Origin of the sequence: Lutibaculum baratangense AMV1 (assembly GCF_000496075.1) — a bacterium.
GTDB lineage: Bacteria > Pseudomonadota > Alphaproteobacteria > Rhizobiales > Tepidamorphaceae > Lutibaculum > Lutibaculum baratangense.
In genome coordinates, this window is sequence record NZ_AWXZ01000013.1 from 1 (window position 1) to 113,137 (window position 113,137).

Here is a 113,137-nt window from a genome sequence, read left to right on the forward strand (position 1 = left end):
CCATGCCGCCCCTTCACGTCTTGCCTGCCCCTCGTCCGAGGCGTCAGGTCGTGCGGCCGGAGGCCTCACTCAGAAGCGCGTAGACCTTGCTCGGCTCGGAGGTCAGGTACATCTGGCGCAGCACGCCGTCGCGGTCGGTCTTCGACACGAGCGTGGCGAGCTCCTCGAAGCCCGCGACATAGCGGTTGACCGCATCCCGCAGCTCCGGGTCGCGGCGATACTTGCGGCGCACCTCGTCGATCACCCCCCGGTCGCGCTGGGCGTAGAGGCGGCGGATGAAGATGTCCCGCTCGCCGCGCCTGTAGCGGTCGTAGAGGTCCATGAACGCGTTGTCGTCGATCGCCCGCACGATGTCGACGGCGATCGCGTCGAGCGATTCGAGCATCTGGGCGGGCGAGCGCTGCTCCGCAACCGGCGTCGGCGGCCGGCGCGGACCCTGGGTGCGGGGCTCCTCCTCGCCGGCATTCGAGGCGATCGCCAGCACGTCGGAGAGCGACCAGCGATCGTCCTTCCGGCCCGCGGTGCGCGCGGGTGCCTGAGGCTCGGCCGGCGCCGGCTGCTCGCTGCGCCATGTCGGGCGCTCGCGCTCCGGCCGGGCGGGCGCCGGCGCGGCGGCGCGTGCGGGCTGGGCGGGAGCCGCCGGCTTCGGCGCCGGAGCGGGCCTTCCCGGGGCCGCGGGCGTGGAAGTCGCCGCCCGGCGCTGGTCGGGCAGGGCGACGTCGACGGGGTTGGAGTGCCGCGCGACGATCTCGCTGAGGTCGTTCAGCGCCTTGATCTGCTCGGCCACCGCCCGCCGCATCGCCGCGGCGTTCTCCTGCGTCTCGCGCGGCAGCTCGAAGATGCCGCGGCGCAGGTCGCTCCGCGTCGTCTCGAGCTCCTCGGCGATCGCCTTGGCGGTCGCGCGCGAGTCTCGCGGCTCGGCCTACGGCGAAGGCGCTCGGTCGTGCCCTGCAGCAGCGTCGCGATCTCCTGCGTCACGTCCTGGAAGCCGTAGCGCACGGCCTGCGCCGCCCGCTCGCCTTCGGTGCCGGCGGTCGCGCGCATCTGCTCGAGCTGCTCGGTGACGGTGCGCGAGGACTGGTCCGCCGTCTCCTGCAGGAGCTGGCGGATCTCCTCGGTCGCCCGGCGCAGCGCGTCGAACTGCTGGGCGACCGAGCGTGCCGCCATCGCGGAGCGCTGGCTGATCGCCTCGGAGATCTCCTCGGCGCTCGCCCGCACGCGCTCGACCTCCTCGCGCATCTCGCGCGTCGAGGTCGAGGCGCGCTCGACGATCTGCCCGGTGATCTCGTCGGTCGCCTGCCGGATCGCCTCGACCTCGTCGAGCACCGAGCGGGCCGATCGCGCGGCGCGCTCGCCGATCGCTTCCGCGATCTCGTCGGCCCGGTCGCGCAGCCCGTCGAACTCGTAGGCGGCGTTGCGGGCGGCGGCCGCGGCCCGCTTGGCGATCTCCTCGGCGATGTCGTCGGCGCTGGCCCGAACGCCCTCGATCTCCGTCACGAGCGAGCGCGTGGAGGTCTGGAAGCGCTCGGCCATCGCCTCCGCCATCTGGTCGACCGTCTGCTGCACCGCCTGAAGCTCGCGGGACAGCTGGTCCGTCGACTCCGAGGTGCGCTCGCTGATCGTGGCGGAGATCTCGTCTGCGGCGCGGCGCACGGCGGAGAGCTGGTCGTAGAGCTCGCGCGTCGAGCCGGCCGTGCGCTGGCTCACCATCCCGGCCAGGTCGTCGACCGCCTCGTTCAGCTTCTCGAACTCCGAGAACACGCGCGACGTCGCCTGCTGGCTCGAGCGGTCGAGCAGGTCGGCCATCGTGTCCGCCCGCTCGCGCGCCTCGTTCAGGGCCGTCTCGAGCGAGCTCGTGTAGCCGCCGACGATGCGGTCGAACTCGCGGGCGCGCTCGTCGAGGCTCTGCGACAGGGCGTCGAGCCGCGCCCGGCGCGCCTCGATCGTCTCGTCCATCTCCGCGTTGGCGCGCCCGATCGCCTGGACCGTCTCCGTCAGCATCGTCGACTGCTCGCCGAAGCGCCGCGCGAGGTCGCCGGCCTCGCCGAGGACGCGGCCCGAGCTCTCCTCGAGGAGACGCAGCTGCGCCTCCATCGTCCGGCTCGCCTCGCCGGTCCGCTCGGTCGCCTGAACCATGGCGCTGCGGAAGTCCTCGACCCGCCCCGTCAGGCTCGTCTCGATGTTGGAGAGATTATCGGCCGCACCCTCCACGATGTCGCGGAGCGAGCCGTTCTGCTCGCCGAGCCTCGCGAGGATCGTCCCGATATTGGCTGAGACCGCCTCGTTCGTCGTCTCCATCTCCTCGACGAGGGCGCGGCTGCGCGTCTCCATCGTGTCGTAGGCCGACTGGCTCGACGCGGAGATGGCGCGGGCGACCTCGAGGCCCTGCTGGGCGATCGCGCGGGTGATGTCGGCCGCGCGCGAGGACAGGACGCGGTTCACCGTGTCGGCCGTGTTCTCGACGACCTCGGCGATCTCGTCGCGGCGCGAGGTGAGTTCGCTCACGAGGCGGCCGCCGCGCACGGCCAGCGTCTCCTCGATCTCGCCCGAGCGCAGCTCGAGCGCCTCGGTGATCTCCCGGGTGCGCCCGCCGAGCATCTCCGTCAGGCTCCCGCCATGTGCGGCGAGCACCTCTTCGAGGGCTTCCGTCCGGCTCCTGAGGCTCTCGTCGAAGGCCTGGGTGCGGGCCTCGAGCGCCTGCCCGAACAGGCCGCCCCGCTCGTCGAGGAGCCCTTCGAGCGCCTCGATGCGGGTGGCGAGGTTCGTGCGGATCTCCTCGGAGTGCCGCGCGAGGATCGTGTCGAGCGAGGACGCCCCGCCTTCCACGGCCGCGGCGATCTCGCCGGCACGTCCGCCGAGCACGTCCTCGATGCCGGCGACCCGCTCGCCGATCTGGCGGGCGAGGTCGCTGCCGCGCTCGGCGAAGATCCGCTCGACCTCCGACGTCTGCTCGCCCAGCGTCTCGCGGATGAGGTGGGTGCGGTCGGAGAGCAGGCCGCCGAGGGCGTCGGCGCGCTGGCTGAAGATCCGGTCGATCTCTGCCGAACGCTGGCCGAGCGCCTCCTCGATCTCCCGGCTCCGCTCGGCGAGCGCGCCGGTGAAGGCCGTGCCCTGCTCGGCGAAGATCCGCTCGATCTCCTGCGCCCGCTGTGAGAGCGCCGTGCCGATCTCGCCGGCACGCGCCGCGAGCGCCGAAGTGAGGGCCCCGCCGCGTTCGTCGAAGACCTGGCTGATCGCGCCGGAGTGCCGTTCGAGGCTCTCGTCGAACGCCTTCGTGCGCTCGCCGATCATGGCCGTGAGGGCGCTCGCCTGCTCCGAGAGGATCCGTTCGATCTCGGTCGAGCCCTCGCCGAAAGCGGCCGCGATCTCGTTCGTGCGGTCGCCGATCGCGGCGGCGACACGGTCGGTGTGGCCGGCGAACAGGCGCTCCACGTCCTGCGAGCGCTCGCCGATCGTCTCGTCGAATTGGCGGGTCCGCTCCGCGAGCGAGGCCTCGATCGCCTCGGAACGCTCGGTGAGAACGCGCTCGATCTCGGTCGCGCGGCCGGCCAGCGTGCCCTCGAGGCCCTCGATGTTGCGCGCGAGCGTCTGGGCGAGGCCCTGGCCCCGCTCCGCCATCACTCGGTCGATTTCGCCGGCCTGTCCGTCGAAGATCTGGCTCAGCGCCTCGGTGCGCTCGGCGAGCGCGGTCGTCAGCGCGTCGCCGCGGCCGGAGAGCGTCGTCTCGATCGCCTCGACCCGGGCGCCGAGCGCCTCCTCGATCTCGCGGGCGCGGCCCGAGAGCATCTCGGTGATCGACGAGGAGCGCGTGTCGAGCGTCTCTTCGATCTCGCCGAGCCGCTGGCCGAGGGTCGAGTCGATGCGCTGGGCGCGGGTGTCGAGCGACACCTCGATCGCCTGCGCCCGCTCCGACAGCAATTCGTCGATCGAGCGCGTGCGCTCCTCGAGCGACTTCTGCAGCTCCTCGGTCCGGCCGTTGAACATCTTCGTCAGCGCGTCGAGGCGCGTGTCGAGGTTCTCGTGCACCTCCGAGGCGCGCTTGCCGATCGTCTCGGCCAGCTCGCCGCCGCGCACCATGAGCGTCTGCTCGACCTCGCCGAAGCGCTGCGTCAGCTGCTCGTTCACCTCCGCGCTGCGGCCTGCGAGCGTGCTGCCGAGCTCCTCGATGCGCGATCCGATCTCGGAGCCGAAGCCCTCGGCGTGGCGGGCGAGCGCGGCCGCGGCCTTCTCGGCGGCGTCGGAGAAGGACTGCTCGATGGAGCCGCCGCGCTCGGTGATCGTCTCGCCGATCTCGCGCAGGCGCTCGGACAGCGTCTGGTCGACCTCGCGCGCCCGCTCGACGAGAAGCCTCGTGAAGGAGTCCGAGCGCTTCGCGAGCGTCGCCTCGATCGCCGAGCCGCGGTCGTCGAGGAGCTTCTGGATGCCGCTCGTGTGTTCCTCGAAGCGCGCGCCGATGGCCTCGCCCTGGCTCGTCAGCTCCGCTGCCAGTGCGCCCGAGCGGGCGGAGAGGGCGTCGGTGAGCTCGCTCGTCCGGGACGCGAGCAGGTCGTTGATCTGGCTCGTGCGGGCACTGAGCCTGTCGTCGAGTTCGCCCGCGCGCGTGCCGATCGTGTCGGCGAGCCGGCCGACACGGGCGGTGAGCATCGTCTCGACCTCGTCCGCCCGGCCGCCGATCGCCTCGGTCAGCTCGGCCGAACGCGCCGAAAGCGCCTCGGAAAGCTCCGTAGCGCGGTCGGCGAGCGACTGGTCGAGTTCGCCCGTGCGCGTCGCGATCGTCTTCGACAGCTGGCCGACCCGCGCGGCGAGCATCGCGTCGACCTCGAGGCCGCGTCCGGAGATCGTCTCGGTGACCTCCTCGGCCCGCGAGGCGAGCATCTCGGAGATCTCGGTGGTGCGCGCCGCGAGCGCGCCGTCGAGCTCGCCGGACCTCTCGCCGAGCGTTTCGATCAGCGTGCCGACGCGGGTCGAGAGCATCGTCTCGATCGCCTCGCTGCGTGCCGTCAGCGTGCCATCGAGCTCGCTCGTCCGCGCGGCGAGGGCGTCGCCGAGTTCGCCCGAGCGGGCGGCCAGCAGGTCCTTCAGCTCGCTCGTGCGGGCGCTCAGCCGGTCGTTCAGCTCGCCCGACCGGGCGGCGATCATGTCGGAGAGCTGGCCGACGCGGGCGGCGAGCATCGTCTCGACCTCCTCGCTGCGGCCCGCCATGGCGTCCGTGACTTCGGCCGCGCGGGCCGAAAGCGCTTCCAGCACCTCGCTGCTGCCCGCCGACAGGGCCGCGCGGATCTCTTCGGAGCGCGTGCCGAGGCTCGAGGACAGGCCGTCGAGATGCTCGGTCAGCATCCTGTCGAGCGCGTCGCTGCGGGTCGACAGGGTGCTCTCGATCGCCCCGGTCCGGTCCGCGAGCAGGCGCGCCACCTCCTCGCCGCGGCCCGCCATGGCGTCGGCGACCTCGGCCGCGCGGGCCGAAAGCGCCTCGATCACCTCGCTGCTGCCCGACGACAGGGCCGCGCGGATCTCCTCGGAGCGCGTGCCGAGGCTCGAGGACAGGCCGTCGAGATGCTCGGTCAGCATCCGGTCGAGGGCGTCGCTGCGCGAAGACAGGGTCGTCTCGATCGCCCCCGTGCGGTCCGCGAGCAGGCGCGCCACCTCCTCGCTGCGCTCGCCGAGAACGGTGCGGATCTCCTCGGCGCGCGCCTTGAGCTCTTCCGTGACCCGGCCCGACTGCTCGCCGAGCGTCGTCTCGATCTCCGAGAGCCGGCCGGCGAAGAGCTGCTCGAGGCTCTCGCCGTGGCGGCCGAGGATCCGGTCGAGCTCGCCGGAGCGCGTCTCGAGCCGGTCGGCGAGGGCGCCGCCCTTGTCCGTCAGCGCCGTGTCCATGTCGCCGACGGCCGTGGTCAGTCGCCCGCCGACCTCGGCCGAGCGGCTCTCCATCGCGGCCAGGAGCTCCTCGGTCGAGCGGTTGAGGCTCTCCGTCAGGCTCGCGCTGCGCTCGGAGACGGTTCGCTCGACGTCGCTGCCGAGGCGGGTCAGCTCCGAGGCGTACTCCGCCGTGCGGCCGGAGATGCCGGTCGTCAGCTCCTCGCCGGCGGCCGTGAGGCGGCTCAGAATGTCCTCGCCCGTCGCGGCGAGCCGGCCCGTCAGCGCGTCGCCGCGCTCGGCGATCGTCGTCTCCAGACGGGTGCCCGAGGCGTCGAGGCTGGAGGTCAGGCGGGTGCTGTTCTCGGCGATCGCCTCGGAGATGCGGGTGCCGACGCTCGACAGGCGCGTCGTGATCTCCTCGCCCTGGCTCAGGAGCGTGTCCGACAGGCCGGTGCCGGTCGACAGCATCCGGTCGGTGATCTGGCCGCCCTGCGTCACCAGCCGGTCGGTGATGCCGTTGCCGGTCTCCCGCAGGCGCTCCGTCACCTCGTCGGAGCGCGAGGTCAGGCTCTCGACCAGCGCCTCGCCCGTCTCGCGCAGGCGGTCGGAGACGTCCTTCGAGCGCTCGCCGAGCTCGCCCACGAGCATCCGGCCGGTCTCGCGCAGCGTCTGGTTCACGCTGTCGCCCCGCTCGCCCAGATCGCTGACGATGCTCGCGCCCGTCTGCTCGAGCGCGCTGTTGATCTCGTAGCCGCGGTCGGCGAGGAGGTTCGTGACCGTGTGGCTCGTCTCGTTGAGCTGCGTCGTCAGGTCCTGGCCGGTGTCGTTCAGCCGGCGGACGAGCTCGTCGCCGTTGACGGTGAGCGTGCCGATGAAATTGTCGCCGACGGAGTTGAAGGCGTCCGTCAGCTCCTCGCCGCGGCGCGACAGCGTGTGCGAGATCCGTTCGCCCGCCGCGGTGACGGATTCCGTGATCCTGTCGCTCACCGCGCTCAGGTCGGCTGCGAGGTTCTCGTGCGTGCCCTGGATCGCGCCGCGCAGCTTGTCGGCGTTCGTGATGATCTGCTCGCGCTCGTGCGACATCTGCTCGAGCAGGGCGCGCATGCGCAGCTCGTTCTCGTGATAGGCGCGCTCGAGCGAGGACACCTCGCCGTGGATCAGCGCCTCGAGCTCGCCCGCCCGCGCGAGCGCCCGCTCAACCCCGTCGCCCATCGCGGCGACCTCGCGGCGGATCGCCTGGCCGACGGCGACGACCTGGTCCTTCGCGAGCCCTTCCGGCTCGCTGAGCCGGATCGCGGCCTCGGTCAGGGCGCGGCTCGCCAGCCGCAGGTCCTGGGCCCGCCAGTACATGGCGGCGGTGGCGAAGAACAAAAGGACCGGCAGCACGATCCCGGCATGGACCGAGAGGATGCCCGGCTGCGCCCGCAGGACCGAGGCGCTCGTCACCCGCAGGAGGTCGTCGCCGTAGATGCCCCAGCCGAGGACGAAGCCGAGCCCGGCCCACACGGCGGAGAGCAGGAAGGCGACGAGGAAGGGCGTGCGCGAGGGGCGGCGCTGCATCGCGTAGACGACGTGGCCCATGCTCGGCCGGTCGTCGTTCGCGGGCCGCGGGCCCTCGCGGCCCGATGTGCTCGGCTTTGTCGGCGCAGGCGCGCCCGCCGCCGCGTCGGCTGCCGCAGGCGCCGTCTCCGCCTCCGTCTCGCCGGCCTGGCGCGGTGCCCGGCCCGTGTCGCGTGCGGCCTCCACCACCCGCTCGACCGCGCGGTTCACCGTCTCGGTGGCCGCTGCCGCCGGATCGGCGTCCCGTTCCTGGCCTTTTCCGCCCGGATTGCCGCCGAGCGCTTCCTCCAGGGCGGACATCGCCGCCGCGTCCGCGTCGCGAGCCTGGGGTGACTGGTTCGACATCTGATAGCCTCGCGTCCGTACTCGATACTAACCGGGCGCTCGCCCGCCGCCTGCGAGCCGACCCACCGGCCGGCATCTCGTCCGGAGTCCGCCTGCCGACGCAATCGCCCCGGGCCGGCGCTGCCTCTGCACCGGACCAAGGCGAAGCACAAACGAAGCCTCCACCGCGGGTCCAAGGACACTGCGGCAGGAGAATACTATCGGCAAAGATGTGGCGGGGAAACACCCGGACGCCCCTTCGTTAAGACATCGTTAACGACTTTCGCATCGCGGGGTTAACCGCTTCTTTGCGCCTGCGGCGCCACCTTCTCGCCTGAATGCGGAAGCGAGGCGGGATGACCCACCGAAAAGAGCTTGGTTCCACGGGCACGAGCGGGGTCCGTTTCATGTCGTCCAGGTGGCCTGTCGACCTCGAGCACCTTGCGCGCCAGACGGCCGGCGACGTCCAGGTGGAGCGCGAGGCGTTGCATCTCTTCGTCCTGCAGTCGGCCGTCTATCTGAGGCGGCTGCGGGCGGCGATCGCCGAGCGCGACCGTGCGGAGGCGGCCCACACGCTGAAGGGCTCGGCGACCGCCGTCGGCGCCTGGGGCGTCGCGCGACTGTCGGAGGAGCTCGAGGCCTCGCCCGCCCCGGTGCGGCAACTGCCCGACATCCTCGCCGATCTCGAGAGCGAGCTCGAGGAGATCGGCGGCTTCGTCAAGCGCCTCTACACCGAGCACTGAAACGGAAAGGTGGCCGAACTCCCTGACTTGGAACCCTTCCAAGTCGCGGCGCCTTCGCATATAGGGTCGCGGGCCGAAGACATCCCGACGACGATGCGGAGCTTTCGTTCAATGCCCAAGATCGTGTTCATCGAACACAATGGCGACGTGCACGAGGTCGAGGCGGAGGTGGGCTCCACCGTGATGGAGACCGCGATCCGCAACATGGTTCCGGGCATCGAGGCCGAATGCGGCGGCGCGCTGGCCTGCGCCACCTGCCACGTCTATGTCGACGACGCGTGGCGCGAGAAGACCGGCACCGCCTCGGAGATGGAGGAGGACATGCTCGACTTCGCCTTCGAGGTGAAGCCGACGAGCCGCCTGTCCTGCCAGATCAAGATCACCGAAGAGCTCGACGGCCTGACCGTCAGGGTCCCCGAGCGGCAGGGCTGAGCGTCCTGCCGCCGTCGTCCGCCCGTCAGGCGGCGTCGGGTCGCTGGCCGCGTCGGCCGGTGCGCCTGCGGCCGCCCGTCTCGCCCGTCCGGTCGACCTGCCTCGGCTCGGGCAGCTTCACCGCCTGCCTGAGGCGGGGAAGGGGTCGACCTTGTTCGGGAAGGCCATCGCCGCCACGAAGTGCTCCTGGAACTTCGGCTCGAGCGCCGTCTCCAGCTTCTCGATCCGCTTCACGAGATCCTCGATCTCGCTTCGGTAGCCGCGATTCATGAGCGCCATGCGGGCGCCGGTGCCGGCCGCGTTTCCCACGGACGCGACCTTCTCCACGTCGCAATCCGGAATGAGCCCCAGGATCATCGCGTATCTCGGGTCGATATAGTTGCCGAACGCGCCCGCGAGCTTGATCCGGTCGACCCTCTCGACGTCCAGCCGGTTCATGAGGAGCTTGATGCCCGCATAGAGCGCGGCCTTGGCGAGCTGGATCGCGCGCACGTCGCCCTGCGTGATGCGAATCTCGTGGCGGCCGCGCCACAGGACGAAGGTGAAGGTGCGCCGCTCCGGCACGATGCGGTCCGAGCGCTCGGCGAGCCGCCCGTCGATCACGCCGTCCTCGGAGATGATCCCGGCGAGGTACATTTCCGCTATGGCTTCGATGATGCCCGAGCCGCAGATGCCGGTGACGCCGACCTCCTCGAGCCGCTCCTCGAACTCGGGCTCGTCCGACCAGTGATCGTTGCCGATCACCTTCACCTTCGCGACGAGCGTCTCGGGGTCGATGCGCACCCGCTCGATCGCCCCCGGCGCCGCCCGCTGCCCCCAGGTGATCTCGGCGCCCTCGAAGGCCGGGCCCGTCGGCGAGCTCGCCGCGACGATGCGCTCCCTGTTGCCGAGCACGATTTCCGCGTTCGTGCCGATGTCGACGAGGAGCGTCATCTCGTCCGACCGGTGCGGCCCCTCGGCGAGCGTCGCGGCGGCGGCGTCCGCGCCGACATGGCCCGCGATGCAGGGCAGGATATAGATGCGCCCGCCGTGGTTTATGCCGAGCGGCAGGTCGCGGGCGGCCATCGAGATCGCGCCGGAGGCGGCGAGCGCGAAGGGCGCCCCGCCGAGCTCGCGCGGGTCGATGCCCAGCATCAGGTGGTGCATCACCGGGTTGCCGACGAGCACCGCCTCCAGGATGTCCTCCCGCGTTCCTTCCGCGTCGGTGACAACCTTGTCGATCACGCTCTCGATCGCGCCGCGCACCGCATGCGTCAGCGCCGTGAGCCCGTCGGGATTCATCATGAGGTAGGAAACCCGCGACATCAGATCCTCGCCGAACCGGATCTGCGGGTTCGAGGTGCCGGCCGAGGCGATCGTGCGGCCAGACAGCATGTCGGAGAGGTGGCAGGCGATCGTCGTCGAGCCGACGTCGATCGCGACCCCGTAGAGGCGGTCGCGGAAGCCGGGCCAGATCGCGACGACGAGCGGCACGTGGTCGCCCTCGTAGACGGCCACGGTCACCTTCCACTCGCCCTTTCGGAGCGCCGCCTGGACCTGCGGCAGGACGTGGAACTCGATCCTCGGCGCGACGAGCGCCCACTGCGTCTCGAGCGCCCGCAGGAGCCGGTCGGCGTCGCCGAGCGGGTTCTCCATGTCGGGCTCTTCGACCTCGAGATAGTAGAGCCGCGTGACCGGGTTGCGCTCGATCGCCCGCGTCTCGGCGCGCTTGCGCACGAGCTGGCGGTTCGTCTGGCTCTCCGCCGGCACGTCGATGACGAGATCGCCCTGGACCGTAGCCGAGCAGGAGAGCCGCCGGTCGGCCGGCAGGAAGCGCTTCTCGGCATAGCGGAGCTCGGCCTCGCCGACGGGCGAGAGATTGTCCGCCCGGCTGACGATCTTGTGCTTGGCGAAATGGCCCTCGGCGACGCTGACCTGGCATCGGCCGCAGATGCCGCGCCCGCCGCACACGCTCTCGACATACACGCCGAGCTGGCGTGCGGCGTCGAGCACGGGCGTGCCGAGCGGAAAGCGGCCGCGCCGCCCGCTCGGCATGAAGAGGACGAGGGCGTCCTCGAGAAGTTCGGGAGCGTCGCTCAATCGAGCTTCTCCTCGCTCAGACCGCGCGCCGGCGTCCCTCCCGGCCGCCGCGGCGGCGCCCGCCGCTCTCGGCGATCTGCGCCGCGGCCTCGCCGGCCGTCGCGCTCGACTGGTCGCGGTTGTTGCGGATCCAGCTGCGGCAGTCCTTGTCGGTGCCCATCAGCACGTTCGCCGCGCGCACGGCGTCCATCTCCTGGGGGCGGATCGGGTTCATGATGGCGGAGGTCATCCCCGACGCGATCGCCATCGGCAGGAAGGCGGCGTTGATGCCGTGCCGGTTCGGCAGGCCGAACGAGACGTTCGAGGCGCCGCAGGTCGTGTTGACCTTCAGCTCCTCGCGCAGCCGGCGCACGAGGTGGAAGACCTGCAGGCCCGCCGTCGCCATCGCGCCGATCGGCATCACCAGAGGGTCGACGACGATGTCGTGCGGCGCGATGCCGTAGTCGGCGGCGTGGCGGACGATCTTCCGCGCCACCTCGAAGCGCACGTCGGGGTCCTCCGAGATGCCCGACTCGTCATTCGAGATCGCGACGACCGGCACGTCGTACTTCTTGATGAGCGGCAGGATCGCCTCGAGGCGATCCTCCTCGCCCGTCACGGAATTGACGAGCGGGCGGCCCCTGCAGACCTCGAGGCCGGCCGCGAGCGCCGCGGGAACCGAGCTGTCGATCGACAGCGGCACGTCGACGAGCGACTGCACGAGCTCGACCGTCTGGCGCAGCAGCGGCGGCTCGCTCATGTTGGGGTCGACCGCCGTCACGCCTGCGTTCACGTCGAGCACCAGCGCGCCGGCCGCCACCTGGGCGATGGCGTCGGTCTTCACCGTCTCGAAATTGCCCTCGACCATCTCGGCGGCGAGCTTCTTGCGGCCCGTCGGGTTGATGCGCTCGCCGATCACGCAGAAGGGCTGGTCGAAGCCCATCAGGACGGTCTTGGTGGCGGAGGCGAGAACGGTGCGCGTCATGTGGGGCCGGGCCGCTTGTGGAAGGTCTCGGGAAGGCTCAGAAGGCGGCCGAGGCGGGTTGTGCTTCGCTCGTCCAGGTGCCGCGGGCGTGGAGCCAGTCGGAGGTCTTCTTCAGGCCGCCGAACGGGAAGACGTGGAACTGCTTCACGAGGAACTGTTCGTTCGCGGCCGCCTCGCGCTCGAGCGGCTCGACGAGGCCCTCGGGGCTGTAGCTCGTGGCGAGCGTCACGAGCGAGCTCGCGCGCTTCTTGAGGAAGTCGAGCGACGCGCCGACGCCGCACATCGCCGCGTACTTCACGAGCGTCGTGATCTTCGCAGGGCCCGAAACGCCGACATGGATCGGCAGCGTCACGCCCTCGCGGCGAAGGTCCTCGGCCCAGCGGATGTAGCGCTGCGCGTCGAAGCCGAACTGCGTCACGATCCGCATCTCGATGCCGCGGTCGGCGGCCCATTCCTGTTTCCAGAACAGTGCGTCGGCGATCGCCTCGTCGGAGATGTCCGGCGAGCCCTCGGGGTGGCCCGCCACCGCGATGCGCCTGTAGCCCTGGGCTTCGAGGATGCCCGTGCGAAGAACGTCCATCGACGAAGCGAACGGGCCCTCCGGCCGGTCGACGCCGCCGCCGACCACCAGGGCCTCGTCGACGCCGGCTTCGCCCTTCAGGCGCGCCATGCGGTTGGCCAGCGCCGCGGCGCTCGGCAGGCGCCTGGCCGCCACGTGCGGCACCGGAATGTAGCCGAGCTCTTGGAGGCGCGAGGCAGCCGAAACGAAGTCCGGCAATGGCGTCGTGCCGACATCGGTCAGGTAGACCCGCGTGCCGCGCGGGAAGAGCGCCGCGAGCTCCGCCGTGTCGAGAACCTGCTTCGGGGTCGCCTCGATCGATGCGTTCATCCGGGGAGCGGTCGTATCGGCTGCCATGGCGGACACTCACATGTTGCGACCGGCTCGAAAGGCTCGGTCAAAGAAGGAAAACGGGGCCGCCCCTCGCGAGGTTTCGGTGCCGTCTTCCGAGCGTCATCATTGGCGCCGACCGCGGCACGGAGATGGTTTTGCCGCGACGTGCGAGATCCGTTTTGCGACGCGGCGGTGACGCGGCGTCGCTTTCCCGACGGGCGGTGCGGGAATGCCCGTCTGTGCTGGTTTTCCCGAAGAGGCTCCGGGAGGCGTTTACGTTGCTGCGCCGCCGGTCTAGGGAGGTGCGACGAGCCGCGCGGTTCCGTGGGTCCGAAACCCTACGTTGTCGCGCCAGATCCCCTCCAGGAGCTTTCGACATGCGTGAAGCGTTCATCTGCGCCGGCGTGCGCACCCCCGTCGGCCGCTACGGCGGCGCGCTCGCCCTGGTGCGGCCGGACGACATGGGGGCTTTCGTCATCGGCGAGGTGCTGAAGCGCGCGCCGGGCCTGCCGGCCGAGGCGATCGACGACGTGATGATGGGCTGCGCCAACCAGGCGGGCGAGGACAACCGCAACGTCGCGCGCATGGCGGCGCTGCTCGCCGGGCTGCCGCAGTCCGTCACCGGCACCACGATCAACCGTCTCTGCGGCTCGGGCCTCGACGCGGTCGGCCAGGCGGCGCGAGCCATCCGCACCGGCGAGGCCGAGGTGATGATCGCCGGCGGCGTCGAATCGATGTCGCGCGCGCCCTTTGTGATGGGCAAGGCCGAGACGGCCTTCTCGCGCCAGGCCGAGATTCACGACACGACGATCGGCTGGCGCTTCGTCAACCCGAACATGCGGAAGATGTTCGGCACGGACTCCATGCCCGAAACCGGCGAGAACGTCGCGGCGGAGTACGACATCTCGCGCGAGGACCAGGACCTGTTCGCGATGCGCTCGCAGGAGCGCACCGCGCGCGCCCAGAGGAGCGGCCGGCTCGCGAAGGAGATCGCGCCGATCTCGATCCCTCAGCGAAAAGGAGATCCCGTCGTCGTCGGCAGCGACGAGCATCCCCGCGAGACCTCGCTCGAGAAGCTCGCGAAGCTGCCGACGCCGTTCCGCGAGAACGGCACGGTGACGGCCGGCAACGCCTCGGGTGTCAATGACGGCGCCGCCGCGCTCATCCTCGCGTCGGCCCAGGCGGTCGAGAAATACGGCCTCACGCCGCTCGCCCGCGTCGTCGGCATGGCGACGGCCGGCGTGCCGCCGCGCGTCATGGGCGTCGGCCCCGCGCCGGCGACGAGGAAGCTCCTCGACCGGCTCGGCAGGCAGGTCTCCGACGTGGAGATCATGGAGCTCAACGAGGCCTTCGCCTCGCAGGCCCTCGCCGTGCTGCGCGAGCTCGGCCTGCCGGACGACGCCGAGCACGTGAACCCGAACGGCGGCGCGATCGCGATCGGCCACCCGCTCGGCATGTCGGGCGCCCGCCTGACGCTGACCGCCGTCACCGAGATGCAGGAGCGCGGCGCGAAGAACGCGCTGTGCACCATGTGCATCGGCGTCGGCCAGGGCATCGCGCTGATGATGGAAAAGGTGTGAGGGCGGGATTTCTGCGCGGGAGTCATCGCGGGTCGTGAAGCGGTGCCCGCGCACCCAGCCGGGGAGGGCGGGCATCCAAAGACTGCGCCAGCATGTCCCCTGCGGGCTCAGCGCAGGTGCCGCTTCTCCTCGCGGCGCGCCTGGTAGTAGACGAGCGCGCCGATGATCAGCGCGCCGACGGGCGCCATGCTCAGCAGAAGGATCGTCTCGAGATTGCTCATGACGTCAACCCCTTGAGGACTCGTCTCGCCAACAGATGTAGTGCGTAACTGGCAACAAGACAAATCCCGACGCCAAGGCCGAGAACAAGGGCGTCGGCCTTGCTGTTCTCACCATAAGCGACCGAGGACAGTGGCGCGAGGCCGCCGATCGCGAACACGGCGATGGCGAGCCCGTTCAGATAGTTGGCCTGGAGCTTCAGCCTCTCGTTGCCGATCATGGCTCCCCGCCTGAAGTGCCGCCCGTCACGCCCGGCCTCACGCCGTCGCGCTCGCCCTCACATTGTGCGTGCGCGCCATCAGGTCCTTGGCGATCTCGACCGTCACCGCCGCGTCGCGGCAATAGGCGTCGGCGCCGACCGCGGCTCCGAACTCCTCGTTCAAGGGCGCGCCGCCGACCAGCACGATATACTGGTCGCGCAGGCCTTTCTCCTTCAGCGTGTCGATGACGACCTTCATGTAGGGCATCGTCGTCGTCAGCAGCGCCGACATGCCGAGGATCTCCGGCCGATGCTCCTCGAGCGCCTCGAGATAGGCTTCGACCGAGTTGTTGATGCCGATGTCGATCACCTCGAAGCCGGCGCCCTCCATCATCATCGACACGAGGTTCTTGCCGATGTCGTGGATGTCGCCCTTCACCGTGCCGATCACCATCTTGCCCATCTTCGGCGCGCCGGTCTGGGCGAGGAGCGGCCGCAGGATCGACATGCCGGCCTTCATCGCGTTCGCCGAGAGCAGGACCTCCGGCACGAACAGGATGCCGTCTCGGAAGTCGATGCCGACGATGCGCATGCCCTCGACGAGGCCCTCGGTCAGGATCCGGTAGGGCTCCCAGCCACGGTCGAGCAGGATGCGCACCGCCTCCTCGATCTCCTCCTTGAGACCGTCGTAGAGGTCGTCGTGCATCTGGGCGATGAGGTCCTCGTCACCGAGGGTGGAGAGATCGAGTTCGTCGTCAGCCATGGTCTTCGCACGCGCTCCAAAAGCCCCGAGCCATTCCCGCGGAGTATCGTCGAGCCGATGCGGCGCCGATCATCCATCTCCGACGCGCCGCTTATGCATTTGCGACAGATCCGGCATGCGCGCCTGTCGCTTGCGCGTCGCGGGCGTGACGCTGGGAAGACATGGGGCCGGTTGCCGCCCCGCTAGCATCGGCGCCCACTGGACGGTCATGTCAGAGGGAAGGATCCGCCATGGCGGAAGCAGCAGTCTCCGGGCGCCGGCGCGGCGGCGGCGCGGATGCGCGGCGCGAGCGGCGACGGGGCGGCGCGGGCGTCGCGATGCCCCATATCCGGCGCCGCGTGCCGGTCTACGAGGTGCTCGACGGGGAGGGGCTCACTCTCATCGAGAACAATGCCGACAAGGTTCTGGCAGAGATCGGGATCGAGTTCCGCGAGGATCCGGAGGCGCTCGACCTCTGGCGCACGGCCGGCGCGGAGATCGACGGGGAGCGCGTGCGCTTCCCGAAGGGCATGCTGCGCGAGATCCTGAAGACGGCGCCCTCGACCTTCACCCAGCACGCCCGCAACCCCGAGCGCTCGGTCGAGATCGGCGGCAAGTCGACCGTGTTCGCGCCGGTCTACGGGCCGCCCTTCGTGCGCGACCTCGACAAGGGCAGGCGGTACGCGACGATCGAGGACTTCCGCAACTTCGTGAAGCTCGCCTATGTCGCGCCGGCGATCCACCATTCCGGCGGCACGCTGTGCGAGCCGGTCGACCTGCCGGTCAACAAGCGCCATCTCGACATGGTGGCGGCCCACATCCGCTACTCCGACAAGCCCTTCATGGGCTCGGTGACGCATCCCGAGCGGGCGAAGGACTCCGTCGCGATGGCCGAGTTCGTCTTCGGCAAGGAGTTCGTGGACCAGAACTGCGTGCTGATCAACCTGATCAACGCGAACTCGCCGATGGTCTTCGATTCGACCATGCTCGGCGCGCTGAAGGTCTACGCGGCGGCGAACCAGGCGACGGTGATCTCGCCCTTCATCCTCGCCGGCGCCATGTCGCCGGTGACGGTCGCGGGCACGCTGACGCAGATCCTCGCCGAGTCGATGGCCGGCATGGCGCTCACGCAGCTCGTGCGGCCCGGCGCCCCGGTGGTCTTCGGCACCTTCGCGAGCTCGATCTCGATGCAGTCGGGCGCGCCGACCTTCGGCACGCCGGAGCCCTCGCTCGTCCTCTACGGCGCGGCGCAGCTCGCCCGGCGCCTCGGCGTGCCGTTCCGGTCCGGGGGGTCCTTGTGCGGCTCGAAGGTGCCGGACGCGCAGGCCGCCTACGAGAGCGCGCAGACGCTCGCGCCGACGCTGCTCGCCGGCGTGAATTTCTGCCTCCACGCGGCCGGCTGGCTCGAGGGCGGCCTCGTCAGTTCCTACGAGAAGTTCGTCATGGACGCCGACCAGTGCGCCATGATGCAGCGTTTCGCGGAAGGGATCGACCTTTCGGAGAACGGACAGGCGCTCGACGCGATAGAGGAGGTCGGCCCCGGCAGCCACTATCTCGGCGCGGCCCACACGCGGGCGAACTTCGAGACGGCCTTCTACCGCTCGCCGCTGACGGACAACAACTCGTTCGAGCAGTGGGAATCCGAAGGCGGCAAGCGCATCGAGGAGCGCGCGAACGCGCAGTGGAAGTCGTGGCTCGAGGCCTATGAGCAGCCGGCGCTCGACCCCGCGATCGACGAGCAGCTCGAGGACTTCATCCGCACCAAGAAGGACTCGATGCCCGACGCCTTCACTTGAGGGCGCTCCCCGACTCGGGGCAGGGAAGGGGAATGCCGCCACCCGATCCCGCCCCCGCCTGTCGTGACGTCGCAGCAGCGCTCGCCGCGCACGGTCTGTCCGTGCGCGGCGGTTTCGCGCCGCTCGGCGAGGATGTGGTGCCGGAGGCGGCGCCGGGCGTGCCGGCCCGCGCCCTCGTCCTCGTCGGCAACACCGGCGGGGCGATGTGGCGGAACTTCGCGCCCCACATCGACGGCGCGCCGCACCCGCTCGACCGCTGGACGCGCGCCGTCGTCGGGCCGATCGCGGAGGCCTTGGGCGCCCGTGCCGTCTTTCCGTTCGAAGCGCCCCCGCTGCCGTTCCAGCGCTGGGCGAAGCGGGCGGAGGGGCTGTCCTCCTCGCCGCTCGGCCTCCTCGTCCATCCCGTCTACGGGCTGTGGCACGCCTACCGGGCAGCCCTCCTTTTCCCGGTGGAGATCGCCGATCTTCCCACGGTGCCGGCCGAGCCCTCGCCGTGCGAGAGCTGCCGGGAGAGGCCGTGCCTCTCGGCCTGTCCCGTCGGCGCATTCGGGGAAGGAGGCTATGACGTTCCCGCCTGCGCTTCCCGTCTGCGGGCCCCGGGCGGGCACCGGTGCCGCTCCTCGGGATGCCTCGCCCGCGACGCCTGCCCCGTCGGCCGCGAGCACCGCTACCCGCCGGAGCAGGTCGCCTTCCACATGAGCGCCTTCCGCCGGGCGCTCGGGGCATGAGATTCTCGCTCGCACGCCCGCGCCTGCAGAGGCGGCGTAGGAACAGGCGAGAGGCCGGGGCGAAAAAAGAATGGCGGCCGATGCCGAATGGCGAAAGGATCGCCCATTCTGTCGATTCTGGGGGGTATTCGATGGGCTTTTCTCTCTCTCGGGCGGTGCTTCGGCGCGGCCTCGCCACCTTCGCGCTGGCCGCATCCGCGCTGTCCGCCGCCTCGTCGGTGCAGGCGCAGGGTCAGGAGCGGTGGGAGCTGAACGCCGGCCACGAGGTCTGCGTGGTGGGGCTCGGGGCCGAGCCGGTCCTTCCCGGCATCAGCCGGGTGAACGTCGTCGGGGCCTGCGGCGGGGCCTTGCGCAACCTGGCCGGCTACAGTGTCGAGCGCGACGGCCACACGATCATGTTCTATGCGATCTCGGGCGGGACGCCGACGCAGGTCGCCCGCGTCGATCTCGAGCAGCCCGGCGTCTATGTCGGCATGATCGGCGACGGAGACGGCCTGACGATGGTCCAGCAGGGCATGCAGCAGACCGGGCCCGGCCCTTCCGCCGGGCCACGCACATGCGTGCCGTACTACGGAACGAGTGAGTGTGCCGCGCCGCAGGATCTCGGCGTGCCGGCATCGACGAACCAGTTCGCGTACGAGGTCTGGCTGCAGCCGGTCGTGAACCTCAACCTCCGGGCGATGCCGGGGCTCGACGGAGCCAAGATGGGCTCGGTCGAGCGGATCTGCGTCCAGGCGGACGAGTGCCGGCCGCAGACGGACGGCGCGATCTGGTGCTCGATGATGATGGGGTCCGTTCCGGTCTGGTTCCTGAAGCAGGATCGGGCGGCCGTCTATGCGAAGGTGCCGGACGCCTGCGGCTGACCCCTCAGTCCCGGCGCCGGCTGCGCCTCGTGCGCCCGGCCGGCGCCTCGCCGTCATGGGCGTGCTTCATCAGCGTCGGGCCGAGCCGCGCGACGATCTCGTCGATCGTCGGCGGCGGCCCGGGCTCATGACCCGCGAGCGCCTCGGCCATCGCGGCGACATGCCTCGCCGTCGTGCCGCAGCAGCCGCCGACGATCCGCACCCCGCAATCGACCGCCAGCCGCGCATAGTCGGCCATCAGCTCCGGCGTGCCGGAGTATTCGAGGTGGTCGCCGTGCACCTGCGGGATGCCGCAGTTGCCCTTGGCGATCAGCACCGCGCCGGGCGCCGCCTCCCTCATGGCGAGCATCGAGGCGAGGAGGTCCGGCGCGCCGACGCCGCAGTTCCCGCCCATCGCCACCGGCCGCCCCGGCAACTCGGCCCCGAGCGCCGGCACGTCCGTTGGCTTCATGCCCATCATCGTTCGGCCGGCCGTGTCGAATGAGAAGGTGAAGCAGTAGGGCATGTCGACGGCGGCCGCGGCCTCCGCCGCCGCCTTCACCTCCTCGGGCGCCGACATCGTCTCGATCCAGAGAATGTCCGCGCCGCCAGCCTTCAGCCCCTTGGCCTGCTCGGTAAAGGCCGCGACGGCATCGTCATACGTCATCGCGCCCAGCGGCGCGAAGAGCTCGCCCGTCGGCCCCACGGAACCGGCGACGGCGACCGGCCTGCCGGCGGCGTCGGCGACCTCGCGAGCGAGCTCCGCCGCCCGCCGGTTCAGCTCGAACACCCGGTCCTGCATGTCGTGGAGCTTCAGGCGGAAGGCGTTCGCGCCGAAACTGTTCGTCAGGATGATGTCGGAGCCGGCGGCGACGAACTCCGCATGCACCTCCTTCACCCGCTCGGGGTGCTCCGTCAGCCAGAGTTCGGGGGGATCCCCCGACGCCAGTCCGCGGGCGAAGTAGCTCGTGCCGGTCGCGCCGTCCGCCAGCAGCGGGCGGTTCAGAGCGAGGAGGTCGTCGAGGAGGCTCATGTCGGTCGGTCCGGGCGACGGTTGCGGGCGGAAGCCATCAATACCCCGCCTCCCGCTGGTGCCGGAATGCCAGGATCACCACCCGGTCGTCGCTTTCGAGATAGGTGTAGAGGGCGGCGTAGCCGCTTCTGCCGAAAGGGATCACGATTTCCCGCTTTCCGGATCTCGGGCCTCCAGAAAGGTCCGGCAGCGCTCCAGGCCGGCGACCGCAAGCCTCGAAAGAACTAGCTGCGCCACGGCGGCAGCTTCGTCTCCCGGCTCTCCCCCCAGCTCTCGAACCAGGACTCCAGATCCGCGAACTCGAGATGCGTTCCGGTCTGCCGATAGTCCTCGAGCGCGGATTGGGCCTCGGCCAGAAAGCCCTGCCGAGCCTCTTCCCGCTCGAGATACTGCGAGACGGCTTCGCGGAGCAGTTGGTCGGGCTCCACATCCCGCGCCTGGGCAAGCCTGCGGAGGCGGTCCTCGTCGCGGTCCTTCAGCCGAAGCGGGCCCATGCGGCGATCCTCGTTCACGCGATGATACTAGCGCCCGGTGCCGTCGGCGGAAAGCGCCCCGGCTTGCGGAATGCCGCCCCTCACTCCCCGCGCGGGAAACGCTGGCTCTCCTCCACCACGTTCAGGTCCATGTGGTTGCGCATGTAGCGCTCGGACGCCTTCTGCAGCGGCTGGAAGTCCCAGGGGTAGTAGGCGCCGTTCCTGAGCGCCTCGTAGACGACCCAGCGCCGCGCCTGGCTCTCGCGCACCTCGGCGTCGAAGCGCGCCATGTCCCACTGCGTCGCGACCTTCGCCTGGAATCCCCGCACGGTCTCGGCGTGGGCGGGGTCGGCTGCGAGGTTCGTCATCTCCTGCGGGTCGGCCTCGAGGTCGAAGAGCTGCGGCGGGTCGAGCTCGCAGTGGTTGAACTTCCACTTGCCCTCGCGGATCGAGACGATCGGCGCGTAGGAGCCTTCCGCGGCATATTCCATGAACACGGGCTCGGGGCGCTCGTGGCCGTTGACGAGCGGCAGGAGCGAGTGCCCGTCCGTCCACGGCCTGATCTCGCCCATGTCGATGCCGGCGAGGTCGCAGAGCGTCGGGGCCATGTCGATCGTCGAGACCGGCGACTTCACGTGGCGCGGCTCGAGGCCCGGCGCGGAGATCATAAGCGGCACGCGGGCGGAGCCCTCGTAGAAGCTCATCTTGAACCACAGGCCGCGCTCGCCCAGCATGTCGCCGTGGTCGGAGGTGAAGGCGACGATCGTGTTCCCGTCCATCCGCGTGCGCTTCAGGACGTCGAGGATCGAGCCGATCTTCTCGTCGAGATAGGAGAGGTTCGCGAAATAGCCGCGCCGCGCCTTGCGCACGTTCTCCTCGAGGATCTCGAACTTCGTGTAGTCGTTCGCCCTGTAGAGCCGCTGCGAGTGCGGGTCCTGGTCCTCGAACGGGATCGCGCCCACCTCCGGCACCAGGTGCTCAGAGCCCTCGTAGAGGTCCCAGAACCGCCGCCGCGCGACGTAAGGGTCGTGCGGGTGGGTGAAGCTCACCGTCAGGGCCCACGGCCGGTCGTCGCGGCCGCGCGAGAGGTCGTAGAGCTTGCGCTCGGCGTGGTAGGCGACCTCGTCGTCATACTCCATCTGGTTCGTGATCTCGGCGACGCCCGCGCCCGTGACCGAGCCGAGATTGTGGTACCACCAGTCGATCCGCTCGCCGGGCTTCCTGTAGTCGGGCGTCCAGCCGAAATCGGCGGGATAGACGTCGGTCGTCAGCCGCTCCTCGAATCCGTGCAGCTGGTCGGGCCCCACGAAGTGCATCTTGCCCGACAGGCACGTGTGATAGCCCGCCTTGCGCAGATGGTGCGCGTAGGTCGGGATGGCGGAGGGGAACTCCGCGGCGTTGTCATAGACGCCTGTCCGCGAGATTAGCTGTCCGGACATGAAGCAGGCTCGGCCCGGCGCGCAGAGAGGGCTCGCCGTGTAGCTGTTGCCGAAGCGGGTCGAGCGCTCGGCCAGCGCCTTCAGGTGCGGCATGTGCAGGAACCCGGCCGGCCCGTCGGGGAAGAAGGTTCCGTTCGCCTGGTCGACCATCAGGATCAGAATGTTCGGACGCGTCTGCATCTTCATGTCCTCGGACTGGCGGGAAGTGCGCTGCCGCACGGGCCGTTTCGCGAGGCCTAGCACGGTCGGATCGGCTTTGCATCCGGGGGCGCGACCTCCGATATCGGATTGCCGGCCGCCCCATTCCCCGCTATGCCCGACCCGATGACCCCGGCTCCCGAACGCCTGTCGCCGCGCAAGGCCCGCCGCATCGCGCTGGCCGCGCAGGGCTTCGCCGACCGCCTGCCGCCGGGCGAACCGACGGCGCGCCACCTCGTGCGGGTCCTCGACCGTGTCGGCCTCGTGCAGATCGACAGCGTCAACGTCCTCAGCCGCTCGCACTACCTGCCGTTCTTCTCCCGCCTCGGCCCCTACGACCGCGCGATCCTCGACCGCCTGACGCACGGGCGGCGCCGTCGCCTGTTCGAGTACTGGGGCCACGAAGCCTCCTTCATCCCGCTCGAGCAGCAGCCGAACCTCAGGTGGCGGATGGCCCGGGCCGCGAGAGGGGAGGGCATCTATGGCGGGCTCGCGGGCTTCGCGGCCGACCGTCCCGACTATGTCTCCGCCGTGCTGAAGGAGATCCGCGAGCGCGGGCCCCTCACGGCGTCGGAGCTCTCCGAGGGCGGGAAGGCCAGCGGCGCCTGGTGGGGCTGGAGCGACGGCAAGCGGGCGCTCGAGTTCCTGTTCTGGGCGGGCGAGATCACGGTCGCCGACCGCCGCAACTTCGAGCGCGTCTACGACGTGCCGGAGCGGGTTCTCCCGCCGCAGATCGTCGGCGCGCCAACGCCGGACGACGCGGCGGCGCAGCGTGCGCTCCTCGCCACCGCGATCCGCGCCATGGGCGTCGCGACCTTCTCCGACCTGCGCGACTATTTCCGCCTGCCGCTCGCCGACGCGAAGGCGCGCGTTCGGGAGATGGTGGAGGAGGGGAGCCTCGTCCCGGCGGAGGTGCAGGGCTGGAAGCAGGAGGCCTATCTCGATCCCGCCGCCCGCGCGCCACGGCTGAAGGACCGCGCGGCGCTTCTGTCTCCTTTCGATTCGCTCGTCTGGGAGCGGCCACGGGCGGAGCGCCTCTTCGGCTTCCGCTATCGCCTCGAGATCTACACGCCGTCCGAGAAGCGCCTCTACGGCTACTACGTCCTGCCCTTTCTCCTCGACGAGAGGATCGTGGCCCGCATCTGCCTGAAGGCCGACCGTCAGGCGGGCGTACTCCGCGGCAACGCGACCCATCTCGAGGAGGGGGCCGATGCGGGGGAGACGGCCGAGCGGCTGGCCGGCGAGCTCCTGCGGATGGCCGACTGGCTCGGCCTCGGCGAGGTCGTGGTGGAGCCCTCCGGCGATCTCGCGGAGCCCCTGAGGCAGAGCCTCGCGCGCCCGTAAGGCGGCGGAGCGGGTGACGCGACTGTGACATCGCGGGAGGGGAACGTGCCGTGCAATCCGCCACGTTCCCCCCTACGTATAATCCGCATGTGGCACTGCCCTGACCGGGGCGGAATGCGATACCGTAGGGAGCCACCGATGATCGACAGACGGCATTTGCTGATGGGTGGGGTCGCCATGGGCACTGCATTCACGGGATGGCGGTTGTTCTCCGGCAAGGCGAGCGCCGCCGCGGACACGGAGTTTCCGTTCAAGCTGAGCGAGGCGGAGTGGCGCGAGCGGCTCACTCCGGCGCAGTACAGGATCCTGCGCGATCACGGCACGGAGCGTGCCGGCACGAGCCCGCTGAACGCGGAGAAGCGGGACGGGATCTTCCACTGCGCCGGCTGCGACCAGGCGCTCTTCGATTCGAAGACGAAGTACGAGAGCGGCACGGGCTGGCCGAGCTTCTACGCGCCGATCGAGGGCGCGGTCGGAACGGCCGAGGACCGCTCCTTCTTCATGACGCGCACCGAGGTCCACTGCTCGAACTGCGGCGGCCATCTCGGCCACGTCTTCGAAGACGGGCCGAAGCCGACCGGTCTGCGCTACTGCATGAACGGCGTCGCCATGACCTTCAAGCCGGCCTCGGCGGGCGGCGCGGCATGAGCGCCCTGCGCAGCCTTCTCGCCGCGGGCGTCGTCGCCGCCGGCCTCGGTGGCGGCACGGCGGTCGCGCAGGAGACGCGGACGGCGATCTTCGCCGGCGGCTGCTTCTGGTGCACCGAATCCGACTTCGACCATGTCGAGGGGGTCGTCGCGACGACCTCCGGCTATATCGGCGGGGAGGTCGACAACCCGACCTACAGGCAGGTCTCGTCCGGCGGCACCGGCCACTACGAGGCGGTGAAGATCGAATACGATCCCTCGAGGGTCAGCTACGAGTCTCTCGTCGAGGCCTACTGGCCGACCGTCGATCCGCTCGACGCGGGCGGCCAGTTCTGCGACCGCGGCGACCAGTACCGCACCGCCATCTTCGTCGCCGACGAGGCGGAACGGCAGGCCGCCGAGGCATCGAAGGCGAAGGCGGAACAGCGTCTCGGCCGGGAAGTCGTGACGCCGGTCCTGGACGCCGCGACCTTCTACCCGGCCGAGGACTACCACCAGGACTACTACCTGAAGAACCCCCTGCAGTATAAGTTCTACCGGCTGAGCTGCGGCCGCGACGCGCGCCTCGACGAGGTGTGGGGCGGCACGTCGTAGGTCGCGCATTCGCCCTGCCACGCGCTCTCCCACTGACGAAGAAGGGGCGGCCCGCCAGGAGCCGCCCCTTCTTCGTCAGATAGCCCAGGTCTCTAGTGAGACATCACGACGGGCACGTTCATGTGCTCGAGGATGTGGCGCGTCGTGCCGCCGAACAGGTCCTCGCGCAGCTTCGCGTGGCCGTAGGCGCCCATCACGAGGATGTCGGGCTTCTGCTCCGTGCAATAGCCGAGGATCGTGCCGCCGACGCCCTCGCGCGTCGCCTTGAGGGGAACCGCCCGTGCGTCGACGCCGTGCTTCTTCAGATGGGTGATGACGTTGTCGACCCGCTTCGTGCCGTTTCCGTCGCCGGAAGTGACGCTCACGACGTCGATGCGGCGCTTCGTTTCGAGGATCTGCATGGCGTCGGACAGCGCGCGGGCCGCGGGGCGGCTGCCGTCCCAGGCGACGACCGCATATTCCTCGAAGGGCCTGACCTCGTAGTTCACAGGCACGATGAGGAGAGGGCGCCCGGCTCGCAGGACGAGATCCTCCGCCCGCACGTTGCGGCCGGCGTCACTCGGATCGGAGAACTGCCCGAGCAGCAGGAGGTCGTGGTAGCGGGCCTGGCGGGCGATCACCGCGTTGGGCAGGCCCTCGTCGCTCACGAACTCGATACTGCCGGTCATGCCTTCGGCCGACGCCTGGTCGCGGAACTTCTGGCCGATCTCCTTCGCCGTCTCGTTCTCGGCGCTGCGCAGGCTCTCCATGATGTCGTCGGAGATCCAGCGCTGCACGTTGCCCTCGAAGCGGATCGGCGCCCGGGCGTAGAGCCCCGTCAGCGCCGCTCCGTACTTCTTGCACATCTGCACGGCCATCTTGAGGGCCGCGTTCGCGTTCGCGCTGGCGTTGTAGGCGACGGCGAGATCCTTGATCGCCATGTTCTCTCTTCCTCCCAGAATGATCGGGCGCCGCTTCGGATGGCGGCGTCCCGAAATTTGCCTGCGCGGGGCGACCCCGCGCAAGCCGAAGTGCTACCGACTTGACGCCGGGATCGTTATTCCGCAGCCGTCTGCAGTTCCTGCACCGGCTCGATCTTCGCCGCGCAGAACTTGAACTCCGGGATCTTGCCCATCGGATCGAGCTGCGGGTTCGTAAGGAAGTTCGCCGCGGCTTCCGCGAAGCAGAAGGGGATGAAGACCATGCCCTCCGGCACGTCGCGGTCCTGGCGGACGTAGAGCTCGATCGAGCCGCGGCGGGTCGAGACGCGCACCTTGTCGCCGGCGTCGATCCCCATCCGCTTCATGTCCCAGCGATTGAGGCAGACGATCGCCTCGGGCTCGATCATGTCGAGATTGTCCGAGCGCCTGGTCATCGCGCCGGTGTGCCAGTGCTCGAGCAGGCGTCCCGTAGTCAGGATCAGCGGATAGTCCCTGTCGGGAAGCTCCGCCGGCGGCGTGACGGAAGCGGGCGTCATCTTCGCGCGGCCCGACGTCGTCGGGAAGCTCTGGGTGAAGATGATCTCGCTGCCCGGGACGTTCGGCCCTTCACAGGGGTAGGTGACCGAATCTTCCTGGTCCACGCGCTCCCAGGTGATGTTCTTCAGCGAGGGCATCACGTGCGCCATCTCGTTGAAGATCTCGCGCGGGTGCTGGTAGGTCCAGTCGAGGCCGACCGCCTTGCCAATGTCGCGGGTGATCTCCCAGTCCTGCCGCGCCTCGCCCGGCATCTTCACGACCGGCCGGCCCATCTGCACCTGGCGGTTCGTGTTCGTGTACGTGCCCCACTTCTCCGCATGCGCGGAGGCGGGCAGCACCACGTCGGCGTGGTAGGCGGTCTCCGTCAGGAAGATGTCCTGCACGACCAGGTGCTCGAGATGGGCGAGTGCCGCCCTCGCGTGGTTCTGGTCGGGGTCCGACATCGCGGGGTTCTCGCCCATCACGTACATCGCCTTGATCTCGTCCGCCTCGATGGCGTTCATGATCTCGACGACGGTCAGGCCCTTCTTGGGGTTCAGCTCCTTGCCCCAGAAATCCTCGTACATGCCGCGCACCTCGGGGTCCTCGACCGACTTGTAGTCGGCGTAGACCATGGGGATGAGACCCGCGTCGGAGGCACCCTGAACGTTGTTCTGGCCGCGCAGCGGATGCAGGCCCGTGCCGGGACGGCCGATCTGGCCGGTCGTGAGCGCGAGCGAGATCAGGCAGCGCGAGTTGTCGGTGCCGTGCACGTGCTGCGAGATGCCCATGCCCCAGAAGATGATCGACGCCGTCGACTTGGCGTAGACGCGGGCGACCTCGCGGATCGTCTCGGCCGGGATGTTGCAGACCTCCTGCATCTTCTCCGGCGGGAAGGCCTTCACGTGCTCCTTGAGCTCCTCGAAGCCTTCCGTGTTCGCCTGGACGTACTGCACGTCGTAGAGGTTCTCCTCGACGATCGTGTGCAGCATGCCGTTCAGGAGCGCGACGTCGGTGCCCGGCTTGAACTGCAGGATCCTCGTCGCGTGCCGGCCGAGACCCGAGGACTGGCCGCGCGGATCCATGATGATCAGCTCCTTGCCGGCCTTCGCGGCCTGCTTCAGGTAGGTCGCGGCGACGGGATGGTTCTCCGCCGGCCTGGCGCCGATCACGATGATGACTTCGGCATCCTCGGCGGCCGTGAACGGCGCGCTCACCGCGCCGGAGTTCAGCCCCTCCATGAGGGCCGCGACCGACGAGGCGTGGCAGAGCCTGGTGCAGTGGTCGACATTGTTCGTGTCGAAGCCCTGCCGGATCAGCTTCTGGAAGAGATAGGCCTCCTCGTTCGAGCACTTCGCCGAGCCGAAGCCGGCGATGGCGTTGCCGCCGTCGCGCTCATGGACCTTCTTCAGGCCCGAGGCCGCCTTCTCGAGAGCCTCCTCCCAGGTCGCCTTGCGGAAGACCTTCCACATGGAGACCCGGTCGAGCTCCATCTTGGCGTCCTTCGGCGCGTCCTCGCGCCGGATCAGCGGCACGGTGAGGCGGTCGGGATGGTGGATGTAGTCGAAGCCGAAGCGGCCCTTCACGCAGAGCCGGTTCTCGTTCGCCGGCCCGTCGCGGCCGTCGACGTAGAGAACCTCCTCGCCCTTCTTGTAGACCCGCGTCTGGCAGCCGACGCCGCAATAGGGGCACACCGTGTCGACGTGGGAGTCCTCGAACTCGGTCCTGACCTGCTCCTCGTTGAGGAGGTTCGACTCCATGAGGGCGCCGGTCGGGCAGGCCTGCACGCACTCGCCGCACGCGACGCAGGTCGATTCGCCCATGCCGAAGTCGAAGTCGAACACGACCTTCGCCTCGTGGCCGCGATAGGCCATGCCGATCACGTCGTTCACCTGCACCTCGCGGCAGGCGCGCACGCACAGGCCGCAGTGGATGCACGCGTCGAGATTGACCGCGATCGCAGGATGGGTGTTGTCGGTCTCGGGGTGCGGGCGCTCGCCGAAGCGCGAGCCCTTCTCCTCGATGCCCATCTCGTCGATCCAGTCCCAGAAGCGGGACTTGGGATCGTGGGCCTCGGTGCGCTGGGGCTGGTCGGCGAGCAGGAGCTCGAACACCATCTCGCGCGACTTCTGGGCGCGCTCGGTGTCCGTCGACACCTTCATGCCTTCCGTTGGCGTGCGGATGCACGATGCGGCGAGGGTTCTCTCGCCCTCGACCTCGACCATGCAGGCACGGCAGTTGCCGTCCGGCCTGTAGCCGGGCTTGTCGAGGTAGCACAGATGCGGGATGCGCGTGCCTTCGCGCTTCGCCACCTGCCAGATGGTCTCGCCTTCCCGCGCCTCGACGTTCTTGCCGTCGAGGGTGAAGGTGATCGTCTTTGCGTCGGTTGTCATTGTTCTGGTCTCTCTCCAGGACCGATTGTTCTGGCCACTCCGGACCGGAAACCTCAGACCTTTGCCCGCTCCTCGCCACCGGGGGCGGGGGCGTCGCCCAGCGTGCGGTCGGCGAGGAAATCCTCAGGGCGCTCGCCTCTGGCCTTCACGTCCTCCTCGAAGAACTTCAGGACCGAGATGAGCGGGTTCGGCGCGGCCTGCCCGAGGCCGCAGATCGAGGCGTCGCGCATCACCTTCGACAGGTCTTCCATCGCCGGAAGATCCCACCTGTTCTGCGCCATGAGCCGACGGGCCTTCTCCGTGCCGTTGCGGCACGGCGTGCACTGGCCGCAGCTCTCCGTCTCGAAGAAGTGCATCAGGTTGAACGCAACGTCGGTCATGTCGTCGTGGTTCGACAGGATGACGACCGCGTGCGAGCCGACGAAGGCGCCGTGCGGCTCCAGCACGCCGAACTCGAGCGGCAGGTCGCCCATCGAGGCCGGCAGGATGCCGCCCGAGGCGCCGCCGGGCAGGTAGCCCTTGAACTCGTGGCCGTCGAGCATGCCGCCGCAGTGCTCCTCGATGAGCTCGCGCACCGTCGTGCCGGCCGCGACCGTCTTCACGCCGGGGTTCTTCACCCGGCCGGAGACGGAGTAGGAGCGCAAGCCCTTGGCGCCGTTCTTGCCGTGGTCGGCGAACCACTGGGCGCCCTTCTCGAGGATCTTCGGGATCCAGTAGAGCGTCTCGACATTGTTCACGAGGGTCGGGCGGTTGAAGATGCCGACCTGCGCCACGTAGGGCGGGCGGTGGCGGGGATAGCCGCGGTTGCCCTCGATCGACTCGATCATCGCCGACTCTTCGCCGCAGATATAGGCGCCCGCGCCGCGGCGAAGCCAGATCTTCGTGTGCTTGGCGAACTCGGTCTTGTTCAGTTTCGCGATCTCCGCGAGCAGAATCTCGCGGGCGACGGGGTACTCGTCCCGGAGGTAGATGTAGACGGCTTCGGCCTCCACCGCCCACGCCCCGATCAGCATGCCTTCGAGGAAGGCGTGCGGGTTCGTCTCCAGGAAGTAGCGGTCCTTGAACGTGCCGGGTTCGCCCTCGTCGCCGTTCACCGCCATCAGGCGCGGCTTCGAGGCGGCGCGCACGAAGCCCCACTTGCGGCCCGTCGGGAACCCTGCGCCACCGAGGCCGCGCAGCCCGCCGTCGAGCAGCGTCTCCATGACGCTCTCGACCGTCAAATCACCGGATAGGCAGCGCGCGAGAACCTGATAGCCGCCTTCGGCCACATACTGGTCGAAGTCGCGATACAGCGGGACGACGGGATGGGTGTGACCGTGCTCGACGGCCTCGGCCACCGTCTCGGCGGTGGCGTGGTCGATGTGGTTGTGACCCACCTCGCAGGTCGGCGCGAGGTCGCAGCGGCCCATGCAGGGCGCCTTCACGATCCGCACGTTCTTCAGGTTCGCGGCACCCAGCTCATCGTAGAGCCTCTCCGCGCCCGCCAAGGCGCAGCTCAGGCTCTCGCACACGCGGATGGTCAGCGGCTCGGGCCTCTCCTCGCCGTCGCGCACCACGTCGAAATGTGCGTAGAAGGTCGCGACCTCGTAGACCTCCGCCATCGGGATGCGCATGTCTTCGGCGAGCGCGTGCAGGAGGCCGGCGGGCAGGCAGTGCTCGGCATCCTGGATCTTGTGGAGATACTCGATCAGCATGTCGCGCTGGCGTTCGCCGGGCCCCAGGATCTCGAGAAGCCTGTCCTTCTCCTCCTGAGCGAGCACGCGGCCCTTGTTGAAGACCGGAGCCTTGCGCCGTCCGGAGCCAGGGTGGTGGGCGCGCTTCTTGTCCGCCTTGGTCGCGTCGGTGGTCAGTTCCGTCATGAAACCTTTTCCGTCAGAGCTTCTCGTAGTTTCGGGGCAACCGACTGCGCGTCGGGGGCGATGATGACCCCCGCCTCTCGCAGCCGTTCGATTTTCGCGGCCGCATCGCCGCGGCTGAACATCTGGAACGCGCCGGCATGGCCCATGCGGCGCTCGGGTGGCGCGTGGCGGCCGGCGACGAGCGCGATCACCGGCTTCGTCGCCTTGTTGCGGGACAGGTACTCCGCCGCTTCCTCCTCGTCGGAGCCGCCGATCTCGCCGATCAGCACCACGGCCTTCGTGTCCTCGTCCGCCATGAAGAGCTCGAGGCAGTCGGAGAAGCCGATGCCGTGCACCGGATCGCCGCCGATGCCGATCGTGGTCGACTGGCCCATCCCGGCCGCGGTCGTCTGTGCCACGATCTCGCTCGTGAGGGAGGCCGAGCGGGAGACGATGCCGACCGGGCCCTTCTTCGCGTCGACCGTCGCCATCACGCCGAGCTTGCAGCTGCCGGGCGACAGCACGCCCTGCGAGTTCGGGCCGACGAGCTTCGTCTTCGAGCCGCGCAACGCCGCCCGCACCTTCAGCATGTCGTGCACCGGCACGCGCTCGGTGACGCAGACGACGACGTCCAGCTCCGCCTCGATCGCCTCGATCATCGCCGCCGCTGCGCGCTCGGCCGGCACGAAGACGATGCTCGCATTCGCCTCGGTCTCCGCGCGGGCCTGCCTGGCGCTGTCGAAAACCGGCAGCATCAGATGGCGCTGGCCGCCCTTGCCCGGGCGCACGCCGCCCAGGACGCGGGTGCCGTAGTCGATCATCTGGGCGGTGTAGAACGTGCCGGCCCGGCCGGTCATGCCCTGCACGATCACCTTGGTATCTGGGTCGACGAGAATAGCCATCACGCTGCCCGCTTGCCTGCCTGCGCGACGGCGAGCCGAACCGCATCCTGGATGGTCTTCGCCGCCTCGTGGGGGATCCGCCGGTCCACCATCATCTTCTCGGCATAGCCGGCGTTCTGCCCGGCGGCGCGGAACACGACCGGCACTCTGCGTCCCGACCAGCGCATCGCGATCGACAGGGCCTCGACGATCGTGTCGCAGCTCGTCATCCCGCCGCCGTGAACGTTGATCAGGAGCACCTTCACGCCCGGGTTCGCCAGGAGAAGGCCTATGCCCTTGGCGATCTGCAGGCTCGTGGCGGTCGTGCGGATATCCATGAAGTTCGCCGGGGCGCCGCCTGCGTCGCGCAGCATGTCGTGGGTCGCGAGCGCGAGGCCCGCGCCGTTCACGACGACCCCGATGTCGCCGTCCATCCGCACGAAGTTGATGTCGTGGCGCTGAGCCTCGAACTCCACCGCGTCCTGTTCGTCCTCGTCGCGCAGCGCCTGGAGGTCGGGGTGGCGGAAGAGCGCGTTGTCGTCGAGCGTCAGCTTCGCGTCGACGACGATGAGGTCGCCGCCCTTGGTGAGCGCCAGCGGGTTGATCTCGATGAGCGTCGCGTCGAGTTCGCCGAGCGCCGACGCGAGCACGCGAAGGATGTCGACCGCCTTCTCCACCGGGCCGTCCTGCCCGACGAGCGAGGCGGCGAAGTCCCTGAGATCGTCCTCCGCCGGCTGCGACCCGTCGAGAGGGAGGGGAAGACGGCGGACGGCGTTCTCGTCGCGGGCGATGCGTTCCTCGACGTCCTCACCGCCCTCGGAGACGCCGATCAGCATCGGGCAGCCGGCGCGGCGGTCGACCAGCGCCGCCACATAGATGTCTCGCGAGGTGGAGACCGCCTCCTCGACGTAAACGCGCTTGACCTTGCGGCCCTCGGGCCCGGTCTGGCGGGTCACGAGCGTGGAGCCGATGAGGCTCTGGGCGGCGCTCCGCACCGTGTCCGACGTCGCCGCGAACTTGACGCCGCCGGCCTGTCCCCGGCCGCCGGCCAAGATCTGAGCCTTGACGGCGAAGCGCTGTGCGGCGAGCTCGCGGGCGACCGCCTCGGCTTCCTCGGCGCTCCACGCGATCCGCCCCGCCGGGACACGCACGCCCCGCCTGGCTAGAATTTCCTTGGCCTGAAATTCATGCAGGTTCATGGCTCTGGCTGCTTCCTCCCCGTCGTCGGCTCGACCTGTCGTAGAGGTCCGTTCTCAATTCGTCCTGTGACGACCGACGCTGGTATTCCAAATACCATAGGTCGTGGCTCGCGATGTTGTCGAGCAAATTGAATGGTGCGGCTGCGAAGACTTCCGCGCTCTTTTACGCAGTGCAGCAAGCAGAGCGGCAATGAAAAAGGCGCGCTTGCCGGCAGTGCAAGCGCGCCTAGGGCGCTCGGGAGGAGAGCGCTTGGGAAAACCCTTGCCGCGGTCGCGCCGACCGCCGTCAGATCCTCGTTCGGCCTTACGACGCGGCGTGACCGGCGAAGCCGCCGACGCCCTGCTGAGCCTTGCTGTCACCGGCCCGAACACGGAGCGCGGCACCAAGCACGAGAGCCAGCCGGACCAGCTCCGAGAAGGGCGCCTTGGGGTACGCGGTCTCGAACGTGTCGGCGGCGTTCCAGCGGGTATCGATCATCTCGTCGTTCCTGTCAACTGTGGTATACCAGATGCCACGATACATACTCTCTCTGTTGCGATGCACAAGAGGGGGAGGGCCCTGTAGCCCATGAAAAATCGGAAGGGCGACCCAACATTTTGTGCATGGCACGGTCGGGGCATCTCCCCCGTCAGACCTCTCTGGCGGAGCGTCCGCGGGTTGTGGAACGAGAACGGGCGCCGGTTGCCCGGCGCCCGTGAAGATGATCGGCAGACGGTGAGGGGATCAGTCGACGCCGATGGCCGTGTCGCCGTTCGGCTCGGGGTAGACCGGGTAGAGGCCCTGCGTGCGGCCCAGCTGCTGCACGAGCGCCAGCACCGCGTCGATGTGCGGGGTGTCGACGGCCACCATCCGGCCCATCTCCTGCACGCAGGTCAGCAGGGCGTCGATCTCGAGCTGCCGGCCCTTCTCCAGGTCCTGGAGCATCGAGGTGCGGTGCGCGCCGACCTTCGCGGCGCCGTTGATGCGGCGCTCGACGTCGACCCGGAAATGCACGCCGATCCGCCGTCCGATCGTCTGCGCCTCGAGCATCATGTTGCGGGCGAGGGCCCTCGTGCCCGGATCCGTCGCGACGACGTCCAGCGTCGCCCGGGTGAGCGCCGAGATCGGGTTGAAGCAGAGATTGCCCCAGAGCTTCAGCCAGATGTCGTTGCGGATCTCGGGGTTGATCGGGGCCTTGAGGCCTGCGGCCTCGAACAGCTCGGACAGCACGCGGACGCGGTCCGTCTCCTGGCGGGTCGGCTCTCCGAGCCCGAACTTGTCGCCGTAGATATGCTTGATGACGCCGGGCTCGACGACCTCGGTGGCCGGATAGACGGTGCAGCCGATCGCCCGCTCGGGGCCGATCGCGCGCCACTGGCGCTCGCCGGGATCGACGCTCTCCAGCCGGAGATTGGCGTACTGGCCCTCGAAGCCGTAGAAGTACCACCACGGAACGCCGTTCTGCGCCGTCACCACCGCGGTATCCGGCCCGAGCAGTGGCGTCATCTGGTCGGCGACCTCCCACGCCTGGTGCGCCTTGAGAGCGATGATGACGTAGTCCTGCGGGCCGAGCTCCGCGGGGTTGTCGGTCGCCTTCACGGAGACGGTCGTCGACTCGCCGTCCATCAGCAGCGTCAGGCCGTTCTCCCGCATGGCCTTGAGGTGGGCGCCGCGCGCGATCAGCGAGACTTCGGCGTCGGTCCGCCCCAGCATCGCGCCCAGATAGCCGCCGATCGCGCCGGCGCCGTAGATGCAGATTTTCATCGTCCCTCCCATCTCCTTCTCTTGGGTCCGGACTCCCGTCGGCCATACGCTTTTCGCGGATTTGGCTCGGCAGGGCCGGACAACTTTGTTACCGTTTGGTCACCTGCCGCTTGACAGCGACAGGTCGACGCACCCAAACTCTGGGATGCCAAAGACCAAATACCAGAAGAGGTCTCGGCACAAGCACTGGCGGCCGCAAGGAAACCGCAACTTGAGAGCGTCGGCAGCGCTCGCGGCGAAATAACGGCGGCCGGTTGTTGGGTGAAGACCGGGCAGTGGTTGCCCGGTATTCGGGAGGAAAATTTATGCGAACTATCCGAAAGTCCGCGCTCGGACTCGGCCTGGCGGCTATCGCCGGGGCGGCGTTCCTCGGTGGGACCGTGCAGCAGGCGGCGGCAGAGTGGCAGCCGCGCAAGCCGGTCGAGTTCATCATCATGGCCGGCACGGGCGGCGGCGCCGACCAGATCGCCCGCCTCATGCAGGGTCTGATCCAGCAGAAGGATCTCTCGCCCCGTCCGTTCATCCCGATCAACAAGCCGGGCGGCTCGGGCGCAGAAGCGCTGCGCTACATGCACGACAAGGCGGGCGACGACCACACGCTGCTCGTGACGCTGAACAGCTTCTACACGACGCCGCTCGTGCAGGAGAACCTCGGCGTCGACATCGCCGAGTTCACGCCGATCGCGCGCATGGCGATCGACACCTTCCTGCTCTGGGTCCCCGCCGATTCCGAAATCGACTCTCTCGAGGCGTTCGGCGAGAAGATCAAGGCCGAGGGCCGCAACTGGAAGATGGGCGGCACCGGCACCGGCCAGGAGGATTCCATCCTCACGGCGATGATCGAGGCCGAGTTCGGGGCGGACATCACCTACATTCCGTATCCCGGTGGCGGCGACGTGGCGAAGAACCTCGTCGGCAAGCACCACGACTCGACGGTCAACAACCCGGCCGAGCAGAACGAGTTCTACCGCGCCGGCCAGTCGAAGCCGATCGTGCAGTTCACCGAGGAGCGGATGGAAGCCTATCCGGACGTTCCTACGGCGAAGGAGCTCGGCCACGACATCGTGTACTTCATGCAGCGTTCGGTGAACGGCCCTCCCGGGATGTCCGAGGAGGCTCAGCAGTGGTACATCAGCCTGTTCGAAGAGCTCTTCAACTCCCAGGAGTGGCAGGATTTCTGCGCCTCTGACGGCCTGACCTGCGACGAGTTCGTCGCTGGCGAGGATCTCGCCGCGTTCCACCAGACGAACATCGAGCGTCACAAGGCGCTGATCGACCAGGTGGGTGCTGACGCCATCGTCAGCCAGTAAGTCCATCGCGGAGAGGGGGTGCCTTGGGCATCCCCTTTTTCGCAGGCGGACCTGAAGTATCCGAAGGCAGTGTTTTTCCGGGCGGCTTGACCGCCGACGGGAGAGCTGTGTCCGGCAGCGGCGCGCAAAGAGCGTCTCAGTCATTTCAAGGAGGATGCCATGACCGTGCGCATGGCAGAGTTCACCGCAGCGTTCCTGCTCGCTCTGGGCTCGATTGGGTTGATGTGGAAGAGTACCGACGGCCTGTCCATCGGCTGGATCCCCGGGAACGGGCCCGGCTCCGGCTTCTGGCCATTCTGGCTCTCCCTCATCATGCTCCTGTCGTCCCTGACGACCCTCTACCGGGCGTGGGCCGGCAAGACGCCGCAATCCCGCTCCAACGAGCCGTTCATCGACCGCGAGACCTTCCAGATCGTTGGCGTGACCGTCGCGGCCCTGTTTTTTCTGCTGCTCGGCACCTCGTATATCGGCCTCTATCTCTCGCTGATCGCCTTTCTGTTCTTCTACCTGAGGATTCTCGGCGGCCACTCCTGGCTGCTGACGATCGCGCTGATGATCGGCATTCCGGTCTTCATCTTCATGTTCTTCGAGATCCTGATGACGGTCCCGTTGCCGAAGGGCATCTCGGAGCCGCTCTTCTACCCGATCTACGACCTCATGTACTGAGCGGCGCTCAGCCCGAGGGCCGTGCGGGCGCGGAAGCGCGCCCCGGCCGCGGAATCGCTAAAGGCAAAACACATGGAAACGATCATCCCCTCACTGCTCGGGGGCCTCGTCGAGGCCTTAGAGCCCTTCAACCTGACGATGTTGATCATCGGCTGCGTTATCGGCCTCTTCGTGGGCGCGATGCCGGGGCTGGGGTCGGTCAACGGCGTCGCGATCCTGCTGCCGGTCACGTTCATCGTCCCGCCCGAGACGGCGATCATCTTCCTGGCCGCCGTCTATTACGGGGCCATGTACGGGGGGGCCGTGTCGTCGATAACACTGGGGATACCAGGGGCGTCGACAGCGGTCGCGACAGTGTTCGACGGCAGACCGATGGCGCAGTCCGGCAAGGCCGACCAGGCCCTCATGACGGCCGCCGTCGCCTCCTTCGTGGGCGGCACGATCTCGGTCGTGCTCTTCACGCTCTTCGCGCTGCCGCTCGCCTCCTTCGCGCTCCGCTTCGGCCCCGCCGAGGAGTTCGCGCTGATGCTCCTGGCCTTCGCGACCTTCGTGGGCCTGGGCGGCGACGACATCCCGAAGACGATCTTCTCGATCGCCATCGGCCTGGTGCTGGCCACGATCGGTCTCGACATCATCTCCGGCCGGCCGCGGCTCATCTTCTTCGACATCACGGGATTCTATGCCGGCATCAACTTCCTGATTCTCGCCATCGGCATCTACGGCATCGGCGAGATGCTCTGGACGCTCGAGCAGACGAAGGGCGACGTTCAGGTCCATAAGGTGCGGGCCGGTCTGCACTCGATCAAGGAGCATGTCGGCCGCCTCAAGGAGTACCTGGTCCCCGCCAGCTTCAGCGGCTTCCTGGGCTTCTTCGTCGGTATCCTGCCCGCCGCAGGCGCCACGCCCGGCTCGCTGATGGCCTACGGCCTCACCAAGGCCTTCTCGAAGGATCCCGAGAGCTTCGGCAAGGGCAACATCCGGGGTGTCGCGGCGCCCGAATCGGCGAACAACTCGGCGTCCACCGGTTCGATGCTGCCGATGATCACCCTCGGCATCCCGGGATCGCCGACCACCGCGATCCTGCTCGGCGGCATGATCATCTGGGGCCTGCGCCCCGGCCCGCTGCTCTTCACCGAGCACCCGGAGTTCGTGTGGGGCCTGATCGGCTCGCTCTACGTCGCGAACCTCTTCACGCTCATCGCCAACATCGTGCTGATCCCGGTCTTCGCCCGGGTGCTGACGCTGAGGTTCACCATCCTCGCGCCGGTGATCTTCATTCTCTGCATCGTCGGCGGGTACGCCCCGACGCAGACGATGCACGATGTGTGGCTGATGCTCCTCTTCGGGGTCGTCGGCTATCTCCTGCGGAAGCTCGACTACCCCGTCGCGCCGGCGGTCCTGGCGATCGTTCTGGGGCCGCTCGCCGAGCGCTCCTTGCGCCAGTCGCTGCTGTCCTCTCAGGGCGATCCGCTGATCTTCGTGGAGCGGCCGATCTCCGCCTTCTTCATGGCCTGCGCGGTGCTCCTCTTCGCGTACCCGTTCTTCGTGAAGTGGTCGCGCAAGCGGAAGGCAACTGCTGCCGGCACCACGGAGTGGCAGGGGTAACTACGTCGCCGCAGGCGCCGGCAGAGTTCCACTTGCGAGCTTGCCGGCGCCTCGTCTATGGTATACCAGACACCAGTGAACAGGCTGCAAACGACGATGGCCAAGGCAGTTTCGAAAACCGCGAAGATCCGCTTGCGGCCGGTCTCCGCCGTGCCGAGCCTGAAGGAGCGGATCTACACGCAACTGAAGGCTCAGATCACCAGTCCGCAGATCTATCAGCCGGGCGCCGAACTCCGTATCGACGAGAGGGGGCTCGCCGAGCGGCTGAGGATCTCGCGCACGCCTCTGCGCGAGGCGCTGGCGAGGCTCGAGCAGGAAGGACTCGTCAGGATCGCGCCGCGGAAGGGAGTCTTCATCGTGCGCAAGTCGAAGGAGGAGATCCTCGAGATGATCCTCGTCTGGGCGGCGCTCGAGAGCATGGCTGCCCGGCTCGCGACCGTCGAGGCGGCCGACGAGGAGATCGCGACGCTGCGCTCCGTGTTCGGCACGTTCGGGCCGGAGCATCAGATCGGCGCCCATATCGACGAGTACTCCGACGCGAACATCCGGTTCCATCAGCGGATCCTCGAGCTGTCGAAGTGTCAGCTCCTCTACGACACGGCGACGGAACTGTTCATCCACATGCAGGCCATCCGCGCCCGCTCGATCGGCGAGAACGACCGCGTCGCGCAGTCGATCGTCGATCACATGCACATCATAGAGGCACTGGAGAGCCGCGACACCGATCTCGCGGAGCGGCTGGTGCGCGAACACACTCTGAGCCTGCACGCCCATGTCGAACGCACCTGGGTCGAGCCGGCGGAAAGCGAAGAAGAGCTGGTCGCCTGACCGCCAGGAGAGGATGACAGGAGGAAGCGAATGATCGACGGGCCGAGCGGCCGACGATGACGACGGGCGCGGCTTCGCCGGAAGGTGTGAGGCGCGCTTTTGAAACGGGCGGCCGAAGGGTCGCCAGAGGCTGAGGACGGGGCGCCGGCACCTCACTCGCTCGCGGTCGACACTCTGTCGCCTTCGACCGCGACAGCGACGGGAAGACCCGCGCCAAGGACGCCCGGCAGGGGCAGGTCCCGATCCTCTTTTCCAAGCATATCGCGGCTGGACCACGTGCAGCCGAACGTTCTCCGGGAGGATTCCAATGTCTGCAATGACGCAGAGCATCGAGACAAACGTAGCCGAAGCCGCCGCCACGGATTCGCTCACCGACGGCTTCCATCTGCTGATCGACGCGTTGAAGCTGAACGGTGTGGAGACGATCTACAACGTCCCCGGCATTCCGATCACCGACCTCGGCCGCTATGCGCAGGCGCAGGGGCTTCGCGTCCTGTCGTTCCGCCACGAGCAGCATGCCGGCTATGCCGCCGCCGCCGCGGGCTTCCTCACGAAGAAGCCCGGCATCTGCATGACGGTGTCGGCGCCCGGCTTCCTCAACGGCCTGACCGCTCTCGCGCACGCCACGACCAATTGCTGGCCGATGATCCTGATCTCCGGCTCGTCCGAGCGTGAGATCGTCGACCTGCAGCGCGGCGACTACGAAGAGATGGATCAGCTCGCGATCGCCCGGCCGCACGCGAAGGCCGCCTATCGCATCCTTCACGCCGAGGACATCGGGCTCGGCGTCGCCCGCGCGATCCGCGCCTCGCTCTCCGGCCGCCCCGGCGGCGTCTATCTCGACGTGCCGGGTGCGCTGCTCGGCCAGACGATGGATGCGCTCGAAGGCCAGAAGTCGCTGATCAAGGTCGTCGAGCCCAACCCGGACAGCGTCCCCGGCGCAGAAGCGATCTCGCGCGCCGTCGAGGTGTTGAAGTCGGCGAAGAAGCCGCTGATCATCCTCGGCAAGGGCGCCGCCTACGCCCAGTGCGACGACAAGATCAAGGAGCTCGTCGAGACCCTCGGCTTCCCCTACCTGCCGATGTCGATGGCGAAGGGCCTCCTGCCCGACAACCACCCGCAGTGCGCCTCCGCCGCGCGCTCGCTCGCGCTGAAGGAAAGCGACTGCGTCTTCCTGATCGGCGCGCGCCTGAACTGGCTGCTCAGCCACGGCCAGGGCAAGGCCTGGGGCGAGAAGGGCGCGAAGAAGTTCGTGCAGATCGATATCGAGCCCATCGAGATGGATTCGAACCAGCCGATCGCCGCGCCGCTCATCGGTGACATCGGAAGCACCGCCACCGCGCTTCTCGAGGCTGTCGGGTCCGACTGGAAGAAGCCGTCGGAGGACTGGACCGGCGCCGTGCGCTCGAAGGTGAAGGCCAACATCGAGAAGATGGCGCCGCGCCTGAAGAACAACAACTCGCCGATGGACTACCAGGGCTCGCTCGGCGTTCTGAAGGAGCTCATCGCCGAGAATCCCGACGTGGTTCTGGTCAACGAAGGCGCCAACGCGCTCGACCAGGCCCGCTCGATCATCGACATCTTCAAGCCGCGCAAGCGCCTCGACGTCGGCACCTGGGGCATCATGGGCATCGGCATGGGCTCCGCGATCGCCGCGGCGGTCGAGACCGGCAACCAGGTCCTGGCCATCGAGGGCGACAGCGCCTTCGGCTTCTGCGGCATGGAGATCGAGACGGTCTGCCGGTACAACCTGCCGGTCTGCATCGTCATCATGAACAACAACGGCATCTATCGGGGCGACGGCACCAACTGGAGCGGCGGCGAGGATCCCTCGACCACCGTGTTCGTGAAGGGCGCCCGCTACGACAAGATGATGGAGGCCTTCGGCGGCGTCGGCGTGAACGTCGACAACCCCGACGCTCTCCGCCGCGCCGTGAAGGATGCCTTCGCGAGCCGCAAGCCGACGCTGATCAACGCCGTGATCGCCGAAGATGCCGGCAAGGAAAGCGGAAATATCGGCAATCTCAACCCGTCCTCGGTCGTGGCGCAGAAGCGCTACCCGCAGGCCAAGAACATCTGAGAACGAGGGAGCAAACGATGAAAGCGCTCGAAGGAGTCAAGGTCCTCGACTTCACGCATGTCCAGTCGGGCCCGACCTGCACCCAGCTTCTTGCCTGGTTCGGTGCCGACGTCATCAAGGTCGAGCGGCCCGGCGTGGGCGACGCCACGCGTGCGCAGCTGCGCGATATCGAGGGCGTCGACTCGCTCTACTTCACCATGCTCAACCACAACAAGCGGTCGATCACGCTCGACACGAAGAACAAGACGGGCAAGGAAGTCCTCGAGAAGCTCGTGAAGAGCTGCGACGTTCTCGTCGAGAACTTCGCCCCCGGCGCCCTCGACCGCATGGGCTTCGGGTGGGAGCGGATCCAGGAGCTCAACCCGCGCATGATCATGGCGTCGGTGAAGGGCTTCGGTCCCGGACGCTACGAGAACTGCAAGGTCTACGAGAACGTCGCGCAGTGCGCCGGCGGCTCGGCTTCGACGACCGGCTGGCGCGACGGCCCGCCGCTCGTCACCGGCGCGCAGATCGGCGACTCGGGCACGGGCCTGCACCTCGCCCTCGGCATCGTGACGGCGCTCTACCACCGCGAGAAGTCCGGCCGCGGCCAGAAGGTGCTGGCAGCCATGCAGGACGGCGTGCTGAATCTCTGCCGCGTGAAGCTGCGCGACCAGCAGCGCCTCGCGCACGGGCCGCTGAAGGAATACTCGCAGTTCGGCGAGGGCATCGAGTTCGGTGACGCCGTGCCGCGCGCGGGCAACGACTCGGGCGGCGGTCAGCCGGGCGCCATCCTGAAGTGCAAGGGCTGGGAGACGGATCCGAACGCCTACACCTACTTCATCACCCAGGCCGCCGTCTGGCCCGCGATCTGCGACGTCATCGGCAAGCCCGAGTGGAAGGACGATCCGGACTACGCCAAGCCGGCCGCCCGTCTGCCGAAGCTCGGCCAGATCTTCGAGACGATCGAGGAGTGGACCAAGACCAAGACGAAGTTCGAGGTCATGGACATCTGCAACCCGCTCAACATCCCCGTCGGCCCGATCCTGTCGATGAAGGAGCTCGCGGAGGACGAGGGTCTGAGGAAGACCGGCACGGTGGTCGAGGTCGATCACCCCGAGCGCGGCAAGTACCTCTCGGTCGGCTGCCCAGTGAAGCTCTCCGACAGCCCCGTCGAGGTGACGCGCTCGCCGCTTCTCGGCGAGCACACCGACGAGATCCTGCGCGAGGTGCTCGGCTACTCCGAGGAGGAGCTGAAGTCGATCGTCGGCTCCGGCGCCGTCGGCGACCAAGCACCAGCGGTTGCAGCTGAATAATAAAAACTCATGGAAGGGCCGCAAATCGGCCCTTTCATTCTTTTTGTGGGCGCGCCATTCTGCCGCCGACGACCAATGACAAAGAGACATGGGAGGAGCTCGGAGACGGATCCCGCCGCCTCACCCTCTTCATCACTCGGTCTGCCGTGTGACGCGGTCTGCGACATCGTCGGCAAGCCTGAGTGGAAGGAGGATCCGGAGTGCGCCAAGCCCGCGAACCGTCTGCCCGAGTTCGGCGAGATGTTCGGCCCGATCGAGTGGACCAGGACCAAGGGCGACGTTCGAGGTCATGGAACGTGAGCAACCGGGCAGGCCCCTTCCTTCGATGAGGGAGATCGCCGAGGACGAGGTCTGCGGGCCACCGGTTCGGTCGCCGAGGTCGATCGTCCCGGGCGCGGCAACGATCCCCTCGGCCGGCTGCCCGGTGACGCCCTCGGACGGCGCGGCGGGGTGAAGCGCTCGGCGGGCATGCCGGCGAGATCCCGTGCGAGGTGCTCGGCCACACCGGTGACGAGGTGAGGGAGATCCAGTCCCCTGGCGCCTTCGGCGAACAGCGGCCCCAGGCCGCAGAGTAACAAGGAGCGCGGCCTCGAGCCGCCCGGAAGGGAGATAGGTATGCGACTGATCGTGATGGGGCAGCAGGCGTTCGGCAAGGACGTGCTCGCAAAGTTGCTCGACGCCGGCACCGACGAGGTCGTCGCCGTCTATTGCGAGCCGGACAAGGAAGGTAAGCCCGTCGATCCGATCAAGGAATACGCGTTGGAGAAGGGCTTGCCGGTCTATCAGCCGGCCAAGTTCGAGGAGGCCGAGACGAAGGAGCTCGCGGGGCTCAATGCCGATCTGATGGTGATGGCCTTCGTCAACGTGTTCGTGCCGGAAGTGACGCGCGACACGCCGACCCACGGCTCGATCTGCTTCCACCCGTCGCTGCTGCCGCTGCACCGCGGTCCGTCGGCCGTGAACTGGCCGATCATCATGGGCTCGGAGAAGTCCGGTTATTGCTGGTTCTATCCCTCTGACGGTCTCGACGAGGGCGATATCCTGCTGGACTGGGAGTGCCCGATCGGTCCCGACGACACGGTGGTCGACCTCTATTTCAAGAAGATCTATCCGTCCGCCGTCGACTCCGTCCTCAAGGTCGTCGACCTCTACCGGGACGGCAATCCGCCGCACAAGCCGCAGGACGAATCGAAGGCGACCTACGAGCGCCGCTGCACGACCAAGCACTCCAGGATCGACTGGCACAAGCCGGTCAAGCAGGTCTACGACCTGATCCGCGGCACCAACCCGGCGCCGGGGGCGTGGACCACGTTTGGCGGCAAGAAGCTCGGAATTTTCGACTGTGCACGCGTGCCCGGAGACGGCATTTCCGGTCGCGTCCGGGCCATCAATGACGAGGGCTTCGAGGTGCAGTGCATCGGCGGCCGCATCCTCGTCAAGCGCGTCCGACCGGAGGGCGAGGGCAAGGTCTCAGCCGCCGATTGGGCCAAGAGCGCAGGCCTCGAAGTCGGCAACGACCTCGGCGAATAAGCAGAACGAAACCCCAGCCTATCCCTAGGGAGAATGACGACAATGGCTAAGACTGACATCCAGATTGCACGCGAAGCGAAGAAGAAACCGATCCAGGAGGTCGGCCAGAAACTCGGGATTCCTTCAGAGCACCTGCTGCCCTTCGGGCACGACAAGGCGAAGGTATCCGCCGACTTCATCCAGTCGGTACAGGACCGGCCGGACGGCAACCTGATCCTCGTGACGGCGATCAACCCGACGCCGGCCGGTGAGGGCAAGACCACGACGACGGTCGGTCTCGGCGACGGGCTCAACGCGATCGGCAAGAAGGCCGCGATCTGCATCCGCGAGGCGTCGCTCGGACCGAACTTCGGCATGAAGGGCGGCGCGGCCGGCGGCGGCTACGCGCAGATCGTGCCGATGGAGGACATGAACCTCCACTTCACCGGTGACTTCCACGCGATCACGACGGCGCACAACCTGCTGTCGGCGATGATCGACAACCACATCTACTGGGGCAACGAGCTCGGCATCGACCAGCGTCGCATCGCGTGGCGCCGCGTGATCGACATGAACGACCGCGCCCTGCGCCAGATCACGTCGTCGCTCGGCGGCGTCTCGAACGGCTTCCCGGCCGAGGCGGGCTTCGACATCACCGTCGCCTCCGAGGTGATGGCGATCCTCTGCCTCGCCAACGACCTGAAGGACCTCGAGAAGCGTCTCGGCGACATGATCGTCGCCTACAGGCGTGATCGCTCGCCGGTCTACTGCCGCGACATCAAGGCCGACGGCGCGATGACCGTGCTCCTCAAGGACGCGATGCAGCCGAACCTCGTGCAGACGCTCGAGAACAACCCGGCCTTCGTCCACGGTGGCCCGTTCGCGAACATCGCCCACGGCTGCAACACGGTCATGGCCACGAAGACCGCGCTGAAGCTCGCCGACTACGTGGTGACGGAAGCCGGCTTCGGTGCGGATCTCGGCGCTGAGAAGTTCTTCGACATCAAGTGCCGCAAGGCCGGTATCGCGCCGAAGGCGGTCGTCCTCGTCGCGACGGTCCGTGCGATGAAGATGAATGGCGGTGTCAAGAAGGACAATCTCGGCCAGGAGAACGTCGACGCCGTCAAGAAGGGCTGCGAGAACCTCGGCCGCCACATCGAGAACCTCGCCAAGTTCGGCGTGCCATGCGTCGTCGGCATCAACCACTTCGTGACCGACACCGACGCCGAGGTGCAGGCGGTGAAGGACTACTGCTCCTCGAAGGGCGTCGAGGCGGTGCTCAACAAGCACTGGGCCGACGGCTCGAAGGGCATCACGGAGATGGCGCAGAAGGTCGTCGATCTCGTCGAAGGCGGCAAGGCGAACTACAAGCCGCTCTATCCCGACGAGATGGGTCTCTTCGAGAAGATCGAGACGATCGCCAAGGAGATCTACCGCGCCGACAAGGTCGTCGCCGACAAGAAGATCAAGGACCAGCTGAAGGCCTGGGAAGACGACGGCTACGGCAAGCTGCCGATCTGCATCGCCAAGACCCAGTACTCCTTCACGACCGATCCGAACTGGCGCGGCGCGCCGACCGGCTTCGAGATCCCGGTTCGCGAGGTCCGTTTGTCGGCCGGCGCCGGTTTCGTCGTGGCGATCTGCGGTGAGATCATGACCATGCCGGGCCTGCCCAAGAAGCCCGCGTCCGAGGTCATCCGTCTCAACGATCAGGGCGAGATCGAAGGCCTGTTCTGATCCGGCTCGGGCCCCGGCGCTCGCGCCGGGCCCTCGCGACACGCACATTCGGGCGCGGGAACCTCTCCCGCGCCCTTTTGTTTTCGCTCCCGGCGCGGGGCACACTTTGCGCGCCGCGGCCTTTCGGCCTATCTCTGTCGGCAGAAGGCCGATCCCCCGCGAAAGTCATGTCCACCTATCCGCACATCTTCTCCGTCGCGCCGATGATCGACTGGACGGACCGGCGCTGCCGGTTCTTCCACCGCCAGCTCACGCGTCGTGCGTTGCTCTACACCGAGATGATCGTCGCCTCCGCGATCCTGCGCGGCGACGCGCGGCGGCTCCTGCGCCACGACGAGGTCGAGCATCCGGTGGCCCTGCAGCTCGGCGGCTCCGATCCCGCCGAACTGGCCGAGGCCGCACGCGTCGGGGCGGAGTTCGGCTACGACGAGATCAACCTCAACGTGGGCTGCCCCTCCGACAAGGTGCAGTCGGGGCGGTTCGGCGCCTGCCTGATGGCCGAGCCGGATCTCGTGGGCCGGTGCGTCGAGGCGATGGCGACGGCCGTCGCCGTGCCGGTCACCGTGAAGTGCCGCCTCGGCATCGACGACCAGGACATCGAGGCCCCGCTCGACGGCTTCGTGGCGCGGGTGGCTGACGCTGGGGCGCAGGCCGTCATCGTGCACGCCCGCAAGGCGTGGCTCCAGGGGCTCGACCCGAAGCAGAACCGCGAGATCCCGCCGCTCGACTACGCCCGAGTGCACCGGCTGAAGGAGCGCTTCCCGGAACTGCCGATCGTCCTCAACGGCGGCCTGAAGACGCTCGAGGATGCGCTGCCGCATCTGGAGGTGCTCGACGGCGTCATGCTCGGGCGCGCGTCCTACCAGACGCCGGCCATCCTCGGCGAGGTCGACCCCCTGTTCTACGGCGAGGGGGAGCGGCGCGATCCTGTCGAAGCGATCGAGGCGATGCGGCCCTTCATCGCGCGGGAGCTCGACGAGGGCACGCCGCTCCACCGCGTGACGAAGCACATGCTGGGCCTCTTCCAGGGGATGCGCGGCGCCCGCCGCTATCGTCAGATCATGTCGGAGGAGGCGAGGGTGCCCGGCTCCGGCCTCGAGGTGCTCGACCGGGCGCTGGCGGCGGTGGATCTCGCCGCTGTCTCCCGCGCGGCCTGACGCGGGTGGGCGCGCTTCCCTGGGCGGACCTCGCGACGCTGGCGGCGGGCCTCGCCGTCGCCGGCCTCGCGGCCGGCTTCCTCGCCGGCCTGTTCGGCGTCGGCGGCGGTGCGGTCGCCGTGCCGGTCCTCTATCAGGTGTTTCTCGTCCAGGGCTTCGATCCCGACATCCGCATGCATGTCGCGATCGGCTCCTCGCTCGGCGTCGTGGTACCGACAGCCATCCGCTCCTTTCTCGCGCACAAGCGGCGCGGTGCCGTCGACATGCAGCTCCTCAAGCGCTGGGCGCCCTGGATCGTGACGGGTGTCGCGGGCGGCGCGGCGATCGCCAACCTCGTTTCCGGCGAGGAGATGAAGATCATCTTCTCCGTCCTGATCGCCGTTCTCGGCGCGCGCCTGATCATCGGCACCGGCAACATGAAGCTCTCCGACAGGATGCCGGGGCCGGTGGTCGCCGCGAGCGGGCTCGTCATCGGCTCCTCGTCGGCCCTCATGGGGATCGGCGGCGGCACGCTCGCCGCGACGGCGCAGATCCTGTTCGGGCGGCCGCTCATCAACGCGATCGCCACGTCGGCGGGTGTGGGCGTCCTGATCGCCGTGCCGGGGGTGATCGGCTTCATCATCGCCGGGTGGGGAGAGGAAGGTCTGCCGCCGTTCTCGCTCGGCTTCGTCAACCTGCCGGCGGTCGCTCTGATGGTGCCGCTGTCCATCGTGACGGCGCCGCTCGGGGTCGCCCTCGCGCACCGGCTGACGAAGCGCACGCTCGAGCTGAGCTTCGGCATCTTCCTCTTGATCGTCGCCTCGCGGTTCCTGTTCGGGTGAGAGGTCGTCAGATCGTCTCGCCGAAGCGGATGCGGTTGCCGAACGGGTCGGTCACCGTCATCTCCCGCATCCCCCACGGCTGCTCCTCGAGCCCCGGCCGGCTGTAGGCGTACCCCGTCGCCGAGATCTCGGCATGCAGCCCGGTCAGGCCGCGCATGTAGACGTAGACGGTCGAGCCGGGGCAGGCATCGCCGTGCTGCTCGCCGAGGTGGAGGGCGAGGTCGCCGCGGGACACCTTGATGTAGAGGGGAAATTCCTCCGCATGCCGATGCTCCCAGTCGATTTCGAGCCCCAGGACGTCGAGGTAGAACTCGCGGGCCTTCGCGACGTCGAAGATCCGCAGGACCGGAACGACGCGCTCGAAGAGCGTCTCCACAGGTTCGCCCTTCAGATCTTCTGGTTGTACTCGCCGACTTCCGGCTGCTGGGAGAGAAAGCCGTCGATCTCGGCGAAGATCGCCCGCATGTTCTCCTCCGAGGTCGGGCTCTCGACGACGACCACGAGCTCGGGCTTGTTCGAGGACGCGCGCACGAGGCCCCAGGTGCCGTCCTCCAGATGAATGCGGACGCCGTTGACGGTGATCAGCTCCTTCACCGCCTGGCCGGCGATCTTCTCGCCCTTGTTGGCCAGCATCTGGAAGTGCTCCGTCGCCCGGTCGATCACGTCGTATTTCTTCTCGTCGTCGCAATGGGGCGACATGGTCGGCGACTGCCAGGTCATCGGCAGGTCGCGGAGAAGCTCGGCCATGCTCCGGCCGGGGTTGCGGTCGAGCATCTCGCAGATGGCGATCGCGGCCACCGCACCGTCGTCGTAGCCGCGGCCGATGGGAGCGTTGAAGAAGAAGTGGCCGGACTTCTCGAAGCCGGCGAGCGCGTGGAGCTCGTTGACGCGGCGCTTGATGTAGGAGTGGCCGGTCTTCCAGTAGTCGACCTTCACGCCGTTCTCGACCAGCACCGGATCGGTCATGAACAGGCCAGTGGACTTCACGTCGACGACGAATTGCGGGTTCTCGTGGATCTTCGAGAGGTCGCGGGCGAGCATGACGCCGATCTTGTCGGCGAAGATCTCGTGGCCCTCGTTGTCGACGACGCCGCAGCGGTCGCCGTCGCCGTCGAAGGCGAGGCCCACGTCGGCTCCGCTCTCCCTCACCGCGTCCGCCAGGGCATGAAGCATCTTCATGTCTTCCGGATTGGGGTTGTAGCGGGGGAAGTTCCAGTCGAGGTCGCAGTCGAGCGGCACGACCTCGCAGCCGATCGCCTGCAGGATGCGGGGCGCGAAGAGGCCCGCCGTGCCGTTGCCGCAGGCGGCGACGACCTTCACCTTCCGCGACAGCTTGTGACCCTCGACGAGGCCCGCGATGTAGCGCTCGCCGAAATTCGGCACGAAGTCGTAGCTGCCCTGGCCGAACTTGAACGAGCCGGTCAGCACGATCTCCTTCAGGCGCCCGATCTCGTCGGGACCGAAGGTCAGCGGGCGCTCCGTGCCCATCTTCACGCCCGTCCACCCGTTGTCGTTGTGGCTTGCCGTGACCATGGCGACGGCCGGCACGTCGAGCTCGAACTGCGCGAAATAGGCCATCGGCGAGAGGGCGAGGCCGATGTCGTGCACGCGGCAGCCCGCCGCCATCAGCCCCTGGGTCAGGGCGAGCTTGATGGAGAGCGAATAGCTCCGGTAGTCGTGGCCGACCACGATATCCGAGCCGACGCCGCGCTCGTGCATGAAGGTGCCGATGCCCATGCCCAGCGCCTGCGCGCCCATAAGGTTCAACTCCGAGCCGAACAGCCAGCGTGCGTCGTATTCGCGAAAGCCGGTCGGCTTCACGAGCGGCGTGTTCTCGTAGGCAGCGGTGTTGCTTTCAACCTTGGAGGTCGGTGTGGGGAACATGTCGGTCCTGCGGGCTGGCACATTCCCATCGGGAGGAATGTCGGTGGATGCGGGGCAGCCGCATTATACGGCTTCGGCGACGCTGCTCAATCGACGAGCACGAGTTGGCCGTTCTTCACCGAGAACTCTCGCAGGCGACCGAGGAACGTCATCCCCAGCAAACTCCGCTGGAGGGCCTCTGGTTTCGCGACGAGCGCCCGCACGTCGCGCACGACGATGTGCTCGACCTCCATGCGGGCGATCGAGACCTCTGCCGCGTAGGCCGTTCCGTTGGCGGTGCTGACCGGCACGTCGTAAGCGAGCGAAGCGGGATTGAAGCCGGCACGCCTGGCATCAGCCTCCGTCAGCACCACCACGCTCGCCCCGGTGTCGGCGATCATGAGGAAGTCTCGCCCGGCGATGACGGCCCGGACGCCGAAATGACCACGGTCGTCGGCCGCGATGCGGACGTCCCTCATGGGGGGCGTGCTGACGGCACTGGCAGTCTCTGCGGCTGTCCGGCCGTCCGGATCGGTCGCCTGCTCGAGTGCCGGCACTGCGACCGCCACGCCCGAAAGCAGCAGGATGAGCCAAAGCCACCGCATCGTGCACCTCCTTCTTCGAGCGCCGGCCCGGAGGCTCGGCAGCACGACGGCTCGATCGCGAGGCGCGAGACTAGCGGGTGCGGGTTGGCATCGCGTGAACGAGACGGGAGCGTTTGCGAGGAGACCGTGAAGGCGGTCTCAATGATGCACCCTCAGGACCATCTGGTCGCCACGCACCTCGTAGGAATCGAGCCTGTCGAGAGCGCTGACACCGAGCAGGTCGAAATCGAGCGTCCCTTCGGGCGCGACGAAGGCGGCCACGTCCCGGAACACCGCCGGCCCGATCTCGAGTGAGGCGATGGTTGCGGGCGCGACGAGCGCCATGCCATTGGCGGTGCGCACCGGCGTGGAGAAGTTGAGCCGGTCGATCGGCAGATCGGCTGCCCGTGCCGTGTTCGCGGTGAGGGTCACGCGGCTCGCCCCGGTGTCGACCATGAACACCGTGTTCGCGCCGTTCACGCTCGCCCGGGCCATGAAGTGCCGGTCGAGGCCGCGGTTGAGCGTGATCTCGGTCAGATCGCCCGTCTGGCTGACGACCGGCAGTCCCGGTACCACCCCGCCGATCGTCCGCTGTGCGATCTCGGCGAGTTCAACGCGATGGGTGTAGAGCCCCATGAGCGTGAAGCCGAACACCGACCACAGGACGATCGCGCGCAACGCCGCGCCCGGCCGCTCGATGAAGCTGGCGAGGAACCCGCCCCCGATCACGAGCAGAAGCGCGCCGAGCGCGGCCGCCGCCGCGAAGCGCTCCTGATCGAGGCCCAGGATGTCCTGCGAGGGGTCGCTGTTGGCGAGGATCAGTCCCGCGAGGACCAGGACGCCGACCCCGGAGAGAGCGAGGCCCGCCCTCATGAGCCGCACGCGAGAAAGGCGCGGGGAAATCGGGAGTGCGAAAGCGGCATGGAAGGGAGATCCCCGCGGGAAAAGACCTCTCCTATGTTGGTTCAACCGCCGCGCCGGGCAAGATCGCTCGCGGGAATGTCAGGCCGCGCGGCCGGCCCTCCGGGGGCGGGATTCCTGCGGCACCGGCGGCAGCGCCTTCATGACGCGGGCACGCGGGAAGATCACGATGACTTCCGTTCCCTCGCGCAGCTTCGTGCGGATGTCGAAGGTGCCGCCGTGCAACTCCATGAGCTTCACGACGATCGGCAGGCCGAGGCCCGTCCCTTCGTCGGCGTTCTTGTGGGCGAGGCTGCCGCGGCCGAAGCTCGACAGGACGGTCGGGATCTCCTCCTGCGGAATGCCGGGCCCGGTGTCCCGGATCGACAGATACTGGCCGCCGCCCGCCGTCCAGCCGACGGTGACGGTGATCTCGCCGCCGTGCGGCGTGAACTTGATGGCGTTGCCGAGCAGGTTGAGGATGATCTGCCGGACCGAACGCTCGTCCGCCCAGATCTTCGGCAGGTCGGGCTCGAAATTCTCCCTGATCGTCATCCCGCGCTCGTTCGCCCGCAGCTTCAGGAGGTGGCGGCAGTCCTCGGCGGTGGCCGCGAGGGAGACGGCCTCTTCCTTCAGCTCGAACCGCCCCGCCTCGATGCGCGACAGGTCGAGGATCTCGTTGATGAGGTTCAGGAGATGCTGGCCGCTCTTGTGGATGTCGAAGGAATATTCCTTGTAGGCCGCGATCTGGTGCTTGCCGAGAAGCTCGTCCTTCAACACCTCCGAAAAGCCGAGTATCGCGTTGAGGGGTGTCCTGAGCTCGTGGCTCATGGTGGCGAGGAAGCGCGACTTCGCCAGGTTCGCCTCCTCCGCCCGCCGGCGTGCCTCGTCCGAGACCGCCTTCGCCTGCTCGAGCTCGGCGATCAGGGAGTCCTTCTCCGCCCTCAGCCCGAACATGATCAGCACCGTCTGGTGGAACTGCCGGGAGAGGATCATGAAGAAGATCTGCGCGCCGGCCGCGATGCCGGCGAGGATGAGGTGCAGCACGTCGGCGACCATCGCGAGCCGGATGATCATCGCGAGCGTCACCGGGATCGTTCCCGCGAGCGCGGCTTCGGGCATGTTCGACGCGGTCAGCGTGCGCATCGCCAGGATCACGATCATGACGGCGAACATGAAGATGACCGGGGAGGTGTCGCCCGGTGCCACGGTGATGAAGGCCAGCGTCGCCCACAGGACGCCGTTCAGGAACTCGGCCGCGTAGAAGCGGCGCTCCCACAGGCGGACGTTGAGGGTGGGCCTGGTGTTCAGCTGCTCGTAGCGCCGGCAGAGGATCGTGAGGATGCCGTTGCCGATCAGGACACCGGTCAACCACAGCGCCACCTCCTGCCACGGCGCCCACACGGAGGTGACACCGGCGATCAGTATGGCCAGCAGCGGGATGACGAGGGCAATGGCGTTCTGGTTCTTCGCATAGGCGAGCAGGAGCTCCCGGTCGAAGGCCGGCTTCGTCCCCGTCTGCGACGTCAGCCGCTCGCGCGCCGCCACCACCTGCGGCGGCGGGGTTCGGCGGCGCGGCTTCTGCTGAGCCGGCGAGGGGGCACTGGCGGGGAACTCTGTCATGACCTTCCGCGGCTAGTCGTGGCGATCCGCCACCGACCAGCTCGGTGTCAGTCGCGGAAACGCACGCCGATGCCGAGTGTTGGGAGGCATTCCTTAAGAACATGTTTGGACATTGTTGCGACTGCGGCTTTCCCGCTCCTGTGACCTGCAGGCATCAGTCGGTGTGCGCGAAAAATCGTTCTACCGACCCGGCCGCCTTGATCGCTGGTTGGACATGTGGTCCTACATGTAGCGATCCATCAGGAACGAGTTTTCGCCATGGCCCTGCTCGACCGCATCGACCGCAAGATCCTCGCCATCCTCCAGGAGGACACGACCATGCCGGTCGCCGAGATCGGCAAGCGGGTCGGCCTGTCGACGACGCCGTGCTGGCGACGCATCCAGCGGCTGGAGGAGGACGGCGTGATCCAGAAGCGCGTGGCGCTCCTCGATCCGATGCGGGTGAAGGCGGGCGTGACCGTCTTCGTGGCGGTCAGGACGAGCCGCCACAGCGAGGAGTGGCTGGCGCGCTTCGCGGAAGCGGTGTCGGAGTTCCCGGAGGTGGTCGAGTTCTACCGCATGTCCGGCGAGGTCGACTATCTGCTGCGTGTCGTGGTGCCGGACATCGCGCGCTACGACCAGTTCTACAAGCGCCTCATCTCGAAGATCGAACTGGCCGATGTCTCCTCGAGCTTCGCCATGGAGCAGATCAAGTTCACCACCGCTCTGCCGCTCGACTATGCGGGCGAGGGCGGCTGAGGACGTGGCTCAAGCGGCCGCGCGGGGGACCGCCGGCCGGGTCAGGACGTAGGAGACCGCCGCCGCCGCGAAGGCTGCCTGCGCGGCGAGCATCCATGCCCCGAGGCCCATCGCGGCGCTGAAGGCCAGGGCGGCGGCGAAGCCGCCGACCGTGCTCAGCTTCAGACCGCGACCGACAGCGCCGTGATCGCGCCAATCGCGGATCGGCGGCCCGAAGCGCTTGTGCTCGACGAGCCAGTCGTGGACGCGCGGCGAGGACTTCGCGAAGCACATGGCCGCGAGGATCAGGAAGGGCACGGTCGGCACGAGTGGAAGCACCAGTGCGACCATGCCCAACGCGATCGCGAGCCAGCCGAGCGCCATCAACAGGTACCGCATGCCGCCGTTTCTCCGTCCGTTCGTCCCGTTTTCGGTCAGGGCATGGGCCTAACCGAGGGATGTGGTGCTTCTTTGGCGAAGCGCTGGCGAAGAAGCGACGGAGGTGCGAGACCGGCCGGACCTACCTCTTCAGCCGCGCGATCAGGCTGGACGTGTCCCAGCGGTTTCCGCCCATCTTCTGAACGTCGACGTAGAACTGGTCGACCAGCGCGGTGACGGGCAGGGTCGTGCCGTTGTTCTTCGCTTCCTCGAGACAGATGCCGAGGTCCTTGCGCATCCAGTCGACGGCGAAGCCGAAGTCGAACGTGCCGGCGGCCATCGTCTCCCACCGGTTCTCCATCTGCCAGGACTGGGCGGCGCCCTTCGAGATGACGCCGATCACCTTGGCGATGTCGAGCCCGGATGCCTGGCCGAAGTTGATCGCCTCCGAAAGCCCCTGGACGAGCCCCGCGATGCAGATCTGGTTGACCATCTTCGTCAGCTGGCCCGCCCCGGCGTCGCCCATGAGCCCCACCATCTTCGCATAGGCCTGGATCACCGGCTCGGCGCGGCTGTAGACCTCCTCGTCGCCGCCGCACATCACCGTCAGCGCGCCGTTCTCGGCGCCGGCCTGTCCTCCGGAGACCGGCGCGTCGAGGAAGCCGAACCCGGCTTCCCGGGCTGCCGCATAGAGTTCGCGCGCGATCGCCGCCGAGGCGGTCGTGTTGTCGATGAAGACGGCGCCCTTCGTCATACCGTGGAACGCGCCGTCGGCGCCGAGCGTCACCTCGCGCAGGTCGTCGTCGTTGCCGACGCACGAGAAGACGAAGTCGCAGCCCTCCGCTGCTGCCCTCGGGGTGGGCGCGTGGCTGCCGCCGAACTGCTCCGCCCACTTCTCGGCCTTCGCGGCCGTGCGGTTATAGACGGTGACGTCGTGACCGCCCTTGTTCTTCAGATGGCCGGCCATGGGATATCCCATGACGCCGAGACCGATGAATGCGACCTTCGCCATGCGCTTCGTGCCTCCCTTCCAGCGTTGCCCCAGGTGATCGTTCCGTCCCGTCGGGTAGCACGCCCGCCGGGGTCTTGGTAGCGCCAGGCGTTTACGTATCGTCGCGGACGAGATGGCGCGTCAGGCGCCTCTCCATGACGTCCCAGAGCCGTCGCAGCGTCTCGACGAGCACGAGGTAGAGGATTGCGGCCCAGATATAGGTCTGGAAATCGAAGCTGCGCGAGAAGGCGCGCCGCGTCTCTCCCATCAGGTCGTAGATCGTGATGATCGAGGCGATCGCCGATCCCTTGATCATCAGCACCACCTCGTTTCCGTAGGGCCTCAGCGCGACGACGAGCGCCTGCGGCAGCACGATGCGCGTCGCGATCACGTAGCGGCTCAGGCCGAGGGCCTGTCCCGCCTCGATCTGCGAGCGCGGCACGGTGCGGATGGCGCCGGCGAGGATCTCGGCCTGATAGGCGGAGGTGTTGAGCGAGAAGGTGAAGACGGCGCAGAACCATGCGTCGCGGAAGAAGGTCCACAGGCCGACCGCGTCGAGCTCCGCCCGGAAACTGCCGGCGCCGTAGTAGACGAGGAACGTCTGCGCGAGGAGGGGCGTGCCCCGGAAGAAGTAGACATAGCCGTAGGCGAGGGCGCCGATGACGGGGTTCGGGGAGAGCCGTCCGGCGGCGACGGGGAGCGAGATCGCGGCGCCGATCAGGAGCGACAGCGTCACGAGCTCGATCGTCGTCCAGAAGCCGGAGAGCATCCGGAAGCCGTAACGCTGCGCGAAATCGGTGGAGAAGGCGCCGACGAGATAGATCGCGAGGAGCACGCCGGCGGCGATCCAGACGCCCATCAGCACGTGGCCGGCGACGCGGGGGGCGTCCCATCGCCGCGCCCGCGGCGGCGGCCGCAGATCGCTCTTGGCGCTCAATGCTCGGCCTCCCCGCGGCGCGACCAGCGGCCGATCGCGCCGAGCGCGAAGGAGGAGAGGATCGAGAGTGTCAGGTAGATCAGGCAGGCGACGGCGAAGAAGAAGAACGGCTCCCGCGTGACGCGGGCGGCGACGCCGCTCTCGCGGACGAGGTCGGAGAGGCCGATCACGGAGACGAGGGCAGTGTCCTTGAGCAGGATCAGCCAGAGGTTCGAGAGGCCGGGCAGGGCGAGGCGGATGAGCTGTGGCAGGATCACGAGGCGGCCGGTCTGCCACGGCCGCAAGCCGAGCGCGCGACCTGCCTCGTACTGGCCGACAGGAATGCCGCGGAACGCCGACAGGAACACTTCGCTCGCATAGGACGAGAAGACGAGGCCGAGCGCGATCATGCCGGCGAGGAAGGGGCTGAGCTCCACCCGTGCATCGGTGAACGGAGCGAGGAGCCGGGTGAAGCCGATTTGCACGCCGTAGAAGACGAGAAACAGCGTCAGAAGCTCAGGCAGGCCGCGAAAGATCGTCGTGTAGACGTTCGCCGCCGACCGGAGCGTCGGCTCCTCCGAGTTCTTGCCCAGAGCCACGACGAGCCCGATCGCGAGGCCGAAGGGCAGTGTCGCGAGCGCAAGGGTGACGGTCACGAGCACGCCGCGGGCGATCTCGTCGCCCCAGCCGGCATCGCCGAAACTCAGGAGAGTGAAGAGCTCCAAGGCGCCTCCCGCCCGCGCGCCGTAAGCTACCTCCGACGCTCCGCCCAGTGGGCTCCCCGGCGCCCTGTCCGCCGGGGAGCGATTTCGGTATCGGAACCCTCGCCTCAGTCGCCGTAGACGTCGAAGTCGAAGTACTTCTCGTTGATCTCCTGATAGGTGCCGTTCTCGCGGATCGCGGCGATGGCGTCGTTGAACCTCTCGCGCAGTTCGTCCTCGCCCTTGCGGATCGCGATGCCGGCGCCTTCGCCGTTGATCTCGGGGTCGAGCGGAAGCGGCGTCAGGATCTTGCAGCAGGCGCCGTCTTCGGAATCGACCCACTCGCTCAGCACGACGACGTCGTCGATGACGCCGTCGAGCCGCCCGCTCGACAGGTCGAGCTTGTACTCCTCCGCCGTCGGATAGAGCCGAAGGTCGGCATCCGGGAACTTCGCCTCGGCGTAGTTCGAGTGCGTGGTCGAGCTCTGGGCGCCCAGCGCCTTGCCCGAGAGGGATTCAGGCGTCGCCTCGGTCAGGTCGCTGTCCTCCGGCACGGCGATTGCCGGCGGCGTGTTGTAGTACTTGTTGGTGAAGTCGACCTGCTGCCGGCGTTCCTCGGTGATCGACATCGAGGCGATGATCGCGTCGAAGCGGTTGGCCTGCAGAGCCGGAATGATACCGTCCCAATCCTGCGTCACGAACTCGCACTCGACCTGCATCTCCTCGCAGAGCGCGTTTGCGATATCGATGTCGAAGCCCATCAGCTGGCCGGAGGCGTCGGTATAGTTGAAGGGCGGATAGGCGCCCTCCGTGCCGATGCGGAGCTTTTCCTGAGCCTGGGAGAAGCCGGTGGCGGCCATGAGGGCGGCGGCGGCAACGGCCAATCGCAACGTGGGACGCATGTTCGTCTCGTTCCTCTGGTGTCTCTGCTTTTTGTCCGGCCGCCGAGTTCAAGTGGCAGCTTGAGCCCATCTTCGACTCTTTCCCCCGACGCGCGCAATACGGGTGACGGAAGGGTAAGTCTCTGCCCGCGCATCGGTTGTCGGTTCCGAGATGCGGCCGCGGCGGCTATGGTGGCTTCATGTCAGCCTTGTGTTCCGACTTCCGTTGCCGCCTCGGCACCGAGCGTCTCCGTCATCCGGTCGTGATTCTCATGCTGGTCTTCCTGGCCGGTTGCGCAGGGCGAGCCCAGGGCGTGCTCGTGCCCTATGCGGGGGAGGTCACCGGAACCTCGCGGGTGGAGATGCTGGTGGCGACCACCCGGAGCGCGACACCCGATGAGCCCGGCCGGATGTTCTCCGGTGCTCGCGGCGAGGGGCTCACCTATGCCGACATCGCGATCTCCATTCCGCCCGACGAGGTGCGCCAGATCGGCGACGTGCAGTGGCCGAGGTCGCTCCCGGGAGATCCTTCGCGCGATTTCGTGACGTTGAAGGCGGACCGCGTGGCGGAAGAAACCGCGTTCAGGCGGCTCGACGAGATGACGGCCCGGCAGGGGCGGCACGTGCTCGTCTTCATCCACGGCTACAACAACAGCTTCGAGGACGCCGTCTACCGCCTTGCGCAGATCGTCCACGATTCCCGCGCGCCGATCGTCCCCGTCCTGTTCACGTGGCCGTCCGGCGGTGGCCTGTTTGGCTACGGCTACGACCGGGAGAGCGCGAACTACTCGCGTGACGCGCTGGAGCGGCTCCTCGCGAAGCTCGCCGCCGATCGCTCCGTCGGCGAGATCACGGTTCTCGCGCACTCGATGGGCAACTGGGTGACGCTCGAGGCGCTGAGGCAGATGGCGATCCGCGATGGGCGGGTCGCGCGCAAGATCGGCGACGTGATCCTCGCGGCGCCCGACGTCGACGTGGACGTCTTCCGGACGCAGATCGCCGCGATCGAGGGCGAGGGGCCCCGCTTCACCCTCTTCGTCTCGCGCAACGACCGGGCGCTCGCGGTCTCTCGCCGCGTCTGGGGAAGCTCCGCCCGTCTCGGGGCCATCGACCCTGAGCTCGAGCCCTATCGCAGCGAGCTCGAGCGCGATCAGATCACCGTCGTCGACCTCACCGGAGTGAGGTCGAGCGACCCCCTCAACCATGGGACCTTCGCACAGGCACCGGAAGCGGTTCATCTGCTCGGCCGGCAGCTCGCCAGCGGACAGGACCTGTCGACATTCGAGGTCGGCGTGGGCGATCGCATCGCCGACCTTGCCACCTCCACCGGCGCGACGGTCGGCGGCGCTGCCGGGCTCATCGTGTCGGCGCCGATCGCCATCGTGGACCAGCGCTCACGTCGGAGTTACGACGACCGCCTGGAGCATTTCGGGAATTCGCTCGGCGAGACGGTCGAGAACACGGGCGAGCTCCTGGTCCAGCCGCTGCAGGCCGGCCAGCCCTCCCGGCGCCGCCCCGCGAGGGCTGGTGGACTCTGGTAGGTTAGCCACCCCCCGAAAGGCGAGAAGTGTTGCAGCAGAACCCTTGATCGCGGGGGGCATTTGCCAACTCTTGCGCGGCTGCCGGCCGAATCTGCACGCTAACGTACGCTCTGGTGGCTCTGCCCGGAGTGCCTCTGTTGCCCGTCACCGTCTTCAACAGCCTGCTCCTCGTCGTGGAGGCTGTCGCATATTTCGCCGTCATGACGACGCTCTTCCGGCTGCGCGGCCGGTTCGGCCTCGGCATCTTTCTGTGCGTGCTCGGCGTCATGCACTTCGTCGAGACCTATCTCGCCGCCGTCTTCTACATCGCGCTGCCCTTCGGCATCATCTCGCCCGGCTCGACGGTCTTGTTCTCGGGCAAGCTCTGCATGCTCTTGCTCCTCTACATCAAGGAGGACGCGGACACGGTCCGCCAGCCGATTTACGGGCTCCTGATGGGCAACTTCCTCATGGTCGGGCTCGTCCTGATCATGCGGAACCACATCGTCGTCTCGCCTGTCCCGGGGCGGGTCGCGGATCTCGGTTTCATCGACGAGATGGGTTGGCTGATGATCTGGGGCACGACGCTCCTCTTCATCGATGCGATCATGGTCATCCTGATGTGGGAGCGTGTCTCGCGGTCGATCGAGGGCCACTTCTTCATCCGCCTGATCACCTGCACCGCCGCCGTGCTGACCTTCGACCAGATCGGGTTCTATCTCGCGCTCAGGGTGCTCACGGACGCCCCGGTGGAGGTTCTGATCGGCGGCTGGGTCGCGAAGATGGGCGCCGCGATCGTGTTCAGCCTGCTGACGGGCATCTACCTTGCCGTCTTCGAGAAGGAGCCGGCCTCGCGGCCGCAGCGGAAGCTGTGGGATCTCTTCGACGTCCTCACCTATCGGCAGCGCTACGAGAAGCTCTTGGCGAGCGCAGGGCGAGACGGCCTCACGGGACTGCTCGACCGGGGGCGCTTCGAGCACGAGGCGCCGAGGCTCGTCGGCCACGCGGCCGAGCGGCGCCGACCGGTCAGCCTGATCATGATCGACGTCGACCATTTCAAGTCGATCAATGACAGGTACGGTCATGCCGCCGGTGACGAGGCGCTGAGGGGTCTCGCGCAGGGGCTCGCGGGGGCTGTCAGGGAGCAGGATCTTCTGTTCCGCTATGGCGGCGAAGAGTTCGTGCTGCTGTGCGATGGTCTCGACCATGACGGCGCGCTGCACCTGGCCGAGCGGCTCAGGCGCGAAGCCGCCGCACTCGAGGCCGGAAGAGCGGGCGGCCTCACGCTCAGCCTCGGCGTGGCGACGGCGCCTGAAGACGGGGGAGATCTCCGGGCTCTCCTTTCCCACGCAGATCGGAGACTTTACGCGGCCAAGCGCGGGGGGCGCGACCGAGCGGTCGGCCGAACCGGGGCGGCATCACCTGCCCCCTCCGAGCAGCCCGCGCCGGCCTGACGTCCGTGTCACCGCGGACCGGATGCCCGCGAGGTGTTCGGCTCAGCCGCCGCCGACGCCCTCGATCACCTTGCCGGTGCCGTCGCAGTTGACGCACTCCACGCCGTCGATCGCGCCGGCACCCTCGCAGATGGGGCAGATGTTCTCACCGGTCCCCGGCGTGCCGGGCTCGGCATCCCCGCCGGGGGAGTGTCCGCCAACCGCTCGATCTCTGTCCGGGGCCATCATCTTCGCTCCATCTCGGTCCTCGGAGGAGCAACGTGCGCCGGGCGGCGTGGTTGCCTGGGAGCCGAACTTATCCGCCGAGCTCGCCCCAGCTCAGGAAGGCGACTTCGTCTCCCTCCTTCACCTCGGTGGTCGCCTCGGGAATCTCGATCAGCCCGTCGGCCTCGCGCAGGCCGGTGATGAGGCCCGAACCGTCACGGTCGAACTTGTCGACGCCCGTCACGGTGCCATTCTCCGTCAGCAGGATTCCGCGCAGGAACTCGCGGCGGTCGGGCTTCGACCTGATGTCGAACTCGGCCTTCAGCATGACGCGCCGCGGCTCCGCCCAGTCGGCCCCGGCGAGGCGCAGGAGGGCGGGGCGGACGTAGAGGCGGAAGCACACGAAGGCTGCCACCGGATTGCCGGGAAGCCCGAGAAAGACGCAGTCGCCGAGCTGGCCGAAGGTCATCGGGCGCCCGGGCTTGATCGCGAGCTGCCACATGTGCCGCGACCCGATCTCGTCGAGCGTCGAAACGATGTGATCTTCCTCGCCGCGGCTCGCTCCGCCCGTGGTCAGGATCGCGTGGTGCGTCTCGGCTGCAGCACGCAACGTCTCCTGCACCTCGTCGCGCCGGTCCGGCAGGATCCCGAGATCCGTCACCTCGACCGGCAGCCCCGCGAGCAGACCCTGCAGGAGCGGCCGGTTCGCGTCGTAGACCGCGCCGTCGCGAAAGGTCGAGCCCGGTTCCAGGACCTCGTCGCCCGTCGAGACGATCGCGACCTTCAGCGGCTCGTAGCAGGTGATCGCCGCCGTGCCGACGCTCGCGGCGGCCGCGACGTCCTGCGAGCGCAGGATCTGGCCCGCGTCGAACAGGGCGGTTCCCTGGGCGAGATCCTCGCCGGCCCTGCGTCGGTTTGCCCCCTGCTTGAGGCCCGGAGGGATGATCACGAAATCCTGGCCGTCCTGCTCGTGGGGCTCGCAGTCTTCCTGCATCGCGACCGTGTCGGCGCGCGGCGGCATGACCGCTCCCGTGAAGATCCGCGCTGCGGCTCCGATCGGCAGCTTCTCGCTGGTGGGATGACCGGCGGGAACGCGCCCCGCGACGGGGAAGAAGCCGCCGGTCGCCTCGTAGTCCGCGAGCGCGAAGGCGTAGCCGTCGACGGCCGCGTTGTCGGCGGCGGGCACCGGGCGGGGCGCCAGCACGGCATCGGCGGCGACCCGGCCCGTCGCCTCGGCAAGCGGCACGGGCTCGAGATCCGCCACCGGCGACAGGCGCTCGCGCAGGATGTCGAGCGCCTCCTCGTGCGTCAGGCGCTCCTTGTCGGTGAGGAAGCAGTCGTCGATCAGCCGCCGCGGCGCTTTCCTGCTCATGCGTCGATCTCCGCTCTCTCGCTGCGCGGCAGGGCGAGCCTGGCGACGACGAAATCCGCAATGGCCGGAATGTCGTCGAGCCCGAAATGAGGAAGGCCGGCCGTGTCGGTCTCGTGGTCGCTCGCCACAGCCACGATGTGCGGGTCGGATGGCGCCAGCGGCTCGCCCTTGCGGCCGCCGCTCCGCCGGCACTCGATCTTCGGGTGGCTTTCGCGCTTGTAGCCTTCGACGATGACGACGTCGCACGGGCCGAGCTTCGCCAGCACCTCCTCCATCGTCGGCTCCGGCGCACCCCTGAGCTCGCCGATCAAGGCCCAGCGGCCGGAGGAGACGATGGCGACCTCGCTGGCGCCGGCGGCGCGGTGGCGCCAGGAGTCGGTGCCCTCGCGGTCGATGTCGAAGGCGTGATGGGCGTGCTTGAGGGATGCGACGCGGTAGCCCCGCCGGGTGAGCTCGCCGATCAGCCGCTCCGTCAGCGTCGTCTTGCCCGAGTTCTTCCAGCCGGTGACGCCGAAGACCTTGCTCATGCCGCCTCCGAGATCAGCTTCTCGGCGATCGCCATGTCCTCCGGCGTGTTCGCGTTGAAGAACGGGTCGAGCTCGAACTCGCCCACCTTCCGGACGGGGAAGTCGACGACGGCATTGTCGTGTCGGTGCACCCAGACGAGCACCTTGCGCAGGCCTTCCTCGCGGACGGCCGCCTCGAGGTCGTCGGCGAGCGCCACGGGCCAGAGCCCGAAGACCGGATGAACGCGCTCGCCCGAATGCCCGAGGACGATCCGCCGGCGGCCCTCCGTCGCCTCGATCATGCGGCTCACGAGGTTCTGCGGGAAGAACGGTGTGTCGGTCGCGGCCGTCGCGACGAAGGTCGCCTCCGGTGTGTTCTCGGCGGCCCAGCGCAGGCCGGCGAGCACGCCGGCGAGCGGCCCGGCATGGCCCTCGACGAGATCCGCCTGCACCGGCAGGCCGAACCCGGCGAATCTCGAGGCATCGCCGTTCGCATTCAGCACGATCGCGCCGACCTGCGGCTTCAACCGGTCGATCACGTGTTGCAGCATCGCCTTGCCGGCGAGGGTTCTCAGGCTCTTGTCGCCGCCGCCCATCCGGCGCGACAGCCCGCCCGCCAGGATGCAGCCGGTGACCGCTGCCCGCTCGTTCGAGGTTTCGGCCCGTTCCATTGCGTCCCTTGTTCCGTAGAGGTGTGATCGAGCCCGGGCGGCCGTCCTGTGGCTCGCGACAACCTAGCGTCTGCAGGGCGTCGAGGCGAGTGGCGCGCGTGAGCGAAGGGTCAGAGGGCGCTTTGCACGTCGGTCTGCGCGAAGTCGTTGCCGACATAGAGGAGGGGACACCGTCTTTCCATCGCCTCCTGATAGGCGAAGCAGTCGCCGAAGTTGAGGCGGGCGGGATGCATGCCCTTGCCCCATCTCACGTAGGCACTCGCGGCGGCCTTCGCCGTGGCGGCCGTGACTGGAACGATGTCCAATCCGAGGCTCCCGAGCATGAGCTCCATCTCGCCGCGGACGCCGCGCCTCGTCGCAACGATGAGCGCCTCGGTCATGGTGCCGGTCGGCATGATCAGGTCGGGCGTCTGCTCCAGCGCCCGATCACAGGCCTCGGCTCGGGGTTCCCGAAGAAGGATCGCCATCAGAGCGGACGTGTCGACGACTATCATCCGGGCAGGCCATCATCGTCGTAGAGAAAGTCCTGGCTGCGCGCCGCATCCGGCCCGGGCGTGACCTTTCCTGCGGCCGAGGCGCGGACGGCGTCGAGCACGGCCCGCTTCGCCGCCCGGTCGGGCTTCGCATTCTCGGGCACGAGGCGGACAGCCGGCTTCCCGTCCCTCGTCAGAACGACTTCCTCGCCCGCTTCCGCACGCCGGATGAGCTCGGCGAGGGTGGCCTCCGCCTCGCTGATGGAAACCCGCATGGCACAGCTCCTGCTGCAGCGTAACGGCCTGTCTCATGCCGTTGACGCAATGTAAGGCTGGCGACGCTCACCCATCAAGCTCGGGATAATGCCGGAATATGCCGCTCTCGTTGAACGGCTCCCGTCGCTCGCTCGCGAGATAGTCCGCGACACTCGGGATGTCCGCCACCGAGCGGTGCAGCGCGTCGACGAGCGGCGCCCGGTCGAGCGCTCGACGCATCGCGATCGGAAAGGCGTAGAGGAGGCCATCCACGACCTGGAACAGCGACAGGTCCGCATAGGTCAGGGCGTCGCCGACAAGATGGTCGGTGTTCTCGTTGCGCGCCAGGAGCTTCTCGAACCAGGAGAGGTATTTCGGGATGCGCGTCTCGCGGAAGTCCTTCGCTCGCCGCAGCGCCTCGTCCTTCTGGTCCTCGTAGTAGAGGTCGGACCCCACGGGATGGTGCGCGTCGTGTGCCTCCGCCACGAGATCGGCGACCGTCAGCTGGATCTGATGTGTCCAAAGGCGCCCGGCCTCGTCGGTCGGGGCGAGGCCAAGCCTGCCGCCGAGATAGAAGAGGATCGCGGCGGTCTGGCCGATCATCACCTCGCCGTCGCGCAGGAAGGGCGGGGCGAAGGAGGGGCGCGCGGCGTCGGCTCCGTCCATCAGCGCCGTCAGCCGCTCCATCCCGCCGACGTCGCGGGCGACGTCGACATAGGCGGCACCCGCCGCCTCGAGAGCGAGGCGCACGAATTCGCCGCGACCCTGCAGGCCGGGCCAGTAGTAGAGCTCGTAGGTCATTCCGGTGGTCTCCCTTCGTTGCCTCTGCAACGTCGCCGGCGAGGGGAGAGGTCCGGCACGCCTACTCCCCGGCCTCCGCCAGGCTGCCCTTGCGACGGTGCTTCGGGGCTTCCTCCTCGACACTGTCCGGATCGAGGTCGAACTCGATGCGATCGGTTCCCGACAGGGCGAGGAAGCGCTTGCCGCGCGCCCGACCGACGAGGGTCAGTCCCGCCTGCCGAGCGAGCTCGACGCCCCATGCGGTGAAGCCGGAGCGCGAGACGAGCACCGGGATCTTCATCATGACGGTCTTGATGACCATCTCCGACGTCAGGCGGCCGGTCGTGTAGAAGATCTTGTCGTCGGGCGAGACGCCGTTCAGGAACATCCATCCGGCGATCTTGTCGACCGCATTGTGCCGGCCGACATCCTCCATGTAGACGAGCGGCCGGTCCTCCTGGCAGAGCACGCAGCCGTGGATCGCCCCGGCGGTCAGGTAGAGCGACGGCGCGGTGTTGATCTTCTTCGTCAGCTCGTGGAGCCACGACGTCTTCAGCTTCGCGTCGGGCGCGAGCGTGATCTCGCCGAAGCTCTCCATCACGTCGCCGAACACCGTGCCCTGCGCGCAACCCGACGTGCGCACCCGCTTCTTCATCTTCTCCTCGTAGTCCGTCGCCCGCTCGGTGCGCACGACGACGACGCCGAGATCCTCGTCGTGGTCGATGCCGGTGATCGTGTCGTCGGCCCTGAGCATGTTCTGGTTGAGGAGATAGCCGACGGCCAGAAGGTCTGGCCGGTCGCCGATCGTCATCATGGTGACGACCTCCTGGCTGTTCAGGAACAGCGTCAGGGCGCGCTCCGCCACCACGCGCGTCTCCACGCGGGCGCCGGTCTGGTCGATGCCGTCGACGAGCTGGGAAAGCCGCTCGTCGTCCGGATCGGGCTTGATGATGAACTCGCTCATGAGAGGGGAATTTAGGGGAGAAGAGGCGCCCGCGGTAGGCCGAAGCAACCGATCGCTTGCGATCTCAGTCGTCTTCCTCCTCGGAAGACGGCAGGAAGATCTCGAACCGCGTGCCGCGTGGCGTGGGAGGAACCGTCACCCGCCCACGAATCTGCCGGCTGAGCGCGGAGACGATCCGCATGCCGAAGCCGGTCGACTTGGAGAGCTCGAATCCTGGCGGCAGCCCCACTCCGTCGTCCTCCACCACGACGCACAGGCCGTCCTCGCTCTCCTCGACGGCGAGACGGATCGTGCCCTCCACGCCGTCCGGGAAGGCGTATTTCATCGAGTTCGTCAGGAGCTCCGACACGATAAGCGCCAGCGGCACCGCCTTGTCGATCGACAGGACCGTGCCGGTGGCGTCGACGTCGAGCGCGAGATGGACACGGCTCTCCGTGTCGAGCAGCCCTTCGACGTCGTTCGCCACCTCGATCAGGAACGGACCGAGCTCGACGGAATCGTGCCTGCTCGAGGTGTAGAGCCGCTGATGCACCTGCGCGACGACGGCGATGCGGCCACGGGCCTCCATCAGGCTCTGCTTCAGGTCCTCGTCCTTCGTCCGGCCGGCCTGCAGCGTGAGCAGGCTCATCACGACCGCGAGAGAGTTCTTCACGCGGTGGTTGACCTCGTAGAGCAGCGCCTCGCGCGCCTCGAACGCTTCCTTCAGCTCCTGCTCCGCGCGCTTCGTCTCCTCGATATCGGTGCACGTTCCGAACCAGCGCACGATCTCACCCGTCGCCTCGTCCCGCACCGGCCGCGCCCGGCCCAGCACCCAGCGATAGGCGCCGTCTTGGCGCCGCAGCCGGTACTCGATCTCGTAGTCCTCGCCGGTCTCGAGGCTGCGACGCCAGATCTCCCATGCGCGGTCCCGGTCGTCGGGATGGAACATGTCGTTCCAGCCGACGCCGTCGGTGGAGCCGGGCTGAACGCCGGTGTACTCGTACCACCGCCGGTTGAAGTAGTCGTGGAATCCATCCGGCTGCGTCGACCACAGCATCTGCGGCATCGAATCGGCGATCGCCCGGAAGCGCGCCTCGTTCATCCGCAGCGCGGCTTCGGCCTCCTTGCGGTCGGTGATGTCGACGCAGGCGCCGGTCATATAGGAGGCGGCACCCCGCGCATCCGCCTGTGTGCGGCCCTGGCCGAGCAGCCACCGCTCGGAGCCATCCGCGCTGACGATGCGGAACTCCATGTCGAAGTTCGCTCCCTCCGTTGCGCACCGCCTGCACTGCTCGCGAACGACGTCGCGATCAGCCTCGTGAACATGGGCCAGGAACTCCTCCAGGGATGTGACCAGCGGCTGCTCCGGTCGTCCGAACAGCTTCGCCAGGGTCCGGTCCCAGTCGACCTCGTGCGTCTCGATGCTCCAGCGGAAGGTACCGGTTCGGGAGGCTAGCAAAGCGGCCTGCTGGCGCTCGCTCTGTTCGCGGATCGCTGCTTCGGTGGCCTTGCGTGGCGTGATGTCGAAAGCGGTGCCTAGCATCCGGATCGGTCTCTTCCGACCGTCTTCCACGGCGAAGTAGGTGCGGCCCTGGGCGGAAATCCACCGGATTTGCGAATCGGGATGAATGACGCGGTACTCCGCGCGATAGGCCCCGTCGCCCTCGGGATCGATCGAGTCCCTAACGATCTGGTCGGTCGTCTCCCTGTCATCGGGGTGCAGCGCCTCGAGGAATCGGGGGTAGGAGACCTCCTGTTCGACCGGGACCCCGAACAAGGCCTTGCAGCGGTCGGACCATTCCAGCGCGCCGGTCCGCAAGTCGTAGTCGAACGTGCCCATCCCCGACGCGTCGATGACGAGTTTCGTGCGTTCGGCGTCCCAGTCGTGCGGGACATCCGCATCGATGAGGGAGTCACGTTCAAAGGGCATCAGCTCGGGTCCCCGCCATACGTCACCAGCGGGGTCTTCATGGGCGGTCGTGTCAAGCCGCTTGTTCCGGACCCGGCACTATCACCGCCATTGCCTGTCGGCCCGTGCGCCGCGAGCAACAGCAGGTGGACCACTAGCGCGGGGCCGGTGCCGTCAGCGATCGGCCGATCGGTCCGATGAGACTGTCGATCGGCTCGCGCATCGAGGTGGGATACTCGATCCGGAAACCGGAGATCGCGTCTCGCGACGGGCTGAACTCCACCCGCTCGTAGAAGATCATCTCTTCCCCTCGAGGGGAGTCCTTGAGGTAGCCGGACAGCACGATCCAGCGATCCGCCACGCGCCGATACGTCACCTCGCTGATATCCTCCAGCGAGGAGAGCTCCCGCGCGATGGTGTCGGAATCGTGACCGAGCGCGTTGTGGCCGCCGAAGACGATCAGCCGTGCCCGCCCGTCTCGGGTGAAGAGCGTGATCCCATCACCGTTCTGGGATGGCTCGGCCTGCGCGAAGATGTCCGCGGGATAGCGCAACGAGTAGCCGAAGCGCTCGTTGTCGTAGCGCGCCCATTGCGCGGCGAGGACCGGCGTCAGGGAGGCGAGGAACGCCGCCAGCAGGCAGGTCGAGAGGATGCGGAAGCAGGTGCGCCGGGTCATGGAGATCAAACGGGCGGGCCACGAGCGGGTTCCTGCCGGTCGGCCGCTTCGTCCCACGATTTGACGCAGCCGCCCCGGCGGTGGGATAGACGCTATCGAGAAACATTCCAATTGGCGCCTGCGGGCGCCACAGAGCGGTGTTGAAATGGCAGTCACCAAGGAAGCGGTGCTCGACGCCCTGCGGCGGGTGAAGGGTCCGGACCTGTCCGGCGATCTCGTGTCGCTCGGCCTCGTCTCGGAAGTCGTCGTGCTCGAGGACAAGGTCTACTTCTCGATCTCCGTCGACCCCAGTCGGGCGGAGGAGCTCGAGCCCATGCGGCTCGCGGCCGAGAAGGTCGTCAGCGACCTCGACGGCGTGTCGAAGGCGACGGTCACTCTCACGGCCGAGCGGCCGGCGGGGCAGGCGCCGGCCCAGCCGCGGCAGGCCCCGCAGCAGGCGGGCCGCACGGGCCGTCTCGGCTCGACTCTCTCGCGCAACCCCGCGGCCGGACAGGGCACACCACCCCCGCCTCAGGCGCGGGGGCACCAGCACGGCGGCCCGCAGCAGGACGGCGGCCAGCAGGCTGGTGGCCAGAAGCCGGGCGTCCCCGGCATCAGGCACATCATCGCCGTCGCCTCTGGCAAGGGTGGCGTCGGCAAGTCGACGACCGCCGTCAACCTGGCACTCGGCCTTCAGGCGCAGGGTCTGAAGGTCGGTATCCTCGACGCCGACATCTACGGCCCGTCGCAGCCGCGGCTTCTCGGTGTCAGCGGCCGGCCGGAGCCCGTGGAGGGTCGCATCCTGCGGCCACTGATGGGTTACGGCGTGCCGGTCATGTCGATGGGCTTCCTCGTCGAGGAGGACACGCCCATGATCTGGCGCGGGCCGATGGTCATGTCGGCGCTGACTCAGATGCTGCGTGAGGTCATGTGGGGCGAGCTCGACGTCCTCGTCGTCGACATGCCGCCCGGCACCGGCGACGCGCAGTTGACGATGGCGCAGCAGGTGCCGCTGTCCGGCGCCGTGATCGTCTCCACGCCGCAGGACCTCGCGCTGATCGACGCGCGCAAGGGCATCAACATGTTCCGCAAGGTCGACGTGCCGATCCTCGGCGTGATCGAGAACATGAGCTACTTCCTGTGCCCCTCCTGCGGAACGCGCTCCGACATCTTCGGCTATGGCGGCGCGCATCAGGAGGCGGACCGGCTCGGCGTCGAGTTCCTCGGCGAGGTGCCGCTCCACATGGACATAAGGGAGCTGTCGGACGCGGGGCGGCCGGTCGTCGTGTCGGACCCGGACGGCCCGCATGCGACGATCTTCAAGGACATTGCGAGCCGCGTCTGGTCGGAGCTGCAGAAGACGGGCGAGGGCGCCCGCCGCGCACCTCCGCGCATCGTGATGGAGAGCTGAGCGGGCGGGGCGTCAGCCCCGCCGCTTCGCGCGTCCCTCGCGGTGGAAGACGTAGATGCCGGACGCGACGACGAGGAAGATCCCGACCATCGCCACCGCGTTCGGGATCTCGCCCCAGAAAATGTAGCTGTAGGTAAGTGCGAACAGAATGATCGCATAGCGGAAGGGCGCGACGGTCGACAGCTCGCCCGAGCGCATCGCCGCGACGATCGAGACGTAACCGCCGATCAGGAACAGGGCCGCGCCGCCGAGGAGGAGGGCGTCGCCTGGCGACACCGGCCGCCACGTCTCGAAGAGCGACATGACGCCGCCCGACACCATCACGGCGAACGAGCCCACGACCGAGATCGTGAGCGTGTGCACCGTCTTCGGGATGTAGCGGGTCGACAGGTCGCGCACGATGATGAGGCCGAGCGAGGCGACGGCGAGCAGCGAATAGACGTTGAAGCCCTCGCCGCCCGGCTGGATGATCATCAGCACGCCGCCGAAGCCCACCAGGACCGCTGCCCAGCGCCGCCAGCGCACCGTCTCCTTCAGGAACACCGCCGAGACGATCGTCAGGAAGATTGGCAGGGACTGGAGGATCGCGGTGGCCGTCGCGAGCGACATCTGGAAAAGCGCCGTCAGGAAGACGAGCGTGCCGAGGGCGTCGCTCACGGCGCGCCAGGCGAACGGCTTCCGCCCGACCTCCGGGACGGCCCGCAGCGCCCCTTGGCGCCACGCGAGGAGGGCGAGCAGGCCCGTCGCGACCAGCCCGCGCAGGAAGACGATCTGCCCCGTCGGCAGGTCCTCGCTCGCGAGCTTGATCAGCATGTCGTTCGTGTTGAAGCAGAACATCGAGGCGATCATCGCAGCGATGCCATGCATGTTGGCGGCGGAGCGCTCCTCATCCGTGCCGATCGAAGGGGCCGTCATCGGCTCGTGGGGCATCTTGGGCAACTCTCGGGAAGGGGCCGGCGAAGGGCGGACGCGGCAGGCGGGCTTGCTCCGGGACGGCAGCTGCTATCACGCGGCGACCGGTCGCGCCAGCGGGCCGAACGCGGCTCCGGTCTGCGCCATGCGCGGTGCAGCGCACGGGCTCGGCGGCCGGCATCGCCGGCGAGAGCGGCTTCGACCTCTCGCGCATGACCGGCGACCGGCTCTTCGAGACGCTGCACGCCCTCGTTCTGCAGGAGGAGGGCGCCACGGCCTGAGCACCACGCTCAGCCGTCCGGCCGCTCCTTGCCCGTTCGTCTGCCGCTCCCGCCGATCACGTTCAGGATGTCGCCCATGCGCGGCGGCTCCGCCGCGATCCACGGCAGGGGCCGGGCCACGTCGAGCGCCGCGAGGCCGATCCGCGCGGTCATGAGGCCGTTGATCACGCCCTCGCCGAGCCGCGCCGACAGCCGGGCCGCGACGCCATGGCCGATGATCTGATGCACGAGGCCGTCCGTCACCGCGACGCCGCCCGTGACGGCGAGATGCGCGACCGTCAGCCGAAGCAGCCTCACCAGGGCGAGCCCGGTGGGGCGACCGCCATAGAGCGCGCCGATGCCGCGGACGAGCCTCAGCGCCTCGTAGAGCACGAAGAGGAGATCGACCACCGCCCTCGGGCTCGCCGCCGTCACGATCGACACCCGCCGTGCGGAACCGATGATGAGCGTGCGCGCCTGCATGTCGAGCGGCGCCATCACGTCGCGCTCGGCGAGGCGGATGAGGTCGCGCCCGTCGATGATCTCCTTCGCGTGCTCGGAGAGCTCGTGGCGCGCCCGGGCGAGCTCCGGACGGCCGGCATAGAGCGACACGAGCTGTCCCAGCACCTTTCGCGCGGCCTCCCGGTCGTCCCGTGCCGCCGCGGCCTCCGCCTCCTCCCGGATCTCCGTGATCCGCGCCAGCCGCATGAGCGCGAAGAGTTCGCGCGACACGAGGCCCACGAAGCCCACACCGGCCAGCCCGGCCGCCGCGAGCGCGAGATAGGCCAGGGCGTCGTTGCGGGCAAAGAGCCCGAGCACGAAGTCGGTTATCCAGATCCCGATGCCGAGCGTCACCAGCGCGCCGAGGCCGCTGATCAGCAGCGTGCCGAAGCGGAAGGGCTTCCGCTTCAGCGTCGGAGCGGATACGAGCGCCGTTTCCTCGGCCTCCTCGCGCTCGGGCCGGATGACCGTGCGCCCGTCGTCGCGGGTGTCCTCGGGCGCATCAGGCTTCTCGACCAGCACCTTCGGGTCGCCGAGGCGGAAGGCGGTGGGGCGGCGGCGCTCCTCGCTCATTCGAGATGGTCTCCGATCAGGAAGTCGAGGGCACGGTCGAGCCTGATATGGGGCAGCGACAGCTTGATGCCTTCCGCGGTGCGCTCGCGGCGGGGCGGCCGGAACCGGATGAAGCGATAGGCCTCGGCTTCCGCCGAGGAGACCGGCCCCGGCACGTCGAACATCGCACCCTCCGCCCGCGCGAAGACCGCCTCGGGATCTTCGGGCAGATCACCTGGGAAGATGGCGATCTCGCTCTCGCCGTCGAACGTCTCGTGGCCCACGCGCTGGCCCTTCTCCGGCACGCCGACGATGCAGTCGAGGAGTTCCCCCTGGTGCCTCACCTGCGCCTCCCTGGTCGAGCGCACCGAGGCGAGCGCGAGCACGTCGACCTCGGCACCGGCGAACTCGGCGCGCTCGATCGCGCCGCTCGTCAGCCTGCGCAGGATCGCCTCGAGCCGGTCGTGGCTCCTGTGGTGCAGGTGGTCGGCCTTCGTCGCGGCGAAGAGGATCCGGTCGACCCGGCGCGACAGGACGCGGCCGAGCCAGCTCGCCCGGCCCGGCCGGAAGGTCGCGAGGATGTCGGCCAGCGCCGTCTCGAGGTCCCGGAGGGCCGAGGGACCGGCATTCAGCGCCTGCAGCGCGTCGACGAGCACGATCTGACGGTCGAGCCTCGCGAAGTGGTCGCGGAAGAACGGCTTCACGACGATCGACTTGTAGGCCTCGAAGCGCCTCTCCATCATGGCGTGGAGCGTTCCGCGCTTCGCGCGCGCACTATCGGGAAGGTCCAGCGGGGCGAAGGTGAGGGCGGGGGACCCCTCGAGGTCCCCCGGCATCAGGAAGCGCCCCGGCGGAAGGGCGGAGAGCGAGAAGCGCTCGTCACGGCACGCCCGCAGATACTGCGTGAACAGGCGGGCCGATTCCACCGCCTGCAGCTCGGCATCCTCGGCCTCCGGGTCGAGGGTCGCGAGGTGGGCGTGCCATTCCGCCGCGAGCCCCGCCCGCGGCTCCGCCCGGCTCAGGGCCAGCGCCTGCTTCGACCATTCGGCATAGGAGAGGTTCAGGAGCGGCAGGTCGAGCAGCCACTCGCCGGGATAGTCGACGATGTCGAGATGCAGTCTGCCGGGCCGGAAATTGCGGTTGAAGAAGGACGCGCTCTCGTAGTCGATCGTGACGCGGAGCTCGCTCACCTGCCGTGTCGAGGCCGGCCAGTGCCGATCGTCGCCCCCGACGAGAGCCTTCACGTGGCTCTCGTAGTCGAAGCGCGGCACCGCGTCGTCCGGCTGGGGCCTCAGGCGGGCATCGGCGATGCGGCCCTCGGCCATCGCATCGAAGACCGGCAGCCGCCCGCCATTGACGAGGTTGTGGACGAGCGCGGTGATGAAGACCGTCTTCCCTGCGCGCGACAGGCCGGTGACGCCGAGCCTGAGATTTGGCTCCACCAGACCGCTCGCGAAGTCGAAGAGATTGCCGACGACGAGGCGCGCCTCGTCGGTGATGCTCGTCTGCGCCAACCCGTTACTCCTGCACGTCACCGATGTAGGTGGCGTGGCCGCATTTCCCAAGCCGCAGCGGCTCGTTTGTTGGCCTTTCCGGCGCTACTCGGCGGACTTCGGCGTGTGGAACGCGACGAGGCGGCCGGCACCGGGGCCGACCTCGTCCCAGCGGGCGGCTTCGAACTCGATGACGGCGAGCGCGGCCGTGGGAAACTTCTGCCGCATTCGTGAGAGCGCCTCGCCATCCCCGCCGGGGGCCAGCAGTGCCGCTAGATCCTCGAAGGTGGGGTTGTGGCCGATCATCATGAGCGACGTCGCCGTGCCGCCGGTCGCGCGAAGCGCGTCGAGCAGATCCTGCGGGTCCGCGTCGTAGATGCGTCTCGTGAGCCTGATGTCGACCTCGCCCGACAGGTGGCCGATCAGCGGCTGCAGGGTCTGTCTCGCCCGCCTGGCGCTGGAGCAGGCGATCACCGCCGGCAGGTAGCCCTCGCGGGCGATGAAGGCGGCCATCGCTTCGGCGGCCTTCAGGCCGCGCTCCGCCAGCGGCCGGTCGAAGTCCTGGACTTCCGCGTCGTCCCAGGACGATTTGGCGTGGCGCAGGAGGTAGAGGCGCAGCATCGTCAGGCCCCCTTCGAGAAGTCGGGCGGGCGCTTCTCGAGGAAGGCCGTGAAGGCTTCCCGCGCCTCGGGCGAGAGGAGCCGCTCTGCGAAGACCTGCGCTTCCGCCAGGATCGCCGCCTCGATGGCGGCGGGGTCGCCGCGCAGCAGGCGCTTCGTCGCCCTGAGCGCCTGGGGCGGCTTCGCGGCGAGGGAAGCGGCCAGACGCGCGAGCGTCGGCTCGAGGTCGTCAGGCTCCGTGACGTGATTGACGAGGCCGAGGCGCCACGCCTCGTCGGCGTCGAAGAAGTGGCCGAGCATCATGAGTTCGGCTGCCTTCGCGTGCCCGACGAGCCGGGGGAGAAGCAACGTCGAGCCGGCCTCGGGGACGAGACCGAGCTCGACGAAGGGCAGGCGGAACCGGCTTCGCGTGCTCGCCACCACCATGTCGCAGTGCAGGAGCATCGTCGTTCCCACTCCCACGGCGTCACCGTCGACGGCTGCCACGAGCGGCACGCTCGCGCGCGCCAGTGCCCGCAGGAAGCGGAAGACCGGCGCCTCGCCGCCCCTCGGCGGGTTCGACAGGAAGTCGGAGAGGTCGTTTCCCGCCGTGAACGCGCCGCCCGATCCGAGCAGCATGACGACACGCACCGACTGGTCCGTCTCCGCCGCGTCGAGCGCGTCGGCGAGACCGGCATACATCTCGGACGTCAGTGCGTTCTTCTTCTCCGGCCGCGCCAGCCGGACGATCATCACGTCGCCGTTGCGCGTCGTTTCCACGTGCTCAGTCATCTGATCCGCTGGCTTGGGGTCCCAAATCAGTTCGGAGCATAGCGGATGCGGAAGTGGACGAAAGGGGACGGAGCCGTCAAAGACAAAGCGGCGCGGCCCTTTGCGAGGACCGCGCCTGGGAGCGTCGCAGGGAACGCCTCTTACTGGGGCATCAGCACCGTGTCGATCACGTGCACGACGCCGTTCGACGTATCGATGTCGGCGGTCGTGACGATCGACTTGTTGCCGGCGGCGTCCGTCAGCGCGAGCCCCTCGCCCTCGGGCATCGCCGTCAGCGTGCCGCCCTGCACGGTCTCGAGGGTCGCTTCGCCCCCACCCTCCTGCACCATGCCGAGGATGTCGGCGCCGGTCATCTCGCCCGCCACGACGTGATAGGTGAGGATGCCGGTCAGCTGATCGCGGTTCTCTTCCTGCAGGAGCGTGTCGACCGTGCCCGCGGGAAGCTTCTCGAACGCGGAGTTCGTCGGCGCGAAGACGGTGAAGGGGCCCTCGCCCGAGAGGGTCTCGACGAGGCCGGCCGCCTGCACGGCCGCAACGAGGGTCGACAGGTTGTCGGCCTGCGACGCCGTCTCGACGATCGTCGCGTCAGACGTCATCGGCGAATGGTTGTCGGCGACCGCGGCAGTCGCGGCCAGGCTGCCGGCCAGAGCCACGGCACCCGCCGTCTTCAGAAGAGCGGAAAGGTTGAACGTCATGGGGAACCTCCCTTTGGCGTGTCGCGCTGCGCGGCCATCGCGCAAGCGTGGCCCTGCTACGGGAGGTGCCGGAAGGCGGATCGAGAAACCCTCCTCACCTTCAGGCGAGGAGGGTGTGAATAAAACGTGATCGAGAAAGGTGATCCACCGGCGATGCTGGCGTTACTTGCCGGTGCGCTTCTTGGGGTCCTGCTTCTCGAAGCTTTCGACCACGCCTTCGGTCTTCGTCGTCATGTGCGGTTGTGCCTGGCGCTGGTCGTGCACGTTGAGCTGGTCGTTGCCCTGCAGGCTGTTGCGGCCTTTGATCTCGTCCTGCAGGTCGTCCTGGTCGAAGGCCTCGTCGGGGTTCTCCGAGCCGACATGCTGGTGGCCCTTCGGGCCTCCCTGTCCGTGACCCATCGTCTTGTGGCTGGCGTTGGCCATGAGTGCCTCCCTGCTTGGTGGGGCTCCGATGCGCCGACATGCGGCGCGGCATGGGAGGACAACTCGCGCCCGGGCGAGCGGGTTTCGACCTTTTTGTCAGCGGCCTTCGCGGCGCGCCATGAAGGCGAGGCGCTCGAAGAGATGCACGTCCTGCTCGTTCTTCAGGAGCGCGCCGTGCAGCGGCGGGATCAGCTTCTTCGGGTCGCGCTGGCGCAGCGCCGCTTCGTCCATGTCATCTACGAGCAGGAGCTTGATCCAGTCGAGCAGCTCCGACGTCGACGGCTTCTTCTTCAGGCCAGGCACCTCACGGATCTCGTAGAAGATCGACAGGGCCTCCCGCAGAAGGCGCTGCTTCAGCCCGGGGAAGTGCACCTCCACGATCTCGGCCATCGTCCCGGCGTCGGGAAACCTGATGTAGTGGAAGAAGCAGCGCCGCAGGAAGGCGTCCGGCAGTTCCTTCTCGTTGTTCGAGGTGATGACGACGATCGGCCGCTTCTCGGCGCGCACCGTCTCGCCGGTCTCGTAGACATGGAACTCCATCCGGTCGAGTTCCTGCAGGAGGTCGTTCGGGAACTCGATGTCGGCCTTGTCGATCTCGTCGATCAGGAGAACCGGCCGCTGCGGCGCGACAAAGGCCTCCCACAGCCTGCCCTTGCGGATGTAGTTCCGGATATCGTGCACGCGCTCGTCGCCGAGCTGGCTGTCGCGCAGCCGGCTGACCGCGTCGTACTCGTAGAGCCCCTGATGGGCCTTCGTGGTCGACTTCACGTGCCACTCGATGAGCGGCGCCTCCACCGCCCTGGCGATCTCGTGAGCGAGCACCGTCTTGCCCGTGCCGGGCTCGCCCTTGACGAGGAGCGGGCGCTCGAGCGCGATCGCCGCGTTCACCGCCACCCTCAGATCCTCGGTGGCGACGTAAGCCTGCGTGCTCTCGAACCTCATGCGTCCTTTTCCTTCCTCGGCTTCGCTCCCCCCGTCACTAGCCCGGCAGCCGGCATCGCGCCAGCCCGGCAGGTTTTTCCCCGGCCTCGGTCAGCTCTGCCGGGGCAGGCCGTGTTTCCGGGGGTGCCGGAGCGGTTAAGTCTCTGATCCGGCTAGGTTAGAGATATTGGCCCGTGCATTGCTTCAGTGACCGGGAGCGGCGCGGAAGCCGCGCTATGGAAGATCCACTTTGAAGGGTGAAGTTGGATGGGTATCTTCGGGGCAATGAACACGGCTGTTGCCGGTCTGCGGGCGCAGTCCTTCGCGCTTGAGAACATCTCCGGCAACATCTCGAACGTGCAGACGACCGGCTACAAGCGCATGGAGACGAGCTTCTCCGAGCTCGTGCCGAGCTCGGGGCAGGCTAACAAGAACCCGTCGGGTTCGGTCTATGCCAACGCGCGCCAGACCGTGAACGTGCAGGGCGACATCGGCCGCGCCGACCTCGCCACCTTCATGGCGATCAGTGGCGACGGCTTCTTCTCCGTGCGCAAGCCGACCGGCTATGTCGACAACGGCGTGGTGCTCGGCGACAAGCAGCTTTTCACGCGCCGCGGCGACTTCGAGAAAGACAACCAGGGATATCTCGTCAACGGCGGCGGCTACTACCTGATGGGGCAGGCGCTCGACCCGCAGACAGGCAACCCGGTCGGCAACAACGTCACGCCGATCCGCATCACGCAGGACCTGATCCCCGCCCGCGCCACGACCGAGGTGACGCTGCGCGCGAACCTGCCGGCGACGCCCTCAACCGCGAACTACGATCCGGAAGTGCCAGACAGCGAGCTTCTGCCTTCGGGCATCGTCGACACGTCCGTCGTCAGCTCGGGCGTCGTCGCGGCGGACGACAGCTCCGATTTCCTCAGCCACTCGATCTCGGGCGGCGCCATCACCGTGCGCGATGCGAACGGCCAGCCGGTCAACCTCCAGATGCGCTGGGCGAAGACGGCGAACGCCGACCCGTCGGCGACCCCGCCCGTCGAGGCCACCTGGAACCTCTTCTTCCTGTCGAACAGCACCGCCACCGGCACCGATCCGCAGTGGACGCGCGTCGACAAGGACTACACCTTCGACAATGCCGGCACTCTCACCTCGGCCGACACGAAGGTCACCATCAGCGGATTGACGGTTAACGGCGTCAATGTCGGCGACCTCACGCTGAAGCACGGCAAAGGCGGCATGACGCAGTACGCCAACTCGAACGGCGTCGTCGACATGACCGAGCTCAAGCAGAACGGCTATGCGGCGGGCGAGCTTCTCGACGTGGCGATCAACGACTCCGGCCGCGTCGTCGCGTCCTACTCGAACGGCCAGACCTTCGACCTCTACGAGATCCCGCTCGCCTCGTTCAACGCGCCGAACCAGCTGGAGAGGCTCGACGGCGGCGCCTACGCGGCGACGGCCGCTTCCGGCGCTCCGCTCCTCGGCGCGAACGGCTCGATCATGGGGTCGGCGCTGGAAAGCTCGAACACGGACATCGCCGACGAGTTCACGAAGCTCATCGTCACCCAGCAGGCCTACTCGGCCGGCACCCGCATCGTCACGACCAGCAACGAGATGATGCAGGAAGCCCTCAACATGAAGCGCTGAGGGCTCGCCGGAGCCCTCTTTTCCTCCTTAAGGATTCTCGGCCATGGGACTTGCCGGTGTTCTCCGCAACGCCCTGAGCGGCATCGACGTCACTCAGGCGGGCCTCGACGTCGTCTCCCGCAACGTCGCGAACTCCAGTACCGTCGGTTACAACAAGCAGACGCTCAACCAGACGGTGAAGGACTATGGTGGTCCTGCCTTCGGCGTGAAGGCGGGAGAGGTCAACCGCGTCCTCGACCAGCAGCTGCAGAAGCAGCTGCGTGGCGAGCTCTCTGGCGCGGGCTATGTCGGCGCGATGCAGTCGTATCTCGAGCGCCTCGAGATATCGTTCGGCGCGCCGGGGGCCGCGAACGGGGTCGAAAGCCTCTATTCGGGCTTCGAAGCCTCGCTCGAGCGGCTCATCACGAGCCCGGAGAACCCGGCGACGCGCGCCGAGTTCGTCCAGACCGCGCATCTTCTGGCGAGCGAGATGAATGCCGTCTCGCGCGATATCCAGACGCTGCGCGGCCAGGCTGAGACGGAGATCTCGGATTCCGTCACGCGGATCAACGAGATCCTCAAGGGCATCGCAAACGCGAACCAGCGTATCGCGTTTTCGGGCAACTCCGACCCGGGCTGGGCCGATCAGCGCGACGCGCTGATCAACGAGCTCGCGGAGCTCATGGAGGTGAAGGTCTCCGAGCCGGCCGCGAACGGCACCGTCAGCGTCATGACGCGGTCGGGCACACTGCTCGCCTCCGACGTGGCGATGGAGCTGTCGTTCAACCGCAACGCGACCGTCGGGGCGCAGTCCCGCTTCACGGATGATCCAGCCACCAGCACGCTCGGGACGATCATCCTCAGTGGGCCGGGCCGGCCGCCGCTCGACATGATCCAGGACAACGCCTTCGGCTCGGGCAAGATCGGGGCGCTGCTCGACCTGCGTGACCAGGTGCTGGTCGAAGCCCAGAACAGCCTCGACGCCATGGCCGACGCCATGGCGCGGGCGATGTCGACCTACAGCGTGCCCAGCTCCGAGATCGCCGACGGGCGCAGCATCGACGCGAGCGGGCTGAAATCGGGCGACCGTCTCACGTTCAGCTACATGGACGGCGGAACGGAGAAGACCGTCACCTTCATCGCCACGAACGGCAAGGAGCAGGGCCTCAACGACAGGGCGACGGCCCGGACAGACGACACCGTCGTCGGTATCGACTTCACTCAGTCGGATGCCGATATAGCGGCGGCAATGACGGCGGCGCTCGCCAGTCTCGGCGCCTCGACGACGGTCACCGAAAACGGGCCCAAGTCGTTCGATTTCGTCGACACGGCTTCGTCGGGCGCGGCGATCACCGGGTTGCGCGCCGAAGCGACGGCGACTTCGTTGACCGGCGGCCTCGCCATTCCGCTCTTCGTGGACGGCGGGAAGGCCTACACCGGCAGCTTCGACGGCGGCAGCCAGCAGCTGGGCTTCGCGGGGCGGATCGCGGTGAACCCGGCGCTTCTCAAGGACAGCTCGTCCCTGTCGGTCTACATGGATCCGACGACGACCCCGATGGGCGATCCCGCCCGTCCCGCGGCGATGATGGCGCGCCTGCAGTCGGTCGAGCTGCGCATGCCCAACGGCAATATCGCCGCCAGCCTGCCGGCCAGCGGCGCCGACATGGGCGCCTTCGTGTCTCGTATCGTCTCTACCCAGGCCATGCGGGCGAGCGCCGCCAACCAGGCGAAGGAGGCCCAGACCCAGGTCGTCGCGCAGCTCGAGGAGCGGCACGCCCTCAAGTCCGGGGTGAGCGTCGACGAGGAGATGACGAAGCTGATCCAGCTGCAGATGGCCTATCAGGCAAATGCACGGGTTGTTCAGACGTTTCAGGAAATGCTCGACCTGTTGATGAGGATTTAACGTTAATGGCGATTGCTCCCCTCTCTCACAGTGCGGGCTGGCTGCGCGGGATCAGCGAGGCCCGCAACCAGATGTTCGATCTGCAGCGGCAGCTGACGACCGGCAAGAAGGCGGATCTCTACAGCGGCCTGGGCGGCGGTGGGGCCATCGACACGGCCGTGCGGATGCGCGCGCGCGTCGACACGCTCGGGGCCTACCAGTCCTCCGTGAAGCTCGTCGCCTCGCGCATGGACACGATGGAGACGGTGCTCGGCCGCTACGACGCGCTCACGCGCGAGACGCGCACCGCCGTCGCCAACACCATGCCGCTCGCCGACCTGCCGAACCCGCTCACGCTGAAGCAGCAGGCTCGCTACTCGCTGGACGAGGCGGTGACGCTCCTGAACTCAGAGCTCGGCGGGCGGCAGCTCTTCTCCGGCCGGGCGCTGGAGACCGAGCCGGTCATCAGTGCCTCGAAGATCATCGATGGCGACCCGCCGCTCGCTGGCTTCGACATCGTCGCCGCCGATCGGCTGAAGGCCGATCTCGGCGACGACGGTCTAGGCCGTCTCGACCTCGGCGTCACCGACTCCACCGTCACGCTTTCCGAGGATGCCGCGGGCAGCGTCTTCGGGTTCAAGATCTCCGGTGTCACCTCCACCCTCGGCGGCGACACCACCGTCACTGCCCCGGCCGGCGATCCGGCCGTCACCGAGGTGACGTTCGGGGCGACACTGCCCGAGAAGGGGCAGTCGATCAGTTTCAAGCTCGACATGCCCGACGGCACGTCCACGACGATCAAGCTCACGGCCGTGGCGACGCCGAGCGAGGAGAAGAACACCTTCGTCATCGGCGAGGATGCCGACGAGACCGCCGCGAACATGAAGGCGGCGCTTCAGGAGGCCGTCGGCTTCGCGGCGAAGACGGAACTCTCGGCCGCCTCGTCCTTCGCGGCGGCGAACGACTTCTTCGACAACGATCCGCCCCTGCGGGTCGACACGTCGAGCCTCGCCCTGGGGGAGGCGACGGGCTTGCGTTCGGGCGCCGACGATACGGTCAGGTGGTACAAGGGCGCGAACTCGTCGGATCCGCGATCCTCGTCGGTCGCCTCGGTGTCCGACGAGCTCGACGTGAAATACGGCGCGCAGGCGAACGAGAAGGAGCTCCGCGCCACGCTGAAGAACCTCGCGGTCATGAGCGTCGCCGACTACGAACTCCCCGGCAAGGAAGGAGAGGGGCTCTACACTGCCAAGAGCCAGAGGCTGATCACGAACCTCTACGGCGCGGCGAAGGGCATCAACGAGGTCCGCGCCGACGTCGCGATGCAGCGCGTGACGGTCGAGAAGGCCGACGAGCGCAACAAGCTGCAGAAGACGACGGCGGAGGACTTGCTGGGTTCGGTCGAGGACGCCGACATCAACGAGGTGGCGGTGATGCTGCTGCAGCTCCAGACGCAGTTGCAGGGCAGCTACCAGGTCACCGCCATGCTGTCGCAGCTCAGCCTCGTGAAGCTGCTTTAGGCGCTTCCACGCGCCTCCAGCCTGTAAAGAAAAAGCCCGCGGGGAGCCCCCCGCGGGCTCTTTCCGTTCGTTCGTCGGCCGGCCAAGGAACCCGCGCAGCGGACGGAAAAAGGCGAGACCGGTTGGCCTCGCCTTCTGCGTGAAACGTGATCGAGGATCAGTGCGCGGGCGAGGACGTGTCGGCCTATTCGGCCGCGACCATGGCGGCGCGCTCGCGCAGGCCCGCCGCGATCTGGCGATTGATGTTGATCAGCGGCGCGACCGTGTTCGCCGCCCGGTCGGCCTGGATCGCCATGGTGCGGTTGAACACGAAGAGCGCGATGTTCGCGATGTTGTTCTTGATCGCCTGGGGCAGGGGGTTCTCGGGACGCGTCGCCGAGGAGACGAGGAGCGTCCACAGGCGCCGGTTGTAGGTGAGGGCGTCGTGCAGGTCGCCCTGCCTGCTCTCGTCGTCGCAGACCGCCTGGAGCTTCGCGGCGGCCTTCAGGAGAAGGTCTGCCTCGAGATCGCGGGGGCTAGCCGTCTGTCGTGTCACCTGGCCGTAGGCCTGCGCTGCGTTGTGCATGCTCTAGAAGTTCCGTCTCGTACTGGATTAGAACCTTCGCTTCCCTCAGAGCTTTGTACAGCGCGTTGGTTAATATCAGGTTGTTGATGCGGTCCACATAGGGAAGCGTACTGGGGACCGCGGCCACCAACTCGTTGACGAGCTTAAAATATAGTTCGCGCGTTTCCTCGCCTTCGAGTCCCAGATAGAGAAGCTGGACGGCGAGGTAGATGCGCTTTGCGGGCGTGTCGGCCGTCTCCGCGGTCAGGATGTCCTTCTCGCGCAGGACCGGCGCGTCGCCCTGGATGTAGAGCCTCGTGCGCTGGTTGTCGTTCGTGATGACGCTCGTGCCGAGGATGAAGCGCTCCCCCGGCTTCAGTTCGACCTTCAGTGCCATGTGATGACGGACCTTTCCCGGCCGTGCCCGCTGCCGTTCCACTTCATATGAGTCTGCGGCAGTCGGGCAAAGAAAAACGGCGGGGCCGAGGCCCCGCCGCCATTTTTTGTCGATCGCTTGAACGATCAGAACAGACGGAGCGCAGCCTGGTCGGCCTGCGAGGCCATCGACAGAGCCGTCGAGGACAGCTGCTGGCGGGTCTGCAGGGCGAGCATGTTCGCCGCTTCCTCGTTGGTGTCCGCCAGGACGAGCTTGTCGGCGCCCGTCTGCAGCGTGTTCATCATGTTCTTCGTGAAGTCCTGGCGGTTCTGCACGACCGAGAGGTTCGAGCCGAAGGCCGAGGACTGCGAACGGATCGTGTTGACCGCGTCCTTCACGGTGCCGAGCAGCGAGTCGATCGTCTCGTCGGAGTCGAGCGTCTTCGCCTCGATGTCGCTCAGCTTCAGGGTGTCGGCGTTGATCGACTTGCCGCCCTTCGTCTGAATGTCGATGTCGGAGGTGCCCGTCTCGTTGAACGTGATCTTCAGGCTGTCGCCGCGCAGCAGGTTGATGCCGTTGAACGAGGCGTCGTCGGCCAGCTTGTCGAGCTGGTCGCGCAGCTCGTTGAACTGGTTGGCGAGGTCCGCACGAACGGTGTTGCCGCCGATCGTCGAGGTCGTCTTGTTGCCGTCGCCCGCCTTGTCGACCGAAACGCTCAGGTCCTGCGTCGAGAGGTTCTCGATGCGGAGCTTGCCGTTGTCGTTCGAGGCGCGCAGCTGGCCCTTGTACTCGCTGTTGATCACTTCGACGAAGCGGTCGACGGCCTTCTCGGAGTTCGTGGCGGCAGCGCCGGTGTCGGTCGTCGTCGAGCCGAAGATGGCCGATGCGTCCGGACCGGTGATCGAGAGCGCCTTGGAGGCGGGATCCTTCGCGGCGATCGACAGGTTGCCGTCGTCGTCGAAGGAGGCCTCGACGCCGGTCAGCCCCGCAGCCTGCAGCTGGCTGTTGATGCTGGCCAGGGTGTCAGCCGTGCTCGCACCACCGGCGACCGTGATGTTGGCGGTGGCATTGCCGTAGGTGACGCTGAACTCGTCGACCGCCGCATCCATCGTGGAGACGGTTGCACCGTCCACACCGTCGGCGGCAGCGCTGACGGCGGTGATCTCGTTCCCGTCCGGACCGTTCAGCTGGACCTGCGAAGCGAGAGCCGTCGAGCCCGTCGCGACCGTGGAGATCGTGACGTTCGTGCCGTCATTGCTGACGACCACGCTGTCGCCCATTGCCTCCTGCAGCTGCGACGTGAAGGCGTCGATGTCGTTGTTGGCGTTGATGGTCTGGCCACCGCCCGTGACATCGGTCGCTGCCTGGATATCGCTGAACGCGTAGGTTGCCGAAGCCGCCGTCGCGCCGGCGCCCGTGCCGGTCACGTCGCCGAGGTTGACGTCCGCTGCGACCGAATCCTTACCGGTCGTGGCGGACTCGATGATGATCGCGTTGGTCGTCGTGTCGCGGCTGACGGTGTACTGGCTGTCGAGGCCGGCGGACACGAGGCCGGCCTGGATGTCCGCGATCGCCTCGTCCGCGCTTGCGGCGTCGTCGGTGGCGTCGGTGAACGCGCCGATGGTGATGTCGTTGCCGTCGATCGAGATCGTCGAGCCGCCGAGATCGTCATGATAGTTGATGACGGCACGCGCGCCGGCGCCGGCGGTGGCAGCGCTCGTGCTGGCGGCGACAGCCGGCCCCGTGTAGGCCGCGGAGCTGGTGACCGTTGCCTTCTTCCCGTTGGGGCTGTCGGACAGGCTCAGGTTCGCGATGTCGACCTGCTTGCCGCCCGACAGGCTGAGCACGGACTTGTCGTTCACGTCGAAGGACTGGGTCGAGAACGACTTGTCCTGGCGAGCCTGGCGCAGCGTCGACTGCATGGACTCGAGCGTCTTGGTGATCGCCGTCAGGCCGTTGTCGGCCGCCTCGAGCGTCTTGATGCCGTTGGACATGGAGTCCATCAGCGAGTTCAGGTCGTTCGACCGGGCCTGAAGCGAGGAGGCGGTGAAGAAGTTCGTGGGGTTGTCGAGCGCGGAGTTGACTTCCTTGCCCGTGGCGAGACGCTTCTGCGTCGTCGACATGAGGTCCGCGGTGTTCTGCAGCGAGAGCAGGTTCTGGCGCACACCGGCGGAAAGGGTGATTCCGGACATTAGACGATCCTTTTCTGGACGCGTACTGGACTGACTAGCAGTTCCCTCCTGGGAACCCTGGTAGTGCTAGTCCGCGTCGCTCTAACAAGACGTTAAAGAGCGGGCCTCGGCGTGCGCAGGAAGAGGATCAGACGAAGCGACTGAGATTGTGGGTGGGCGCGTCGGCATCGCCATGGGCGAGGAGACGGCCGTTCGGCCCGTAGGTCTCGGGCCTCGGCGCCTGGTAGACCGGTGCGGGCGGCACATGGGTCCGCCAGCTCGCGTCGCCGGTCTCCGTGTCGATCGACAGGAATGTGAGGGGCACTGAGCCGAAGCCGGTCGCGCCGACCTCCGGCGTGTTATCGTCGCGTGTCTCGAGGTCGCGCAGGTCGGGAAACGCCTGGCGATCGCCCTCGTCGGCAGCGGGGGAGGCGAGGCTCCTCTCGACCCGGGAGAGGGGCTCGTCCGTGACCCGCGCGCGTGAGATCAGCCGGCTGGCTCGTGCCGCCGGGGCGGATATGCGGCCGGTTCTCGTGACCGAATCGCGTGACATGCCTCGTCTCGACTGGTGGTGCAATCCTCGCCAGGAGACGAATGTAGCAGGAAATTCTCGATCTTCCCTCTACGGAATATAGACGATCTTAATAAAGTCTTCTGCGGATCGGCGCGGAGGCGCCCGCGCCCCCGCGCGCGGGCCGGTTCAGAAGGCCGTGTCGACCGCGATCGGCGCCGGCCGGGCGTCGGTGCCGGTGCGGCGCGCATCGGCGCTGTAGGTCGAGGGCTGCGGCGTCTTCGCGCCCATCGCGTCCGCGACCGATTTCACGAGCGCCTCCGACACCGTGCGGGCCGTCGCCAGCACCGCGAGGTTCGTCTGGAGGATCGTCTCGAGCTCCCTGTGGCGGGCCTTCAGCTCCTGCAGCTCCTCCGGCGCGATCCGGTTGGCGGTCTCCGCGTCCTCGCGCAGCACGCCGAGGCCCCGGCGGTAGTCCTCGGCGAGCATCGCCTTGCGGGTTCCGAGCGCGGCCGCGTCGCGCAGCTTCGCGCCGCGGATGAGGGCGGCCTCCTCGTCGAGCGTCGCCATCAGATCTTCCAGCGTCCGCGACAGCCGCTCGTAGAGGCCCTGCGCATGGGCGGCAGGATGTACGGCCACGGCGCCGTCCTGGTGCTCGAACTCGTTCGTCATGTCTCACTCGTCTCCTGCAAGGCGATAATGTCGCGCAAAACACTGTCCGCGAGGCCGATGCCGCCGGCGGCGGCCATCTCCTTCGCGTATTCCTCGATCAGCATCGATCGGTAGGTTTCCTCCGCCTGACCGCCGCCGAACGGTCCGTCGGTCGGAAGGTCGGTGAACATCTCCGCCACCATCGTGTTCAGGAACACGGATTCGAACTCCTCGGCCGCCTTCCGGGCGCGGGCTAGCTCGCTGGGCGTAATGCTCGAGGGAATCGGCGGCAGCGGCGTCGTGTGCGGCATCCGGATCATCACATCACCTCGATCTCGGCCTGAAGCGCACCTGCCGCCTTGATCGCCTGGAGGATCGAGATCAGGTCGCGCGGGCCGATGCCGAGCGCGTTGAGCCCGTCCACGAGCTGCTGCAGGCTGACATTGTTCGGGACGATCGCCATGCGGTTGCCCGACTCGTCGTCGACGCCGATGTCGGTCCTCGGCACGATGGCCGTCACTCCGTCGGAGAAGGGGGCGGGCTGGCTGACCTGCGGCGCCTCGGCGATCGTCACCGTCAGGTTGCCCTGCGCGACCGCGACCTCGCTCACCCGCACGTTGTGGCCCATGACGATGATGCCGGCCTGCTCGTCGATGATCACCTTGGCGACCTGGTCCGGCTCGACGCGCAGCTGCTCGATCTCCGTCAGCAGGGAGACGAGGTCGCCCGGATAGCTGCGGGGAACGGTGAGCTGGATCGTCGCAGGGTCGGTCGCGCGCGCCGTCCTGGCGCCGATGAAGGCGTTGATGGTCGCCTCGATGCGCTTCGCCGTCGTGAGGTCCGGATTTCGCAGGGCGAGGCGGAGCGAGGACTGGGCGCCGAGATGGAACTCGATCTCGCGTTCGACGAGCGCGCCATTCGCGATGCGGCCGGTGGTGGGGACGCCGCGCGTCACGCTCGCCGCCTCTCCCTGGGCGGAGAACCCGCCGATCGCCACCGGCCCCTGCGCCACGGCGTAGACCTCGCCGTCGGCGCCGAGCAGCGGCGTGACGAGCAGCGTGCCGCCCTGCAGGCTCGAGGAATCGCCGAGCGCGCTCACGTTCACGTCCATGCGCGTGCCCTGCGTGGAGAAGGCCCGGAGGTTCGCCGTCACCATGACGGCCGCGACGTTGGCCGTGCGCATGTTCGTGTCGCGGGTGTTCACGCCCAGTCGCTCCAGCATCGCCTGCAGGCTCTGTCGCGTGAACGGGGCGTTGTTCAGGCTGTCGCCCGTGCCGTCGAGGCCGACCACCAGGCCGTAGCCGATGAGCTGGTTCTCGCGCACGCCCTCGATGTCGACGAGGTCCTTGATTCGCGACAGGCTCCCCGCCGAACCGCCGAAGGAGCCCGGAACGTAGGAATAGTCCGCGCTCGCAGCCGCCGGGGTCGCAGCGAGGTCGGCGGCCACCGCGTTGGAGAGCGTCGCGAGCACGGCGAGTGACGCTGCGACGACGCGAGAGATCGCATGTCGGCGGGTCTGTCCGTTGGGTTGGTTGGCGCGCACGGCTTCCGGTGTCCCCTGCAGTTCCTGCCCCTGTCGAGGCGCTTGCGGAGGATGAAGCGAGAAGCGTGCCAGCTCGGAAATGCCGAGGAACAGGCCGTTCGGCGGGTGTCCGGACACCGGATGACCCTGGCCGAACCCGCCGGCTTGGGCGAGCATTGCCGGCCGTCCCGGCAGAAATTGCCGGTTTAACGCGTGATTAACCCTGTTCGGTCATATTTCGCTCACGTGTTGAAGAGCGAAGTGATGCGCATCGAGGGAACATACCAGATCAGCCCGTTCGCGCCCCTGCGTGGACGGCCAGTCGCGGAAGGTGGCTTCGTCGTGACGGCGGACCGCCCCCGCGCGCAGCGCGCCGGCACCCGCAAGGCCGCCGGATTGGCGGGGATCGCGTCGCTGCTGGCGCTTCAGGGCATAGACGACGGTGATGCGCGGGAGGACGGCCTGCGTCGGGGGAACCAGGCGCTCGATCTGCTCGAGGAGCTGAAGATCGCGGTTCTTGAGGGCACTGGAGCCCCGGCACGCCTCGACCGGCTGGAGGCACTCGTCCCGGACCTCGCGGAGACGACCGGCGACGAGGGTCTCGACGGTGTGTTGGCCGAGCTCTCGCTGCGCGTCCAGGTCGAGCTCGCCAAGCGCGGTCGGTGACCGGCGGGTGGTGCAGCGGCTGCTGACGCTACGGCCGGCAGCCGTTTCCGAAATTCCTTGATAGTTTGTTGTATCCACCAGTCCTTCCCGCTATAAGAGCCGCCTAATCGACGGGTTCTCTTAGGGAAACGCCGATGCTCAGCATATCGGACGAGACGTATGTTCCGAGTGAGTCCGAGCCGTTCATGGGGGATCGGCAGCGGGAGTATTTCCGCAAGAAGCTCCTCTCCTGGCGGGAGGACATCTTGCGCGAGAGTCGCGAGACGCTCCAGCAGCTGCAAAGTGAAAACCAGAATCATCCCGATTTGGCCGATCGGGCCTCTTCCGAGACCGATCGCGCCATCGAGCTCAGGGCACGAGATCGTCAGCGCAAGCTGATCGCGAAGATCGACGCCGCCCTGAAGCGCATCGAGGACGGCACCTACGGCTATTGCGAGGAGACGGGAGAGCCCATCGGGCTCAAGCGTCTCGATGCACGGCCGATCGCCACCCTCTCTCTCGAGGCGCAGGAGCGCCACGAGCGTCGGGAGAGGGTGTACAGGGACGACTGACGGCTCAAACGGAACAGGTAGATGTCTGCACTCTGAAGCCCCGCGAGCGATCGCGGGGCCTTTTCTTTGTGACTGCTCACCTTGGCTCCGGCTGTGCATCCGGTTTGAGCCGGATACGGCGTTCGCTGGGCCTCGCGTGCTGCGGCATGAGAGGTATTCCTGCACGGCTGCCAGAGCGGGAACACGTTCCGTGCCGCTGGCGCAGCGCGTCGGGACGAGAGCAATCGCACGGCCCCTCCTTGTCACCCTCGCGGTCTTTCCCATGGCCACCATCAGACACGCGTCACTGCGCGACGCCGACGAACTTCCTGAGATCGAAAGAAGCTCCGGCGAGATCTATCGCGGCGTTCCTGGCCTAGAATGGATCGCCGATGACGACGTGCAGTCGGCTGAGCTTCATCGGCGTTTGATAACCGAAGGGGTAGCTTTCGTCGCCGAAGAGGAACTCCGTGGGCGCGTTGGCTTCCTGAACGGGGAACTGGCGCCGGACGGCCTCCACATCTGGCAACTCGCGGTGCATCCGGCTTGCCAGAGGCGAGGCATCGGCCGCCGCCTCATCGAGGCCGCGGAAACTCTCGCGGCAAGCCGGGGGGCGAACGCTCTCACGCTGACGACGTTCCGGGATGTGCCCTGGAACGAGCCATACTACCGGCGTCTCGGTTTCCGAACTCTACCGGCGAGCGAGGTCGGCTCGCGGCTGCGCCTGATTCTCCAGAAGGAGAGGCAGGGCGGTCTTCCGATGGACCGGCGTTGTGCGATGATGAAGCGCCTGTAGGCTGCCCCACCGCAGATCGATTGCCACTCCGCGTCGGGCGACCTGCCCGAGAAGCGCCTGCCCTTAGAAGGGCAGGATCGCCTCCAGGATCTGCTGCCCGTAGCGGGGCTGCTGGACGTCGGAGATCTGGCCGCGGCCCCCGTAGGAGATGCGCGCCTCGGCGATCTTCGAGGAGTCGATGATGTTGCCGGCCGAGATGTCCTCCGGCCGCACGACACCGGCGACGATCAGGTCGCGCACCTCGTAGTTCACCCGGATCTCCTGCCGCCCCTCGATGACGAGGTTGCCGTTCGGAAGGACCTGCGTCACAACGGCGGCGACCCGCGTGCGGAGCTCTTCCTTGCGGTTGACGCTGCCGGCTCCGGCCGTGGTCGTGTTGGAGGACAGGTCACCGAGCACCGCACCGTCGACGATGCTCTCGTCGAGCATGCCGGTGATCGCGTTGCCGGCGGCCCCGGCGGCTCCCAGCTTCTCCCCGGCCGTCCGGCTGCGCGCGGTCTTGTTGTCGAAGACGGCCCGGTCGGTCACGAGGATCTCGACCGTGAGGATGTCACCGACCCGGGCCGCGCGCTGATCCTTGAAGAAGGCGCGCGAGCCGGCTCGCCAGAGCGAGTTCGAGTTGAAGACTGCGGGCTCCGGGGCCGGCATGGGCAGCGAGACCGGCTGGTAGCCGGGCATCGAGGTCGGGCTCGTGATCGGAGACAGGGGCGGGGCCTGGCCGATGCGCGAAAGCTGGTCGGCCGACGCGCAGGCGCCGAGCGAGGCGGTGAGGGTCGCCACGACGATGACGCGCATGCGGCGGGAATGGTGAGAACTTGTCATCATACCTTCCAGAAGGATCAGTTGCTCGCCACGGCGTTCGCGACGACCTGTCGGGGCGGCTGGACCACCACCTGACCGGGGCCGGAGACGACGGCCTCCACGGTGCGCTTCGACTGGCTGTTCATGACGGTGATGAGGTGGCCGCGCGCGCCGTCGCCGAGCGACCGTCCCCGCACGGTCAGGACGAGCCCGGCATTGCGGTAGATGATCGTCACGGGCTCGTTGCGGCCGACGAGGATCGGCTCCATGAGGCGGTCGGCCGGCACCGGTGCGCCCGCCCGCAAAGCCGTCCTCGCCGACATGCCGACGACGTCGGTGATCTGGCGGACGGCCCCCGCGGGCGCGGCGGAGAGCGGCATGCGCTCGAATGCGACGTCTGCCGGACTGATCGTCTCGCCGCGGCGCACCTGGCGCTGCAGGATGGGCAGGTCGACCATCTGCAGAGCCCGGCCCGTCACCTGGCGTCCGCCCGAGAGGGTCCGGCTGCCCGGGATCGTGATCCTCGCGGAGAAGCGGGTGGTGCGGGGGTCGAAGCGCAGGTCGCTCACCTCGATGGGAGAAGCGGCGTCCGCCTCGACGTGCAGGGGATCGGGATCGTCGAGCTTGATCTCCGTGTCACCGTCGGCGGCGATGCGCTCGGCGATCGCCGACGCGACCGCCTGCTCCACCTCGTGCGCTTCGATGACGCGGCTCTCGCGCGTCACGTCGACCTTCGCGATGTCCGCCGGGTCGGTCGCGAGGCCATGGGCCGCAGCGGCGGCGATCACGCGCGAGGCGGTGACGGCGCCGGTCGTTCCGGGATCGGGTGCCTGGAACACGGCGATGTCGGCCGCTTCTCCGGCATCGGTGAAGAGGTCGCCGAGGGTGACGAGCGGTCCGGTGACGGTGATCGCCCCGCGCAGCTGCGAGCCCGCCTCCGCGGGCGTGACCGCCGTGCCGAGGGCGATGGCGAGAGTGATGGCAGCCAGTCGGTTCATCATCTGCCTTCCCGTCAGCGGAGGTTGGAGGTGGCGGACAGCATCTCGTCCGCCGCGCTGACGACCCGGGCGTTCATCTCGTACGCGCGCTGCGCCGCGATCAGGTCCGACATCTCGGCCACCGCGTTCACGTTTGCCTGCTCGAGATAGCCCTGCAGGAGAGTGCCGAAGCCCTCCTGGCCGGCATTGCCGACCTGCTCGTCGCCGCTCGCGGCGGTGGCGACGTAGAGGTTGTCGCCGAGGCCCTCGAGTCCGACCGGATTGACGAAGCGGGCGAGGTCGATCTGGCCGAGCTCGACAGCGTCCTGCCCGTTCTGGAGGGTCGCCTGCACGGTGCCCTCGGAGTTGATGGTGAGGCTTATCGTGTTCTCGGGAATCACGATGCCGGGCTGGACCTGATAGCCGTCGACGGTGACGAGCGTGCCGTTGGCGTCGCGCTCGAAGGAGCCGTCACGCGTGTAGGCGGTCCGCCCGTCCGGGAGCTGGATGCGGAAGAAGCCGTCGCCGCGGATGGCGAGGTCGAGCTGGCTTTCCGTGCCGACGACGTCGCCCTGGCTCATCACGCGCGGCGTCGCAGCCGTCCGGACGCCGAGGCCGATCTCGAGGCCCGCCGGCACCTGGGTGCCCGTCGCCGACGTCGTGGTGCCGGGCCGCCTCAGGTCCTGGTAGAGCAGGTCCTGGAAGTCGGGCCGCTGGCGCTTGAAGCCCGTGGTGCGCATGTTGGCGATGTTGTTGGAGATCACCTCGACGTTGAGCTCCTGGGCCTTCATGCCCGTCGCGGCGATGTTGAGTGCTTTCATGTCCTGTGGCCTCTGCTTCGTCGCCGCTGTCGTCAGCTGTTGCGGGAGAGGGTGGAAAGGGTCGAACGGCGGAGTTCGTCCGTTCTCTCGATGATCTTGGCGATGCTCTGGTAGGTCCGGTTCACGCTGACCATGTCGGTCATCTGGGTGACGCCGGAGACGTTCGAGCCCTCGAGCACGCCCTGCATGAGCCGGGGATCCTCCGCCGGCTGGGCGACGGCGTCACCGGCGGCGAAGACGTTGTCGCCCTGCGCCTTCAGGAGGCTCACGTCGTCGACGGTGACGATCGCGAGGCGTCCCTTCTCGCCGGCCGAGCTCGACACGGTGCCGTCGGCGCTGAAGGTGATGCCGCTCTCGTCCGCGGCGAAGGTGATGGGGCCGCCCTCGCTCATGACGGGGTATCCGGCCGCGGTGACGAGCTGGCCGTTCGCGTCGATCTGGAAGCCGCCGTCGCGCGTATAGGCGGGGCCGTCCGGCGTCTCCACGGTGAAGAAGCCCTGGCCCCCTATGGCCACGTCGAGCGGCGACCCGGTCTGGCGCATCGTCCCGGCGGAGTGGTCGCGGTAGCTCGCCCGGTCGACGACGTAGGAGATGATGCTGTCGGCCCGGCTCGGCGCGTTCATCTCCGCCTTCGCCATCTGGTACTCCTCGAACACCACCGATTCCCCGCGGAAGCCGGAGGTCTGGAGGTTCGCGATGTTGTTCGCGATCACGTCCATCCGCCGGCGCAGCGCCATTTGCTGCGACAGGCCGATCAGTTGGGCGTTTTCCATCATCGCACCGCTCCTTCCGGTTAGCGTCCGGCCCTCCGGGGCGCACGGGGGGCTGCCAGGCGAAAAGCACGCGGCGTGCCAACCAAGGAATCAAGCGGAATCAATGCGTTGCGAGGGGGAGGGGGAGGCGGCAGATTTTTCCGCCCGGCGCGGACCGGCAGGACTTGCCGGGTAGAAATTGCCCGAAACGGCCCGTTGGTAACCACTCGTTAACCATCCCCGCCGCACCTTCCGACCGTTCCGGAGCGCGCGGGGGTTCACGCCCGCGCGGACGGCGAAGGGGACGGGGTTGATGACATGGCGGACGTGACGGCCGGCGACAGCCCGGCGACCGAGACGGAAGGCAAGCCGGCGGGCAAGAAGAAGCGGATCATCATGGCCGTGCTCGGCCTCGCGCTCCTCGGCGCGATCGGCTTCGGCGTGACGATGTTCCTCGGGGGGGAGGAGAGGGTGGCTCCTCCACCTACGCCCATCTACATGAACCTCCCGGAGATGACGATCAACCTCTCGACCGTCGGCGACCGGCCCTACTACCTCCGCGCCGTGATCTCGCTCGAGATGACCGACGAGGCGACGAAGCTCGCCCTCGAGCCGGTGATGCCGCGGGTGCTCGACGCCTTCCAGGTCTATATGCGCGAGCTCCGCCCGAGCGACCTCAACGGCTCCGCCGGCATCCAGCGCCTGAAGGAGGAGCTCGTCCGCCGCGTCAACCTCGCGATCTACCCCTCCGAGATCACCGGCGTCGCCTTCACAGAGCTCGTCGTCCAGTAGGCCCCCGACCCATGACCGACACCGACGGCGACGCGCTCATCGACCCGCGCTCCATCATCGTCCAGGACGACGACGAGGTCGGCGGCGCCGGCCGCTCGGCCGAGCGCATCCTGAACCAGGACGAGATCGACAGCCTCCTGGGCTTCGACCTCAACGACATGAACAGCGGCGAGAAGCGCGGGCTTCGCGCCATCATCGACTCGGCGATGGTCTCCTACGAGCGCCTGCCGATGCTCGAGATCATCTTCGACCGCCTGGTGAGGCTGCTGACGACGAGCTTGCGCAACTTCACCTCCGACACGGTCGAGGTGTCGCTCGACGAGCTCACCTCCGTGCGCTTCGGCGACTACCTGAACGCGATCCCGCTGCCGGCGATCCTCGGCGTCACGAAATGCGAGGAGTGGGACAACTACGCCCTCGTCACGGTCGGCGCGAACCTGATCTACTCGATGGTCGACGTGCTGCTCGGCGGCGGGCGCCGCGGCGACCGGCTGCGCATCGAGGGGCGTCCCTACACGACGATCGAGATGAGCCTCGTGCGCAAGCTGATCGAGCTCGTCCTGTCGGACGCAAACGACGCCTTCGCGCCGCTCGCCCCGGTCGGCTTCGGCCTCGAGCGGCTCGAGACGAACCCGCGCTTCGCCGCGATCACCAGGCCCGCGAACACCGGCATCCTCGTCCGCTTCCAGATCGACATGGAGGAGCGCGGCGGCCATTTCGAGATCCTCCTGCCCTACGCCACGATCGAGCCCATCCGCGAGCTGCTCCTTCAGCAGTTCATGGGCGAGAAGTTCGGCCAGGACCCGATCTGGGAGGGGCATCTCGCCTCCGAGCTCTGGCAGACCGCGGTGGATCTCGACGCGGTGCTCTTCGAGCAGAAGATGCCGATCGGCCGGGTGATGAACTTCGAGGTGGGCCAGACGCTGATGCTCGACCGCGGCCCGCGCGACCTCGTCGAGCTCCGATGCGGCGGCACGCCGCTGGTCGACGGCCGTGTCGGCCGCGTCGGCGACAGGGTGGCGGTCCGCGTGTCGACCGGCCTGCGGCGGCCGAAGACGAGTTATGCCTCGCTGGAAGACTCCAGCGCCATACCGGGAGAGGGTTGATGGGGGGATCGTTTCTGGTGGTTGCGGTGGAGCTTCTCGTCGCGGTGCTCCTCGCGACGACGATCGGCTACTGCGCGCTGCTCAACCGCCGGCTGTCGCGCCTGCGCGCCGACGAGGCGGCGCTGAAGGCGATGGTCGTCGAGCTCGTCCAGGCGAGCGAGGCCGCCGAGAGGACCGTCGCGGAGTATCGGCGCACGGCGGCCGAATGCGACAGCGACCTTGCGGCGAAGCTGAAGGATGCCCAGCATTTCAGCCGGTTCCTGACGCACGAGATCGATCGCGGCGAGGCGGTGCTCCTCCGTCTCGCACGCCTCGGCGAGATGGTTCGCGCCCGCCGTGCGGCGGCCGCCGCGGCCCGTGACGAGGCGGAGAAGGAAGAGGGCGTCGCTCGCGGGCGGAGCTCCGAGGCGGCGCATGTCCATCCGGTCCAGGAAGAGGCGGAGCCTGTCAGCCGGGGCCGTGGCTTTGCTCCGGAACTGCCGGAGGACGAGGCCCACGACATGCGGGTGGCGGCATGAAGGAAGTCCGTCTGCTTCCCCTCGTGATGATCGCGGCGGGTGCGATGCTCGCCCTCAGGGTCACGACGTTCGCGCTCGGCGAGCCGCCGCAGATCGCGGTGGGCCAGGCGCATGCGCAGGCCGCGGAGGGAGGGGCGACCGTCGCGGAGGAGCCGCTCGACGAGACGTCTCGCCCGGCGCCCGTCCCCGACACCGTCACCGGTCTCAACCAGACCTTGCCCGGCGGTTCCGACGCCGCCTCCGCCATCGAGACGAGCCTGGCGGCACGCCGGGCGGAGCTCGAGGCGAAGGCGAGCGACCTCGAGCTTCGGGAGAAGCTGCTCTCCGCGACGCAGCAGCGCGTCGAGGAGCGCATCGCGGAGCTCGAGGCGATCGAGCAGCGGCTCGACGCGCTGATGGCGAAGCGCAGCGAGGAGGAGGATGCGCGTTTCGCGGCGCTCGTCGAGATGTACGGCAAGATGAAGCCGAAGGATGCCGCGCGAATCATGAACGGGCTCGACATGGCCGTTCTTCAGCGGGTGGTGGAGAAGATCACGCCCCGGCAGATGTCTGAGATCATGGCGAACATGGACGCGGGCGTCGCCCAGAAGCTGACGATGGAGCTGTCCGAGGAGGCCCCGCAGCTGACGGTCGAGGCGGCGCAGCAGCCGGGCGAGCTTCCCAAGATCGTGGGCACGCGCAACCCCTGAGGGCGTACGCGGCGGCGGCGATGTCTCCGCCGGCACCCGTCCGCCGCGGGATCCGGAACCACTTGCCGCGGACGGTGTTCTCCGAACCGGGCGTTCAGCCGCCCTCTTGCCGGGGAGACGCAGCATGGATCGGTTCACGGGCGGGTGCCTGTGCGGCGACCTCCGGCTTGTCGCGTCGGGGCGGCCCTACCGGGTCGGCCTCTGCCACTGCCTCGACTGCCGAAAGCATGGCGGCTCCCTCTTCTACGCGGCCGCGATCTTTCCTTCGGATGCCGTGCCGGTCGAAGGCGAGACGAAGGAGTTCGCCGGCCGCTTCTTCTGTCCCCGCTGCGGCTCGTCGGTCTTCTCGCGCAGCGCCGACGAGATCGAGATCAATATCGGGGCGATGGATTCTTCCGACCAGCTGGTGCCGACCTACGAGAGCTGGACCATCCGCCGCGAGGCCTGGCTCCCGCCGTTCCCGCTCGCCCGCCACTACGAGCGCAATCGCGAGGGGCAGGAGCGCTTCGAGGAGTAGCCGCCCGTCGCGGCGAAGGGGGTGGCGCCGGTTCCGGAGCATCCACTTAAGCCGTTCTTTACGCCACACGCGCAGGATCTGGCCTCCGAAGAGACTGCTCCGAGCGGGCGGCGGACGGGGGCTGGGCGATGCCGCGGGAGCGGAAGACAGTATTCTTGACGCGAAGACTGCAACGGGTGCGCGCCGGCGTCGCGCTCCTTGCGGCGGCGTGCCTTCTCCTGATCGGGAGCGCGGGTGCCGCGAGCGCCGTCGAAGCCCGGATATCGGCGAACCAGTCGGGCGGCTTCGGCCGCATCGTCCTGACGTTTCCGTCCGAGGCGCCCGACGCGACGGCGGAAATCCTGGGCGGCGTCGCGGTGCTCGGCTTCGGCAGCCCGGTGGAGCTCGATGTGGAGCGGATCCGCGCGGGGCTACCCGACTACGTCAACATCGCCAGACGGGATCCCGATGGCCGCGCCGTCCGCATGGCGCTCAATCGCGGCGTCAGCATCAACATCATGCCGGCGGCCGAGCAGCTCTTCATAGACATCCTGCCCTCCGACTGGCAGGGCGTGGCGCCCGGTCTTCCCCAGGAGGTGATCGACGAGCTCGCCAGGCGGGCGCAGGAGGCGGAGCGTCTCGCGCGCGAGGCGGCGGAGCGCGCGGCACCGGAGAAGATCCGCATCGACGTCGACTTCGCCGCGATGCCCACGTTCGGGCGATATGTCTTCACGCCGGAAAAGCCGATCGAGATGCAGCTCGATCGCGACGAGACGGGCCTCGAGGTCACCTTCAATGCGCCGAGCGTCGTGCGGCTCGGTGCGCTTCAGGCGAGGCTTCCCTCCTATGTCGGCGATCTCAGCCGCAGCGCGACGGCCGACCGGACGGTGCTGCGTTTCGCCGTGCGATCGAGCCTGACCGTGCGCGACTTTCGCGAGGGCCAGAGCTACGTCCTCGATTTCGTCCCGCCCGAGGGTTTTCGCGAGCCTGCCGTCGAAGCCGCGCCGGAGGACGAGGCAGCGCCGGATGAGGAGGCGGCGGCGGCCGGGCCGGCCGTGCCTTCGCAAGCTCCGCCAGTGCGCAACGTGTCGGCCGACCGGCCGGTGGCCGGCACCGGCGCAGAGCCCGCCGTGACGGCGGAGCCTGCCGTGGCCGGCGGTTTGGCGGCGGCTCCCGGCGACGTGTCGGCACCCGTTCCGGCGGTGGCGGAGAGAAGCGCGCCCGCGCCGATGCCCGCCGCGACGCAAGCCCGGCAGGCCGAGGCGCAGGCGGAACCGGCGATCGACGCCGCCCAGCTCCAGGTCGGGCGCGATGCGGAAGGGCTGAGGCTGACCTTCGCGTTCCCGGAGCCCGTTCCGACCGCGGTCTTCGAGCGCCTGCAGGCGCTGTGGATCGTCCTGAGCACGCTCGATCCGCTGGAGCTCGGCGCGATCGAGCAGGTGGCGCCGGACCTCGTCACCGGCGTGACGAGCTGGAAGACGGAGGATGCGACGGTGCTGCGCCTCGCGCTGGCGCGCCCGCTCATCGCGCAGGCGGAGCCGGCCCAGTCCCGCCTCACCGTCCTCGTCGGCGGCGAGCCGGCGCAGCCGGCGACGGCACTCGGCGTCAGGCGCGTGGCGGGGGACGAGGGGGCGGCCGTCGCGGAGATTCTCCTGACGGGCGCGGGACGCCTGCATGAGATCGAGGACCCCGAGACGGCCGGAAGGCTGGTCGTCGTCACGGCAGCGGGGCCTGCCCGTGGCTTTCCGAAGCGCCAGCGCTTCGTCGACTTCACCGTGTGGCCCACCGCCCACGCCGTCGCCGTCGAGCGTATCGCCGACGGGCTGGACATATCCCTCCAGGGCAACCTCGTCCTGATCTCACGTCCCGCGGGCCTCAACCTCACGGCGTCCGGCGAGAGCGGACCCGCCAACCCGCGCCTGGCCGCACAGGAGGCGGCGGCGGCGCGGCCGGGCCATGTGCGGCTCGACGGGGCGATCTCTCCCCGGGAGGCGCACGAGCGTATCAGCCGTCAGATCCGCCTCGTCGGCAGCGCGCCGGAGATCGGCCGCAACCAGGAGCGGCTGGCGCTCGCGCGGACCTACCTCTCGCTCGGCATGGGTCCCGAGGCTCTGGGGGTTCTGAAGCTCGCGGGCGAAGCGGCCGGAGAGGCGGCGGGCGAGGCGCCGATGCGGTCGCTCCGCGCGGTGGCGCTGCTCCAGATGCACCGGCCCCGCGAGGCGCTGAAGGAGCTCGATGGCTTCGACCTCTCGCAATCCACCGACGCGGCGCTCTGGCGCGGACAGGCCTACGCCCAGCTCAGGCGGTGGGACGACGCCCTCGCGGCCTTCGCGGCCGGCGATCCGGCGCTCCCGAGCTACCCGCCGCGCCTCCAGCAGGACCTGCTTTTGAGCCAGGCGGAGGCGGCGCTCGAGCTCGGCCGTCCGGCGCTCGCCAAGGGGGCGCTCGAACAGGCCGAGGATGCCGGGGCGGGCAAGGACAAGCGCTTCAGGCTGCTCGAGGGCCGCTATGCCGAGATGAGCGGCGACGTCAACCGGGCGATGGCCGCGTATGGCGTCGTGGGGGGCGAGGGGCTGGCGACGGATGTCCACATGGCACAGGCGCGGCTCGGCCGCATCGTCCTCGGGCAGCGGATCGGCGAGATCGCCGACGCGGACGCGATCAAGGGCCTCGAGACGCTGACGCAGGAGTGGCGGGGCGACGAGACGGAGTGGCGCGCCTCGCGGCAGCTCGCGGGCCTCTATGCCGAGACCGGCGAGTATCGCAAGGCGTTCGAGCTCCTCCGCACCGCGCTGGTGGCCGATCCCGATTCTCCCTCGACGAAGGGGATGCAGGAGGATCTCGCCCGCGTCTTCGAGGACGTGTTCCTCGGCGGGAAGGGAGACGAGCTGTCCTCCGTCGAGGCGCTCGCCCTCTACTACGACTTCAAGGAGATGACGCCGATCGGCCGCAAGGGCGACCAGATGGTTCGCGCGCTCGCGGAGCGTCTCGTGTCGCTCGACCTGCTCGACCAGGCGGCGGACCTCCTGACCTACCAGGTCGAGCACCGGCTGGGCGGGGCCGCGCGGGCGCAGGTCGCGACCCGGCTCGCCGCCATTCATCTGATGTCCGGCCGGGCCGGCGACGCCATCCGCGTCCTGACCTCGACGCACCAGGCCCACCTGCCGGTCGAGATCGAGAACGAGCGCATCCTGCTCGAGGCGCGGGCGCTGGGGGAGGTCGGCCGTTCCGAGCTCGCGCTCGACCTGCTTCAGACGGTGCCGGAGGACGACCGGGCACGCGAGACGCGCGCGAGCATCTTCTGGAAGGCCGAGCGGTGGCGCGACGCCGCCGAGGAGTACGAGCGCATCCTCGGCAACAGCTGGAACGAGGCGGCGCCGCTGACGGAGGCCCAGCGGGCTTACGTCCTGCGCGCCGGCTACGCCTATTCGGCCGCGAAGGACAAGCTGGCGCTGCAGCGCCTGCGCACGAAGTTCCTCGAGAAGATGGCCGACAGCGTGGACGGCCACGCCTTCGACATCGTCACCCAGCCCGAGGTGGCCGGCACAGGGGAGCTGCAGGCGGTCGTCGCCCGGCTCGCCGACACCGGCACGTTCCGCGCGCTCATGAAGACCTACGCCGCGCGCGGCGGCCCTGCCTCGCCGGACGAGATGCCGGAGACCTGAGGGCACGCGGCTTCGCCTTCGCGGGCGGAGAGGCGCCTCATGTCCCGAAGCTCTGCACGAGGCTGCCCGCGATCAGGTGCCAGCCGTCGACGAGCACGAAGAAGATCAGCTTGAACGGCAGCGAGATCACGATCGGCGGCAGCATCATCATGCCCATCGACATGAGGAGCGAGGCCACCACCATGTCGATGATGACGAACGGCACGAAGAGCAGGAAGCCGATCTCGAAGGCGCGGCGGAGCTCGCTGATCATGAAGGCGGGGACGAGGACCCTGAGCTCGACGTCGTCGGGGCCCTCCGGCTGCTCGGCGCCGGCGAGGTCGACGAAGAGCATGAGGTCCTCCTCGCGCACCTGCGTCATCATGAAGGTCCTGAAGGGCGCCGCCGCCCGCGGAAACGCCTCGTCGAGCTCCATCTCGCCCGCCAGGAGGGGCTGGACGCCCTCCTCGTAGGACGTCGTCAGCACCGGCGCCATGATGAAGAACGTTAGGAACAGGGCGAGGCTAATCATCACCGAGTTCGGCGGCGCGGTCTGGAGGCCGATCGCGGTGCGGAGGAGCGACAGCACGACGACGATCCGCGTGAAGGAGGTGACCATCACGAGGATCGACGGCGCGAGGCTCAGGACGGTGATGAGCGCGATCAGCTGGAGCGCGCGCTCGGTCAGCCCCGTGTCGTCGGCGAAGTCGAGGGTGAACTCCTGGGCGAGCGCGGGCCCGGCCCAGAGCAGGGCCGCGGCCGTGAGCACGCCCGCCGCCGCGGCGAGCGTGCGGCGGCGAGACGCCATCATGAAACTCAGCCGTCCCGCTTCAAGATCTGCTCGTAGATGTTGAATTCGTCGTCTTCGTCCTTCGGCTTGTTCTCCTTGTCCGAAGGGGCTTGCGGCTTCGGGGTGTCCTGCGCGGCCTCGCTCTCGGGCGCCTGTCGCGGCGCGGGCTGCGGGGCCGGCCGCTGAGCCTGCGCCGGCCCTTCGCGGGCAGGCTCGGAGCTCTCGGCCTCCGGCGGCTTCGCGGCGGCAGGTCGCCGCGCGGCGAACGGCTCGAGCTTGAGCTCGGCCGCCATGGCGGCGGCGAGGTCGATCTCGGCGGGCTTCTGCCGCGGCTGCCCGCCCGCCGGCTCCTCGGGCTTCGCCGGCCTCGGCGCCGCCGGTTCCGCGGGGCGCGGCGCGGGAGCGCGTGCGGCGGGCTCGTCCCTCGCGGGCGTGTCCGGCCTCTCGCGAGGCGTGGCGCTCGCCTCCTCCGCCGGCCGCGGCGGGGAGGGCTGCGCAGGCTGGGCCGCGCGCTGGCTCGCGAACGGGTTGCCGGGCGCCTCGCGCGCGCTCTCGCGGCGCTCCTCCACGGGGCGGCCCTCAACGGCCCTGGCGGGGCCGGAGGCCTCGCCATGCTGCTTGGCCGGCTCGCGCGGCGCGGCCGCGTCCGCCGGGGAGGGCGGGGCCGGACGGCGGGCCACGGGGGTGAGCGAGGGCTCCACGCGCTCAGACCGGGGCTCCTCGGCGGCTTGCTCCGCCGCCCTCGGTGCGCGGCCGGGTGCGCCGGCGAGGCCTTCGCCCGATTCCGCACGCGCCGGGCGCGCCGTCTCTGGACGGCGAGAGGCCGGGCTGCCGGCGGCGGCGTCATCGGGCGCGGACGGGGTCGCGGCAGGACCTTCGCCGCCCGGACGCCTCAATGCCGCCTCGAGGCGCGTGGCCATGGCCTCGAGGTGCTCCGGCTGCCGGCTGCCGGCCGGCGGCTCGGCCGCCGGTGCTCGGGGCGATTCCTCCGCCTGGGCCGGGCCGGGGAAGGGCACCGTCTGTGCCGGCTGGCGCGGAGGCGTTTGTGACGGGGCCTGGGGACCGGGGTAGCGAGGCGAAGGCCGCCCGGAGGAGCCTTCCGCTCCACCGGACGCTTCGGCGGCGCTCTCCTTCGAGCCGCGTCCGACGGTCGCCACGCGTTTCAGGGCGGCGAACGGCGAGGGGCGCTGGCGCTGAGTGTCCTCGGCTTCGGACCGGGAGGAGGTGGGGCTTCCGGCAGCGCGCGAACGGTCGGGAGCAGCTGGGGCGGCGGGGGCGACCCGAGGCTCCGCGCGGGCTTCGGGTGCGGCGGGGGCCTGAGGCCGCGGTGCGGGTGCGGTCGGACGCGGCGGCGTCTGCCGCGGCGGCGTCATGTCGGGCTGGCGCTGCGGCATCGAGCGCATCTGGTCGTCGCCCGCCATCGCGGGGGCGCGGACGTCCGCGACGTCGGCAGCGGCCACCCGGCGGCCGTTGGAGTCCACAACGATATCGGTCTGCCCGCCCACGAGGAGCAGGTGCTCGGTGTTGTCCCATCGCACGAGCACGAGGCGACGCTTCGCGTCGACGCCGGCGGAATCGATGACGGTGATGCGGTGCTGCCTGGTGCGCAGGCCCATCAGGGCCGATCGGCCGGCGGCGAGCCTGCGGATGATCCACGCGGTGAGCGCGATCAGGAGCAGGACGAACACGAACGCGATGAAGAAGCGAGCGGGAAGGCCCAACTCAACATCCAGGAGCTGTTCGAGAAACTCCATGCGAGGGCCTCCTTCTAATCGGGGCGGCGGGACGCGACACAACCGCGCTACAAAGCCGGGCAAAAGTTGCCGACGTCAAGACTAACAGTTGCTTAACGTCCGTAGCTACACGGACGGTTCCGCCCGGTTCAAGGGGGCGCGGCGATCCGGTCCGTCGTGGTTAACGCTCCGTTAACCATACACCCGGCAGTATCTGCCCGGTCAGAATATGCCGGGCTCCCCACATGAGTATCTCTCAGCTCCCCCTCTTCAGCGCGCTCAAGACGCGCATGTCCTGGCTGCAGCAGCGTCAGGACGTGCTCGCCGAGAACGTCGCGAACGCCGACACGCCACGCTACGCCGCGCGCGATCTCGAATCGCTCGACCTTTCGAAGTACGTGAACGAAGGGCGCAAGATCCGCCCCGTGCGAACCGACGTCTCCCACATGACGCTCGATTCGGCGGGCGGGGCGCCGCGAATCGTCTCGACCTCGAGCTTCGAAACCACGCCTTCCGGTAACTCGGTGGCGCTCGAGGAGGAGATGATGAAGGTCGCCCAGACGCAGATGGACTACCAGCTCGCCAGCGGCCTCTACGCCCGCAGCGTGAGCGTCCTGAAAACCGCTCTCGGACGGGCGTGAGGAGAGGCTCGATGGAACTGATGAAGAGCCTTCATGTCGCGGCGAGCGGCCTCAGGGCGCAGTCGGCGCGGATGCGCATCATCGCCGAGAACATCGCGAACGCCGACTCGACGGCGAAGACACCCGACGGCGACCCCTATCGGCGGCAGGTTCCGAACTTCAGGGCCGAGTTCGACCGGAAGCTGGGAGCGACCGTCGTGGAGCAGGCCAAGACGCTGCCGGACCGCAGCGACTTCAAGCTTCGCTACGCCCCGAGCCATCCGTCCGCCGACGAGAAGGGCTACGTGAAGATGCCGAACGTCGAGACGCTGATCGAGGCGATGGACATGCGGCAGGCCCAGCGGAGCTACGAGGCCAATCTCGGAATCATCGAGACGGCCCGCAACATGGTCAACCGCACCCTCGACATTCTCCGCGCCTGACGGCGCGCATCAGGAGGAACCTGAAACATGACCCCAGCAATTGCCGCCAAGGCCTATTCGAAGCTCGCAGGCGGCGCGACGGAGCTTCCGGGGCGGGCCGGCGGGGCGGGCGAGGACTTCGCCGCCATGCTGAAGACCGCGATGGCGGACGTGGCCCAGACCGGCGCCGTCGCCGACAAGGCGAGCCTCAATGCTGCCGCAGGGCAGGGCAATCTTGTCGACGTGATCACCGCCGTGTCGGCGAGCGAACTGAACATGCAGACGGTCGTGACCTTGCGCGACCGGGTGATCGAGTCCTACCAGCAGATCATGCAGATGCCGATCTGACGAATCGGGCGTCGGGGCCGAGAGCGGGGAATAGACGGATGACGGGGCCGGAAGTGCTGGACGTGGCCCGCGACGGCGTGTGGACGCTGATCCGGATGTCGACGCCGCTCATGGTGGTGGGCCTCGTCGTCGGCGTGTCGGTGGCGCTGTTCCAGGCGTTGACGCAGATCCAGGAGATGACGCTCGTCTTCGTGCCGAAGATCATCGCCATGTTCCTGGCCCTGCTCGTCGCGCTGCCGTTCATGAGCGAGGCACTGGCGAGCTACATGGCCCGCATAACGGAATACATCGTTGCGGGCTGAGCGCGGGTGACGGTCGACCTCCTCCCTTCGGCGGCGCTCACCTTCCTGATGATCTTCGTGCGGGTGGGCACGCTCGTCATGCTGATGCCCGTGCTGGGCGAGACGACGATCCCCGTGCGGGTCCGGCTCGTCTTCGCGCTCGTCCTGACGCTCGTCTTCTATCCCGTGATCGGCGGCCTCATGCCCGCGGTCCCGACCACCCTCGGCCAGCTTCTCGCGCTTCTCTTCGGCGAGCTCGTCATCGGGTTCTTCATCGGCCTGCTCGTCCGGCTCGTCATGTCGGCGCTTCAGGTGGCGGGATCGGTGATCGCGATGCAGACCGGCCTCGGCTTCGCCCAGAGCTTCGACGCGAGCCAGGGCCAGCAGAGCGCCGTCTTCTCCTCCTTCCTGTCGGTCCTCGCGATCGCCCTGATCTTCGTCACCAACCTGCACCACCTCTTCCTCGCGGCCATCTTCGACAGCTACACGCTGTTCCCGCCGGGCACGATCCCGCCGGTGGAGGACGGGCTGCGGCTCGGCGTGCGGATCGTGGCGGAGTCCTTCGCGCTCGGCGTACAGATATCCGCGCCGTTCCTCGCCTTCGGCCTGATCTTCTATTTCGGGCTCGGCATCCTCGCCCGCCTGATGCCCCAGGTGCAGGTCTTCTTCGTCGCCGCGCCCGCCAACATCATGATCGGCTTCGTGATGTTCGCGGCGCTCCTCGGCGTCATGATGCTGTGGTTCCTCTCCTACCTGGAGAACGCCGTAACCCCGTTCCTCGCGAGGTGATGCGGTGGCGGAGCAGGACGACAGCGAACGCACAGAAGAACCGAGCCAACGAAAGCTCGAGCAGGCCCACGAGAAGGGCGAGGTCGCGAAGAGCCAGGAGCTCGTCTCGTGGTTCAGCCTGGCGGGCGTCACGCTGATCGTGCTCGTCTTCGCCAACGGAACGGCCGGGCAGATCACCGAGGCGTTCCGCAACTACCTGTCACGCGCCGCCAGCATTCCCATGGACGGGGGCAACCTGCGCGACCTGATGTTCGAGGTGGCGCTCGCCAGCGGCGGCGCGATCGCGTTTCCGCTCCTGATCATGGCGGCGGCCGGCGTGATCGGCAGCATGGTCCAGCACCGGCTCGTCTTCTCGACCGAATCGCTCAAGCCCAAGTTCTCGAAGGTCTCCCCGCTCAGCGGCGCGAAGCGCCTGTTCTCGGCGCAGAGCCTCGTCAACTTCGCCAAGGGCGTCGCGAAGCTCTCGCTCGTCGCCGCGATGATGGTGGCGCTGCTCTGGCCGGCGCGCGACCAGCTCGACAGGCTCGTCGCCCTCGACCTCGCGGAGCTCCTGGAGCTCGTGCGCATCTACGTGCTGAAGCTCCTGGCCGCCGTGCTCGCGCTCATGGCGTTCGTCGCCGCCGCCGACTTCGCCTGGCAGCGGCACTCCTTCATGAAGAAGCAGCGGATGACGCAGCAGGAGGTGAAGGAGGAATACAAGCAGACCGAGGGCGACCCGCACGTGAAGGCGAAGATCCGCCAACTGCGGGTGGAGCGCTCGCGGCGCCGGATGATGGCCTCGGTGCCGCAGGCGACAGTGGTGGTGACGAACCCCACCCATTACGCCGTGGCCCTGAAGTACGACCGATCGATGCCGGCGCCGATCTGCGTCGCGAAGGGTCTCGATGCGGTGGCGCTGAAGATCAGGGCGATCGCCGAGGAGCACGAGGTGCCGATCATCGAGAACCCGCCGCTCGCCCGGCTCCTCTATGCCGCCGTCGACATAGACCGCGTGATCGAGCCCGAACACTACAAGGCGGTTGCGGAAATCATCGGCTACGTTATGCAAATGAAGGCAAGGAAGGGATGGCGCCCGAATCGCGCCGGCCGGTGAGCCCAGCTGAAGGCGACGGCGGCATCCCCCTCTAGAAGGCACGTGCCCGACCATGGCGGACATGTCGAATTCCGAAAGCGTCGCAAAGTCGCTGGATCGCGAGAAGAACGAGCGCGAAGGCTCGATCAGTCTCGTCGTCCTGCTGGCGGCGGCGCTCATCATCATCGCCATCGCCCTCGCCCTGATGGGGCGCGAGGAGGCGCGGCCGATGATTCTCGGCGTGCTCTGCACGCTGGCGGTCGGGGGCGTGTTCTCCATGTTCGCGCTCGCCGTCGGCGTCCTGCGCTTCAGCGAAGGCACGCCGCGCGACGAGATCGCGACGGCCGTCGTCGAGAACGTGCCGGAGGGAGTGCTCGTCACCGCCGCCAACGGGCGCACGCTCTACGCCAACCCCGCCTATATGCGGCTCATCGGCGTCGACCGGTTCTCCGACGTGCGTGGCGTGGAGCGGGCCTTCGCCGGCAATGCCGACGCGGCGGAGGCGATCTTCAGGCTGTCGCAGGCCGCCGGCGAGGGCCGCCGCGCGGAGGAGGAGATCCGTCTCGAGCGCGGCGTCGACGGCGAGCGCGGCGTGACGTGGTACCGCATACGCGTTCACCCGATCGGCCGCGACCGGGCGCCCCGCATGATGTGGGAGATTTCCGACATCACCCGGGAGCGCGCGCGCCAGGAGGACGTGTTCCTCGAGCTTCAGCGTGCGATCGACAATCTCGACCATGCGCCGGCCGGGTTCTTCTCGACGGACCGCGACGGCCGCCTCCGCTACGTCAACGCCACGCTCGCGAACTGGCTCGGCTACGACCTCGCGGAGACGGAGACGGCGCGGCTGAGGCTCGACGACATCGTGTCCGGCGACGGGGCGGCGCTGATCCGGCAGGTCGCGCCGGCGCCGGGCGAGGTGCGCTCCGAGACGATCGACCTCGACCTCGTGCGCCGCAACGGGCAGACCCTGCCGGTGCGGCTGATGCACAAGGTGGCGTTCGACAACGAGGGTCGCGCCGGCGCGTCGCGGACGCTGGTGCTCGACCGCAGCCCGGGCGCCGACGTGTCGGAGACGCTGCGGGCGGCGGAGGTGCGGTTCGCGCGTTTCTTCAACAACACGCCCCTGGCCATCGCGACGGTCGACCGGAGCGGCCAGGTTCGGCGCACGAACGCGGCCTTCGCGCGCCTCTTCCCCCAGAGCACCCCGCGCCGTATCGAGGACTGCACCGCGGCCGGGGACCGCGCCCTTCTCGGGAAGCTCCTCGAGAAGGCGTTCGGGGGCAGGGCCGATCTCGCGCCGGCCGACGCGCACCTGCCGGGCGAGGGCGGCAAGGTGGGCCGCTTCTTCGCGAGCCCTGTCGAGGACAGCGACGGCGACGGCGAGGCGGCGATCGTCTACATCCTCGACGTGACCGAGCAGCGCGAGCTCGAGGCGCAGTTCGCGCAGGGCCAGAAGATGCAGGCGGTGGGGCTGCTCGCCGGCGGCGTCGCCCACGACTTCAACAACCTGCTGACCGCGATCATCGGCTATTCCGACCTTCTGCTGATCAACAACCGGCCGACCGACCCGTCGTTCAACGACATCATGCAGATCAAGCACAACGCGAACCGGGCGGCGGGCCTCGTGCGGCAGCTCCTCGCCTTCTCGCGGCGCCAGACCCTGCGGCCGGAGGTGCTGCGGCTCGGCGACGTGCTGAACGACCTGCAGGTCCTCCTGTCCCGGCTCCTCGGCTCCTCGGTCGAACTCACCGTCCAGGTGGACCGCGAGCTGTGGCTCGTGAAGGCCGACCTGAACCAGCTCGAGCAGGTGGCGATCAACCTCGCCGTCAACGCGCGCGACGCGATGCCGGAGGGCGGCAGCCTGTTCCTGCGGGCGGAGAACCTGGCGCTCGGCGAGCCGCGCGGCGCGGGCTCCGCACAGATCCCGGCGGGCGAGTTCGTCGTGGTCGAGGTGCAGGACACCGGCACCGGCATGTCGGACGAGACGATGGAGAAGATCTTCGATCCCTTCTTCACGACGAAGGAGATCGGCAAGGGCACGGGGCTCGGCCTCTCCACCGTCTACGGCATCGTCAAGCAGACCGGCGGGCACATCGAGGCGGAATCGACGCTCGGCGAGGGCACGACCTTCCGCATCTACCTCCCGCGCTACGTGCCGGCGCCGGAGGAGGTGCCGCCGAAGGCCGGCCAGGCGCCCGCGAAGGCGAAGGACCTGACCGGCAGCGGGACGATCCTGCTCGTCGAGGACGAGGAATCGGTGAGGATCTACGCGGCGCGCGCGCTGTCCTCCCGCGGCTACACGGTGCTCGAGGCCGACACCGGCGAGATGGCGCTCGAGCTGATGGACGAGCACGGCGGCGAGATCGACCTCGTCGTCTCGGACGTCGTGATGCCCGAGATGGACGGCCCGACGCTCATGAAGGAGCTCAGGGCGCGCAACCCCGGGCTGAAGATCATCTTCGTCTCCGGCTACGCGGAGGACGCGTTCAAGCGCAGCCTCGACGGCGGCGCGGAGGACTTCCACTTCCTGTCGAAGCCCTTCGACCTGCGGGAGCTGGCGGCGAAGGTGAAGGACGTGCTCTCCGGGCAGGCGTAGCCCTGCGACGGAGAGAATGTTCCCGTTGCGTTCCGTGAACGGAACGTGTACGTTCGCTCCATTGCACGCGCTAGACCCGTGTGAAATAAGGAGCGCTCGATGGCCCAGAATTCTCTACGCCTCGTCCAGGGAGACGGCATGGACAAGAACAAGGCGCTGGAAGCGGCGCTCGGGCAGATCGAGCGCCATTTCGGCAAGGGCTCGATCATGCGGCTCGGCGCGGGCGGCAAGGTGGTGGAAGTCGAATCGATCTCCACCGGCTCGCTCGGGCTCGACATCGCGCTCGGGATCGGCGGCCTGCCGCGCGGCCGCATCGTCGAGATCTACGGGCCCGAATCCTCGGGCAAGACGACGCTCGCGCTCCACACCGTGGCCGAGGCCCAGAAGAAGGGCGGCATCTGCGCCTTCGTCGACGCCGAGCACGCGCTCGACCCGACCTACGCGAAGAAGCTCGGCGTCAATCTCGAGGATCTCCTGATCTCGCAGCCGGACACCGGCGAGCAGTCGCTCGAGATCGCCGACACGCTGGTCCGCTCCGGCGCGGTCGACGTGCTCGTCATCGATTCGGTCGCGGCGCTCACGCCGCGGGCCGAGCTCGAGGGCGAGATGGGCGATTCCCTGCCGGGCCTCCAGGCGCGGCTGATGAGCCAGGCGCTGCGGAAGCTCACCGGCTCGATCTCGCGCTCGAACACGATGGTCATCTTCATCAACCAGATCCGCATGAAGATCGGCGTCATGTTCGGCAGCCCCGAGACGACGACGGGCGGCAACGCCCTGAAGTTCTACTCCTCGGTGAGGCTCGACATCCGCCGCATCGGCGCGATCAAGGACCGCGACGAGGTGGTCGGCAACCAGACGAAGGTGAAGGTCGTCAAGAACAAGCTCGCGCCGCCCTTCCGGGAGGTCGAGTTCGACATCATGTACGGCGAGGGCGTCTCGAAGATGGGCGAGCTCCTCGATCTCGGCGTGAAGGCCGGCGTCGTCGACAAGTCGGGCGCCTGGTTCTCCTACGACAGCCAGCGCCTCGGCCAGGGCCGCGAGAACGCCAAGCAGTTCCTGCGCGACAACCCTCAGGTCGCCGAGACGATCGAGCGGCAGATCCGTGCGAATTCGGGCCTCGCGGTGCCGCCGGCAGGCGGGGCACCCGACAGCGACGACGAGGACGGGCCCGACGCGCTCGAGGCCTGAGGCTTTCCGGGCTTCCGGAGAGCGCGGGGCGCGCGAGTTCAGCAGGGCACGCGGGCGTGAAGGCCGGCGTGCCCTTCTTTGCGTTTTATGGACTTGCGAAGCAGCGGCGGCTACAAACGCCGCAACAGGTGATACCCATGCGGGTGCATGGGGTCGTGGCCTGTCCGTTCGCGGCTCCACGACCGAACTTCCAGGTGCGACCAGACCGACATGACCGGCGTCAACGACATCCGCTCCGCCTTCCAGGACTACTTCGCGAAGAACGGCCACGAGATCGTGCCGTCCGGGCCGCTCGTGCCCCGCAACGATCCGACGCTCCTCTTCACGAATGCCGGGATGGTGCAGTTCAAGAACGTCTTCACCGGCCAGGAGAAGCGGCCCTACGACAGGGCGGTGACGGCGCAGAAATGCGTGCGCGCCGGCGGCAAGCACAACGATCTCGACAATGTCGGATACACCGCCCGCCACCACACCTTCTTCGAGATGCTCGGCAATTTCTCGTTCGGCGACTACTTCAAGGATCGCGCGATCGAGCTCGCCTGGAACCTCGTGACGAAGGAGTTCGGCCTGCCCAAGGAGAAGCTCCTCGTCACCGTCTATGCGGAGGACGACGAGGCCTTCAGGCTGTGGAAGACGATCGCGGGCCTGCCTGACGAGAAGATCGTCCGCATCGCGACGTCGGACAATTTCTGGCAGATGGGCGACACCGGCCCGTGCGGGCCATGCTCGGAGATCTTCTACGACCACGGGGCGCACATTCCCGGCGGGCCTCCCGGCAGCCCCGACGAGGACGGCGACCGGTTCATCGAGATCTGGAACCTCGTCTTCATGCAGTTCGAGCAGTTCGAGGGCGGCGAGCGGGTGGAGCTGCCGCGCCCCTCGATCGACACCGGCATGGGCCTCGAGCGCATCTCCGCCGTGCTGCAGGGCACCCACGACAACTACGAGACCGACCTCATGCGCCGGCTCATCGCCGCGTCGGTCGAGCGCACCGGCGTGCCGGCGGAGGGGGCGCAGAAGCCGAGCCACCGCGTCATCGCCGACCACCTCCGCGCCTCCGCCTTCCTGATCGCCGACGGCGTGCTGCCCTCGAACGAGGGGCGGGGCTACGTGCTGCGGCGGATCATGCGCCGCGCGATGCGCCACGCGGAGCTCCTCGGCGTCCGCGAGCCCTTGATGCACAAGCTCGTGCCGACGCTCGTCGGCGAGATGGGCGAGGCCTATCCCGAGCTCGTGCGGGCGCAGCCCCTCGTGACCGAGACGCTCGAGCTCGAGGAGACGCGGTTCCGCACGACGCTCGCCCGCGGCATCATGCTCCTCAACGAGGAGACGGAGGGCATGCGGGAGGGCGACACGCTGTCCGGCGAGACCGCGTTCAAGCTCTACGACACGTTCGGCTTCCCGCTCGACCTGACGCAGGACGCGCTGCGCGCCCGCGGCATCGGCGTCGACATGGAGACCTTCAACGCGGCGATGGAGCGGCAGCGCGCCGAGGCACGGAAGGCCTGGGCCGGGTCCGGCGAGGCGGTGACGGAGCGGGTCTGGTTCGGCATCCGGGAGCGCGCCGGTGCGACCGAGTTCCTCGGCTACGAGACGGAAGAGGCCGATGCCGTGGTGCACGCGCTCGTGCACGAGGGCGAGGAGGCGTCGAGGCTCGCGAAGGGACAGGAGGGCGTTCTCGTCCTCAACCAGACGCCGTTCTACGGCGAATCCGGCGGGCAGCAGGGCGATCGCGGCGTGATCGTCGGCCAGAACGGCCGCTTCATCGTGACCGACACCCACAAGAAGCTCGGCGATCTCTGGGTTCACTACGGCATGGTCGAGGAGGGCGAGATCGCGGTCGGCGAGGCCGTGCATCTTCAGGTCGATCACGTCAGGCGCTCGGGCCTGCGGTCGCACCATTCCGCGACGCACCTCATCCACGCCGCGCTCCGCGACGTGCTGGGCGAGCACGTGGCACAGAAGGGCTCGCTCGTCGCGCCCGACCGTCTGCGCTTCGACTTCAGTCACCCGAAATCGCTGTCCGACGAGGAGCTCAAGCGGATCGAGGAGCTCGCGAACCGCGCGATCGTCACGAACTCCGAGGTCACCACGCGCGTCATGCCGGTCGAGGACGCCGTGCAGTCGGGCGCCATGGCCCTCTTCGGCGAGAAATACGGCGACGAGGTGCGCGTCGTCGGCATGGGCGCGCCCGGGGAGGGTGCGAACAAGCCGTGGTCGCTCGAACTCTGCGGCGGCACGCATGTCTCGCGGACGGGCGATCTCGGCCTCGTCGTCGTCGTGAACGAAGGCGCCGTCGGCGCCGGCACGCGGCGGGTCGAAGCGCTGGCCGGGGATGCGGCGCGGCGCCACCTCGTGCGGCAGAACGAGCGGCTCAACACGATCGCCGCCGAGCTGAAGGTCGCGCCGGACGAGATCGAAGGCCGTCTCTCGGCGCTGATCGAGGAGCGCCGCCGGCTCGAGCGGGAACTCGCCGAGACGAAGCGACGGCTCGCGCTCGGCGAGACGGGCGGAGGCTCGGCCGAAGACACGACGCGCACGATCGGCGATGTCAGGTTCATGGGCCGCAAGATCGAGGGCATCGCGCCGAAGGACCTGCGCGGGATCGTCGACGAGGCGAAGGCCAAGCTCGGATCGGGCGTCGTGGCGATCGTCGGCGTGAGCGACGACGGCAAGGCCGCTCTCGTGGTGGGTGTGACGGAGGATCTGACCGGCCGCATCAGCGCGGTCGATCTCGTGCGCGCCGGCGCCGCGGTGGTCGGCGGCAAGGGGGGCGGCGGCCGGCCGGACATGGCGCAGGCGGGAGGTCCCGAAGGCGGCAAGGCCGACGAGGCTCTCGGGGCGATCGCGGCGGGCCTCGAGAAAGAGCTCGCCGGCGCCTGATCGTCCTCCGGAGGCCAGCCGGCCCGAATTCCTGAAGACAGCCTGACGGCGGATCCGGTGCTGCGGGAGGGCGCCGTCCCGCCGACGCCGCGGGTGAGGGGGCACCGTCGTGGAACACGCAACCTGGGTGAAGGACGCGCTGGTCTTCCTTCTGGTGGCCGGTGTCGTGGTCCCTGTGTTTCATCAGGCGCGGCTCGGCATCGTGCTGGGCTTCATCGCGGCCGGCGTCCTCGTCGGCCCCCATGGGCTCGGCCGGTTCGTCGAGGAGATGCCCCTTCTCGACTATCTCGTGATCGAGGATCCCGAACGGGTCGAGCCGTTCGCCGAGTTCGGGGTCATCTTCCTTCTCTTCGTCCTCGGCCTCGAGCTCTCCTTCGCCCGGCTGTGGCAGCTCAGGCGCTACGTGCTGGGCGTCGGGACGGTGCAGGTCGTGGTGACGTCGCTCGCGATCGGCGCGTTCGCCCGCATGGCGGGCGCGAGCGCCCCCGTGGCGGTGGTCGTCGGTCTCACGCTGGCGCTGTCATCGACGGCGATCGTCATGCAGCTCCTCGTCGAGCAGAAGCGCCTCGCCACCCAGGCCGGCCGCGTCTGCCTGTCGGTTCTCCTCATGCAGGACATGATGGTGGTGCCGATCCTCCTCGCCGTCGGCATGCTGTCCGGCGGCGCCGAGAGCATCTGGCGCGAGCTCGTGACGGCTCTCGTCGCCGCCATCGCGGCGGTCGCCGTCATCCTGCTCGCGGGCCGCTTCGTGCTGCGGCCGCTCCTCAGGCGCGCGGCCATGACGGGCAGCCGCGACCTCATCATGGCGATCGTGCTCCTGGCGGCGGTCGGCGCGGCGATGGGCACCGCGGCGGCCGGCCTGTCCGCCGCGCTGGGCGCGTTCCTCGCCGGGCTTCTCCTGTCGGAGAGCGAGTACCGCCACCAGATCGAGACCGACATCGAGCCGTTCAAGGGCCTTCTCCTGGGCCTGTTCTTCACGA

General features: G+C 68.5%; 103 protein-coding genes and 1 pseudogene (1 of these 104 cut by a window edge). 46 read left to right on the plus strand and 58 right to left on the minus strand.

Translation table 11 applies throughout. The features are described 5' to 3' along the window. Positions 1-43: 43 nt before the first annotated feature. Together N177_RS21535 and N177_RS02375 are read right to left on the minus strand one after the other, a co-directional pair. Positions 44-799 carry a hypothetical protein gene (locus N177_RS21535; protein ID WP_040485018.1) on the minus strand — a complete coding sequence of 252 codons (756 nt, stop codon included), beginning with the start codon at positions 797-799 and terminating at the stop codon, positions 44-46. Beyond that, a complete protein-coding gene (locus N177_RS02375) occupies positions 763-7,761 on the minus strand; it encodes an apolipoprotein A-IV repeat region-like domain-containing protein (protein ID WP_023430623.1) in 6,999 nt (2,332 codons plus the stop codon). The genes N177_RS21535 and N177_RS02375 overlap by 37 nt, the downstream gene beginning before the upstream one ends. Before the next feature lie 386 nt (positions 7,762-8,147). Here N177_RS02375 and N177_RS02385 point away from each other — a divergent pair, with 386 nt between their 5' ends. After that, positions 8,148-8,483 (plus strand): Hpt domain-containing protein, encoded by a 336-nt coding sequence (locus N177_RS02385; RefSeq protein ID WP_023430624.1) that lies wholly within the window; start codon positions 8,148-8,150, stop codon positions 8,481-8,483. A gap of 111 nt (positions 8,484-8,594) precedes the next feature. Further along, positions 8,595-8,915 carry a 2Fe-2S iron-sulfur cluster-binding protein gene (locus N177_RS02390; RefSeq protein ID WP_023430625.1) on the plus strand — a complete coding sequence of 107 codons (321 nt, stop codon included), beginning with the start codon at positions 8,595-8,597 and terminating at the stop codon, positions 8,913-8,915. Positions 8,916-8,940: 25 nt separating this feature from the next. Here N177_RS02390 and N177_RS02395 read toward each other — a convergent pair. The 3 genes and pseudogenes from N177_RS02395 to N177_RS02405 form a co-directional block, all read right to left on the minus strand. Next, positions 8,941-10,949, minus strand: a pseudogene (locus N177_RS02395) (ASKHA domain-containing protein). A 61-nt stretch (positions 10,950-11,010) separates the two neighbouring features. Continuing rightward, complete coding sequence (locus N177_RS02400; protein ID WP_023430627.1) at positions 11,011-11,958, minus strand: methyltetrahydrofolate cobalamin methyltransferase; 948 nt, start codon at positions 11,956-11,958, stop codon at positions 11,011-11,013. Positions 11,959-11,995: 37 nt separating this feature from the next. Further along, positions 11,996-12,847: a methylenetetrahydrofolate reductase gene (locus N177_RS02405; protein WP_023430628.1), complete on the minus strand. Its 852-nt coding sequence runs from the start codon at positions 12,845-12,847 to the stop codon at positions 11,996-11,998. Between the two features lie 380 nt (positions 12,848-13,227). Here N177_RS02405 and pcaF point away from each other — a divergent pair, with 380 nt between their 5' ends. Continuing rightward, on the plus strand, positions 13,228-14,430 hold the full coding sequence (gene pcaF / locus N177_RS02410) for a 3-oxoadipyl-CoA thiolase (RefSeq protein ID WP_023430629.1): 1,203 nt from the start codon (positions 13,228-13,230) through the stop codon (positions 14,428-14,430). 217 nt (positions 14,431-14,647) lie between these two features. Here the strand turns inward: pcaF and N177_RS02415 are convergent, their stop codons facing one another. Then, positions 14,648-14,869: a hypothetical protein gene (locus tag N177_RS02415; protein ID WP_040485022.1), complete on the minus strand. Its 222-nt coding sequence runs from the start codon at positions 14,867-14,869 to the stop codon at positions 14,648-14,650. Between the two features lie 37 nt (positions 14,870-14,906). Next, positions 14,907-15,611, minus strand: a complete 705-nt coding sequence (locus N177_RS02420; protein ID WP_023430631.1) for a corrinoid protein — start codon at positions 15,609-15,611, stop codon at positions 14,907-14,909. Between the two features lie 230 nt (positions 15,612-15,841). On the opposite strand from N177_RS02420, the gene N177_RS02425 reads away from it, so the two are divergent. From N177_RS02425 to N177_RS02435, 3 genes are all read left to right on the plus strand, one after another. Next, entirely contained in the window at positions 15,842-17,386 is a 1,545-nt protein-coding gene (locus N177_RS02425) for a trimethylamine methyltransferase family protein (RefSeq protein ID WP_023430632.1), read from the plus strand. A 32-nt stretch (positions 17,387-17,418) separates the two neighbouring features. Then, a complete protein-coding gene (locus N177_RS21255) occupies positions 17,419-18,114 on the plus strand; it encodes a ferredoxin (protein ID WP_023430633.1) in 696 nt (231 codons plus the stop codon). Positions 18,115-18,245: 131 nt separating this feature from the next. Further along, complete coding sequence (locus N177_RS02435) at positions 18,246-18,977, plus strand: hypothetical protein (RefSeq protein ID WP_040485023.1); 732 nt, start codon at positions 18,246-18,248, stop codon at positions 18,975-18,977. A gap of 4 nt (positions 18,978-18,981) precedes the next feature. Here N177_RS02435 and bmt read toward each other — a convergent pair whose 3' ends face one another. From bmt to betC, 3 genes are all read right to left on the minus strand, one after another. After that, positions 18,982-19,989: a betaine--homocysteine S-methyltransferase gene (bmt, locus tag N177_RS02440; RefSeq protein WP_023430635.1), complete on the minus strand. Its 1,008-nt coding sequence runs from the start codon at positions 19,987-19,989 to the stop codon at positions 18,982-18,984. 224 nt (positions 19,990-20,213) lie between these two features. Next, positions 20,214-20,483 carry a CopG family ribbon-helix-helix protein gene (locus N177_RS20890; RefSeq protein WP_023430636.1) on the minus strand — a complete coding sequence of 90 codons (270 nt, stop codon included), beginning with the start codon at positions 20,481-20,483 and terminating at the stop codon, positions 20,214-20,216. A gap of 80 nt (positions 20,484-20,563) precedes the next feature. After that, a complete protein-coding gene (gene betC, locus N177_RS02455; RefSeq protein WP_040485046.1) occupies positions 20,564-22,081 on the minus strand; it encodes a choline-sulfatase in 1,518 nt (505 codons plus the stop codon). 144 nt (positions 22,082-22,225) lie between these two features. Here betC and N177_RS02460 point away from each other — a divergent pair, with 144 nt between their 5' ends. The 3 genes from N177_RS02460 to msrA all read left to right on the plus strand — a co-directional run bounded on the left by N177_RS02460 (position 22,226) and on the right by msrA (position 24,684). Continuing rightward, positions 22,226-23,443 (plus strand): winged helix-turn-helix domain-containing protein, encoded by a 1,218-nt coding sequence (locus N177_RS02460; RefSeq protein ID WP_040485047.1) that lies wholly within the window; start codon positions 22,226-22,228, stop codon positions 23,441-23,443. Positions 23,444-23,581: 138 nt separating this feature from the next. After that, complete coding sequence (msrB, locus tag N177_RS02465) at positions 23,582-24,091, plus strand: peptide-methionine (R)-S-oxide reductase MsrB (protein ID WP_023430639.1); 510 nt, start codon at positions 23,582-23,584, stop codon at positions 24,089-24,091. Then, positions 24,088-24,684: a peptide-methionine (S)-S-oxide reductase MsrA gene (msrA, locus tag N177_RS02470; RefSeq protein ID WP_023430640.1), complete on the plus strand. Its 597-nt coding sequence runs from the start codon at positions 24,088-24,090 to the stop codon at positions 24,682-24,684. The genes msrB and msrA overlap by 4 nt, the downstream gene beginning before the upstream one ends. A gap of 92 nt (positions 24,685-24,776) precedes the next feature. Here the strand turns inward: msrA and N177_RS20405 are convergent, their stop codons facing one another. The 7 genes from N177_RS20405 to N177_RS02500 all read right to left on the minus strand — a co-directional run bounded on the left by N177_RS20405 (position 24,777) and on the right by N177_RS02500 (position 34,175). After that, a complete protein-coding gene (locus N177_RS20405) occupies positions 24,777-25,604 on the minus strand; it encodes a universal stress protein (protein ID WP_023430641.1) in 828 nt (275 codons plus the stop codon). A gap of 116 nt (positions 25,605-25,720) precedes the next feature. Beyond that, the gene (gene fdhF, locus N177_RS02480) at positions 25,721-28,513 is read right to left on the minus strand and encodes a formate dehydrogenase subunit alpha (RefSeq protein WP_023430642.1); all 2,793 of its coding nucleotides are present in this window, start codon (positions 28,511-28,513) and stop codon (positions 25,721-25,723) included. 53 nt (positions 28,514-28,566) lie between these two features. Next, on the minus strand, positions 28,567-30,372 hold the full coding sequence (locus N177_RS02485; protein ID WP_023430643.1) for an NAD(P)H-dependent oxidoreductase subunit E: 1,806 nt from the start codon (positions 30,370-30,372) through the stop codon (positions 28,567-28,569). Further along, the gene (gene sucD / locus N177_RS02490; RefSeq protein ID WP_040485024.1) at positions 30,369-31,253 is read right to left on the minus strand and encodes a succinate--CoA ligase subunit alpha; all 885 of its coding nucleotides are present in this window, start codon (positions 31,251-31,253) and stop codon (positions 30,369-30,371) included. Before sucD ends, N177_RS02485 begins: the two co-directional genes overlap by 4 nt. After that, positions 31,253-32,431, minus strand: coding sequence for an ADP-forming succinate--CoA ligase subunit beta (gene sucC / locus N177_RS02495; protein WP_040485025.1), 1,179 nt, complete (start codon positions 32,429-32,431; stop codon positions 31,253-31,255). The genes sucD and sucC overlap by 1 nt, the downstream gene beginning before the upstream one ends. Positions 32,432-32,735: 304 nt before the next feature. Beyond that, positions 32,736-32,909: a hypothetical protein gene (locus N177_RS21540; RefSeq protein WP_023430646.1), complete on the minus strand. Its 174-nt coding sequence runs from the start codon at positions 32,907-32,909 to the stop codon at positions 32,736-32,738. A 246-nt stretch (positions 32,910-33,155) separates the two neighbouring features. Next, entirely contained in the window at positions 33,156-34,175 is a 1,020-nt protein-coding gene (locus N177_RS02500; protein ID WP_023430647.1) for a 2-dehydropantoate 2-reductase, read from the minus strand. Positions 34,176-34,480: 305 nt separating this feature from the next. On the opposite strand from N177_RS02500, the gene N177_RS02505 reads away from it, so the two are divergent. From N177_RS02505 to N177_RS02550, 10 genes are all read left to right on the plus strand, one after another. Beyond that, positions 34,481-35,485 carry a Bug family tripartite tricarboxylate transporter substrate binding protein gene (locus tag N177_RS02505; RefSeq protein WP_023430649.1) on the plus strand — a complete coding sequence of 335 codons (1,005 nt, stop codon included), beginning with the start codon at positions 34,481-34,483 and terminating at the stop codon, positions 35,483-35,485. A 159-nt stretch (positions 35,486-35,644) separates the two neighbouring features. After that, on the plus strand, positions 35,645-36,151 hold the full coding sequence (locus N177_RS02510; RefSeq protein WP_023430650.1) for a tripartite tricarboxylate transporter TctB family protein: 507 nt from the start codon (positions 35,645-35,647) through the stop codon (positions 36,149-36,151). Between the two features lie 72 nt (positions 36,152-36,223). Beyond that, a complete protein-coding gene (locus N177_RS02515; RefSeq protein WP_023430651.1) occupies positions 36,224-37,756 on the plus strand; it encodes a tripartite tricarboxylate transporter permease in 1,533 nt (510 codons plus the stop codon). A gap of 96 nt (positions 37,757-37,852) precedes the next feature. Further along, on the plus strand, positions 37,853-38,584 hold the full coding sequence (locus N177_RS02520) for a GntR family transcriptional regulator (protein WP_040485026.1): 732 nt from the start codon (positions 37,853-37,855) through the stop codon (positions 38,582-38,584). 307 nt (positions 38,585-38,891) lie between these two features. Then, complete coding sequence (gene oxc / locus N177_RS02525) at positions 38,892-40,664, plus strand: oxalyl-CoA decarboxylase (RefSeq protein WP_023430653.1); 1,773 nt, start codon at positions 38,892-38,894, stop codon at positions 40,662-40,664. 17 nt (positions 40,665-40,681) lie between these two features. Next, the gene (frc, locus tag N177_RS02530) at positions 40,682-41,959 is read left to right on the plus strand and encodes a formyl-CoA transferase (RefSeq protein ID WP_023430654.1); all 1,278 of its coding nucleotides are present in this window, start codon (positions 40,682-40,684) and stop codon (positions 41,957-41,959) included. 615 nt (positions 41,960-42,574) lie between these two features. Continuing rightward, positions 42,575-43,489: a methionyl-tRNA formyltransferase gene (locus N177_RS02535; RefSeq protein ID WP_023430656.1), complete on the plus strand. Its 915-nt coding sequence runs from the start codon at positions 42,575-42,577 to the stop codon at positions 43,487-43,489. 42 nt (positions 43,490-43,531) lie between these two features. Next, entirely contained in the window at positions 43,532-45,205 is a 1,674-nt protein-coding gene (locus N177_RS02540) for a formate--tetrahydrofolate ligase (protein WP_023430657.1), read from the plus strand. A gap of 167 nt (positions 45,206-45,372) precedes the next feature. Further along, positions 45,373-46,362: a tRNA dihydrouridine(20/20a) synthase DusA gene (dusA, locus tag N177_RS02545; protein ID WP_023430658.1), complete on the plus strand. Its 990-nt coding sequence runs from the start codon at positions 45,373-45,375 to the stop codon at positions 46,360-46,362. Between the two features lie 5 nt (positions 46,363-46,367). Then, positions 46,368-47,183 (plus strand): sulfite exporter TauE/SafE family protein, encoded by an 816-nt coding sequence (locus tag N177_RS02550; protein WP_023430659.1) that lies wholly within the window; start codon positions 46,368-46,370, stop codon positions 47,181-47,183. Positions 47,184-47,190: 7 nt separating this feature from the next. On the opposite strand, the gene N177_RS02555 is transcribed toward N177_RS02550, so the two are convergent. From N177_RS02555 to N177_RS02575, 5 genes are all read right to left on the minus strand, one after another. Continuing rightward, positions 47,191-47,559 carry a glyoxalase superfamily protein gene (locus N177_RS02555; protein ID WP_023430660.1) on the minus strand — a complete coding sequence of 123 codons (369 nt, stop codon included), beginning with the start codon at positions 47,557-47,559 and terminating at the stop codon, positions 47,191-47,193. Between the two features lie 11 nt (positions 47,560-47,570). Next, a complete protein-coding gene (locus tag N177_RS02560; RefSeq protein ID WP_023430661.1) occupies positions 47,571-49,067 on the minus strand; it encodes a phosphomannomutase/phosphoglucomutase in 1,497 nt (498 codons plus the stop codon). An 86-nt stretch (positions 49,068-49,153) separates the two neighbouring features. Continuing rightward, positions 49,154-49,651, minus strand: coding sequence for a TIGR02281 family clan AA aspartic protease (locus tag N177_RS02565; protein ID WP_023430662.1), 498 nt, complete (start codon positions 49,649-49,651; stop codon positions 49,154-49,156). A 138-nt stretch (positions 49,652-49,789) separates the two neighbouring features. Beyond that, positions 49,790-50,503 (minus strand): retropepsin-like aspartic protease family protein, encoded by a 714-nt coding sequence (locus N177_RS02570; RefSeq protein ID WP_023430663.1) that lies wholly within the window; start codon positions 50,501-50,503, stop codon positions 49,790-49,792. 129 nt (positions 50,504-50,632) lie between these two features. Beyond that, a complete protein-coding gene (locus tag N177_RS02575; RefSeq protein ID WP_051402220.1) occupies positions 50,633-52,153 on the minus strand; it encodes a sensor histidine kinase in 1,521 nt (506 codons plus the stop codon). 258 nt (positions 52,154-52,411) lie between these two features. Here N177_RS02575 and N177_RS02580 point away from each other — a divergent pair, with 258 nt between their 5' ends. Next, positions 52,412-52,891, plus strand: coding sequence for an Lrp/AsnC family transcriptional regulator (locus tag N177_RS02580; protein ID WP_023430666.1), 480 nt, complete (start codon positions 52,412-52,414; stop codon positions 52,889-52,891). 9 nt (positions 52,892-52,900) lie between these two features. Here the strand turns inward: N177_RS02580 and N177_RS02585 are convergent, their stop codons facing one another. From N177_RS02585 to N177_RS02605, 5 genes are all read right to left on the minus strand, one after another. Beyond that, complete coding sequence (locus tag N177_RS02585) at positions 52,901-53,269, minus strand: YbaN family protein (RefSeq protein WP_023430667.1); 369 nt, start codon at positions 53,267-53,269, stop codon at positions 52,901-52,903. Positions 53,270-53,390: 121 nt separating this feature from the next. After that, the gene (locus N177_RS02590; RefSeq protein ID WP_023430668.1) at positions 53,391-54,260 is read right to left on the minus strand and encodes an NAD(P)-dependent oxidoreductase; all 870 of its coding nucleotides are present in this window, start codon (positions 54,258-54,260) and stop codon (positions 53,391-53,393) included. Between the two features lie 91 nt (positions 54,261-54,351). After that, positions 54,352-55,176: an ABC transporter permease gene (locus N177_RS02595; RefSeq protein WP_023430669.1), complete on the minus strand. Its 825-nt coding sequence runs from the start codon at positions 55,174-55,176 to the stop codon at positions 54,352-54,354. Next, positions 55,173-55,880, minus strand: coding sequence for an ABC transporter permease (locus tag N177_RS02600; RefSeq protein WP_023430670.1), 708 nt, complete (start codon positions 55,878-55,880; stop codon positions 55,173-55,175). Before N177_RS02600 ends, N177_RS02595 begins: the two co-directional genes overlap by 4 nt. 104 nt (positions 55,881-55,984) lie before the next feature. Then, the gene (locus N177_RS02605) at positions 55,985-56,758 is read right to left on the minus strand and encodes an ABC transporter substrate-binding protein (protein ID WP_023430671.1); all 774 of its coding nucleotides are present in this window, start codon (positions 56,756-56,758) and stop codon (positions 55,985-55,987) included. 179 nt (positions 56,759-56,937) lie between these two features. Here N177_RS02605 and N177_RS02610 point away from each other — a divergent pair, with 179 nt between their 5' ends. Together N177_RS02610 and N177_RS02615 are read left to right on the plus strand one after the other, a co-directional pair. Continuing rightward, entirely contained in the window at positions 56,938-58,278 is a 1,341-nt protein-coding gene (locus tag N177_RS02610) for an alpha/beta hydrolase (protein ID WP_023430672.1), read from the plus strand. A 137-nt stretch (positions 58,279-58,415) separates the two neighbouring features. Next, on the plus strand, positions 58,416-59,711 hold the full coding sequence (locus N177_RS02615; RefSeq protein WP_023430673.1) for a GGDEF domain-containing protein: 1,296 nt from the start codon (positions 58,416-58,418) through the stop codon (positions 59,709-59,711). A 42-nt stretch (positions 59,712-59,753) separates the two neighbouring features. Here N177_RS02615 and N177_RS02620 read toward each other — a convergent pair whose 3' ends face one another. The 10 genes from N177_RS02620 to N177_RS02665 form a co-directional block, all read right to left on the minus strand. After that, positions 59,754-59,936 carry a hypothetical protein gene (locus N177_RS02620; RefSeq protein ID WP_152527821.1) on the minus strand — a complete coding sequence of 61 codons (183 nt, stop codon included), beginning with the start codon at positions 59,934-59,936 and terminating at the stop codon, positions 59,754-59,756. Between the two features lie 70 nt (positions 59,937-60,006). Further along, positions 60,007-61,287 carry a molybdopterin molybdotransferase MoeA gene (locus N177_RS02625; protein WP_023430675.1) on the minus strand — a complete coding sequence of 427 codons (1,281 nt, stop codon included), beginning with the start codon at positions 61,285-61,287 and terminating at the stop codon, positions 60,007-60,009. Further along, a complete protein-coding gene (mobB, locus tag N177_RS02630) occupies positions 61,284-61,814 on the minus strand; it encodes a molybdopterin-guanine dinucleotide biosynthesis protein B (protein ID WP_023430676.1) in 531 nt (176 codons plus the stop codon). Before mobB ends, N177_RS02625 begins: the two co-directional genes overlap by 4 nt. Beyond that, positions 61,811-62,464, minus strand: coding sequence for a molybdenum cofactor guanylyltransferase MobA (mobA, locus tag N177_RS02635; RefSeq protein WP_023430677.1), 654 nt, complete (start codon positions 62,462-62,464; stop codon positions 61,811-61,813). Before mobA ends, mobB begins: the two co-directional genes overlap by 4 nt. A gap of 110 nt (positions 62,465-62,574) precedes the next feature. Then, positions 62,575-62,958 (minus strand): type II toxin-antitoxin system VapC family toxin, encoded by a 384-nt coding sequence (locus N177_RS02640; protein WP_023430678.1) that lies wholly within the window; start codon positions 62,956-62,958, stop codon positions 62,575-62,577. Then, positions 62,955-63,212: a type II toxin-antitoxin system Phd/YefM family antitoxin gene (locus tag N177_RS02645; protein ID WP_023430679.1), complete on the minus strand. Its 258-nt coding sequence runs from the start codon at positions 63,210-63,212 to the stop codon at positions 62,955-62,957. The genes N177_RS02640 and N177_RS02645 overlap by 4 nt, the downstream gene beginning before the upstream one ends. A gap of 67 nt (positions 63,213-63,279) precedes the next feature. Next, positions 63,280-63,993 carry a glutathione S-transferase gene (locus N177_RS02650; RefSeq protein ID WP_023430680.1) on the minus strand — a complete coding sequence of 238 codons (714 nt, stop codon included), beginning with the start codon at positions 63,991-63,993 and terminating at the stop codon, positions 63,280-63,282. A gap of 61 nt (positions 63,994-64,054) precedes the next feature. Then, positions 64,055-64,936, minus strand: a complete 882-nt coding sequence (gene fdhD, locus N177_RS02655) for a formate dehydrogenase accessory sulfurtransferase FdhD (RefSeq protein ID WP_023430681.1) — start codon at positions 64,934-64,936, stop codon at positions 64,055-64,057. 64 nt (positions 64,937-65,000) lie between these two features. Continuing rightward, positions 65,001-66,845, minus strand: a complete 1,845-nt coding sequence (locus N177_RS20410) for a sensor histidine kinase (protein WP_023430682.1) — start codon at positions 66,843-66,845, stop codon at positions 65,001-65,003. Positions 66,846-66,978: 133 nt separating this feature from the next. Continuing rightward, entirely contained in the window at positions 66,979-67,500 is a 522-nt protein-coding gene (locus tag N177_RS02665; RefSeq protein WP_023430683.1) for a hypothetical protein, read from the minus strand. Between the two features lie 145 nt (positions 67,501-67,645). On the opposite strand from N177_RS02665, the gene apbC reads away from it, so the two are divergent. Next, a complete protein-coding gene (apbC, locus tag N177_RS02670) occupies positions 67,646-68,890 on the plus strand; it encodes an iron-sulfur cluster carrier protein ApbC (RefSeq protein WP_040485028.1) in 1,245 nt (414 codons plus the stop codon). Between the two features lie 12 nt (positions 68,891-68,902). Here apbC and N177_RS02675 read toward each other — a convergent pair whose 3' ends face one another. Beyond that, entirely contained in the window at positions 68,903-69,820 is a 918-nt protein-coding gene (locus tag N177_RS02675) for a DMT family transporter (protein ID WP_023430685.1), read from the minus strand. 134 nt (positions 69,821-69,954) lie between these two features. On the opposite strand from N177_RS02675, the gene N177_RS22215 reads away from it, so the two are divergent. Beyond that, entirely contained in the window at positions 69,955-70,083 is a 129-nt protein-coding gene (locus N177_RS22215; RefSeq protein WP_023430686.1) for a hypothetical protein, read from the plus strand. Positions 70,084-70,092: 9 nt separating this feature from the next. On the opposite strand, the gene N177_RS02680 is transcribed toward N177_RS22215, so the two are convergent. The 7 genes from N177_RS02680 to N177_RS02710 form a co-directional block, all read right to left on the minus strand. Next, positions 70,093-71,136 (minus strand): YcjF family protein, encoded by a 1,044-nt coding sequence (locus tag N177_RS02680; protein ID WP_023430687.1) that lies wholly within the window; start codon positions 71,134-71,136, stop codon positions 70,093-70,095. Beyond that, a complete protein-coding gene (locus N177_RS02685) occupies positions 71,133-72,629 on the minus strand; it encodes a YcjX family GTP-binding protein (RefSeq protein WP_023430688.1) in 1,497 nt (498 codons plus the stop codon). Before N177_RS02685 ends, N177_RS02680 begins: the two co-directional genes overlap by 4 nt. Before the next feature lie 84 nt (positions 72,630-72,713). Next, on the minus strand, positions 72,714-73,229 hold the full coding sequence (locus N177_RS02690; protein ID WP_023430689.1) for a SixA phosphatase family protein: 516 nt from the start codon (positions 73,227-73,229) through the stop codon (positions 72,714-72,716). 2 nt (positions 73,230-73,231) lie between these two features. Next, complete coding sequence (locus N177_RS02695; RefSeq protein ID WP_040485029.1) at positions 73,232-73,999, minus strand: crotonase/enoyl-CoA hydratase family protein; 768 nt, start codon at positions 73,997-73,999, stop codon at positions 73,232-73,234. 140 nt (positions 74,000-74,139) lie between these two features. Continuing rightward, complete coding sequence (locus tag N177_RS02700) at positions 74,140-74,694, minus strand: fasciclin domain-containing protein (RefSeq protein ID WP_023430691.1); 555 nt, start codon at positions 74,692-74,694, stop codon at positions 74,140-74,142. Positions 74,695-74,856: 162 nt separating this feature from the next. Beyond that, positions 74,857-75,117, minus strand: coding sequence for a hypothetical protein (locus N177_RS02705; RefSeq protein WP_023430692.1), 261 nt, complete (start codon positions 75,115-75,117; stop codon positions 74,857-74,859). A gap of 96 nt (positions 75,118-75,213) precedes the next feature. After that, complete coding sequence (locus N177_RS02710) at positions 75,214-76,059, minus strand: AAA family ATPase (protein WP_023430693.1); 846 nt, start codon at positions 76,057-76,059, stop codon at positions 75,214-75,216. Between the two features lie 264 nt (positions 76,060-76,323). Here N177_RS02710 and N177_RS02715 point away from each other — a divergent pair, with 264 nt between their 5' ends. From N177_RS02715 to N177_RS02725, 3 genes are read left to right on the plus strand one after another with little or no spacing between them, the layout of a single operon-like run. Beyond that, entirely contained in the window at positions 76,324-77,688 is a 1,365-nt protein-coding gene (locus N177_RS02715) for a flagellar hook protein FlgE (RefSeq protein ID WP_244444225.1), read from the plus strand. A 43-nt stretch (positions 77,689-77,731) separates the two neighbouring features. Continuing rightward, complete coding sequence (flgK, locus tag N177_RS02720) at positions 77,732-79,570, plus strand: flagellar hook-associated protein FlgK (RefSeq protein ID WP_023430695.1); 1,839 nt, start codon at positions 77,732-77,734, stop codon at positions 79,568-79,570. A 5-nt stretch (positions 79,571-79,575) separates the two neighbouring features. Next, positions 79,576-81,069 carry a flagellin N-terminal helical domain-containing protein gene (locus N177_RS02725; protein ID WP_023430696.1) on the plus strand — a complete coding sequence of 498 codons (1,494 nt, stop codon included), beginning with the start codon at positions 79,576-79,578 and terminating at the stop codon, positions 81,067-81,069. 184 nt (positions 81,070-81,253) lie between these two features. Here the strand turns inward: N177_RS02725 and flaF are convergent, their stop codons facing one another. The 7 genes from flaF to N177_RS02760 form a co-directional block, all read right to left on the minus strand. After that, positions 81,254-81,634 carry a flagellar biosynthesis regulator FlaF gene (gene flaF / locus N177_RS02730; RefSeq protein WP_023430697.1) on the minus strand — a complete coding sequence of 127 codons (381 nt, stop codon included), beginning with the start codon at positions 81,632-81,634 and terminating at the stop codon, positions 81,254-81,256. Further along, positions 81,585-82,010, minus strand: a complete 426-nt coding sequence (gene flbT, locus N177_RS02735; RefSeq protein ID WP_023430698.1) for a flagellar biosynthesis repressor FlbT — start codon at positions 82,008-82,010, stop codon at positions 81,585-81,587. Before flbT ends, flaF begins: the two co-directional genes overlap by 50 nt. Positions 82,011-82,135: 125 nt before the next feature. Continuing rightward, positions 82,136-84,181 carry a flagellin N-terminal helical domain-containing protein gene (locus tag N177_RS02740; RefSeq protein ID WP_023430699.1) on the minus strand — a complete coding sequence of 682 codons (2,046 nt, stop codon included), beginning with the start codon at positions 84,179-84,181 and terminating at the stop codon, positions 82,136-82,138. Positions 84,182-84,308: 127 nt separating this feature from the next. Then, positions 84,309-84,713, minus strand: a complete 405-nt coding sequence (locus N177_RS02745; protein ID WP_023430700.1) for a hypothetical protein — start codon at positions 84,711-84,713, stop codon at positions 84,309-84,311. 147 nt (positions 84,714-84,860) lie between these two features. Then, the gene (locus N177_RS02750; protein ID WP_023430701.1) at positions 84,861-85,343 is read right to left on the minus strand and encodes a hypothetical protein; all 483 of its coding nucleotides are present in this window, start codon (positions 85,341-85,343) and stop codon (positions 84,861-84,863) included. Further along, the gene (locus N177_RS02755) at positions 85,340-85,642 is read right to left on the minus strand and encodes a rod-binding protein (RefSeq protein ID WP_023430702.1); all 303 of its coding nucleotides are present in this window, start codon (positions 85,640-85,642) and stop codon (positions 85,340-85,342) included. Before N177_RS02755 ends, N177_RS02750 begins: the two co-directional genes overlap by 4 nt. Continuing rightward, a complete protein-coding gene (locus N177_RS02760) occupies positions 85,642-87,021 on the minus strand; it encodes a flagellar basal body P-ring protein FlgI (RefSeq protein ID WP_023430703.1) in 1,380 nt (459 codons plus the stop codon). The genes N177_RS02755 and N177_RS02760 overlap by 1 nt, the downstream gene beginning before the upstream one ends. 87 nt (positions 87,022-87,108) lie before the next feature. Here N177_RS02760 and N177_RS02765 point away from each other — a divergent pair, with 87 nt between their 5' ends. From N177_RS02765 to N177_RS02775, 3 genes are all read left to right on the plus strand, one after another. Beyond that, a complete protein-coding gene (locus N177_RS02765; RefSeq protein ID WP_023430704.1) occupies positions 87,109-87,510 on the plus strand; it encodes a flagellar assembly protein FliX in 402 nt (133 codons plus the stop codon). Positions 87,511-87,644: 134 nt separating this feature from the next. Further along, positions 87,645-88,061, plus strand: coding sequence for an RNA polymerase-binding protein DksA (dksA, locus tag N177_RS02770; RefSeq protein WP_040485030.1), 417 nt, complete (start codon positions 87,645-87,647; stop codon positions 88,059-88,061). A gap of 262 nt (positions 88,062-88,323) precedes the next feature. Continuing rightward, positions 88,324-88,836 carry a GNAT family N-acetyltransferase gene (locus N177_RS02775; RefSeq protein WP_040485064.1) on the plus strand — a complete coding sequence of 171 codons (513 nt, stop codon included), beginning with the start codon at positions 88,324-88,326 and terminating at the stop codon, positions 88,834-88,836. A gap of 63 nt (positions 88,837-88,899) precedes the next feature. Here the strand turns inward: N177_RS02775 and flgH are convergent, their stop codons facing one another. The 4 genes from flgH to flgF are packed head-to-tail and all read right to left on the minus strand — an operon-like array spanning position 88,900 to position 92,208. Continuing rightward, positions 88,900-89,658 carry a flagellar basal body L-ring protein FlgH gene (gene flgH / locus N177_RS02780; RefSeq protein WP_040485065.1) on the minus strand — a complete coding sequence of 253 codons (759 nt, stop codon included), beginning with the start codon at positions 89,656-89,658 and terminating at the stop codon, positions 88,900-88,902. Positions 89,659-89,675: 17 nt separating this feature from the next. Next, positions 89,676-90,635, minus strand: coding sequence for a flagellar basal body P-ring formation chaperone FlgA (gene flgA / locus N177_RS02785; RefSeq protein ID WP_210163422.1), 960 nt, complete (start codon positions 90,633-90,635; stop codon positions 89,676-89,678). Between the two features lie 14 nt (positions 90,636-90,649). Then, entirely contained in the window at positions 90,650-91,435 is a 786-nt protein-coding gene (flgG, locus tag N177_RS02790; protein WP_023430709.1) for a flagellar basal-body rod protein FlgG, read from the minus strand. A 32-nt stretch (positions 91,436-91,467) separates the two neighbouring features. Then, positions 91,468-92,208: a flagellar basal-body rod protein FlgF gene (flgF, locus tag N177_RS02795; RefSeq protein ID WP_040485066.1), complete on the minus strand. Its 741-nt coding sequence runs from the start codon at positions 92,206-92,208 to the stop codon at positions 91,468-91,470. Between the two features lie 297 nt (positions 92,209-92,505). Here flgF and N177_RS02800 point away from each other — a divergent pair, with 297 nt between their 5' ends. From N177_RS02800 to N177_RS02825, 6 genes are all read left to right on the plus strand, one after another. Beyond that, positions 92,506-92,979: a flagellar basal body-associated FliL family protein gene (locus N177_RS02800; RefSeq protein WP_023430711.1), complete on the plus strand. Its 474-nt coding sequence runs from the start codon at positions 92,506-92,508 to the stop codon at positions 92,977-92,979. 11 nt (positions 92,980-92,990) lie between these two features. Continuing rightward, positions 92,991-94,085 carry a flagellar motor switch protein FliM gene (gene fliM, locus N177_RS02805; RefSeq protein WP_023430712.1) on the plus strand — a complete coding sequence of 365 codons (1,095 nt, stop codon included), beginning with the start codon at positions 92,991-92,993 and terminating at the stop codon, positions 94,083-94,085. Continuing rightward, positions 94,085-94,603 carry a DUF6468 domain-containing protein gene (locus N177_RS21265; protein WP_051402221.1) on the plus strand — a complete coding sequence of 173 codons (519 nt, stop codon included), beginning with the start codon at positions 94,085-94,087 and terminating at the stop codon, positions 94,601-94,603. The genes fliM and N177_RS21265 overlap by 1 nt, the downstream gene beginning before the upstream one ends. Next, a complete protein-coding gene (locus N177_RS02815) occupies positions 94,600-95,292 on the plus strand; it encodes a MotE family protein (RefSeq protein WP_023430714.1) in 693 nt (230 codons plus the stop codon). Before N177_RS21265 ends, N177_RS02815 begins: the two co-directional genes overlap by 4 nt. A gap of 124 nt (positions 95,293-95,416) precedes the next feature. After that, the gene (locus N177_RS02820) at positions 95,417-95,809 is read left to right on the plus strand and encodes a GFA family protein (protein ID WP_023430715.1); all 393 of its coding nucleotides are present in this window, start codon (positions 95,417-95,419) and stop codon (positions 95,807-95,809) included. Between the two features lie 155 nt (positions 95,810-95,964). Then, positions 95,965-99,453, plus strand: a complete 3,489-nt coding sequence (locus N177_RS02825) for a tetratricopeptide repeat protein (RefSeq protein ID WP_152527822.1) — start codon at positions 95,965-95,967, stop codon at positions 99,451-99,453. Between the two features lie 37 nt (positions 99,454-99,490). On the opposite strand, the gene fliP is transcribed toward N177_RS02825, so the two are convergent. Together fliP and N177_RS20420 are read right to left on the minus strand one after the other, a co-directional pair. Continuing rightward, positions 99,491-100,240 carry a flagellar type III secretion system pore protein FliP gene (gene fliP / locus N177_RS02830; RefSeq protein ID WP_244444227.1) on the minus strand — a complete coding sequence of 250 codons (750 nt, stop codon included), beginning with the start codon at positions 100,238-100,240 and terminating at the stop codon, positions 99,491-99,493. A gap of 8 nt (positions 100,241-100,248) precedes the next feature. Continuing rightward, positions 100,249-101,976 carry a flagellar biosynthetic protein FliO gene (locus N177_RS20420; RefSeq protein ID WP_023430718.1) on the minus strand — a complete coding sequence of 576 codons (1,728 nt, stop codon included), beginning with the start codon at positions 101,974-101,976 and terminating at the stop codon, positions 100,249-100,251. Positions 101,977-102,200: 224 nt separating this feature from the next. On the opposite strand from N177_RS20420, the gene flgB reads away from it, so the two are divergent. From flgB to N177_RS02890, 10 genes are all read left to right on the plus strand, one after another. Next, on the plus strand, positions 102,201-102,596 hold the full coding sequence (gene flgB / locus N177_RS02845; protein WP_040485032.1) for a flagellar basal body rod protein FlgB: 396 nt from the start codon (positions 102,201-102,203) through the stop codon (positions 102,594-102,596). Between the two features lie 11 nt (positions 102,597-102,607). Then, on the plus strand, positions 102,608-103,018 hold the full coding sequence (gene flgC, locus N177_RS02850) for a flagellar basal body rod protein FlgC (RefSeq protein ID WP_023430720.1): 411 nt from the start codon (positions 102,608-102,610) through the stop codon (positions 103,016-103,018). 27 nt (positions 103,019-103,045) lie between these two features. Continuing rightward, the gene (fliE, locus tag N177_RS02855; protein ID WP_023430721.1) at positions 103,046-103,345 is read left to right on the plus strand and encodes a flagellar hook-basal body complex protein FliE; all 300 of its coding nucleotides are present in this window, start codon (positions 103,046-103,048) and stop codon (positions 103,343-103,345) included. Positions 103,346-103,383: 38 nt separating this feature from the next. Further along, complete coding sequence (fliQ, locus tag N177_RS02860; RefSeq protein WP_023430722.1) at positions 103,384-103,647, plus strand: flagellar biosynthesis protein FliQ; 264 nt, start codon at positions 103,384-103,386, stop codon at positions 103,645-103,647. Between the two features lie 6 nt (positions 103,648-103,653). Next, a complete protein-coding gene (fliR, locus tag N177_RS02865) occupies positions 103,654-104,415 on the plus strand; it encodes a flagellar biosynthetic protein FliR (protein ID WP_023430723.1) in 762 nt (253 codons plus the stop codon). Positions 104,416-104,419: 4 nt separating this feature from the next. Then, complete coding sequence (gene flhB / locus N177_RS02870; RefSeq protein ID WP_023430724.1) at positions 104,420-105,508, plus strand: flagellar biosynthesis protein FlhB; 1,089 nt, start codon at positions 104,420-104,422, stop codon at positions 105,506-105,508. 61 nt (positions 105,509-105,569) lie between these two features. Beyond that, a complete protein-coding gene (gene cckA / locus N177_RS02875; RefSeq protein ID WP_040485069.1) occupies positions 105,570-108,086 on the plus strand; it encodes a cell cycle histidine kinase CckA in 2,517 nt (838 codons plus the stop codon). 99 nt (positions 108,087-108,185) lie between these two features. After that, complete coding sequence (recA, locus tag N177_RS02880; protein WP_023430726.1) at positions 108,186-109,274, plus strand: recombinase RecA; 1,089 nt, start codon at positions 108,186-108,188, stop codon at positions 109,272-109,274. Positions 109,275-109,484: 210 nt separating this feature from the next. Further along, complete coding sequence (gene alaS, locus N177_RS02885) at positions 109,485-112,157, plus strand: alanine--tRNA ligase (protein ID WP_023430727.1); 2,673 nt, start codon at positions 109,485-109,487, stop codon at positions 112,155-112,157. 109 nt (positions 112,158-112,266) lie between these two features. Next, on the plus strand, positions 112,267-113,137 hold the 5' portion of the coding sequence (locus N177_RS02890; protein WP_023430728.1) for a cation:proton antiporter domain-containing protein. The gene runs 851 nt beyond the window's last position; 871 of the gene's 1,722 nt are visible here — the first part of the coding sequence; its start codon is at positions 112,267-112,269; its stop codon lies off the right edge, out of view.

Coding starts and splice junctions, on each gene's coding strand:
- N177_RS21535 (WP_040485018.1), bottom strand. CDS start 799: ATGCGGCGGGCGGTGGCCGAGCAGATCAAGGCGCTGAACGACCTCAGC.
- N177_RS02375 (WP_023430623.1), bottom strand. CDS start 7,761: ATGTCGAACCAGTCACCCCAGGCTCGCGACGCGGACGCGGCGGCGATG.
- N177_RS02385 (WP_023430624.1), top strand. CDS start 8,148: ATGTCGTCCAGGTGGCCTGTCGACCTCGAGCACCTTGCGCGCCAGACG.
- N177_RS02390 (WP_023430625.1), top strand. CDS start 8,595: ATGCCCAAGATCGTGTTCATCGAACACAATGGCGACGTGCACGAGGTC.
- N177_RS02400 (WP_023430627.1), bottom strand. CDS start 11,958: ATGACGCGCACCGTTCTCGCCTCCGCCACCAAGACCGTCCTGATGGGC.
- N177_RS02405 (WP_023430628.1), bottom strand. CDS start 12,847: ATGAACGCATCGATCGAGGCGACCCCGAAGCAGGTTCTCGACACGGCG.
- pcaF (WP_023430629.1), top strand. CDS start 13,228: ATGCGTGAAGCGTTCATCTGCGCCGGCGTGCGCACCCCCGTCGGCCGC.
- N177_RS02415 (WP_040485022.1), bottom strand. CDS start 14,869: ATGATCGGCAACGAGAGGCTGAAGCTCCAGGCCAACTATCTGAACGGG.
- N177_RS02420 (WP_023430631.1), bottom strand. CDS start 15,611: ATGGCTGACGACGAACTCGATCTCTCCACCCTCGGTGACGAGGACCTC.
- N177_RS02425 (WP_023430632.1), top strand. CDS start 15,842: ATGGCGGAAGCAGCAGTCTCCGGGCGCCGGCGCGGCGGCGGCGCGGAT.
- N177_RS21255 (WP_023430633.1), top strand. CDS start 17,419: ATGCCGCCACCCGATCCCGCCCCCGCCTGTCGTGACGTCGCAGCAGCG.
- N177_RS02435 (WP_040485023.1), top strand. CDS start 18,246: ATGGGCTTTTCTCTCTCTCGGGCGGTGCTTCGGCGCGGCCTCGCCACC.
- bmt (WP_023430635.1), bottom strand. CDS start 19,989: ATGAGCCTCCTCGACGACCTCCTCGCTCTGAACCGCCCGCTGCTGGCG.
- N177_RS20890 (WP_023430636.1), bottom strand. CDS start 20,483: ATGGGCCCGCTTCGGCTGAAGGACCGCGACGAGGACCGCCTCCGCAGG.
- betC (WP_040485046.1), bottom strand. CDS start 22,081: ATGCAGACGCGTCCGAACATTCTGATCCTGATGGTCGACCAGGCGAAC.
- N177_RS02460 (WP_040485047.1), top strand. CDS start 22,226: ATGACCCCGGCTCCCGAACGCCTGTCGCCGCGCAAGGCCCGCCGCATC.
- msrB (WP_023430639.1), top strand. CDS start 23,582: ATGATCGACAGACGGCATTTGCTGATGGGTGGGGTCGCCATGGGCACT.
- msrA (WP_023430640.1), top strand. CDS start 24,088: ATGAGCGCCCTGCGCAGCCTTCTCGCCGCGGGCGTCGTCGCCGCCGGC.
- N177_RS20405 (WP_023430641.1), bottom strand. CDS start 25,604: ATGGCGATCAAGGATCTCGCCGTCGCCTACAACGCCAGCGCGAACGCG.
- fdhF (WP_023430642.1), bottom strand. CDS start 28,513: ATGACAACCGACGCAAAGACGATCACCTTCACCCTCGACGGCAAGAAC.
- N177_RS02485 (WP_023430643.1), bottom strand. CDS start 30,372: ATGACGGAACTGACCACCGACGCGACCAAGGCGGACAAGAAGCGCGCC.
- sucD (WP_040485024.1), bottom strand. CDS start 31,253: ATGGCTATTCTCGTCGACCCAGATACCAAGGTGATCGTGCAGGGCATG.
- sucC (WP_040485025.1), bottom strand. CDS start 32,431: ATGAACCTGCATGAATTTCAGGCCAAGGAAATTCTAGCCAGGCGGGGC.
- N177_RS21540 (WP_023430646.1), bottom strand. CDS start 32,909: ATGATCGATACCCGCTGGAACGCCGCCGACACGTTCGAGACCGCGTAC.
- N177_RS02500 (WP_023430647.1), bottom strand. CDS start 34,175: ATGAAAATCTGCATCTACGGCGCCGGCGCGATCGGCGGCTATCTGGGC.
- N177_RS02505 (WP_023430649.1), top strand. CDS start 34,481: ATGCGAACTATCCGAAAGTCCGCGCTCGGACTCGGCCTGGCGGCTATC.
- N177_RS02510 (WP_023430650.1), top strand. CDS start 35,645: ATGACCGTGCGCATGGCAGAGTTCACCGCAGCGTTCCTGCTCGCTCTG.
- N177_RS02515 (WP_023430651.1), top strand. CDS start 36,224: ATGGAAACGATCATCCCCTCACTGCTCGGGGGCCTCGTCGAGGCCTTA.
- N177_RS02520 (WP_040485026.1), top strand. CDS start 37,853: ATGGCCAAGGCAGTTTCGAAAACCGCGAAGATCCGCTTGCGGCCGGTC.
- oxc (WP_023430653.1), top strand. CDS start 38,892: ATGTCTGCAATGACGCAGAGCATCGAGACAAACGTAGCCGAAGCCGCC.
- frc (WP_023430654.1), top strand. CDS start 40,682: ATGAAAGCGCTCGAAGGAGTCAAGGTCCTCGACTTCACGCATGTCCAG.
- N177_RS02535 (WP_023430656.1), top strand. CDS start 42,575: ATGCGACTGATCGTGATGGGGCAGCAGGCGTTCGGCAAGGACGTGCTC.
- N177_RS02540 (WP_023430657.1), top strand. CDS start 43,532: ATGGCTAAGACTGACATCCAGATTGCACGCGAAGCGAAGAAGAAACCG.
- dusA (WP_023430658.1), top strand. CDS start 45,373: ATGTCCACCTATCCGCACATCTTCTCCGTCGCGCCGATGATCGACTGG.
- N177_RS02560 (WP_023430661.1), bottom strand. CDS start 49,067: ATGTTCCCCACACCGACCTCCAAGGTTGAAAGCAACACCGCTGCCTAC.
- N177_RS02565 (WP_023430662.1), bottom strand. CDS start 49,651: ATGCGGTGGCTTTGGCTCATCCTGCTGCTTTCGGGCGTGGCGGTCGCA.
- N177_RS02570 (WP_023430663.1), bottom strand. CDS start 50,503: ATGAGGGCGGGCCTCGCTCTCTCCGGGGTCGGCGTCCTGGTCCTCGCG.
- N177_RS02575 (WP_051402220.1), bottom strand. CDS start 52,153: ATGACAGAGTTCCCCGCCAGTGCCCCCTCGCCGGCTCAGCAGAAGCCG.
- N177_RS02580 (WP_023430666.1), top strand. CDS start 52,412: ATGGCCCTGCTCGACCGCATCGACCGCAAGATCCTCGCCATCCTCCAG.
- N177_RS02585 (WP_023430667.1), bottom strand. CDS start 53,269: ATGCGGTACCTGTTGATGGCGCTCGGCTGGCTCGCGATCGCGTTGGGC.
- N177_RS02590 (WP_023430668.1), bottom strand. CDS start 54,260: ATGGCGAAGGTCGCATTCATCGGTCTCGGCGTCATGGGATATCCCATG.
- N177_RS02605 (WP_023430671.1), bottom strand. CDS start 56,758: ATGCGTCCCACGTTGCGATTGGCCGTTGCCGCCGCCGCCCTCATGGCC.
- N177_RS02610 (WP_023430672.1), top strand. CDS start 56,938: ATGTCAGCCTTGTGTTCCGACTTCCGTTGCCGCCTCGGCACCGAGCGT.
- N177_RS02620 (WP_152527821.1), bottom strand. CDS start 59,936: ATGGCCCCGGACAGAGATCGAGCGGTTGGCGGACACTCCCCCGGCGGG.
- N177_RS02625 (WP_023430675.1), bottom strand. CDS start 61,287: ATGAGCAGGAAAGCGCCGCGGCGGCTGATCGACGACTGCTTCCTCACC.
- mobB (WP_023430676.1), bottom strand. CDS start 61,814: ATGAGCAAGGTCTTCGGCGTCACCGGCTGGAAGAACTCGGGCAAGACG.
- mobA (WP_023430677.1), bottom strand. CDS start 62,464: ATGGAACGGGCCGAAACCTCGAACGAGCGGGCAGCGGTCACCGGCTGC.
- N177_RS02640 (WP_023430678.1), bottom strand. CDS start 62,958: ATGATAGTCGTCGACACGTCCGCTCTGATGGCGATCCTTCTTCGGGAA.
- N177_RS02645 (WP_023430679.1), bottom strand. CDS start 63,212: ATGCGGGTTTCCATCAGCGAGGCGGAGGCCACCCTCGCCGAGCTCATC.
- N177_RS02650 (WP_023430680.1), bottom strand. CDS start 63,993: ATGACCTACGAGCTCTACTACTGGCCCGGCCTGCAGGGTCGCGGCGAA.
- fdhD (WP_023430681.1), bottom strand. CDS start 64,936: ATGAGCGAGTTCATCATCAAGCCCGATCCGGACGACGAGCGGCTTTCC.
- N177_RS20410 (WP_023430682.1), bottom strand. CDS start 66,845: ATGCCCTTTGAACGTGACTCCCTCATCGATGCGGATGTCCCGCACGAC.
- N177_RS02665 (WP_023430683.1), bottom strand. CDS start 67,500: ATGACCCGGCGCACCTGCTTCCGCATCCTCTCGACCTGCCTGCTGGCG.
- apbC (WP_040485028.1), top strand. CDS start 67,646: ATGGCAGTCACCAAGGAAGCGGTGCTCGACGCCCTGCGGCGGGTGAAG.
- N177_RS02675 (WP_023430685.1), bottom strand. CDS start 69,820: ATGCCCCACGAGCCGATGACGGCCCCTTCGATCGGCACGGATGAGGAG.
- N177_RS02680 (WP_023430687.1), bottom strand. CDS start 71,136: ATGAGCGAGGAGCGCCGCCGCCCCACCGCCTTCCGCCTCGGCGACCCG.
- N177_RS02690 (WP_023430689.1), bottom strand. CDS start 73,229: ATGCTGCGCCTCTACCTCCTGCGCCACGCCAAATCGTCCTGGGACGAC.
- N177_RS02695 (WP_040485029.1), bottom strand. CDS start 73,999: ATGACTGAGCACGTGGAAACGACGCGCAACGGCGACGTGATGATCGTC.
- N177_RS02700 (WP_023430691.1), bottom strand. CDS start 74,694: ATGACGTTCAACCTTTCCGCTCTTCTGAAGACGGCGGGTGCCGTGGCT.
- N177_RS02705 (WP_023430692.1), bottom strand. CDS start 75,117: ATGGCCAACGCCAGCCACAAGACGATGGGTCACGGACAGGGAGGCCCG.
- N177_RS02710 (WP_023430693.1), bottom strand. CDS start 76,059: ATGAGGTTCGAGAGCACGCAGGCTTACGTCGCCACCGAGGATCTGAGG.
- N177_RS02715 (WP_244444225.1), top strand. CDS start 76,324: ATGAACACGGCTGTTGCCGGTCTGCGGGCGCAGTCCTTCGCGCTTGAG.
- flgK (WP_023430695.1), top strand. CDS start 77,732: ATGGGACTTGCCGGTGTTCTCCGCAACGCCCTGAGCGGCATCGACGTC.
- N177_RS02725 (WP_023430696.1), top strand. CDS start 79,576: ATGGCGATTGCTCCCCTCTCTCACAGTGCGGGCTGGCTGCGCGGGATC.
- flaF (WP_023430697.1), bottom strand. CDS start 81,634: ATGCACAACGCAGCGCAGGCCTACGGCCAGGTGACACGACAGACGGCT.
- flbT (WP_023430698.1), bottom strand. CDS start 82,010: ATGGCACTGAAGGTCGAACTGAAGCCGGGGGAGCGCTTCATCCTCGGC.
- N177_RS02740 (WP_023430699.1), bottom strand. CDS start 84,181: ATGTCCGGAATCACCCTTTCCGCCGGTGTGCGCCAGAACCTGCTCTCG.
- N177_RS02745 (WP_023430700.1), bottom strand. CDS start 84,713: ATGTCACGCGATTCGGTCACGAGAACCGGCCGCATATCCGCCCCGGCG.
- N177_RS02750 (WP_023430701.1), bottom strand. CDS start 85,343: ATGACGAACGAGTTCGAGCACCAGGACGGCGCCGTGGCCGTACATCCT.
- N177_RS02755 (WP_023430702.1), bottom strand. CDS start 85,642: ATGATCCGGATGCCGCACACGACGCCGCTGCCGCCGATTCCCTCGAGC.
- N177_RS02760 (WP_023430703.1), bottom strand. CDS start 87,021: ATGCTCGCCCAAGCCGGCGGGTTCGGCCAGGGTCATCCGGTGTCCGGA.
- N177_RS02765 (WP_023430704.1), top strand. CDS start 87,109: ATGCGCATCGAGGGAACATACCAGATCAGCCCGTTCGCGCCCCTGCGT.
- dksA (WP_040485030.1), top strand. CDS start 87,645: ATGCTCAGCATATCGGACGAGACGTATGTTCCGAGTGAGTCCGAGCCG.
- N177_RS02775 (WP_040485064.1), top strand. CDS start 88,324: ATGGCCACCATCAGACACGCGTCACTGCGCGACGCCGACGAACTTCCT.
- flgH (WP_040485065.1), bottom strand. CDS start 89,658: ATGACAAGTTCTCACCATTCCCGCCGCATGCGCGTCATCGTCGTGGCG.
- flgA (WP_210163422.1), bottom strand. CDS start 90,635: ATGAACCGACTGGCTGCCATCACTCTCGCCATCGCCCTCGGCACGGCG.
- flgG (WP_023430709.1), bottom strand. CDS start 91,435: ATGAAAGCACTCAACATCGCCGCGACGGGCATGAAGGCCCAGGAGCTC.
- flgF (WP_040485066.1), bottom strand. CDS start 92,208: ATGGAAAACGCCCAACTGATCGGCCTGTCGCAGCAAATGGCGCTGCGC.
- N177_RS02800 (WP_023430711.1), top strand. CDS start 92,506: ATGGCGGACGTGACGGCCGGCGACAGCCCGGCGACCGAGACGGAAGGC.
- fliM (WP_023430712.1), top strand. CDS start 92,991: ATGACCGACACCGACGGCGACGCGCTCATCGACCCGCGCTCCATCATC.
- N177_RS21265 (WP_051402221.1), top strand. CDS start 94,085: ATGGGGGGATCGTTTCTGGTGGTTGCGGTGGAGCTTCTCGTCGCGGTG.
- N177_RS02815 (WP_023430714.1), top strand. CDS start 94,600: ATGAAGGAAGTCCGTCTGCTTCCCCTCGTGATGATCGCGGCGGGTGCG.
- N177_RS02820 (WP_023430715.1), top strand. CDS start 95,417: ATGGATCGGTTCACGGGCGGGTGCCTGTGCGGCGACCTCCGGCTTGTC.
- fliP (WP_244444227.1), bottom strand. CDS start 100,240: ATGGCGTCTCGCCGCCGCACGCTCGCCGCGGCGGCGGGCGTGCTCACG.
- N177_RS20420 (WP_023430718.1), bottom strand. CDS start 101,976: ATGGAGTTTCTCGAACAGCTCCTGGATGTTGAGTTGGGCCTTCCCGCT.
- flgB (WP_040485032.1), top strand. CDS start 102,201: ATGAGTATCTCTCAGCTCCCCCTCTTCAGCGCGCTCAAGACGCGCATG.
- flgC (WP_023430720.1), top strand. CDS start 102,608: ATGGAACTGATGAAGAGCCTTCATGTCGCGGCGAGCGGCCTCAGGGCG.
- fliE (WP_023430721.1), top strand. CDS start 103,046: ATGACCCCAGCAATTGCCGCCAAGGCCTATTCGAAGCTCGCAGGCGGC.
- fliQ (WP_023430722.1), top strand. CDS start 103,384: ATGACGGGGCCGGAAGTGCTGGACGTGGCCCGCGACGGCGTGTGGACG.
- cckA (WP_040485069.1), top strand. CDS start 105,570: ATGTCGAATTCCGAAAGCGTCGCAAAGTCGCTGGATCGCGAGAAGAAC.
- recA (WP_023430726.1), top strand. CDS start 108,186: ATGGCCCAGAATTCTCTACGCCTCGTCCAGGGAGACGGCATGGACAAG.
- alaS (WP_023430727.1), top strand. CDS start 109,485: ATGACCGGCGTCAACGACATCCGCTCCGCCTTCCAGGACTACTTCGCG.